Raw genomic sequence first — 111,254 nt, 5'->3', positions numbered from 1 at the left:
AGGAGATCGGCCGCCGGGTGGGCGGCCGGGGTTAGCCCCCGGCCCGCGCCGGCGGCTCGACCCGCAGCAGGACGAGGCTCCGCAGCCGCCCGTCCTGCGTCGGCCAGTCGATGGACCGGCCCTGCGCCACGCCGATCAGCCCGGCGCCGATCAGCGACAGGATGGAGATGCGGCCCGCATCGATGTCCGTCTCGTGCGGCAGCACCACCCGGACCTCCCGCGTCTCGCCCGAAGCGGTGTCGCGGAACTCCACGAGGGAGCCCACCTCAACGACGTCAGGCGGTACCTGCCCGGCCGGCACGACCTCGGCGCGGTCCGTCTCCTCGGTCAGCAACCGGGCGACGAGCGGGTTGCGGATCCGCATCACGGCGGCGAGCGCGACCAGCCTGTCATGATCCTCGGCCGACAGCAGAAGGGGCGGGCGCGTCTCCACGGCCTCGGCGCGTGCGGTTACGGATAGTCTCCTCATCGGACAGGGAACGGGGCGCGCGGCGGGGCGGACGGCCCCGGGCGCGGAAGCGGTGTGGATGGGCAAGGGCGGGCAGTGTTGGGCCGGGGCATCCCCGGACCCGCGCGGCGGAAACGCCTGCGCTCCGGCCCGGGGCTAGTGGCCCGCCAGGAGGGTGCCCGCATGGCGCGGGCGAGGTCGGCCTGTTCCGCGGCTTCGCATCACAACCCCAAGATGCCCCTGCCGGCGGCGGGTTGCAACGCCGGTCACGGCATCGTTCGATTCCCACCGGCGCCGTCGCGCCGTCAGGCCGCGACCTGCCCCGGCGCCGTCTCCCGCCCCGAGCCGGTCAGCGCCACGATCCGCCGCCCCATCCCATCCGTGCGACAGACGATCGCCCCCTGCTCCTCGAGCCAGGTGAGCAGCCGCCGCGCGCGGCCCGCGGATCGGCTGCCATAGGCGCGGGCCAGGTCGTCATCCGTCGGGCAGGGCTCCGCCCCCAGCGCGGCGCGGGCCAGCAGCAGGTAGACGCCCTGCGTGTCCTCCGGCAGGGCGGCGGCCTGCTCCGCCACCGCCGGCCATTCCGGGTCCTCCATCGCCGCTTCCTCCACCCCGGCGCGGGCCAGCGCCAGCATCCGGCGGAAGGCGGGCAGGTCCGGCGCGCGGGCGCCGAGCCGCGCGATGCGGCAGCGCACCAGGAAATCTCCGTAAAGCAGCGCGGGCTGGCGATAGGCGGCTTCCGGCTCCGCCATAACGTCGCGCAGCAGGGCCGCGAGCTTGCGCTCCAGCTCCGCGCGTTCCTCGACCGTCGCCGGTTCCTCGGCGGCGCGGTCATGCACCGGCGCAGGCCGGGCGGCGGCGAGCTGGGCCGCGATGTCCACCGGCGGTGCTGAGGGGCGGCGCGGCGGCGCCGGCCGCGGGTCCGGCGCGGAGGCGGCCTTCAGGATCGCCTCCCGCGCCTCCTCGGACGCGGTGGGCGGCGCCACCAGCTTCGGCCCCGCCCCGCGCGACCCGGTCTCCACCGCGCCGATCCGCACCGCCAGCGGCCGGCGCGTGATGGCGGGGCCGAGCGCCAGGAAATGCCCGCGGGCGAGGTCGCGGAACTGCTCCGCCTGCCGCCTCTCCATTCCCAGCAGGTCGGCGGCGCGGGCCATGTCGATGTCGAGGAAGGTGCGCCCCATCAGGAAGTTCGACGCCTCGGCCGCCACGTTCTTCGCGAGCTTGGCCAGCCGCTGCGTCGCCACCACCCCGGCGAGCCCCCGCTTGCGCCCGCGGCACATCAGGTCCGTCATGGCGGCCAGCGCGGTGCGCCGCGCATCGTCCGCCACGTCCCCGCCCATCGCGGGGGCGAAAAGCTGTGCCTCGTCCACCACTACCAGGATGGGCGACCACAGGTCGCGCTCCACGTTGAACAGCCCGTCGAGGAAGGCGGCCGCGTGGCGAAGCTGGCTGTCCACCTCCAGGTTCTCGAGGTTCAGCACGACCGAGACGCGGTGCTGCCGGATGCCTTCCGCCGCCCGCTTCAGCCCCGGCACGCCCGACGCCGCGGCATCGATGACGAGATGCCCGAAGCGGTCGCCGAGGGTGACGAAGTCCCCCTCCGGGTCGATCACCACCTGCTGCACCCAGGGGGCGGACTGTTCCAGCAGGCGGCGCAGCAGGTGCGACTTGCCCGACCCCGAATTGCCCTGGACGAGCAGGCGCGTGGCCAGCAGTTCCTCGAGGTCGAGCGTCGCCGCCTCGCCGGTCGCGGTGGCCCCGATCTCGATGCGAACCGTCATCCAACCTCCGTCCCGCGTGGGGCGGAGGCCTTAGCCGGGATGGGGGGACGGGGGAAGCGCGCGGCCGCGGCAGCCGGCATGTCCGCCCGCGGCCCCTACCCCAGCTCGAAGGTCGTGATCCCGAAGATCCGGTCGCGCGCCAGGGCCGGCGCCGGGCCGGTGTACATCCGCGCCGTCTCGAACCCCGGCGTCAGGCCGAGGCGCTCCGCCAGCGCCACCGCGGCGCGGTGCGGCTCCGGCACGTCGAGGAAGACGGGGCCGGGCGGCACGCGGGCCAGCAGGGCACCGACCAGCGCCTCGGCATCCCCGGCCCCGGCGGCCACCAGGGGCGCGATCTTGTGCCCCATGCGGCAGGGCCTGATCACGCCGAAGGCCGCGACCGCGCCGCCCCGCAGCAGCACCAGCGCGACATGGCCGGGTGCCGTCAGCCAGGCGCGGAGGAAGGCGGCGCGGGGCGCGGGGAAGACCTCCCGGTCCAGCGCCTCGATCGCGGGCAGATATGCGGGCGTGGCCGGCACGATGCCCGTGGCCGGCGCCCCGGGCGGCACCGGCACGCCGCCGAAGCGGATGTTGTTCCAGGCCAGGACGAAGCCGGATTTCCGGTAGTTAGCCTGCTGCGCCACCACGCCGTCCAGCCCGACCAGCCGCCCGTCCAGCCGCGCCATCGCCGCGCGCCAGACCGCGATCCCATGCCCCAGCCCGCGCGCCTCCGGCCGGGCGATGTAGAAGCCGACGAAGCCGAAGCCGTCCCCATAGCGGGTGGCCGAGATGACGGACAGCATCTCCCCGCCCGCGAAGGCACCGAGGAACAGGGCCGGATCCTGCGCCAGGAAGCAGTCCAGGTCCGCATGGCCGGGGTTCCAGCCCTCGGCCGCCGCCCAGTCCAGGGCGCCGCCTGCCTCGGCCTGCGTCAGGGGACGGACCGTGGCGGTCAATGCATCACGTCCCCGCCATTGGGCGAGATGGTCGCGCCGACGAAGAAATCCCCGCCCGGCGAGGATGCGAGCAGCAGCGCCGCCGCCGCGATCTCCTCCGGCTGGCCGACCCGTCCGAGCGGCAGGCCCGCGCCGGTGCGCTCCGCCCAGCCCTCGCCGAGTTGCGCGGTCAGGTCGCTCACCACCGGGCCCGGGGCGATGGCGTTGACCAGGATGCCGCGCGGCGCGCCTTCCCTCGCCAGGGCACGGACGAAGCCGACCAGCGCCGCCTTCGCGGTGCAGTAGGGCACGATGTTCACCCCGCCCTTGAAGGCAAGCTGGGACGCGGTGACGATGATGCGCCCCCGGCCCCGCGCCGCCATCCCCGGCCAGACCGCCTGCGCCGCCACCCAGGCGGCCTTCACATGCACCGCCATCACGCGGTCGAAGGCGTCGTCGCCCAGCGCCTCGAACGGGCCGCGGATGTTGATGCCGGCATTGCTGCACAGCACGTCGCAGGGGCCGAGCGCGGCTTCCGCCGCCGCGACGAAGCCGCGCAGCGCATCGGCATCGGCGACGTCGAGCGACCGGTGGAAGGCGCGGCGCCCCGTCGCCGCGATCGCGCGCGCCACATCCTCCGCGCCGTCCTCGTCCCCCAGGTGGCAGAAGGCGACATCCGCGCCTTCCCGCGCGTAGAGCAGCGCGATGGCGCGGCCGATGCCGCGGCTGCCGCCGGTGACGATGGCGACCCGGCCCTGCAACTGTCCGCTCACGCCAGCAGCCCCCTCATCGCGGTCCCGAACGCATCCCGGATGGCCATGGACCGCACATGCCGCCCGGCCTCCACCACCACGCGGCCGCCGCAGGCCACGGTCCGGACGGCGCTGCCCTGCCCGCCGAACACCCAGGCATCCAGCAGCGCATCGCCGCCGCGTCCGACGAGGTTGGGGTGGGTGTCGTCCAGCTCCACCAGGTCTGCCCGCATCCCCGGCGCGATGGCGCCGATCGGCCGGCCGCTGGCCTGTGCGCCGCCCGCCAGCGCGGCGTCCAGCAGCGTGCGGCCGGGATGCGGGTTCTGCTCGGCGGTGGCGACCGCACGCGCATGGTCGCGAAGTCGCTGGCTGGTCTCCAGCTGGCGCAGTTCCAGGTTCGGCGCGGTGCCGACATGGCTGTCCGTGCCGATACCGAAGCGCCCGCCCGCCGCCAGGTAGCCCGGCAGCGCGAAGGTGCCGTCGCCGAGCGAGGCCTCGGTGGAGGGACAGAGCCCCGCCACCGCGCCCGAGGCCGCGAGCGCCGCGACCTCGCCGGGCTGCATGTGCGTCGCGTGGATCAGCACCCAGCGCGCATCGACCTCCACATTGTCGAGCAGCCAGCGCACCGGCCGCGCGCCGGTGGCGGCGACGCATTCCTCCACCTCCCTCGGCTGTTCGGCGGCGTGGATGTGGATGGGTCCGTCGAAGGCGGAGAGCTTGCGGATCATCGCCGGCGTGCAGGCGCGCAGCGAATGGGGGGCAAGGCCGGTGGCGCATTGCGGATCGCCGTCGCACTCCTCCCGCACGCCCTCCACGATGCGCGCGAAGCGGTCGAGGTCGTTGAGGAAGCGCCGCTGCCCCTCATGCGGGGGCAGGCCGAAGATGCCGCCATGGCGGTAGAGCGTCGGCAGCATCGTCACCCCGATCCCCGCCCGCCGCGCGGCGGCGAGGTGCCGCCTCGCCATCTCCGCGACATCGGCATAGGGCGTGCCGTCGGGCTGGTGGTGCAGGTAGTGGAATTCCGCGACCGCGGTGAAGCCGTGCTCCAGCAGTTCCGCGTAGAGCTGCGCGGCCACCGCCTCCGCGTCCTCCGGCGTGAAGCGGGACACGAAGCGGTACATCGTCTCGCGCCAGGTCCAGAAGCTGTCGCGCCCGGCCGGGCTGCGGCGTTCGGCGCCGCCGGCCATGGCGCGCTGGAAGGCGTGGGAATGCAGGTTCGGCACGCCGGGGATCACATGGCCCGAAAGCCGGCGCGCCGTGCCCGCCGCCGCGCGGGTCCCGGGCGTGACGGCGGCGATGGTGCCCAGCGCGTCCACCTCGATCAGCACGTCGCCCGCCCAGCCCTGCGGCAGCAGCGCATGCGCGGCATGGAAGCTCGTCATCGGCCCGGTTCCCTCCTCCGCAGGCATGGCCGATCCGCGGGCGGGGCGCAACCGGGCTTGGCCGGACCCGGATGTTGCGCCACGCTTCGCCGCAGCACCGGAGCCCCGCCATGAACCCGATCCGCCGCGCCCTGCTCGCCACCCCGCTGCTGGCGGCGGCGCCCGCCCTTGCGCAGGGCTTCGCGCCGCAGCGGCCGGTGCGGATCGTGGTGCCCTTCGCGGCCGGCGCCTCGATGGATTCCATCGCCCGCCTGATGGCGCGCGGGCTGGAGCCGCGCTGGCACCAGCCGGTGGTGGTGGAGAACCGCACCGGCGCGGGCGGCAATGTCGGCGCGCAGGCGGTGGCGCAGGCGGCACCCGATGGCCACACGCTGCTGATCGCGGCGGCGGGGATGATGACGGTCAGCCCGCATCTCTACCGCGACCTGCCCTTCGACCTGGTGCGCGACCTGGCGCCGGTGGCCATGCTCGGCTCCATCCCCAACGTGATGGTGGTGCCGGCATCGTCGCCGGTGCGCGACGTGGCGGGCTTCCTCGCCGCCGCGCGCGCCGCGGCGCGGCCGTTCACCTACGGCTCGCCCGGCAGCGGCAGCTACATCCATGTCACCGGCGCGCTCTTCGCGCGGGAGACGGGGCTGCCGGCCGAGCACGTCGCATATCGCGGCAGCGCGCCCGCGCTGGTGGACCTCGTCGCCGGCCGCATCGACGTGATGTTCGAGAACCTGCCCGGCGCCCTGCCCTTCATCCGGGACGGGCGGCTGCGGGCGCTGGCCGTCACCTCCCCCGCGCGGTCGCCCTTCCTGCCGGAGGTGCCGTCCACGGCGGAAGCCGGCCTGCCCGGCGTGCAGGCGGTGGCCTGGTTCGCCGCCTATGCGCCCGGCCGCACCGACGCCGCGACCCGCGCCCGCATCGCGGAGGACCTTGCCGCGGTGCAGCGGGGCGAGGAGGCGGCGCGCGGCCTCGGCAATCTCGGCCTCACGGTGGAGGTGATGGGCCCCGGCGAGCTTGGCGCCATGGTGGACCGCGAACGCGCCCGCTTCGGCGAGATCGTGCGCGGCGCGAACATCACGCTGGACTAGGAACGCCCCCCGCCGAAGGGATAGCCTGCCGCCATGACCGACCGCTTCCGGAACGCCCCCGCCATCCGCAGCCCGCGCGGGCTCGACCTCAGCTGCCGGCAATGGACCACCGAGGCGGCGATGCGGATGCTGATGAACAACCTCGACGACGAGGTGGCGGAGCGGCCGGGCGAACTGGTGGTCTATGGCGGCATCGGCCGCGCGGCGCGCGACTGGCGCAGCTACGAGACGATCGTCTCCGTCCTGAAGCGCCTGGACGAGGAGCACACGCTGCTGGTGCAGTCCGGCAAGCCGGTGGGCGTGTTCCGCACCCATGCGGATGCGCCGCGCGTGCTGATCGCCAATTCCAACCTGGTGCCGCGCTGGGCGAGCTGGGAGCATTTCTCCGAGCTCGATCGCAAGGGGCTGATGATGTACGGCCAGATGACGGCCGGCAGCTGGATCTACATCGGCACGCAGGGCATCGTGCAGGGCACGTACGAGACCTTCGCCGAGGCCGGGCGCCAGCATTTCGGCGGCAGCCTCGCCGGGCGCTGGATCCTGACCGGCGGGCTCGGCGGCATGGGCGGCGCGCAGCCGCTGGCGGGCGTCTTCGCGGGGGCCTGCGTGCTCGCGGTGGAATGCCAACCGAGCCGGATCGAGAAACGGCTGGAGACGCGCTACCTCGACCACCGCGCGGATGATCTCGACACCGCGCTGGCGATGATCCGCACCGCCTGCGACGAGGGCCGCGCGATCAGCGTCGGCCTGCTCGGCAACGCGGCGGAGGTCTTCCCCGAGCTGGTCCGCCGCGGGGTGGTGCCGGACATCGTGACCGACCAGACCAGCGCGCATGACCCGGTGAACGGCTACCTGCCCGCCGGCTGGACGCTGGCGGAGTGGGAGGCGAAGCGGGAAGCCGACCCCGCCGCCGTCGCCGCCGCGGCGCGGCATTCCATGGTGGCGCATGTGCAGGCGATGCTGGACTTCCAGAAGATGGGCAGCGCCGTGCTGGACTACGGCAACAACATCCGGCAGATGGCGAAGGAGGAAGGGCTGCTGAACGCCTTCGACTTCCCGGGCTTCGTGCCGGCCTATATCCGCCCGCTGTTCTGCCGCGGCATCGGCCCCTTCCGCTGGGCCGCGCTGTCCGGCAACCCCGACGACATCCGCCGCACCGACGACAAGGTGCGCGAACTGATCCCGGACGACCCGCACCTGCACCGCTGGCTCGACATGGCGCGCGCGCGCATCGCCTTCCAGGGCCTGCCCGCGCGCATCTGCTGGGTCGGGCTCGGCCAGCGCCACCGCCTCGGCCTCGCCTTCAACGAGATGGTGGCGCGGGGGGAGATCGGGCCCGTCGTGATCGGCCGCGACCACCTCGATTCCGGCTCCGTGGCGTCCCCGAACCGGGAGACGGAGGCGATGCGCGACGGGTCGGACGCGGTGTCCGACTGGCCGCTGCTGAACGCGCTGCTGAACACCGCATCGGGCGCCACCTGGGTCAGCCTGCACCATGGCGGCGGCGTCGGCATGGGGTTCAGCCAGCATTCCGGCATGGTGATCGTCTGCGACGGGACGGAAGCGGCATCCCGCCGCCTGGCGCGGGTGCTGTGGAACGACCCCGCGACGGGCGTGATGCGCCACGCCGATGCCGGCTACGACATCGCGCTCGACTGCGCGCGGGAGCATGGGCTGGACCTGCCCATGATCGGCGCATGATCACGCCGGGGGCCGCGACGCTGGCGCAGCTGCGCGCCGTGATGGGCGGGGCGCCGCTGCCGCTCGACCCCGCCTGGCGCGCGGCCACGCAAGCTTCCGCCGATGCGCTGTCGGCGCGGCTGGCCACGGGCGCCGCGCTCTACGGCGTCAACACCGGCTTCGGCAAGCTCGCCAGCACGCGCATCGGCGCGGACCGGCTGGCGCAGCTCCAGCTGAACCTGCTGCGCAGCCACGCGGCCGGCACCGGCCCCTTCCTGCCCGCGCCGGTGGTGCGCCTGATCCTCGCGCTCAAGGCCATGTCGCTGGCGCGCGGCGCCTCCGGCGTGCGGCCGGCGGTGGTCGATGCGCTGCTGGCCCTGCTGGCGCATGACGTGCTGCCGGCGATCCCCGCCAAGGGCTCGGTCGGCGCCTCGGGCGACCTCGCGCCGCTCGCCCACATGTCGCTGGTGCTGATCGGGGAAGGCGAGGCGTTCCGCGGTGATGCCGTGCTGGACGGCACGCAGGCGCTGGTCGCGGCCGGCATCCCGCCGCTGACGCTCGGCCCGAAGGAAGGGCTGGCGCTGCTGAACGGCACGCAGGTCAGCACCGCGCTGGCGCTGGCCGGCCTGTTCGCGGCGCGGGACCTGCTGCGGACCGCGCTGGTGGCGGGCGCGATGAGCGTCGATGCCGCGCGCGGGTCCGACACGCCCTTCGACGCGCGCATCCACGCGCTGCGCGGCCAGCCGGGGCAGATCGCCTGCGCGGCGGCGCTGCGCGCGCTGCTGGCCGGCAGCGCCATCCGCGACAGCCACCGCGTGGACGACCCGCGCGTGCAGGACCCCTACTCGCTGCGCTGCCAGCCGCAGGTCGCGGGCGCCTGCCTCGACCTGCTGGACCATGCCGCGGCGGTGCTGCTGCGGGAAGCCAATGCCGTCACCGACAACCCGCTGGTGACGGAGGAGGGCGACGTCCTCTCGGGCGGCAACTTCCACGCCGAGCCGGTGGCCTTCGCCGCTGACGCCATCGCGCTGGCGTTGGCCGAACTCGGCGCCATCAGCGAAAGGCGGCTCGCGCTGCTGACCGACCCGGCGCTGAATTCCGGCCTGCCCGCCTTCCTCGTTGCCGACAGCGGGGTGAATTCCGGCTTCATGATCGCGCAGGTCACCGCCGCGGCGCTTGTGGCGGAGAACCGGGCGCTGGCGGTGCCGCGCAGCGTGGACAGCCTGCCCACCTCCGCCAACCAGGAGGACCATGTCAGCATGGCCACCGGCGCGGCGCTGCGGCTGGCCGCGATGGCGGAACACCTGGCCACCATCCTCGGCATCGAGTTGCTGGCGGCGGCGCAGGGCATCGACTTCCATCGCCCGCTCGCCTCCTCCCCGCCGCTGGAAGCCGCCCATGCGGCGCTGCGCGGGGTCGCGGCGCGCTGGGACGAGGATCGCGCGATGGCGCCCGACATCGAGGCCGCGAAGCGCCTGGTGGAACAGGGCCGCTTCGCCGCGCTGGTGGACCTGCCGTGACGATGTTCGACCGCGTCTGGACCGACGCGCATCTCTGCACCATGGTCCCGCGCGGGGACGACCCTCTCGGCGTGGTCGAGGATGGCGCGATCGCGGCGAAGGATGGGCGCATCGCCTGGGTCGGGCCGCGCGCCGACCTGCCGGGCGACGCCGCCGAGACCACGCGCTGCGACGGCGCCTGGATCACCCCCGGCCTCATCGACTGCCACACCCATCTGGTCTTCGCCGGCGACCGCGCCCGCGAATTCGAGCTTCGCCTGCAGGGCGCGAGCTACGAGGAGATCGCGCTGGCCGGCGGCGGCATCCTGTCCACCGTGCGCGCGACGCGCGCGGCGGGGGAGGATGCGCTGGTCGCCGCCGCGCTGCCGCGCCTCGACCTGCTGCTGGCCGAGGGCGTCACGACGGTCGAGGTGAAGTCGGGCTACGGGCTCGACCTCGCGACGGAGCCGCGGATGCTGCGCGCCGCCCGCCGCCTGCCCGCGCTGCGGCGGGTGGAGGTGGCGACCAGCCTTCTCGCGGCCCATGCGGTGCCGCCCGAATTCGCCGGCCGCCGCGCCGACTTCGCGCGGCTGGTGGCGGAGGAGATCGTGCCCGCCATCGCGGCGGATGGGCTGGCCGATGCGGTCGACGCCTTCACCGATGCCGCGATCGGCTTCACGCCCGAGGAGACGGCCCTGGTCTTCGACGCCGCGCATCGCGCCGGCCTGCCGGTGAAGCTGCATGCCGACCAGCTGCGCGACGATGGCGGCGCGGCGCTGGCGGCGCGCCACGGCGCGCTGTCCGCCGACCACATCGAATATGCGAATGCCGAAGGCATCGCGGCGATGGCGCGGGCCGGCACGGTGGGCGTGCTGCTGCCCGGCGCCTTCTACTTCATCCGGGAGACACGGCAGCCCGACATCGCCGCGATGCGCGCGGCGGGGCTGCGCATCGCGCTCGCCACCGACCTCAACCCCGGCTCCTGCCCCGCGCCGTCGCTGCTGCTGATGCTCAACATGGGCTGCACCCTGTTCCGCCTGACGGTGGCCGAGGCGCTGGCCGGCGTCACGCGCCACGCCGCCGCCGCGCTCGGCCTGCGGGACCGCGGCGCGCTCGCGCCCGGGCTGCGCTGCGACCTCGCGCTCCACGCCATCTCCCGCCCCGCGGAGCTCTGCTACTGGATCGGGCGGAACCCCTGCATCGGCCGGGTGGTCGCGGGCCGATGACGGTCGGGGAGATGCAGGAGCTGGTGCGCCAGGGCGTGCCGCTGGCCGGCGCCTGGGGGGTGGAGGTGCTGTCCTTCGCGGCCGGCGAGGCGGTGCTGCGCCTGCCGCACCGCGACGACCTGCTGCGCCCGGGCGGCACCGTCTCCGGCCCCGCGCTGATGGGGCTGGCCGATGTGGCGATGTGGGTCGCGCTGCTGTCGCTGACCGGCGGGGTGGATGAGAGCCTGACGGCCAACCTTTCCATCACCTTCCTCCGCCCCCCCGCCCCGCGCGCCGTGCTGGCGGAGGCGCGGGTCATCCGGAAGGGGCGCACCCTGTCCTATGGCGAGGTGCTGCTGCGGTCGGAGGGAGAGGAGGCGCCCTGCGCCCATGTGACGACGAGCTGGGCGGCGGCGCGCCGACGCCAGGGCTGAAGGGCGGCCTGTCGCATCTTCTTGCATCGCGGTCATGCAACATCCATCTTTCCGGCAAGCAAGATCGGAGGAAGGACATGCTCGCCCGCGACCTGATGACGACCACCCCCATCACCCTTCCGCCGGACCTGCCGCTCGCCGCCGTCGCGCGGATCTTCGCCGAGCGCGGCATCTCGGGCGCGCCGGTGGTGGATGCGGAGGGGCGGTTGCTCGGGATGGTGACGGAGGGGGACCTGGTCCACCGCCTGGCCGCGACGGAGCGGAAGAAGCCGGGCTGGCTGACCGGCCTCCTCGCCACCGCCGGGCAGCAGGCGGAACAGTATGCCCGCCTGCATGGCCGCACCGCGGCGGATGTGATGACCCGTCACCTGGTGACGGCGGAGGAGGACACGCCGGTCGAGAAGATCGCGAAGGCGCTGGAGGACCGGCACATCCGCCGCGTGCCGGTGCTGCGGGGCGAGGTGCTGGTGGGCGTCGTCTCCCGCGCCGACCTGATCCGCGCGGTCATGGCGCCGCCGGCCGAACCGGCGGGGGTGGCGGCCGACGACGAACGCATCCGCCGCGACCTGCGCCAGGCGATGCGCGGGCAGGCCTGGATCGACGCCTTCTACATCTTCCCCGACGTGCGCGACGGGGTGGTGATGTTCCATGGCTGGTGCCGGAACGAGGAGGTGAAGCGCGGCCTTCGCGTGCTGGCCGAAGGCATCCCCGGCGTGAAGGGCGTGCAGGTGATGGTGGAGAAGCCGCCCCTGCCCGTCCTGTCCCCGTGATCGCGGCCTTGCGCGCCGCCGCGGCCTTGAATCCGCCACGGGCGCGGTCCAGCATCCGGGGACGGGGCCCGGACCCCCTGCCGGGCCCCGTCCAGACACCGTTGCGCCCCCGCGCAGCGACGGCGAACGGAGGTTGAGGGCAGATGGACGGGAGCATCGCATCGGGCGGCACGCTGCTCGGGCGGTTGTCCGAACGGCATGCGGATCTCGAACGGCTGATCGCCACCGAGCGTGCCCGCGCCATCCCGGATGAGGGGCTGATCCGCCGCCTGAGCCGGGAGAAGCTGCTGGCGCGGGATCGCATGGCGGCCCTTTCGGGCTGCGGCATGCCGCGCTGGGCCCGCGGGGACGACCGCTCCGGGGAGTGAGGCACGACCGGCGGCACTGAAAGGGTGCCGCGGCCTGCTCAGCGCGCCGCGACGCGCCGCCCGGTGAACAGCACGGCCGCGAGCATCCCCGCAACCGCCAGTACCACGCCCGCCAGCTTCGCCTCGCCCAGCGCCTCCCCCAGCACGGCGACGGACAGGATCACGGCCATCACCGGCACCATGGTGGACAGGCAGGCCGCGCGCGTCGCCCCCATCAACTCCGCCGCGCGGGCGTAGAGCGTGGTCGCGAGCGCGGAGGCGAAGACGCCCTGCGCCACCGCCTGCAGCAGGCTCGATTGCCATGGCTGGCCCGGCACGCTGCCGAGGCCGAGCGCCAGCCACACCGGCAGCAGCGCCAGCGCGGACAGGCCGCACACCGCCGCGTTGCCCGCCAGCGCCGGCACCCGCCACCGGCGCAGCAGCCCCGTGAAGCAGCCCCAGGTGGTGCCGGCGCAGACCAGGATGATGTCGCCCCGCCAGGCGCCCGGGTGGCTGCCCGCGATGCCATCCCAGCCGATCAGCAGCACCCCGGCCACGATCACCGCCACCGCGGCAAGCCGTCCCCGTGTCGGCCATTCGCCCAGCAGCGGGATGGCGAGCAGAACGCCGGTGACCGCGGCGGTGATGGGGGCGACCGTCCCGCCATGGCTGGCCGGGGCGTAGGTCAGCCCCCAGCCGAACAGCAGCGCGTTCCCCGCCCCGCCCGTCGCCGCCAGCGCCAGCAGACGCGGCAGGCCGAGCCCGCGGAGTGCCGCGCGGGACCGCCAGGCGAAGGGCGCCAGCACCAGCCCTGCCGTGATGTAGCGCAGCGCCGCGAGGTCGAGCGGCGTGAACCCCGCGACCGTGCCGCTGCGCGCCACCACCGCATGGGCGCCCCATGTCAGCGCCGCGACGAGCCCAAGGGCCAGCCCGAGGAGGATGTTGCGGGCCGATCCGGTCACCGGGCGATGCTACAGGCACCGGGCGGCCACGCGAAGCGCCTGCGGCACGCCGCCCGCACCCTTGGCGCCCCGGCGCCTGGGCGCCGGCACGTCAGGCGGCGTGGATCTCGTTCACCTCCGACCCGAAGCGGTCGAAGGATACGCCGTAGCAGTGGATGGAGATGGCAGGGCGGCAGGACAGGTTGGCCAGCCGATGGATCAGCCGCGGATCGGCGGGGCCGTGCCCGCCGGCGCCCGGCGCCAGCAGGCGCGTCGTGGCCGGCACCGGCGGGTCGCCGGGCTCATAGCAGGTCTCGGTCAGCACGCCCTGGTGGACCGCGAAGGCGCACCAGGCCTTGTGGCCATGCACCGGGGACATCTGGCCGGGCTGCCAGACCAGGGCGACGACCGCATATCCCCCCGCCGGATCGGCATGCAGAAGGTGGCGGACATACCGCTCCGCACTGCCCGGCACCTCCCGTCCATCGAGCAGAAGCGGATCGGCGGCAAAGGCGGCGATGGCGTCCGCCACGGCCCGTGGTCGCGCGGCGGCATCGCCACGCGCAGCCGCCGCGACCGTGGCCAGCATGGTGTCGAGCGCGCTGCGGGGGCGGATGAAGGTCATGGAGATGCCACAGCTGATCCGGCCGCAGTATTCCGATGAACTTTCCAACATGCAAGCTGAAAGGAGGTGATCCATCCCCAATTTCCACACCACCTGCCAATTCTTCCCCCCTCGCGACCCCTGCTGGTTCCCGCGTGCCCGCCCCCTCCCGGCCGGGCTGCGGCTGTGGTCTGATCCGGCCCGCCACCGGGAAGGACACCACGCATGCGCCGCCGCCACCTCCTGCTCGCCGGCCTCGCCGCCGGTCCGGCCGTGCCCGCCCTGGCGCAGCCCGTGTCGGCGCGTCCGCTGCGGCTCGTCGTCCCCTTCCCCCCCGGTGGCACCGCCGACCTGCTCGGCCGCCTTGCCGCGCGGGAGATCGAGACCCGCCTCGGCCAGCCGGTGGTGGTGGAGAACCGGGCCGGCGCGGGCGGCGCCGTCGGGTCCGAAGCGGTCGCCCGCGGCCCGGCCGACGGCAGCACCCTGGTCCTGTCCAACATCGCGAGCCAGGCGATCGGCCCCGCGGTGAACCGCAACATCGCCTATGACAGCGTGCGTGACTTCACCCATGTCGGCCTGATCGCCGCGGTGCCGAGCGCGATCGCCGTCTCGGCCGCCGGCCCCTTCCGCACGCTGGCCGAGCTGGTCGCGCGCGCCCGCACCGCGCCCGGCGCCGTCCGCTTCGCCTCCAACGGTGTCGGCACGTCGAGCCATGTGAAGCTGGAACTGCTGAAGCGCGCGGCGGGCGTCGACATCACCCATGTTCCCTATCGCGGCAGCGCCCCGGCGGTGACCGACGTGATCGCCGGACAGGTGGAGGGGCTGATCGCCGCGGTGCCCGACATCGGCAACAACGACCGCCTGCGCCTGCTGGCCGTGACGGTGGCCGAACGCGCGAGCCGCTGGCCGGAGGTGCCGGGCGTCGCCGAACTCGGCTTCCCCACCCTGGTCGCGACCAACTGGTTCGGCCTGTCGGGCCCCGCCGGCTTCCCGCCCGAGGCGGCGCAGCGCATCAACGCCGCCCTCGTCGCCGGGCTCAACACGCCGGAACTCACGGAACGGCTGGCGGGTCTCGGCGCCGCGCCCAACCGGATGACGCCCGCGGAGTATTCGGCGATGGTCGCGGCCGAGGTGCCGCGCTGGGCGGAGATCGCCCGCAGCGCCGACATCCGCGCCGAATGAGCGCGGAGACGGCGGCGGAGCTGGAAGCCCGCCTGGCGGAGGTGCGCGCGAAGCGCGGCTACCTGCTGCCGCATCACGGGCTGATGGCGCTGGCCTTCCCGAAGCTGCTGGCCGGCTACGACGCCGCCTACACCGCCATGGCGCTCGACGACCGCGTGCTGTCGCACCATGACCGGGAATTCGTCTGGCTCGCCGTGCTGGCCGCGACGGACGAGGCGATGGCGACGCACCACATCGCGAAGTTCCGTGCGGCCGGCGGCACCGATGCCACGATCGGCGCGGCCTTCGCCGCCGCCGCGCTCGCCATCGGGGCGGAAGCCTTTGACTTCGCGGCCCGCGACTGGGCACGCCAGCTTGCGCCCTTCGACCCGCGGCGCGCCTATCTCGACGCCCTACGCCGCGTGGCGCCCGGCGCGCCGATGCGGCTGGTCCACCTGGCCGGGCTTGCGGTGCAGGTCTGCCGCGCCCGCTGGCGGCCCTTCGCCTGGCATCTCGGCGCCGCCTATGCCGATGCGGTGCCGGAGGAGGAGATGGCGGAGGCGATCAGCCTGGCGATGTTCCCCGGCAGCGTGCCCCACTTCGTCGAGGCCTGCGGGCATTGGCGGCGGCTGATCGCGGAAGGCGCGCTGCCGGCGAGCGACCGCTTCCGCGCCTGGGCCGCGCTGACCGGCCAGGGCGGGCATGACGAGGCGGCGGGGCTGCCGCCCGGCTGACCGCCCCCTTGCCCTAGCCCAGGCCCCGCAGCACCGCGTCGCCCATCGCCGCGGTGCCGACCACGGGCTGCCCCGGCAGGGCGATGTCGGCGGTGCGCGCGCCGCCCGCAAGTGCGGCGGCGACCGCCGCCTCCACCTCCGCCGCCGCGGCCTCGGCGCCGACGCTCCAGCGCAGCAGCAGCGCCGCCGACAGGATGGCGCCGATCGGGTTCGCGACCCCCTTCCCCGCGATGCCTGGCGCGGCCCCGTGAACGGGTTCGTACAGCGCCCGCCGCCGGCCATCCGGCAACGGGCGCGACAGCGAGAGGGAGGGCAGCATCCCCGGGCTGCCCGCCAGCGCCGCGGCGCCGGCCGAGAGCACGTCGCCGAACAGGCTGTCGGCCAGCACCACGTCGAAGCGCGCGGGGTCGCGCGCCAGCAGCGGCGCGCAGGCATCGGCCAGCATGTGCTCCAGCGCGACGTCGCGGAACTCGTCCTCGTGCAGCGCGGTCACCACCTGGCGCCAGAGCGCGCCCGATTCCATCAGGTTCGCCTTGTCCACGCTGGTCACCCGGCCGCGCCGGCCCCGCGCCAGGGCGAAGGCGAAGCGGGCGGTCCGCACCACCTGGTCCTCGGTGTAGCTGTGCGTGTCGACGCCCCGCCGCTGGCCATGGGCAAGGTGCTCGATCCCCCGCGGCTGGCCGAGATAGGCGCCGCCCGACAGGTCGCGCACGAAGACCAGATCCACCCCGTCCAGCACCCGCGCCTTGTGGGGCGTGACCTCCGCCAGCACCGGGTCGGTCCTGAGCGGCCGCAGGCTGACGAAAAGGCCGAGCCTGTCGCGCAGCGCGGCCATGCCCCCGGTCCGCCGCTCCTCCATCGGGATCGCGGTGTGGTCGAGGCTGTCGAGCGGGCCGGCCAACACCGCATCGGCCCGCGCCTCGGCGGCGCGGCTCGCGGCCGGCAGCAGCGCCCCATGCGCCTTCCAGGCGGCAAGGCCGAAGGCGCCTTCCTCGACCTCCACCGGCAGGGCGTGGCGGGCCACGGCGCGGCGCAGCACCCGCAAGGCCTCCGCCGTCACCTCCGGCCCGATGCCATCCCCGGCCAGCGCCAGCACGCGGGTCGGGCGCGGGCGGTCCGGCGGCAGCACGCGGCGGGCGATGGCGTCGGGCATGCGGATGGCCTCCGGGCGGGCCTCGTGCATCGCGGGCCCGGCGGCGCGCGTCAAGCGCGGAACGACTTGCGCGCGGGCGCACCCTGGCCGAAGAAGGCGGCGATGGCCCCGCAACGCACCGCGCTGATGATCCTCGGCATGCACCGCTCCGGCACCTCCGCGCTGGCCCGCGTGCTCGGGCTGCACGGACTGGCGCTGCCGCGCGACGCGATGGCGGGCAAGCCGGAGAACCCGCGCGGCTTCTGGGAACCGGCGCCCGCGCAGAAGCTGAACGACCGCATCCTCGCCGCGGTCGGCAGCGCCTGGGACGACCCGCGCCCGCTGCCGCGGCCTCTGGCGCCGCAGGACCGGCTGTCCGCCTGGCAGGCGGAGGCCGCGGCCGTACTGGCGGAGCAGTTCGCCGGCACCGCGCCGCTGGTGCTCAAGGACCCGCGCATCGCCCGGCTCGCGCGGCTGTGGCGCGGCGCGGTCGCGGCGCGCGGGATCGCGCCGAAGGCGGTGCTGGCCATCCGCAACCCGCTCGAGGTCGCGGCCTCGCTGGAGGCGCGGAACGGCATCGGGCTCGACCAGGCGATGCGGCTCTGGCTCGGCCATGTGCTGGAGGCGGAGCGCGGGTCGCGCGGGCTGCCGCGCGCCGTGGTGCATTACGACATGCTGCTGCGCGACTGGGCGGGGGCGGTGGCGCCGGCGCTGAGGCTGCTGCCGGACGGCGCGGCGCGGCCCGATGCGGCGGCCATCGCCGCCTTCCTCGGGCCGGAGCTTCGCCACCACGCCGTCGCCACGGACACGCTGCTGCGGCACCCGAAGGTGCCGGGCGCCGTGAAGCTCGCCTATGCCGAATTCCGCCGCCACCCCGGCGGCGGGGCGCTGGACGAGGAATTGCTGGACCTGCTGCACCGGCGCTTCGCGGAAGGGCTGGCCACGCCCTGACGGCCCGGCCCGGCCCGACGCCCCCTTGCGGAAGGCACGGCCGCGCCCGCATTCTCGCGCCCGCAACGGGCGGCCCGGAGAGGCCCGCCGACAGGGAGGGATGCCCCGATGACCCACGCCATCACCCGCCGCGCCGCGCTGCTGGCCGGCGCCGGCGCGCTGGCCGCCCCGCATGCCGGGCGCGCGCAGTCCTACAAGCAGGAATACAAGCTGTCGGTTGTCGGCAACAGGCCGATCCCGCTGTCCGAGGGCGCCTTCCAATGGGCCGACCTGGTGACGCAGCGGTCGAACGGCCGGATCAACGTGAAGGTCTATCCGGGCAGCCAGCTCGTCGGCGGCGACCAGACGCGCGAACTGGTGGCGATCCGCCAGGGCGTGATCGACATGGCGGTCTTCTCCACCATCAACATCTCGCCGCAGGTGCGGGAGATGAACCTGTTCTCCCTGCCCTTCCTCCTCGGCGACCACCGCGGCTTCGACGCCATCATCAACGGCCCGGTGGGGGAGGAGCTGTTCCGCGCCCTGTCCACCCGCGACGTCGTGCCCTGCGCCTGGGGCGAGAACGGCTTCCGCGAGATCTCGAACAGCCGCCGCGCCATCCGCGAACCGGGCGACCTTCGCGGCATGAAGATCCGCTTCGCCGCCGGCGCCATCTTCAGCGAGATCTTCACCGCGCTCGGCGCGAACCCGCTGCAGATGTCCTTCGCGGATCTCCAGCCCGCGCTGTCCACCGGCGCGGTGGACGGGCAGGAGAACCCGATCAACCTCTTCCTCGCCTTCCGCATGGACACGCTGGCGCAGCGCCACCTGACGATCTGGAACTACGTGGCCGATGCCGGGATCTTCGTGGTCGGCAAGGCGGTGATGGACAGCTTCGCGCCGGCCGACCGCACGCTGGTCATGGAATGCGCGCGCGATGCCGCGAAGGCGCAGATCGAGGCGAGCCGCAAGGGCATCGGCGTCGACGCCGACCGCTCCTCGATCGAGGAGATGCAGCGCCGCGGCGTGACGGTGACGACGCTGACGGACGCCGAGAAACAGGCCTTCGCCCGCGCCACCCGCCCGGTCTTCGACAAATGGGCGCAGACCGTCGGCGCCGACCTGGTCCGCCGCGCCGAGACCGCGATCCGCGGCGCGCGGGCCTGAGCGCAGGCGATGGCCGCCGAGCCCGACCCGACCGTGGGCCGCGACAACCCCGCGACCCGCATCCCGCTGAAGGTCGAGGAGGTGCTGGTGGCGGCCGCGATGGCGGCGATGGCGCTCATCACCGCCGCCAACGTCGTCACCCGCTACCTGACCGACATCAGCCTCGCCTTCACCGAGGAATACTCGGTGGTGCTGATGGTGCTGGTCGCGCTGCTCGGCACCGCGGTGGCCACCGCATCGGGGCGTCACATCCGCATCGCCTATTTCACCGACCTGCTGTCGCCCCGCGGCCGGCGCCTGGCGGAGATGGCGGCGATGGCGCTGACCGTGCTCTGCTTCGGCATCCTCGTCTGGTACGGCTGGCGGCTCGCCTATGACGAATACCGGTTCGAGGTGCTGTCGAACGGGCTCGGCCATCCGAACTGGTGGTACACGGGCTGGCTGCCGCTGCTGTCGGCGGTGGTGGTGGCGCGCGCGATCGGGCGCCTGATCCGGCTGGCGCGCGGCGGGGATGGCTGAGCCGCCATGGTAGGGTCCATCCTGTTCCTCACCTTCCTCGTGCTGCTGGCCGGCGGCGTGCCGATCGGCGTGGCGCTCGGCCTCGCGGGGGCGCTGGCGATCCTGCTGGCGGACCAGTCGATCCTCGCGATGCCGACCAACGTCTATGCCGGCATCGCCAAGTATCCGCTGATCGCCATCCCGATGTTCGTGCTGGTCGGCAGCGTCTTCGACCGCACCGGGGTCGCGCTGCGGCTGGTGCGCTTCGCCACCGCCATCGTCGGCGCGGGGCGCGGGGCGCTGGCCTCCGTCTCGGTCCTGGTGGCGATGGTGATCGGCGGCATCAGCGGATCGGGGCCGGCGACCTCGGCGGCGGTCGGGCAGGTGGTGACGCGGAGCATGGCGCGGGATGGCTATCCCCGCCCCTTCATCGCCAGCACCGTCGCCGCCGCGGCGGCGACCGACATCCTCATCCCGCCTTCGATCGCCTTCATCATCTATGCCGTGCTGGTGCCCGGCGTGTCGGTGCCCGCGATCTTCATGGCCGGGATGTTCCCCGGCATCCTCGCCGGCTTCGCCATCATCGGCGCGGTGCTGGCGCTGTCCTGGCTGAACGACTTCGGCGGCAAGTCCCGGCAGGAGGAGCGGCTGGAGGTCTGGCGCACCTTCCGCGAGGCCTTCTGGGGTCTGATGGCGCCGGTGGTGATCCTGGGCGGCATGCGGATCGGCGCCTTCACGCCCACGGAAGCCGCCGTGATGGCGGTGTTCTACGGCCTGTTCATCGGCTTCTTCATCTATCGCAGCCTGACGCTGCGCGACGTCTACGAGATGCTGGTGGAGGCGGGGGAGCTTTCGGCCGTCATCCTCATCGTCGTCGCGCTGGCATCGGTCTTCGCCTGGTCCACCTCCACGCTCGGCATCGTGCAGCCGGTGGCGGGCTGGATCGTGGGCCTCGGGCTCGGCGAATACGGCACCATCGCGCTGCTGATGGTGGTGCTGGTCTTCATCGGCATGTTCCTGGACGGCGTCTCCACCTTCCTGATCCTGCTGCCGGTGCTGATCCCCATCGCCAACGCCTTCCACTGGGACCTGACCTGGTTCGGCGTGATCCTGACGATGAAGATCGCGATCGGGCAGTTCACCCCGCCGATGGCCGTGAACCTCATGGTGTCATGCCGGATCGCCGGGGTCAGCATGGAGAGCACGATCCCCTGGGTGGTGTGGATGATCCTGGCGATGTTCGGCTCCCTCGCGCTCGTCGTCGCCTTCCCGGAGATCGCGCTGTGGCTGCCGCGGATGCTGGGCACCTTGTAGGGAGGATGCGGCGATGCCCGCCTATCTGGTCGCGAACATCCGCGTGAGGGACGCGGCGGGGTTCGAGGAGTACCGCGCGCGGGTGCCGGCGGTGATCGCCGCGCATGGCGGGCGCTACCTGGTGCGCGGTGGCGCGCTGGAGGTGGTGGAGGGCGCGCCGGCGCTGGCGCGGGTGGTGATCCTGGAATTCCCGGACATGGCCGCGCTGAAGGGCTTCTACGCCTCGCCCGAGTACGCGCCGCTGCTGCGGCTGCGGCTGGAGACGGCGGAGAGTGAGGTGGTGCTGGTGGAAGGCCACGCCCCGGGCTGACGGGTGGGGGCGACGGCCCCCGCCCCGCAGCGCGGGCGCGGCAGGACGCCGCGCGCTACCTGCTCATGTCCAGCGCCGGCTTCGCATCCGCCGGCAGCGGGCTCTGGTAGGGCCTGCCGCCGGTGCGGCCGCGGTGGTCCTCCTTCGCGGCGGCGATCAGCGCGGGGTCGCGCAGCGCATCCACCGCCGTGCCGGCCATGACCTTCGCGACATGCACCATGCCCTTGTGCGCCGCCGGCAGCTTGCCCTGCGCGGTCAGCTGCCAGGAATGGCCCGGCGTGCCGATGGCGTAGGTCGAGCCCCGCGCCTGCACGGTCGGCACCTTCCACGACACGTCGCCCACATCGGTGCTGCCGATCATCGGCGCGCCGTTGCGGTCGAGCGGCACCACGGTGTCGCAGAGCGACACGCCCGCACGCTGCTCCAGCCCGACCCGCCGCCAGGAGGAGGCGATGTCCTCCTCCGTCATCGTCGCCTGGAAGCCGGCCGCGATGCGGCGGTCCTCCTCGTCGAATTCGGGCGGGCCCAGGCGGTCCAGGTTCGCCTGCATCGCGCGTTCCAGCGGCGTGTTGCCCAGCAGGTTCGACACGGCGGAGACGACCTTCGTGGTCACGGCCGTCTCGGTCATCAGCGCCGCGCCGTCGGCGATCTTCCGCACCCGCGCGACCAGGCCGTTCAGCTCCTGCAGGTTCCGCGCGCGGATCAGGTAGCGGACCTTCGCCGTCGCCTGCACCACGTTCGGCGCGATGCCCCCGGCATCGAGATAGGCGTAGTGGACCCGCGCGTCGGAGGGCATGTGCTCGCGCATGTAGTTCACGCCGACATTCATCAGCTCCACCGCATCCAGCGCGGAACGGCCGAGATGCGGCGCGGCCGCGGCATGGCTCGCGCGCCCCGCGAAGCTGAAGTCGATGCGGGTGTTCGCCAGGCTCAGCGGCTCCATCACGCCGGCGAAGGCGGCCGGGTGCCAGGTGATGGCGATGTCCACGTCGTCGAAGGCGCCGTCGCGGCACATGAAGCCCTTGGCGGCCCCCCCCTCCTCGGCCGGGCAGCCGTAGTAGCGCACGCGGCCGGGCAGCCCGTTGGCCTTCAGCCAGTCCTTCACCGCCGCGGCCGCGAGGAGGCTGGCCGAGCCGAGCAGGTTGTGGCCGCAGCCATGGCCGCGCGTCTCGCCCGCCACCGGGCGCGGCTCCATCACGCCCGCTTCCTGGCTCAGCCCGGGAAGCGCGTCGTATTCGCCGAGGATGGCGATGACCGGCCCGCCCTCGCCGGCCTCGCCCATCACCGCGGTCGGGATGTCGGCCACGTTGCGCGTCACGCGGAAGCCCTCCGCCTCCAGCATGGCGGTGTGCTCGGCGCAGGACCGATGCTCGTCGTAGCAGAGCTCCGGCATGCCCCAGACGCGGTCCGAAAGCCCGATGTATTCCTGCTTCCGGCCCTCCACCAGGCGCCAGATCTCGTCCTCGTTCCGCATCGTGCCGCTCCGTCCGTGGAATGCCGCCATCCTATCGCGCGGATCGCGCGGGCGCTCAACCGGCGCCCCTCAACCAAAGGGCGGCCGCCGCGTTGCCGGGGGCTGTTGCAGGAGGGTCCGATGCGCATCCAGGTGAACACCCACGACACGGCCGGGGACGACGGCTACACCACCCGCGTGGAGGCGCAGGTCGCGGGGGAGCTCGACCGCTTCACCGAACACCTCACCCGGGTCGAGGTCCATCTCGCGGACGTGAACGGGGACAAGGGCGGCGCCGCGGACAAGCGCTGCATGATCGAGGCGCGCCCCACCCACCATAAGCCGATCGCCGTCACCCACCAGGCGCCGACGCTGCCCATGGCGATCGACGGCGCGCTCGACAAGATCAACCGCGCCCTCGACCGCGCCCTCGCGCCCCGGACGGACCACAAGGGCGCGGCCTCCATCCGCGACGCGGATCTGTAGTGCGCGCTACTTCACGATGGCGCCCGCGCTGCGCGGCGTCGTCGTGATCGTCACGTTGGTGTCGAAGCGGAAGCTGCCGCCCCAGCTGCCGTAGCTGCTGCTGGTGACGCCGTTGCGCGCGCTTCCCGGATAGGAGGCGCGCCCCGCTTCCCGCACCACGGTGACGCGCCCGCCGGCAGGGCCGACCGCGCCGGCATGCAGCGCCGCGCGGCAGACCCCGCTGTCATCGGTGTAGGTGCCGCTGCCCCACACGCTCGCCGGCCGTGCCACGGCTTCGGCCGGGCAGGCGCAGGCCAGGCGCTGGGGCGCCGCGCTGCCGAGGTCCCGCCACCGGTCCGGGCAGGCCGGCAGCGCCACCGCCGCCGGCGCGGCCGGCGCCGCGGCTGCCGCGCGGTCGGCGCGCGCGATCGCCGCCGCCAGGTCCTGCACGGCTTCCGTCAGCAATTCCCGCGCGCGGGTGCCGGTTTCGTCAGGTGCCTTCAGCGTGGCGCCGTTGTGCAGCCAGACCACGACCATTCCCCGTTCGGTCTGCGCGCCGTTCGCGCGCAGCCGCGTCGGCTCCGACGCGAGGGCCAGGATCAGCTGGAAGGCGAAGGTGCAGGATTCCCGCCCGTGCAGCAGGACGATGGCGGTGTTGAGTTCCGGCATGTCGGCCAGCTCGGCGGCGGAAAGGCCGGCCGGCGGCACCCGTCCCACGAAGCGGATGCCGGACCCGCGCAGCCCCGCCGCCACGGCCGCCTCCAGCCCATCCGCCGCGACGCCGCAGGCGGCCGGCGCATCCTCCGGCGCGGAAAGGAGGTCGAGTTCGAGCCGGAGCGTGCGGATCCCGGCGAGGAGCGGGTTCGGCGCCGGCTCACGGGCCTGCGCGGGCGCGGGCTGCGCCGGCGCGGCGGCCGGCGGCGCCGCAGGCACCGGCTGCTTCTGCGCCCATGCCGCGGGTGGGAGCAGCAGCGCAGCCCCGAGCGCGAGAAGCATCCCCATGCGCGGGGCAGGCTTGGCTTTGCCGTCCATTCCAGGATCCTTCCTTCCCAACCGCATCGTCGGCGCCGTCACGACCACGCCGCCTCCACCCCCGGCGGTGGCGAGAAGGGCAGGTCGCCGCGCGCCAGCACCGCCTCCCTCCCGCCATTCGCCGCCAGGATGGCAGCCTGCCGCGCCTTCACGCGGGCGTCGACCTCGGCGGGGTCGGTGCCGAGCCTCTCGCGCAGCAGCACCTCCATCCGCGCGATCAGCATCGCGCTCGACGGGTCCTTCGCCAGGTCCGTCAGCTCCTCCGGATCGGCGGCGAGGTCGAAGAGCTGCGGCGGGTAGGTCGCGTAGCGGATGTATTTGCACGCCCCCTCGCGCAGCATGAACGCCGCCTCGCGCGAGCCGCTGGCGTGGTACTCGCTGAGCACGAGGCGGTCCGGCGCCGCGCCGCGCGCGATGTCGAACAGCGAGGCCGAGCACGGCGGCGGCGCCTCCGCGCAGCCCACCGCGTCGACCACGGTGGCGAAGACGTCGGTCAGGCCCACCGGCGTGGCGCAGGTGGCGCCCGCGGCCACGCCCTCGCCGGCCAGGATCATCGGGATGCCGACGCTCTCCTCGTACATCACGGACTTCCCCCAGAGCCCGCGCGCGCCCACGCTGTCGCCGTGGTCCGACGCGTAGAGCACGCGCGTGCTCCCCCCCAGGCCGCATTCGTCGAGGCAGCCGAGGATCCTGCCCACCTGCTCGTCCATGAAGGACACCAGGCCGTAGTAGCCGGCCATCATGCGCTGCACATCCGCCTCGTCGCGGACATGGCTGTCATAGGGGATGGTCGCCGCGTAGTCGTCCGTGAAGGGGTGCCGCGGCCGCTGGTCCCTCGCATAGAGCTTCGGCATCCCCACCACCCCGGGCGGGTAGCGGCGGAAATGCTCGGGCGGCGCGGTCAGCGGGAAATGCGGCGTGACGAGCGAGACGAACAGGCACCAGGGCCTGTCCGGCGTCCGGCCCGCGCGCGCGCGCAGCCACTCCTCCGCCCGCGCGGCGATGTCGCGGTCATAGCGGGTGTAGTCGCTCTCCCCCGGGCCCGCGGCGGCGCGCATCTTCTGCGCGCCCTTCCGGGGCGGCGCCGTCTCGTCGCGGATGAGGGCGAGCAGGTCGCCCTTGCCGTCCACGACATGCATCGGGACGATCTCCTCGGTGAAGCCGTGGTCGTCGCCGGGCAGGCCGCGGAAATGCAGCTTGCCGATGGAGGTCACCTCGTGCCCCGCCTCGCGCAGGGCATGGTGCCAGGACCGCACCGCGCCGTCATAGGGATCGGCGTTGTCGTGGTAGCGGCCCATCGCATGCAGTTCGCGCCCCGTCGCCAGCGCGGCGCGGGCGGGGACGCAGATGGGCGACGGGGTGGAGGCCGCGGTGAAGCGCGTGCCGCGCGCCGCCAGCGCATCGAGGTTCGGCGTGTGGACGAAGGGGTGCCCCGCGCAGCCCAGCGCCTTCGGGCTGTGCTCGTCGGACAGGATCACCACCAGGTTCCGCTTCGGCTCGACCGCCACGCCCCGCCCCCTCCCGCGCCTGCCACGATGCTGGCCCCGATCGGGCGCGCGGGAAAGGGGGTGGGCGCCGCGGCGGGCCCGCGCGCCGGACGCCACCGTGCCGATCGTGAGGCCGCTCGGCGCTTGATGCCGGCGCGCAACCCCGCCTAGCCTGTCCGCAAGCGCGCCGCCGCCGGGCGGACGCGCAACGGAGGAGAGACGCCATGGTCCGCCTGACCCGCCGCACCCTGCTTGCCGCCAGCGGCGCGGCGCTCGCCGCCCCTGCCCTCGCCCAGCCGCGCTGGCCGGCCCGGCCGATCCAGATGATCGTTCCCTGGGGGGCGGGCGGCGGCACGGATGCGACCGCGCGCATCGTGGGGTCGCTGCTGGAGCGCGACCTCGGCCAGCCGGTCAACGTGGTGAACCGCACCGGCGGGTCCGGCGTGGTCGGCCATTCCGCCATCGCGACCGCGGCACCCGACGGCTACACGATCGGGATGATCACGGTCGAGATCGCGATGATGCACTGGCAGGGGCTGACGGAGCTGAAGCCCACCAGCTACACCCCGCTTGCGCTGATGAACGAGGATCCGCCCGGCGTCACCGTCAACCAGTCCGCGCCCTGGGCGGACATCAAGGCGCTGGCGGATGCGATCAAGGCGAGCCGGCCCGGCCAGTTCAAGGCGTCCGGCACGGGCCAGGGCGGCATCTGGCACCTGGCGCTGGTCGGCTGGCTGCAGGCGATGGGCCTGCGCGGCGACCATGTGCGCTGGGTGCCGTCCAACGGCGCGGCGCCGGCCATGCAGGACCTGGCGGCGGGCGGCATCGAGCTCGTCACCTGCTCGATCCCCGAGGCGCGGGCGATGATCGACGCGAACCGCGCGCGGCCGCTCGCCATCATGGCGGCGCAGCGCAACCCGGTCTTCGGCAGCGTGCCGACGCTGAACGAGACGCTCGGCATCAACTACACCTCCGGCGCCTGGCGCGGCATCGCGGGGCCGCCGAACCTGCCGGCGGGCGTGCGGGACACGCTCGTCGCCGCGCTCGACAAGGCATACAAGTCGGCCGAATTCCAGGACTTCATGCGCGCCCGCGGCTTCGGCACGGTCTGGGGCGGGCCGCAGGACTTCGCGGCATTCATGGACCGGGCCAACACCGGCATGGGCGAGGCGATGCGCGCCGCGGGCCTTGCCCGCGGCTGAGGCCGGGCGCCGGCGCGGCAGGGGGCCCGCGCCCCCGGGCGCCCGCCGCTACAGGGTGGCGGCGCCCGCCCCCGGCTCATCCGCCGGCATCGGGTCCGCGGGCAGCGGGTCCGCGGCGTCGGCGCGCCAGCCCTTCCGCTCCTCGTAGAGCCGCTTCGCCAGCAGCGCGCCGCCGACCGCGGTGGCGCCGATGGCCAGCGTGGCGACGGCGCCGGCCGCCAGCGCCATCCCCGCCATCATCATGGGCGGGGCCATCATCGTACGGGCGGCGCAGCGCATCAGCATGGCGGGGTCCTCGTGGCTGGGGCGCCTCACTTGGGGCGCGGCGGCGGCGGCGCAAGCCGCGGCCCGGGGGGCGGCAGGACTCGTTCCGCCGCGCAGGAACAGACGCGGCTGCCGTCGGGCAGGGGGTTCGGCATCGTCACCTCCCCGCAATGCGGGCATTCGACCGGCTCCTCCCGCAGCGCGCCTACCATGGCGGGTCGAGCGCGAGCAGCGAGGCGAGCGCCCGCACCTCCCGCAGGTCGCCGGCCTCGGCCGCCGCTTCGATCGCGCCGAGGGTGGCGGCGGCACCCGGCCAGCCGGCATTCGCGGCGATGCCGCGCAGCGCATGGGCGGCGGCGCGGGCCGACGGCGCGTCGCCATCCGCCGCCGCGGCGGTCAGGCGCGGGATGCGGGCGGACCATTCGGCGCGGAACTGCTCGCCGAGCTCCTTGTCCGGGGGCGCGGCCCTGTCCAGCACCGGCGTGTAGAGCGTGACGAAGCCGCCCCCCGGCAGCGGCGCGCGGCGCAGCTCGATGCGGGACCCGTCGGGCCGCTCGCGCTCGATGCGCTGCAGGACGGCGCCCTTCCGCAGCGCGTCGAGCCGGCGCGCGACCTCGGCCTCCGGGTCCACCAGGCCGAACTCCCCGGCTTCCGCCTGCAAGCGCAGCAACTCGGCCATCGGCATCCCGATGCGCAGAAGCTGGCGGGGCACGCCGGCGAAGTCGGGAAAGCGCGGATTCCAGCCCACCAGCCGCAGGTCGCCGTCCATCACCATCACGCCGTCCGCCATCGCGGCCAGCACGCCGTCCAGCAGGCGGGCCTTCGCCTCCGCCCGCTCCGCCACCCCCTTCAGCTCGGCCTGCGCGGCAAGCAGGCGGGCCTGGCGCGCGGCATGGTCCGGCCAGGCGCGGCCGAGCCTCCAGCCCCGCCACGCCATCGGCGCGAGCGCGGCGGCAAGCGCCGCGGCGGGCAGCGCGGCCCACCATCCGGCCGCCCCGGCATCGGCCGGGACGCAGGCGGCCAGCGCCGGGGTCAGCAGCAGGGCGGGCAGGCCGTTGGGGACGCGCATCGGCTCCGGGGAAACGACAGTCACGGCGGGGTTGCATCTACCCATGCGGGTACGGCCACCGCAAGGCGGCGGGCGAGGGCCGGGCGCGGGGTGGGGTGGACGCGGCGGGACGCCATTGGCATGTTCCGCCACCCGCCAGGGCCGGCCCCTTCCGTGCCGTCCGGCGGACGGCAAGGGGATCGGCTATGGCCAAGATCAAGGTGAAGACACCCGTCGTCGAGATGGACGGGGACGAGATGACGCGCATCATCTGGGGGTTCATCAAGGACCGGCTGATCCTGCCGTATCTCGACATCGACCTGAAATACTATGACCTCGGCATCGAGTACCGCGACCAGACTGACGACCAGGTGACGGTGGACGCCGCGAACGCCACCAAGCAGTACGGCGTCGGCGTGAAGTGCGCGACCATCACCCCGGACGAGGCGCGGGTGAAGGAATTCGGCCTGAAGAAGATGTGGCGGTCGCCGAACGGCACCATCCGCAACATCCTCGACGGCACGATCTTCCGCGAGCCGATCATCATGCGGAACGTGCCCCGCCTGGTGCCGCACTGGACCAAGCCGATCGTCGTCGGCCGCCACGCCTATGGCGACATCTACCGCGCGGTCGAGATGAAGGTGCCCGGCGCCGGCAAGGTGACGATGACCTTCACGCCGGAAGGCGGCCAGCCGCAGGAGATCGGCGACTTCGCCTTCAAGGCCGGCGGCGTCGCGATGATGATGCACAACCTCAACAGCTCGATCGAGGGCTTCGCGCGCGCCAGCTTCAACTATGGCCTGCAGCGCAACTACTCGGTCTACTTCAGCCACAAGAACACCATCCTCAAGGCCTATGACGGCAACTTCAAGGACATCTTCCGCGCCATCTACGACGCCGAGTTCAAGGCGGAATACGAGAAGCGCGGCCTGACCTACGAGGACCGCCTGATCGACGACATGGTGGCCTCCGCGCTGAAGTGGGAAGGCGGCTATATCTGGGCCTGCAAGAACTACGACGGCGACGTGCAGTCCGACATCGTGGCGCAGGGCTTCGGCTCGCTCGGCCTGATGACCTCGGTCCTGCTCTCCCCCGACGGCAGCACGGTCGAGTCCGAGGCGGCGCACGGCACCGTCACGCGCCACTACCGCGAGCACCAGAAGGGGCGCGAGACCAGCACGAACCCGATCGCCTCGATCTTCGCCTGGACGCGCGGCCTCGCCTATCGCGGCCGCTTCGACGGCACGCAGGACGTGGTGGACTTCGCCAACGCGCTCGAGCAGGTCTGCATCGAGACGGTGGAGGCTGGCGACATGACGAAGGACCTTGCCATCCTCATCAGCAAGGACCAGCCCTGGCTGAACACGCAGGCCTTCCTCGCGAAGCTCGACGAGAACCTGAAGAAGAAGATGGCCTGACGCGGCCGCCTTCACCGCTTCGCCTGACCGCGGCGGCCGGGGCGACCCGGCCGCCGCTTTCGCTTGCGCCACCGGCGGGGGGTTCCGGCCGATGCCATCGTTCAACCTTGCCGACTGGCTGGCGCTCGCTGTCTTCGCGGCCTGCTGGCTCGGCTACGCGACGCTGGTGGACCGTGTGCCAGCCATCCGCGACCGCAGCGTCATCGCGGCGATGGACGCGCACCGGCGGCGATGGATGCTGGCGACGCTGGGACGGGACAACCGCATCGCCGACATGGCGGCGATCGGCAACCTGATGAACTCGACCAGCTTCCTCGCGACCACCAGCATCTTCATCCTGGGCGGCCTGGTGGCGATGATGGGCTCGCCCGAGCTCGGCCGCCGCGTCGTCTCCTCCCTCCCCTATGCCGAGGTGCCGGACGATGCGGCGTGGGAGACGAAGATCGCGCTGCTGCTGGTGATCTTCGTGAATGCCTTCTTCGAGCTGACCTGGGCGCTGCGCCAGTTCAACTACGGCTCCATCCTGGTGGGCGGCATGGCACCCCCCGGCAGCGGCCCGGTGGGAGAGGCGCAGGCAGGCGCCGCGGCGCGCGTGCTGAACCGCGCCGCGCGGCACTTCAACACGGGGCTGAGGAGCTACTATTTCGGCCTGGCGGCGCTGGCCTGGACGGTCCACCCGCTCGGCCTCGTCGCGGCGAGCCTGCTTGTGCTGCGGGAATTGCACAGGCGCGAATTCCGCAGCGAGGTGCGCGACGCCGTCGGGGGCTGACGGCCCTTTCCCGCATGCGGGAAAGGGCCCGCGGCGTCCTACCGCCGCACCGCCATGCGCCCGCCATAGCGCGCGGCGCTGCCGAGTTCCTGCTCGATGCGGATCAGCTGGTTGTACTTCGCCGTCCGGTCGGAACGCGACAGCGAGCCGGTCTTGATCTGCCCGCAGTTGGTGGCCACCGCGAGGTCGGCGATGGTCGCGTCCTCGGTCTCGCCGCTGCGGTGGCTCATCACCGCGCGGTAGCCGGCGCGGTGCGCCGTCTCCACCGCCTCCAGCGTCTCCGTCAGGCTGCCGATCTGGTTCACCTTCACCAGGATGGCGTTGCCCGTGCCGGTCTCGATCCCCCGCCGCAGGCGTTCGGTGTTGGTCACGAACAGGTCGTCGCCCACCAGGTTCACCCGCGCGCCGAGCCGCTCCGTCAGCAGCTTCCACCCCTCCCAGTCATCCTCGGACATGCCGTCCTCGATGGAGACGATCGGGAAGCGGTCGCAGAGCGCGGCGAGGTAGTCGGCCATCCCCGCCGAATCGACCGTCTTGCCCTCGCCCTCCATGACGTAGCGGCCGTCCTTGAAGAACTCAGTCGCGGCGCAGTCGAGGGCGAAGACGATGTCCTCCCCCACGCGGTGCCCCGCCGCCTCGCAGGCCTTCGTGATGAAGCCCAGCGCCTCCTCCGCGCTGCCGATATTGGGGGCGAAGCCGCCCTCGTCGCCGACATTGGTGTTGTGGCCCGCGTCGTGCAGGGCGCGCTTCAGCTGCGCGAAGACCTCGGACCCGATGCGGACCGCATCCGCCACCGTGCCAGCGGCGACCGGCATGATCATGAATTCCTGGATGTCGATCGGGTTGTCGGCGTGCTTGCCGCCGTTGATGATGTTCATCATCGGCACCGGCAGGGTGCGCGCGAAGACGCCGCCGACATAGCGATAGAGCGGCATCCCCAGATCCGCCGCCGCCGCCTTGGCGGTCGCGAGCGAGACGGCGAGGATGGCGTTGGCGCCGAGGCGCGACTTGTTCGGCGTGCCGTCCAGCTCGATCATCGTCTCGTCGATGCGGACCTGCTCGGTCGCCTCCATGCCGCCGAGGGCGTCGAAGATCTCGCCTTCCACGTTGGCGCAGGCCTTCCGCACGCCCTTGCCGCCGTAGCGGGCCTTGTCGCCGTCCCGCAGCTCCACCGCCTCATGCGCGCCGGTCGATGCGCCGGAGGGGACGATGGCGCGGCCGATGGCGCCGGAATCCAGCACCACCTCCGCCTCCACCGTCGGGTTGCCGCGCGAATCGAGGACCTCGCGGGCGATGATGTCGGCGATGGCGGCCATGCGTCTCTCCGGGGCGAAGGGGGTCGCGCCGCGATTAACCTTGCGGGGCCGGGCCGGCAAGGGTGGGGCGGGTCACGGCTGCGCCGCGGGCGCGGTGGCTAGTCGCCGTCGCCACCGCCGTCGCCGCCACCACCGTCACCGCCGCCATCACCGCCGCCATCCCCGCCGCCATCACCTTCGCCGTCTCCGTCATCCTCGTCCTGCGGCGCAGGGTCGCCGCCGCCCTGCCGGCCAGCGTTGTCGCCCGGCGGCGGCTTGCGCCAGGGGCGCAGCCGGTCAAGCCAGCCCGGCCCCGGCGCGCCTGCGCCACCATCATGTCCCGCCACCGCATCCTCCATCGCCGCCCTTGCCCGGGCGTAACGCGGGGCGGTGGCGCCGGTCGCGCGGTCAGTTCCGCCCGTTGCGGTCCAGCCCCGCCCAGTGGCGCGTGGTGGGCAGCGGCTTGGCCAGGCCGCGGCGGTCGCAGGGCTCGGTCAGGCGCACCGGCAGGCCGAGGACTCGCGGCGCGGGATGGCCGCGCGGCCGCGAGAAGCCGGCAAGCTGGAGGTCGAGCGTGCCGTTCGCATGGATGCGCGTCACCTCGCCCCATTCGCCGGCGACGGCGGTGCAGACCGGCCCCGGTTCGTCGCGGGTCAGGCGGACCAGGTCGCCTGGCATCAGCTTGCGGGTCGGGGGGGCGAAGGCGTCGGGGTTCCGCATGGCGTCCATCAGATCGCGGCGGCTGTTGCGCCGATGTTGCCGGGCCGCGGCATCAGCGCGGGCGCCCGCCCTGGGCCGCCCAGTGCCGCCCGCCGGCGCCAAGGCTGCGGCCGAAGCTGTCGCAGGGTTCGAGGCAGGCACGCGGCACCGACAGGGCGCGGTCCGTGGGATCGGTGCGGGGCCGGCAGTATCCGGCAAGCAGGAGGTCGAGCGTGCCGTCCCAGTTCACCTGCAGCACCTTCCCCCAGTCGCCCGCGAAGGCGGTCACCAGCGGCCCCGGTTCGTCGCGGCGGAGGCGGACTAGGTCACCCGGGGCAAGGCCGCGGGCGGCGGAGACGCCGGGATCGGAAGGGCTGCGCATTCCGGCAGTTCATGCCGGAACCGTTGTCGGCATGTTGCCGGACCGTGCCGCGGCTGCACGTCGATGCCCGCTCAGCGTGGGCGGCGGGTGTCCCACACCGCGGCGAAGCCCCGGCGGAGCGGCATGCCCTGGTGGTCGCAGGGCTCCACCCGGCCGCGCGGCACCGCGACCGCGCGCGTCATCGTCGCGTCCCGCGCCCGGCCGTAGCCGGCAAGCTTGATGTCGACGGCGCCGCAGGGATGCACCCGCGTCACCCGCCCCCAGTCGCCCGCGAAGGCGGTCACGATCGGGCCGTCCTCGTTGCGGGTCAGCCGCACGAGGTCGCCGGTCTCATAGGCGTAGGTCTCGAGCCCGCCGGCCCCGACGAGGATCCGCATGGCCCACCCTGCCATGCCCGGGGTTGGCAAAGGGTGAAGGTCAGCCCTTGCGGCCGAGCCCGCCACCCGCCAGCAGCGTCGCCCCGAGCCCCACCGCCAGCACCAGCGGCACGGCGAGCGAGCCGAACAGCACGGCCGCAAGCAGGGTGGCGGCCAGTGTCGCCGCCATCCCGATGCCCAGCCGGACGAGCCGCGCCTTCTGGTCCATCGCGCCGCCTAGACCAGCCGCGCCTGGCGCACCGCCGCGCCGATGAAGCCGCGGAACAGCGGATGCGGCTCGAACGGCTTAGACTTCAGCTCGGGGTGGAACTGCACGCCGATGAACCAGGGATGCTCCGGCCGCTCCACGATCTCGGGCAGGGTGCCGTCGGGCGACATGCCGGCGAAGCGGAGCCCCGCGGCTTCGAGCTTGTCGCGGTAGCCGACATTCACCTCGTAGCGGTGGCGGTGGCGTTCCTTGATCTCGGCCGCGCCCTCGTACACGTCCCGCACCAGCGATCCCTCGGTGAGTTTCGCCGGATAGGCGCCGAGCCGCATGGTACCGCCGAGGTCGCCGCCCGCGGCGCGCTTCTCCATCTCGTTGCCGCGCTGCCATTCGGTCAGCAGCCCCACCACCGGCTCCGCGCAGGGGCCGAATTCGGTGGAGGACGCGCCCTTGAGCCCCGCCTGGTTCCGCGCCGCCTCGATCACTGCCATCTGCATGCCGAAGCAGATGCCGAAGAAGGGCACCTTGCGTTCGCGCGCGAAGCGCACGGCCTCGATCTTGCCCTCGGTGCCGCGTTCGCCGAAGCCGCCGGGAACGAGGATGCCGTGGACGCCTTCGAGGCGCTTCACCGCCTCCTCGTCGCCCGCCTCGAAGATCTGGCTGTCCACCCAGTCCAGCCGGACCTTCACGTTGTGCGCGATGCCGCCATGGGTCAGAGCCTCGGCCAGCGACTTGTAGCTGTCGAGGAGGTTCGTGTATTTGCCCACCACCGCGATGGTGACCTCGCCTTCCGGCGCGCGGACGGACTGCACGATCCGCTCCCAGCGGCGCATCTCCGGCTCGCCGTAGAAGGACAGGTTGAAGTGCCGCAGCACTTCCCGGTCCAGCCCTTCCTGGTGGTAGCTGATCGGCACGGCGTAGATGCTGTCGGCGTCATAGGCCGGGATGACGCTTTCGGGCCGCACGTTGCAGAACAGCGCGATCTTGCGGCGCTCGTTCTCCGGGATCGGGCGGTCGCAGCGGCACAGCAGGATCTGCGGCTGGATGCCCTGGCCGAGCAGTTCCTTCACCGAATGCTGAGTCGGCTTCGTCTTCAGCTCCCCGGCGGAGGGGATGTAGGGCACCAGGGTCAGGTGGATGAACAGGCTGCGCGTCGGGCCAAGCTCGTTCGCCAGCTGGCGGATGGCTTCCAGGAAGGGCAGCGACTCGATGTCGCCCACCGTGCCGCCCACCTCGACGAGGACGAAGTCGTAGCCCTCGGTCTCGGCCTGGACGACTTCCTTGATCTTGTCGGTGATGTGCGGAATGACCTGCACGGTCCCGCCGAGGTAGTCGCCGCGCCGTTCGGCGGCGATCACGTCGGAATAGATCCGCCCCGTCGTCCAGTTGTCCGCCTTCGAGGCGTGGACGCCCGTGAAGCGTTCGTAGTGGCCGAGGTCGAGGTCGGTTTCCGCCCCGTCATCGGTCACGAAGACCTCGCCGTGCTGATACGGGGACATCGTGCCCGGATCGACGTTGAGATAGGGGTCGAGCTTGCGGAGGCGGACCTTGTAGCCGCGCGCCTGCAGCAGCGCCCCGAGGGAGGCGGCGGCGATACCCTTGCCGAGCGAGGAGACCACGCCGCCGGTGATGAAGACGAACCGCGTCATGGGCGCCCCTCATAGACCGGGCGCGCGCAGGCGCAAACCCGTAACAGCTCTTGCCGGGATGGAAACTGCCATGCGGCCCGCGCGGTGCGCGCGGGCTTGAAGATCAGTTGGTGGGCACCGCGGGCGCCGCCGGCAGGGCGGGCAGCGCGGGCGCCGGCGCCGCGGCGCCGGGCGCGCCGGCCGGCGTGTCCAGCAGCGACCCGCGCGGCGCCTGGCCCTTGCCGAGCATCGCCAGCACCAGCGCCAGCACCATGAAGGCGGTGCCGAGGATGGCGGTGGTCCGGGTCAGCAGGTTCGCCGTCCCCCGCCCGGACATGAAGGACCCCATCCCCTGCGAGGAGCCGATGCCGAGCCCGCCCCCCTCGCTGCGCTGGACGAGGATGACCCCGATCATCGCGAGGGTGACGAAAAGGAACAGGACGAGGAGGACGGTGGTCATGGGGGCGGGTAGATAGCGGGTCCGGCGCCGGATGGCCAGCGGCCAGCGTCGGGGAACGCGCACCCCCTGGGGAACGCCGCCCGCACGGAAGAAGGCCCCTACCCCGCCGCCCGCGCGATCGCCAGGAAATCCGCCGCGACCAGGCTCGCCCCGCCGACCAGCCCTCCATCCACGTCCGGCAGCGCCAGGATGGCCGCGGCATTGCCCGGCTTCATCGACCCGCCATAGAGGATCCGCGTCGTCCCGCCCGCCGCGCCGAACCGGGCGGCCAGCGCCGCGCGGATGGTGCCGTGGATGGCGGCGATGTCCGCCTCGGTCGGGGTGCGGCCGGTGCCGATCGCCCAGACGGGCTCATAGGCCACCACCCCCGCGAAGCCGTCGGGCAGCGACTCCGCAAGCTGGCGGGACACCACCGCCTCCGCCTGCCCGCCCAGGCGCTCGGCCTCCGTCTCGCCGACGCAGACCACGGGCACCAGCCCCGCCCCGGCGGCCGCCGCGGCCTTGGCACGCACAGCAGCATCGGTCTCCCCGTGGTCGGTCCGGCGCTCGGAATGGCCGAGGATGACATGCGTCGCCCCGGCGTCGCGCAGCATGGCGGCGGAGACGTCGCCGGTATGCGCGCCCTTCGCCGCGGCGTGGCAATCCTGCGCGCCGACCGCGACGGCCGATCCGCGCAGCGCCGCCGCCACCGCCGCCACATGCAGGAAGGGCGGGCAGACCAGCAGGTCCGCCGGCAGCCCCCCGGCGCCGTCCCGCACCGCACCGGCCAGCGCCGCGGCTTCGGCCAGCGTGCCGTGCATCTTCCAGTTTCCGGCGATCAGCGGGCGCACCCCGGGCGTCATCTCGGTCTTCTCCCTGAACCTGTGCCCCGGGCTACCAATGCCGGCCCGGGCTGGCAACGGGCCGCGTTCTCCGCTACGCCGCGGGCCATGATCACCTGGTTCCGCAGGCTGGCCCAGACCTGGGTCGCCAAGGCCCTCTTCGTCCTCCTGATCCTCTCCTTCGGGATCTGGGGGATCGAGGATGTCGTCCGCAACATATGGCGGGAAACCGCGGTCGTGCGGATGGAAGGCGGCAATATCGAGCTGCCCGAGGCGCAGGTCGCCGCGAGGCGTGAGCTGCAGCGCCTCCAGCGCCAGCTCGGCCCCGCCTTCGAACCGGACGAGGCGATCCGCAACGCCATCGCCCGCCAGGCGGTCGAAGGCCTCATCGGCGAACGCGCGCAGCGGCACGAGGCGCAGCGGATGGGGGTGGCGACGCCGGACAGCGCGGTGCGCGACTACGTGCTGGCCATCCCCTCCTTCCAGCTCGGCGGGCAGTTCAGCCGCGCCATCCTGGACACATTCCTCCGCCAGAACGACATGACGGAGGCGCAGTTCCTCCAGATCGTGCGCGACGACCTGGAACGCATCCAGCTCGTCGGCGCCGTGCGCGCCGGCGCGCCCTCCCCCGCCAGCCTCGCCAACGCGATCTTCCGCTTCGAGCGCGAGCGGCGCGTGGCCCGCCTGGTCGAGCTGCCGCTGCTGGAAGCGCCCGAGCCCGATCCCCCGTCCGACGCCGTCCTCGCCCGCTTCCACGCCAACAACCCCGAACGCTTCTCCACCCCCGAGCTGCGCGAGGCGGTGGTCGCCATCCTCTCGGCCGAGACGCTGGCCGACCAGGTGGAGGTGGAGGAGGCGGAACTGCGCGCCGCCTTCGAATCCCGCCGCGCCAGCTTCGAGACGCCGGAGCGCCGCGACCTCCAGCAGGCCCTGCTGCCGACCGAGGAGGCCGCCCGCAGCCTTGCCGCCGCCTGGCGCGGCAACGCGGATTTCGCCGCCCTCCAGGGCGCCGCGACGGCAGCGGGCGGCGCCGCGCTCGCGCTCGGCAACCTCACCCGCGCCGACCTGCCGATCGAGCCGCTGGCCGGGGCCGCCTTCGCCCTGCCGGTCGGCGGCGTGACGGACCCCGTGCAGTCCCCCTTCGGCTGGCATGTCGTCCGCGTCGCCGCCATCACCGCCGGCACCCAGGCCCGGCTCGAGGACGTGGCCGACCGGCTGCGCCAGGACCTCGCGCTCGAGAAGGCGGCCGACCTCGCCTTCGAACGCGCGAACCGGGTCGAGGACGCGATCGCCGGCGGCGCCGACCTTGCCGAGGCCGCGCGGCGCTACGGCATGGCGGTCGGGACCGTGAAGCTCGACGCGCAGGGCAATGACGAGACGGGCGCGCCGGTGCCCTTCCCGGTCGCGCAGGCGGCGCGGCCGGAATTGCTGCGCGCCATCTTCGCCGCCGAGCCCGGCCGCGCCCCCCGCCTGCAGGAACTGCGCCAGGCGGATGCCTTCGTCGCGGTGGACCTGCGCGCCGTGGTCCCGCCCGCGCTGAAGCCCTTCGAGAGCGTGGAGGCGGATGTGCGGCTCGCCTACGCCACCGATGCGCGCCGCCGCTTCCAGGAGGAACGCGCCGCCGCCCTGCTTGCCGCCGTGCGCGGCGGGCAGACGCTGGAAGCGGCCGCCGCGGCCGCCGGCCTTCCCTCCGACCGCGTCGGGCCCTTCGGCCGCCAGCCGGAGGCCGAGGCGGCGCCGGGCCCCGCCCTTCCGCGGGAACTGCTGCCCGTGGTGTTCGGGCTGCGCGTGAACGAGCCGACGATGGTGCCGACCGCGCGCGGCTTCGCGGTGGCGCAGCTGCTCGAGATCGTTGCGGCCGACCCGGCGGCGGATGCGGCGGCGGTGGAGAATGCCCGCCGGTCGGTCCAGGCGCAGGCCGCCGACGACATCGAGGCGCAGTTCCTCGCCGCACTCCGTCGCCGGGCGGAGCCGCGGATCAGCCCGGCGATGATGCAGCAGGTCGCGCCGTGAGCCCGGGCTTCGCCGCCTTCCGCGAAGCCCTGCTCGCCGGCCGCGGGCAGGTGCTGTTCCGCGAGAGGGTCGCCGATCTCGACACCCCGGTCGGCGCCTTCCTTCGGCTGGTGCAGGGCCGCCCCAACGCCTTCCTGCTGGAATCGGTCGAAGGCGGCGCGGCGCGCGGCCGCTTCAGCGCCATCGGGATGGAGCCGGACCTGGTCTGGCGCTGCCGGGCGGGGGCGGCGGAGCTGAACCGCCACGCGCTGTCCGCCCCCCACGCCTTCGAGCCCGATCCCCGCCCGCCCATGGAGAGCCTGCGCGCCCTGGTGCAGGCCTGCCGCATGCCGATGCCGCCCGGCCTGCCTTCCATCGCAGCGGGGCTGTTCGGCTTCCTCGGTTACGACACCGTCCGCCAGATGGAACGCCTGCCGGAGAAGAACCCGGAGGTCCTCGGCATCCCCGAGGCGGTGATGATCCGCCCGACGCTGGTGGCCGTCTTCGACCATGTGCGCGACACGCTGACGCTGGTGACGGCGGTCTGGCCGGAAGCGGGCCTCGACCCCCAGGCGGCGTGGGACCTAGCGCAGGCGCGGCTCGACGAGGCGGAGGCGGCGCTCGACCGCCCGCTGCCGCGCCCGGCGCCGCCCGCCGCGCTGCCGGCGCCGCCCGCCCCCGCCTCCAACTTCACGCGGGACGCCTTCGTGGCGGCGGTGCTCCGCGCGAAGGAGTACATCGCGGCCGGCGACGTGTTCCAGGTGGTGCCGTCGCAGCGCTTCTCGGTGCCCTTCGGCCTGCCGCCCTTCGCGCTGTACCGCGCGCTGCGGCGCCTCAACCCCGCGCCCTACCTGTTCTTCTGCGACTTCGGCGGCTTCGCGCTGGTCGGCGCCTCGCCCGAGATCCTGGTCAGCGTGAAGCATGGCGAGGTGAAGCTGCGCCCCCTCGCCGGCACGCGCCCGCGCGGCGCGACGCCGGAGGAGGATGCGCGGCTGGAACGCGAATTGCTGGCCGACCCGAAGGAACTGGCCGAGCACCTGATGCTCATCGACCTCGGCCGCAACGACGTGGGGCGGGTGGCGGAGATCGGGTCGGTCCGCGTCACCCAGAAGTTCCAGGTCGAACGCTACAGCCAGGTGATGCACATCATGTCCGAGGTGGTGGGGCGCCTGCGGCCGGGGCTCGATGCGCTGGACGCGCTGATGGCGGGCTTCCCGGCCGGCACGCTGTCCGGCGCGCCGAAGGTGCGGGCGATGCAGATCATCGAGGAGCTGGAGCCCTCGCGCCGCGGCGCCTATGCGGGGGGCGTCGGCTATTTCGGCGCGGATGGCGACATGGACATCTGCATCGCGCTGCGCACCGCGCTGGTGAAGGACGGCACCATGCATGTGCAGGCCGGCGCCGGCGTGGTGGCCGACAGCGACCCGGATGCGGAATACGCCGAGACGCAGCAGAAGGCCCGCGCCCTGTTCCGCGCGGCCGAGGAAGCGGTGCGCTTCGCGGCACAGCGGCGATAGCGCTCAGCTGACTCCGATGTAGAAGATCGCGCCGGTGAAGGCGAAGGCGCCGGCGCCGAGCCCGCCCTGCATCTGCGGCGTGTCGAGCAGCGCACGCCCCACCGCCGGCAGGTTGGACGGGATCGAAAGCCGGGTGCGGCACAGCGTCCGCACCCCGCTGAATCCGATGTCGTTGATCTCCAGCACCGCCACCTGCGCCCCCACCACCACCGCCGAGGCCCCGGCCGAGATGATGGAGAAGGAGCTGCGCTGGATGTCCTGCGGCGAGAAGCCGCCATCGAGGTTCGACCAGCCATAGGTATCGGTCGGCGGGCGGAACTGCGGGTTGATGAGTTGCCGCACCACGTCGGACCAGGGGATGCTGACCGCGCTGCCGATGCTGCCGCCGATCCCGGCGCCCCCGGCCAGGGCCAGGAACACCGGCTTCGTCGTCAGCTGCGGGCGGCGGAACTGCAGGAAGAACACGCCCCCGCCCAGCACCGCCGCCGCGCCGACCTGCGCGACCACGCAGCATTCCCACTGGTTCGACCGCGTCTCCCACCAGCCCATGGCGTTGCTCCGTCCGTGCCGCGACGGAAGCCTAACGCAAGGCGGGGCCGGAATTGTATCGCGGTGTTGTGCGCCAGCGGCACCCTCGTCGGGCGGCCCTACGGCGCCGCGCCTCTCTCCGGCGCCTCCTCGGCAGGATCGGGCCAGCAGCGCGCGACGCTCGCGGGGTCCACCGCCCTCTCCTCGGGCTCGGCGAGCAGGGCGCGCAGTCGGGCATCGGGCCAGGGCACGACGTAGTGCGACCAGTCCGTGTCGGTGAAGACCGACTGCACGGCGGCCTCCGGCAGGGTGCAGTCGCGGCTCGCCGGCCAGGGGGGATGGATGAGGATAGAGGCCTCCATACCCTGCCCCAGCGCGCCCACTGCCAGTGCCGCCACCAGCACCCGCCGCAGGCCGCCCGGCGGCGCCCGCAGCAGCGCCGCGCCCGCCGCCACGGCCAGCACGGCGAAGGCGGCGATCCCGCCGCGCATCGTCATCTCGTTGCCCGGGCCGAAGATGTAGAGCGGCAGCAGGCAGAGCAGCAGGACCGAGGCCGCGACCAGCCGCGACCGGAGCAGCCAGAGCACCGGCAGCGCGACCGCCAGCACCTCGACCGCCAGGAACAGCAGCGTCACCGGCGCCGCCCCCCAGCCATGGACGGCCACCAGCGTGCCATGCGGGATGGCCGACGACCCGGCCGTGAGGAACAGCGCCGCCGGCGCGGCAAGGCCGAGCGCGAGCCAGTTCGCCGGCCCGCGCAGCGCCGCCCACAGCCCGGCCCGCCCCGCCGCCAGCACCGCGACCCCGACCAGGGCCGCCGCCCCGATCGCGGAGAGCGGCCCCCAGCCCGCCGCCGTCGCCAGCGGCAGCGCCGCCGCGCCCGCGAAGGCCGGCTGCCGTGCATGGCGCAGCAGCAGCAGCGCCGGGATCCATGCCGGCAGCGCATGGTTCGGCGCCCAGAGCAGCAGCGTGACATGGCCGGAATACTGGAAGTGCCGCGCCCACCACTCCCCGCCCCGCCCCCAATAGGTCAGCAGGCCGCCGCCCTGCGTGGTGTCGAGCCAGATGTTCGGCAGCAGGTCCATCCCGCCGAAGGCGGCGAAGACCAGCACCACTACGGCCACCGCGTGCCGCCGCCCCGGCGCGATGTCGCGCGCGAGCGCCGCCAGCAGCAGCAGGACCACCGCCAGCCCTGCCGCCGTCCAGGCGAACAGCCCCGCCTCGGCCAGCGCGGGCCCGAGCATCGCGGCGGGCAGGTAGTAGCCGAGCGGCGCGCGCAGCAGCCAGGTGAGGTCGCCGATCGAATAGGCCACCGGCCAGCCGCCCCGCGCCAGGTCGAACAGCACGACGTCGCGGATCTGCCAGTCCACCGCCGCATGCAGCAGGTGGTGCGTGCCCGTGGCCCCGAAGGCCCAGGCCACCCCCCCGGCGAGGCAGGCCAGCGTGGTGCGCCGCGGCAGCCCCCATCCCCCCCGCCATCCGGGCGAGAGCAGGAAGGCCAGCAGGCCGGCCGCCGTGGCGCCGATGGCGAAGGCGGGCGCAAGGAACCCGCCGTTGAACAGCAGCGCCGGCAGCAGCAGATAGGCCACCGCGGCCAGGGTCAGCCGGTCCGGCGCCGTCCCGCCCAGCAGCCGGTCCAGGTCGATCCGCTGCGACGCCGCGGCGGAACGGGGCGCCTCTAGGCCCGGCTCTCCCGCACCGCCGCGCGCTGGCGCATCCCCGCCGACAGCGCCGTCCCCAGGCCCGGGCCTGACATCGGCAGGCAGTAGCCGCGCTCCACCACCGGCAGCGCCGTCACCAGGTCCCGGTACCAGGTCGCCAGCGTCGCCCGCACCACCTCCTGGAAGATCGCCGTCGCCGCGTGCAGCGCGAAATGCAGGCTCGCCACCAGGGTCACCGGGCCCGTGCAGTCGTGCGGCGCGACCGGGCGCGCCCAGGCTTCCGCCAGCGCCGCGATCTTCCGCGCCTCGGTCAGTCCACCGCACCAGGTCAGGTCCACCATGACGACATCGGTGGCGCCCGCCACCAGGAGGTCCCGGAACGCCACCTTGCCGCCCAAGGTTTCGCTTGCGCAGAGAGGCACGCCGGGCGCGAGGCGGCGCAGCTCAGCCAGGCTCGCCGCGTCGTCCATCTTGCCGATCGGGTCCTCCACCCAGAAGGGGCGGATATCGGCCAGCGCCCGGCAGATGCGCACGGCGGCGGGCAGCGACCACAGCGAATGCAGCTCCGCCATCACCTCCATCCGGTCGCCGACCGCGGCGCGGATGCGCTCGAACGGCTCCATCCCCCGCTTCAGGTCATCGAGGTTGATGACCTGCCCGCCGGAGGCCGGCGCATGCACGTCGAAGGGCCAGATCTTCATGGCGGTGAACCCTTCCTCGAGCAGCGAATGCGCCAACTCGTCCGGGCGCTGCATGAAGGCCACCTGGTCGTCGTATGGCCCTGCGGCGGCTTCCCCCGCCCGCACGTCGCGCCTGTCCCGCGCGCTGTTGTAGTCGTAGCCCGCGCAGGTGTTGTAGGCGCGGATGCGATCGCGGGAGAGCCCGCCGAGCGCCTCATGCACCGGCACGCCCAGCCGCTGGCCCATCAGGTCCCACAGCGCGATGTCGACCGCGGAGGCCGCCCGCATCTCCGCCCCCGACGACCCGAAGCCGACATAGGGGGTGGTCAGGAAGCGGTGGTGCCTCTCGATCTCCCGCGCGTCCTTCCCCAGCAGGTAGGGCGCGATGAGCTCATGGACCTGCCCCTCCACCGCCGCCGCGCCGCGGAAGCTCTCCCCGAGGCCGGTCAGCCCCTCCGCCGTCTCGATCTCCACCCACAGCAGGTTGCCCCGCTCCGGCACGCGCAGCGTGCGGATGCAGGTGATGCGCGATTCCCTCATTCGGCCCTGATCCCCTGGCGGCGGACCACATCGGCCCAGCGCGCGACCTCGGCGCGGACATGCGCCCCCATCTCCTCCGGCGTCCCGCCGAGCGGCGCGACCGCCAGCTCCGCCAGCCGCGCCCGCACCGCGGGTTCGGCCAGCGCGCGGGCGAAGGCGGCGTTCAGTGCGGCGATGGCAGGCTGCGGCGTGCGCGCCGGCGCGAGGAAGCCGAACCAGCTGTCGATGGCCATGCCCTGCACGCCCTGCTCGGCGAAGGTCGCCACATCGGGCAGTTCCGGCAGGCGCGCGGCGCTGACCGCCGCCAGCGCCCGCACCGACCCCGCGCGCAGATGCGGCAGGATGGAGGGCAGGTTGTCGAAGAACACGTCGATCCGCCCCGCGATCAGGTCCGTGATCGCGGGGCCCGAGCCCCGATAGGGCACATGCGTCATCTCGATTCCCGTCACCGCCCGCAGCAGTTCCGGGCCGAGATGGTTGGACGCGCCGACGCCCGACGACCCGAAGGTGACGCTGCCCGGCCGCGCGCGGGCCAGGGCGACGAACTCCTCGACCGTCCGCGCCGGCAGGTCGCGCCGCACCGCCATGACGTTGCGCACCGCCCCGGTCAGGATCACCGGCGCGAAGTCGCGCAGCAGGTCGTAGCCGGGGCTGGCATAGAGCGCGGGGTTGGCGCCGCAGGGACCGAAGGCGCATTGCAGCAGCGTCGTCCCGTCCGCCGCCGCGCGCGCCACCTCCGCCGCGCCGATGTTCCCGCCCGCGCCGCTGCGGTTCTCCACGACCGCGCCCCGCGGCAGGTGCGGCGAGGCCGCTTCCGCCAGCACCCGCGCCACGATGTCGCTGGTGCCGCCCGGCACGAAGGGAACGATGATCCGCACCGGCCGGTCCGGCAGGTCCGCGGCCACCGCGGCCGGCACGGCCAGGGCCAGCGCGGCCAGGGCGAGGAACAGGCGTCGCATGGGCTCTCCTCCCGATCGCTTTGCGCCCAGGCTAGGCGCCGGCCCGCAGCCGCGGAACCCCGACCGGCACCGGCGGGGTCCCGCCCGGCTTGATTCCGGCGCGTTCCGGGGGGAGAGTCCCGCCGCATGATCCTGCTGATCGACAACTACGACAGCTTCACCTGGAATCTCTATCACTTCCTGGGCGACCTTGGAGCAGTGATGGAGGTTCGCCGGAATGACAGCCTGTCGGTGGAGGACGCCCTGGCCCTGCAGCCGGAAGCGATCGTCCTCTCCCCCGGTCCCTGCACGCCGAACGAGGCCGGGATCTGCCTGCCGCTGATCGGCGCGGCCGCCGCGCGGCGCATCCCGCTGCTCGGCGTCTGCCTCGGCCACCAGGCGATCGGCCAGGCCTTCGGCGCGAAGGTGGTCCGCGCGCCGGACCCGGTGCATGGCAAGGTGTGGGAGATCAGCCACGGCGGCACCGATGTCTTTGCCGGCCTGCCCAACCCCTTCCGCGCAACGCGCTACCATTCCCTGGTGGTGGAGGGGCTGCCCGACAGCCTCGTGCCCACCGCCCGCACCGGCGATGGCCTGGTGATGGGCCTCGCGCATCGCGACCTGCCGGTCTGGGGTGTGCAGTTCCACCCGGAAAGCATCGCCTCCGAGCACGGGCACGACCTGCTGCGCAACTTCCTGGCCCTGGCCGGGGTGACGCCGGGGCGCAACCTCGACCCCGCGCGTGCGCAGCAGCGGGGCGTCGCGGCCTGACATGAAGTCCATCCTTGCGCGCCTCGCCGCCGGCGAGCGCCTGGCCGAGAGCGAGGCGGAGACCGCCTTCGGGATGATCATGGCCGGCGAGGCGACGCCCGCCCAGATCGCCGGGCTGCTGATGGCCATGCGCGTGCGCGGCGAGACGGTGGCGGAGATGACCGGCGCCGTCCGCGCCATGCGCGCGCGCATGGTCGCGGTGGAGGCGCCGCCCGACGCCATCGACATCGTCGGCACCGGCGGCGACGCGGCGGGCACGCTCAACATCTCGACCGCGACCGCCTTCGTCGTGGCGGGCTGCGGGGTGAAGGTGGCGAAGCACGGCAACCGCGCGCTCTCCTCCCGCTCCGGCGCGGCGGATGCGCTCTCCGCGCTCGGCATCCCGGTGATGGACACGCCGATCGAAGCGCTGCCGCGGGTGCTGGCGGAGGCGGGGATGTGCTTCCTGATGGCGCCCCGCCACCACGCCGCGCTGCGCCACGCGGCCGGCCCGCGGATGGAGCTCGGCACCCGCACCATCTTCAACCTGCTCGGCCCGCTGGCGAACCCCGCCCGGGTCCGGCGCCAGATGACCGGCGCCTTCGCCCCCGAATGGCTGCGCCCGATGGCCGAGACGCTAGGGCGGCTCGGCACCGAACGCGCCTGGCTGGTGCATGGCATGGGCCTAGACGAGTTCACCCTTGCCGGCCCGACCCGCGTGGTGGAGCTGAAGGACGGTGCGCTGCGGGACTTCGAGGTGGTGCCCGAGGATGCCGGCCTGCCCCGCGCGCCGGCCGAGGCGCTGAAGGGCGGCGACCCTGCCGAGAATGCCGCCGCCCTGCTGGCCCTGCTGGAGGGAACCCGCGGCGCCTACCGCGATTGCGTCCTGCTGAACGCCGCCGCCGCCCTTGTGGTGGCGGGCCGGACCGACGACATGCGCGCGGGCGCCGCCATGGCCGCCCGCGCCATCGACGACGGCGCGGCCCTTCGCGTGCTGGACCGCCTGCGTGCCACCGCCTCGCCTCCCCAAGCTGAACCGCCTTCCCCCGAGCGCCCCGCATGAACGCCCCCGCCACCGTCACCCCCGACACGCTCGCCCGCATCCTCGCCGATAAATACGAGGAAGTGCGGGAGCGCAGCGCGACCGCCACCATCGGCGAGATGGAGCGCCGCGCGCGCGACGCCTCGCCCCCGCGGGACTTCACCGGCGCGCTCTGCGATGCCGTCGCGGAAGGCCGCGTCGGGCTGATCGCGGAGATCAAGCGCGCCTCCCCCTCCGGCGGGCTGATCCGCGACCCCTTCGACCCCGCGGCGCTGGCCCGCGCCTACCAAGCGGGCGGGGCGGCCTGTCTATCGGTGCTGACCGACGGGCCCTATTTCCAGGGCTCGGCGGAGGACCTGATCCTGGCGCGTACCGCCTGCGACCTGCCGGTGCTGCGGAAGGACTTCATGGTCCATCCGTGGCAGGTCTTCGAAGCCCGGGCGATGGGCGCCGACTGCATCCTGCTGATCCTGGCCGCCCTGTCCGACGACCAGGCGCAGGAGCTGGAGGACATCGCCCGCTCGCTCGACATGTCGGTGCTGGCGGAGGTGCATGACCGCCGCGAGCTGGATCGCGCGCTGGGGTTGGAGACGCGGCTGATCGGCGTGAACAACCGCAACCTCAAGACCTTGCACACCGATCTTGCGACGTCGGAGGAATTGGTTCCGCTGATCCCGGCCGACCGCATCCCGGTGGGGGAAAGCGGCATCCGGACGCCGGACGACGTGCGGCGCATGTGCCGCGCCGGCACGCGCTGCCTGCTGGTGGGCGAAAGCCTGCTGCGCCAGCCCGACGTCGCCACCGCCGCGGCCGAGCTGATCCGCGCGATCCCCGACTGACCGCGCGCGCCCCGCGCCGGCCGGGGGCGGCCCACCCTCTCCCCCCGGCGCCAGGGCGGGCTAGGATGCCGCCATGACCTCGCCCCTCACCCATTTCGACGAGCATGGCCGCGCCGCCATGGTCGATGTCTCCGGCAAGGCCGGGACCTCCCGCATCGCCGTCGCGCGCGGCCGCATCGTCATGGCGCCGGAGACGCTGCGGCTGATCCAGGCCGGCGCGGTCGGCAAGGGCGACGTGCTCGGCATCGCGCGGGTGGCCGGCATCATGGCGGCGAAGCGCACCTCCGACCTCATCCCGCTCTGCCACCCGCTGCTGATCAGCAAGGTGACGGTGGACCTCACCCCCGCGCCGCCCGACGCGGTGGAGATCGAGGCGACGGTGAAGCTCACCGGCCAGACCGGGGTGGAGATGGAGGCGTTGACCGCCGTGACCGTCGCCGCCTTGACCATCTACGACATGTGCAAGGCCGCCGATCGCGGCATGCGGATCGAGGCGGTGCGGCTCGCGCATAAATCCGGTGGGAAATCCGGCATCTACGAGGCCGAGTGATGCTGTCGCTGGAGGAAGCCCGCGGCCGCATCCTCGCCGCCCTCTCGCCCACCGCGGCCGAGACGGTGTCCCTGGCCGAGGGGTGGAACCGCGTCCTCGCCCACCCCGTCGCGGCGCGGCTGACGCAGCCGCCGGCCGATGTCTCGGCCATGGATGGCTATGCGGTCCGCGCGGCAGACGGGGCGGCCGGCGCCACCCTCGCGGTGATCGGCACGGCGCCGGCGGGGCATCCCTTCGCGGGCGCGGTCGGGCCGGGCGAGGCGGTGCGGATCTTCACGGGCGGCTTCGTCCCACCCGGCGCCGACGCCATCCTTCTGCAGGAGGATGCCGAGGAGGCCGGTGGCCGCGTGACGGTGCGGGAGACCGTCGCCGCCGGGCGCTGGATCCGCCGCCGCGGCCTCGACTTCGCCGAGGGCGAGACGCTGCTGCCCGCCGGCCGGCGCCTGACGGCGCGTGACATCGGCCTTGCCGCGGCGGCGAACCACCCCTGGCTTGCGGTGCGCCGCCGGCCGCGAATCGGCCTTCTCGCCACCGGCGACGAGATCGCCCTGCCCGGCGACGCGATCCCGCCGGGCGGCATCGTCAGTTCCAACGCGCACGCCCTCGCGGCGCTGGTCCGCTCGGCCGGCGCAGAGCCCCTGGTGCTGCCGATCGCGCCCGATGACCGCGACGCCATCGCCGCCGCCGCGGCCGCGGCACAGGGCTGCGACATGCTGGTCACCACCGGGGGGGCGAGCGTCGGCGAGCACGACCTGGTCCAGAAGGCGCTGGGGCCGGAGGGCTTCGCGCTCGACTTCTGGAAGATCGCGATGCGGCCGGGCAAGCCGCTGATCTGGGGGCGGCTGGGCCGGACGCCGGTGCTGGGCCTGCCGGGCAACCCCGTCTCGGCGCTGGTCTGCGCGGTGCAGTTCCTGCTGCCGGCCATCGCCGTGCTGTCGGGCCTTCCCGCCGCGCCGCCGGAGACGGTGCTGGTCCGGGCCGGCGCGCCCCTGCCGGCCAATGACGGCCGATTCGACCATCTCCGCAGCAGCCTCGGCACGGACCGCGACGGCCGTGCGGTGGCGACCCCCTTCCCCCTGCAGGACAGCTCCATGCTGAAGACGCTGGCCCGCGCCGATGCCCTGGTGCTTCGCCCGCCGCACGCGCCGCCCCTGCCGGAAGGGGCGGAGGTGGAGGCGATTCCGCTCGGGCGGCTCGGCATCTGACGCGCGGGGAGGATGGGCGTCCCATCAGGGCGGCCGGCGCCTCCCCGGCCACCATGATCGGCGCACAACCGGCAGGGGACTGGAAACGTTGCGCTTTTCGGCCGGAACCCGCTGGCCGGAGCCCCTTGCGGCGCCGTCCCGTGGCGCGCATCGCCGCCGCCAGCGCCCGGCCGTTGTGGAAAAGATTTGACGCGACGCGGAGAACCTACCTAGAACATCCCGACCGGTTGCCCGTTTGTTCGCCGCCCGCCATGCGGCGCCCGCGCAAGCCGGGGAGGAGAGGCCATGCTGACCCGCAAGCAGCACGAGTTGCTGATGTTCATCGACCGGCACCTGCGGGCGACCGGCTTCTCCCCCTCCTTCGAGGAGATGAAGGAGGCGCTGAACCTGAAGTCCAAGTCGGGCATCCATCGCCTGATCACCGCGCTCGAGGAACGCGGCTTCCTGAAGCGCCGCGCCCACCGCGCCCGCGCCCTGGAAGTGCTGCGCCTGCCGGAGAACGTCGCCCCCCGCGCTGCGGCGAACGCGCCCATCCCCGCGATGGCCGCGGCCTCGCAGGCTGTCGCGCCCCCCGCCTTCTCGCCGAATGTCATCCGCGGCAATTTCGCGCCCAACCTGTCCGGCGTGCCCAAGCCCGCCAATGAGGCGGCGGCGGTCCACCTTCCGCTCTATGGCCGCATCGCTGCGGGCCTGCCGATCGAGGCGCTGCGCGATTCCGGCAGCAGCGTGGAGGTGCCGGCCGCGCTGCTCGGCGGTGGGGAGCACTACGCCCTCGAGGTCGCGGGCGATTCGATGATGGAGGCCGGCATCCTCGATGGCGACACGGTCATCATCCGGCGCGGCGACACGGCGGAGAACGGCGCCATCGTGGTGGCGCTGGTGGACGACCAGGAGGTGACCCTCAAGCGCCTGCGGCGCCGCGGCAATTCCGTCGCGCTCGAACCCGCCAACCGGACCTATGAAACCCGGATCTTCGGCCCTGACCGCGTGCGGGTGCAGGGCCGCCTCATCGGCCTGCTCAGGAAATACTGACGCGAGGGGACGCGACCGCCCCCGTCTTCGCGGAGGGGGGCGGGTACCCCGCTCAGTACGGGTCCCACTCGTATTGCCGCGCCTCGCGCCAGGCCAGCACACGCTGGCGCAGCACCATCCCGCCGACACCGAGCGCCAGGCCCGTGCCAAGCCAGGCCAGGTGCAGCACGGGGTCGAGAAGGGCGAAGCTCATCGGGGTTCTCCGCAGCATGTGTCCGCCCACAGCAGACGACATGAACGGATAAGGAAGGGTTACCGACCTCGTTCCGTTATCCCGGGCTATTGATCTGGCGCTTCACCGTCCCGCGGGGCGAGGGGCAGCGGCTCCGCCCGGCCGGGCAGCGGCGGCGCCGGCACCCAGGGCCGGTCCCCGCGCATCGCCCGTCCCGCGACCAGCACGGCCCCTGCGGGCCCGAGCCAGGCTGCCTGGGGCCCATCCCGCCAAGTGGTGAAGCGGTCGATGGCGGCGCTGGCAGCGCAGCGTGGACGGATGGGCTCGGTCGCCACGATCAGCGCCGCGCGGCCGCAGGCCTCGGCCAGCGCCGCGGCGTCAGGGCCGGGGCCACGTCGGGCGCCACGGGGCGGGGGCGGCGTGCGCAGCAGCACCGCTTCCGCCGCGCCCGGACGCGGGCGGAACCGGCAGGCGGCGGCCGAACAGGCAATGGCGCCGCCCGCGACCTCGCCCTCCTCCGGCAGCGGCTGCGCGGCGGCCACGCCCATCCGGCGCAGCAGCGCATCCCGCGTGAAGGCGGTAGCGCCGGGCAGGCGATGGAGGAAGACGCCCTCTGGCGTGCGCAGCGCCACCAGGCGCGAGTCCGGCGAGACCAGCAGGTCCGGCGGCGGCGAGGCGAGCCCCGCGGCCAGCCCCGCCACGACCATGGGCACACCCGGCCAGCGCAGGGTCCCCTGCCACAGGCACAGCCAGCAGAACCCGAAGGCGGCCAGCGCCAGGCTCCATCCCGGCAGCGGCGCCAGCGCCGGCGCGGCGCCCGGCCAAGCCGCGACCAGGCGCGCCACCCACAGGATGCCCTCCACCCCCTGTCCCATCAGCCAGAGCGGCCAGGCCTCCAGCCCCACGGGCATGGCCACCAGCGCGACCATCCCGGCCGGCATCACCCAGAGCGAGGTCAGCGGCACCGCCACCGCATTGGCCGCGATCCCGTAGAGCTGCAACCGGCCGAAATGGTGCAGCCCGAAAGGCGCCGTCGCCGCTCCCGCCAGCGCCGAGGTCACGACCAGCCCAGCCACCAGCAGCGCCGGCCGGCGCCACGGCCCGGGTAGGGTGCGGAGCCGCGCCAGCGCCGGTGCCAGCGCCTCATGCCCCGCGACCAGCGCCAGCACCGCGGCGAAGGACATCTGGAAGGACGGCCCGAGCAGCTCGGCCGGTGCCGCCAGCATCACCGCGGCGGCGGCGAGCGCGAGCGCGCGCAGCGACAGCGGCCGGCGCCCGGAAAGGATCGCCAGGGTCACCAGCACCGCCATGCCGAAGCAGCGCTGCATCGGCACCTGCGACCCGGTCAGCAGCATGTAGAACCCGCCCGCCGCCAGCCCGCCGATCGCCGCCACCGCCTTCCCCGGTACCCGCAGCGCAACCCATGGCACCGCCGCCAGCGCAAGGCGCAGCACCGCGAAGACCGCGCCCATGACGATCGCCATGTGCAGTCCCGACACGGACAGCAGGTGGGCCAGCCCCGAATCCCGCATCGCCGCCAGTTCCGCCGCCGGGATCGCACCCTGCGACCCGGTGACGAGTGCGGCGGCGATGGCGCCCGGCGCTCCGGGGATGCCGGCACGGATGCGCTGTTCCAGCCGCGCCCGCAGCGCGGCCAGTGCCGGCGGCGCGCCTTCCCCCGGCAGCACGCGCGCAGGGCCCAGCGCGAAGCCGGACCCTCCGAGGCCGGAGAAATAGGCGGCGCGCTGGAAGTCCCACCCCCCGGGCGCCGCCGGCGCGCCCGGCTCCCGCAGCAGGGCGCGCAGCGCCACGGCCTGCCCAGGCTCCGGCCGGGCCGGGTCGTCGGCGCGCAGCCGCACGCGCAGGCGGCGCGGCAAGGCCTCCCCCCCACCCAGCCGCGGCGCGTCGAGGGTGAGGCGCAGCCCCTCCGGCAGCGCCTCCACCTCCGCCACCGTGCCGGTCAGCGAGACGGCGCCGAAGGGCAGCACCAGCGGCGGCGGCATTCGCGCCGCGTGCCAGGCGGCGGCGCCGAAGCCCAGCGCGGCGGCCGCCGCCAGGCCGCACAGCCAAGCCGCAAGCACCGATCGCCGCGCCAGCAGCAGCGCCGCCAGCCCGAGGGCCGGCACCGCCCAGAGCACGCCCGGTCCCGGCTCCGTCGCACGTTCGAAATAGGCGACGATCCCGGCGCCGAGCGCCACCGCCATCCACGGCGCGAAGCGGCCATGCTGGTGCGCCAGCAGCCCCGCCGCCCCCGCGCCCGCGCGCACCAGGAGACCGGGCCGACCGGCAGGATGGAGGACGAGGCTCATGCAAACCGAGAGTGGAACCGGACAGGCCGGAACACAACCAGATCGGTCGCGGCGCGGCGCGCGGTTCCGGCGCGGCGCGATCCGCGATAGGGAAGTCCCCCCATCTCCCCGGGACATCCCATGTCGGTCCGCACGCGCTTCGCCCCCTCCCCCACCGGCTACCTCCACATCGGTGGCGCCCGCACGGCGCTGCTGAACTACCTGTTCGCCCGCCGCCATGGCGGGCAGTACCTGCTGCGCATCGAGGACACCGACCGGCAGCGGTCCACGCCGGAGGCGGTGCGCCAGATCATCGAGAGCCTGGAATGGCTCGGCCTTTCCCCCGACGAGACGCCGGTCTTCCAGTCCGCGCGGGAAGCGCGCCACGCCGAGGTCGCGCGCGAGCTGCTGGCGAAGGGCAAGGCCTATCTCGCCTACGACACGCCGGAGGAGCTGGCGGCACAGCGCGCGGCTGCGGAAGCCGAGAAGCGGCCCTTCAAATACGATGGCAGCCGCTGGATCGGGCTCGACGCGAAGGACGCGCCCTCGGTCGCGCCGGCGATCCGCATCATCGCCCCGCGCGGGGGCGAGACGGTGGTGAAGGACCTGGTGCAGGGCGAGGTGCGCGTCGCGGCGAGCGAGCTCGACGACATGATCATCCTGCGCTCGGACGGCACGCCCACCTACCTGCACGCGGTGGTGGTGGACGACCACGACATGCAGATCACCCATGTGATCCGCGGCGACGACCACCTGACCAACACCTTCCGCCAGTGCATGGTCTATGACGCGATGGGCTGGCGGCGGCCGCATTTCGCCCATGTGCCGCTGATCCACGGGCAGGACGGGGCGAAGCTGTCGAAGCGGCACGGCGCGGTCGGCGCGCTGGAATTCCGCGAGCAGGGCTTCCTGCCGGAAGCCGTCTGCAACTACCTCCTGCGGCTCGGCTGGGGCCACGGCGACACCGAGGTGATCCCGCGCGAGGAGGTGGTGAGGATCTTCGACATCGCCGATGTCGGGCGCGCCGCCGCGCGAATGGACTACGCCAAGCTCACCCATTTCAACGGTGTCTACCTCCGCGCCGCCGATGACGAACGCCTGACGCGGGAGGTCCTGACCCGCTATGCGAAGCGCGGGATCGCCTTCGGCACCGAAGGCGCGGCGCGGGTGCGGATGCTGATGCCGGACCTGAAGGAGCGCGCGAAGACGCTCGAGGAACTGGCGGGAGCGGCGCTGTTCGCGGTGGCGGACGGCGCGCCGGCGCCGGATGCGAAGGCGGCGGCGCTGCTGACGGCAGAGGCGAAGGCACGGCTGGCCGACCTCGCGGAATTCCTCGGCGCCGCGCCCTGGGAACGCCGGGACCTGGAGCAGTGGCTTCGCGACTATGCCGAGGTGAAGGGCGTCAAGCTCGGCACCGTCGCACAACCCCTGCGGGTGTCGCTGACAGGCAGCACGCAGAGCCCGCCGATCGACGCGGTCTTGGCCGCGCTGGGCCGGGCGGAGGCGCTGTCGCGCATCCTCGCCGCGGCGGCGTAGCACCGCCGGGCGTATCAACCGCAAGGCAAGGGCGGGCCTGGGCCGTGCGGGATGCCGCGCGGCCCAAAGGGCTGGTCATGCGTTAACAAACACCCTACAACTCAACCGGAGCGAGTATTTCGGAACCTTGTTCGGCCGCTTGGCGGGGCCGGGTTCGGGTGGTCATCGGAATCCAGCTTGCCCCGAAAACGGGCAATGCCGAATAAACTTGACAGCATCCGGCTCATTCTCAAAAATCGCTCCAGATACGATTTAGTCGTCAAGGTTGGGAGTTCACCATGCGCGGGATGCCCAAGCTGCTCTACTGGGTCAGCGGGCTGGTCGGGGTGGGGGCCTGGTCGAGCCTCATCATCGCCATCGCCCACCTGCCGCTTCCGGTGGAACTCGCCCTCGGCGGCATGGGCTTCGTCGTCCTCGTCTGGGGACATGCCGTGCTGTTCCCCACCCCGCGCGCCGTCGCCCCGCCCGCCGCCCCCGGGCGCCATTCGCGGGAAGCCGCGCTGGACGCGACCAGCCGCATGCCGGTCGGCGGCCCGCGCCAGGTCGTGTCCCGCCCGCCGCGCAACCCGGGCGGGCAGCCCATTCCCGCGGGGCCCCTGCCCGCCCTGCTCCGCACTCCGCTCGAGGAGGCCGCCCGCATGGAGGCGCGGCGCCTGGGCGAGGCGCTGACCGCCGCCGGCCTGTTCGGCCCCGTCTCCGTCCGCATCGAGGAGGACGGCACCGCCTTCGTGGCCCCGGTGCGCGAGACCGAGGGCGTGCGCCTGCCCGCCACCACCGTGGTGCGCTTCGCCGCCTATGTCACCCAGCCGAGCGGCCTGGCCGAGGATGGCAGGGCCGGTGCCGGTGCCTGGCCGGGGCGCGACCTCGCCGCCGCGATCGAGGCGCATCTGAACGCGAACCTGCCCGCCGGGCGCCCCGCCGGCGCGCCGCGCCCGGCGCCCCGCGCCGCGATGCCGAATGCCGGCTGGACCGCGCTTCCGGTCGGCGCCCGTCCACACGGCGCCTGACGCCGCCGCACCGCTGCCTGCCGGCCGGGGGCGGCATGCAGCCCCGCCACTTCGCCCGTCGGTTGGTTGTGCGAACCGACCTGTTCAGCAACAAGTAACGAATTCAGCGGGTACATCGGGGGCGGGCGCGGATGGCGGAGATCGTCGGAACGGGGAACGGCGACGTCGTCGGCCCCTTCTTCGTCTCGGCCGGGGTCAGCGGCGGCACCCCGACCGGCGGCGCGGACAGCATCTACGGCCTGCTCGGCCCCGACACGCTCGACGGCTCCGGCGGCAACGACCAAGTCAATGGCGACGAGGGCGCGGACCTGCTGCTCGGCGGCGAAGGGGCCGACACGCTGTTCGGCCTCGATGACGGCGACACGCTGGTCGGCGGGTCCGGCACGGACAGCCTGTTCGGCGGCCCCGGCTCCGACAGCATCGCCGGCAACGGCGAGGGCGACACCGTCTTCGGCGGCGGCAGCGAGGACACCGTCTCGGGCGATGCCGGCAACGACCGGCTGGATGGCGAGGGCGAGGCGGATTCGATCCTCGGCGGGGACGGGCAGGACACGCTGCTCGGCGGCGCCGCGGCCGACACGATGGACGGCGGTGCGGGCGAGGACGAGGTCTATGGCCAGGCCGGGACCGACAGCCTCCAGGGCGGCGCCGGCAACGACACCGCCTCGGGCGGCGACGACGCCGACCTGATCGACGGCTCCCTCGGCAACGACCAGCTGAACGGCGAACAGGGCACCGACCTGGTGATCGGCGGCGCCGGCGCGGACAGCATCTCGGGCGGGCTCGACAACGACACGCTGCAGGGCGGCGACGGCGACGACCAGGTCTCGGGCGATGGCGGCCAGGACGTCATCCGCGGCGAGGGCGGCAACGACATCATCTATGGCGGCGCCGACGGCGACACCGTCAATGGCGGGTCGGGCAACGACCTGATCAACGGGGATGGCAGCGCGGACGCGCTGTTCGGCACCGATGGCAATGACAGCCTGTTCGGCGGCGCCGATGTCGACACGCTCGACGGCGGAACCGGCAACGACCTGCTCGACGGCGGCGACAGCGCCGACATCCTGTCGGGCGGCGCGGGGCAGGACACGCTGCAGGGCGGCGTGGACGCCGACACGCTGGCGGGCGGCGCGGATGACGACACGCTGGCCGGCGGCGCGGGCGGCGAATTGCTGGATGGCGGCACCGGCGACGACTACATCCGCGCCGGCGCCGGCGCCGACACCATCCTCGGCGGCGACGGGACCGACCGCGCCGACTGGTCGGACCGCCCGGCCGGGCTCGTCATCGACCTGCTCGGCGGCGCCGTCACCGGCGACCTCACCGGCAGCGACAGCGTCGCGGGGGTCGAGAACGTCACCGCCACCGCGCAGGCGGACAGCATCCGCGGCACCGCGGCCGCGAACCAGGTGCAGGCGGGCGCCGGCGCCGACACGGTGCTGGGCGGCGGCGGGGACGACAGCCTCTTCGCCCAGGGCGGCGCCGACTGGCTGCTGGGCGAGGACGGCAACGACTACCTCCAGGGCGATGCCGGCGCGGCCACGCTCGACGGCGGCGCGGGGTCCGACGCGCTGCGGGGCGGCGACGGCGCGGAGAGCATCGCCGGCGGCGCCGGCGCGGACCAGGTGGCGGGCGGCGGCGGGGCCGACAGCCTCGATGGCGGCGAGGGCTTCGACACGCTGAACTACCGCGCAGCCCCCGCCGGCGTGACGGTGGACCTCGGCGCCGGCACCGCGGCCGACGGCACCGGCGCGACCGACCGCCTGGCGGGGTTCGAGGCGGTGCTGGGCAGCGACGGCGCCGATTCCATCGCCGGCGACGCCGCCGCCAACAACCTCTCCGGCCATCTCGGCGCCGACACGCTGGCCGGCGGCGCGGGCGCCGATACGCTGGTGGGCGATGCCGGGGACGACCTGCTCTCGGGCGGCGACGATGCCGACCTCCTCGACGGCGGCGCGGGCGCCGACACGCTGCGCGGCGAGGGCGGCAACGACACGGTCAGCGGCGCCTTCGGCGACCGCGTCGAGGGCGGCAGCGGCGACGACGTGCTGAGCAACCCGTCCGGCGGCGCGACGCTGATCGGCGGCACCGGCAACGACACCCTCCAGGGCGGCCCCGGCGGCCGGCTGGAAGGCGGCGACGGCAACGACGTGCTGCAGGCCGGCGCCACGCTGATCGGCGGGGCTGGCGACGACACGCTCGGCGGCTCCACCGGCAGCCGGGTCGAGGGCGGGGACGGCAACGACCAGATCTCGGGCGGCTCCACCCTGCTCGGCGGCCTCGGCGACGACAACATCACGGGCACGCTCGGCACCGCCCGGGTCGAGGGCGGCGACGGGCGCGACACCGTCACCGGCGCCGCCACCGCCACCATCGCGGGCGAAGGCGGGGATGACGTGCTGAACGGTGGCGCCAGCCTCTCCGGCGGCGCCGGCAATGACAGCCTGGCGGGCGCGGCCAACAGCTTCGCCCTCGATGGCGGCGACGGCGACGACGTGCTGACCGGCGGCAGCGGCGGCGGCAGCCTCGCGGGGGGCGAGGGCGACGACACCCTCCTCGCCAACGGCGCGCAGGTCGCCTCGGGCGATGCCGGGGACGACTTCCTGCGTGGCGACGGCAGCCTGCCGGTCACGCTGCTCGGCGGCGACGGCAATGACCGGCTGGAGGCCGGGACGAGCGGCATCGACAGCCTCTCGGGCGGCGCGGGGGACGACACGCTGGTCGCCACCGCCGGCTCCTCCCGCCTCGATGGCGGGACGGGCGCGGACAGCCTGCTCGGCGGCGCGCTGGGCGACATGCTGCTGAGCGGCGCGGGCGCGGACACCATGGCCGGCGGCCTCGGCAACGACACCTACTGGATCGACGATCCGGGCGACCTCGTCCTCGATGCCGGCGGCACGGACATGGTGGTGGTCGCCGGGCAGGTCACGCTGGCCGCGGGGATCGAGGAGGCGGCGGTCCTGCGCGGCAGCGGCGCGGGGGCGCTGACCGGCGGCGCGGCGGGCAACATGCTGTGGGGCGGCGAGGCGGGGGACACGCTGCTCGGCCTCGGCGGCGGCGACACGCTGGTGGGCGACGGCGGCGGCGACCTGGTCCTCGGCGGCGAGGGCGCGGACCTGCTGGCGGGCCATGCCGGCAACGACACCCTCTCGGGCGAGGCCGGGGCCGACACGCTGTGGGGCGACGACGGCGCGGATGTCCTGGCGGGCGGCGCGGATGGCGACGTGCTGGTCGGGATGGATGGCGGCGACACGCTGCGCGGCGAGGCGGGCAACGACGTGCTGGCCGGCGTCGCGGGAGAGGACGACCTGGCCGGCGGCGCGGGGGCGGACACGCTCTGGGGCGATGCCGGGCGCGACACGCTGGAAGGCGGGGACGGCGACGACCTGCTGCTCGGCGGCGGGGATGGCGCGCAGGACCTGATGGGGGGCGGCGCGGGGGCCGACACGCTCTGGGGCGGCGACGGGGCGGACACGGCCGAGGGCGGCGACGGCAACGACCTGGTGCGGGGCGGCGCGGATGGCGCGCAGGACCTGCTGTTCGGCGGCGCCGGCGCCGACACGCTGGATGGCGGCGCGGGCTGGGACAGCATGCATGGCGGCACCGGCGACGACCTGTTCCTGGCCAGCCAGCAGGTGGACTGGGTGTTCGAGAATCCCGGCGAGGGCGCCGACACCGTCATCGCCGACAGCGGCGACGGCTACTACCTGTATGACAACGTCGAGGTGCTGGTGCTGGCCGGCGGCACGCCCTTCGGCGTCGGCAACGCCTCGGCCAACCTCCTGGTCGGCACGGGCGGCGTGAACACGCTGCTGGGCGGCGCGGGGGATGACACGCTGGCGGGCGGCGGCGGCAACGACGTGCTTTGGGGCGAGGCGGGGGCGGACCGCTTCGTGGTGGGCCGCGGCCAGGGCCTCGACACGCTCGGCGACTTCGACGTGCGGCAGGACGTGCTGTTCGTGCAGGGCACCGGCATCGGCAGCGCCGCGGCGGCGAAGGCGCGGATGGTGCAGTACGGCCCCGACATCGCCTTCGACATGGGCGGCGGCGACGTGGTGCACATCCGCGGCGTCCGCATCGCCGACCTGAACGACGCCAACATGCAGTTCGGGTAGCGCGTGATCGCCGCAGGCTGGAACGGCCGGAGGCGTGAATCACGCGACAAGACGGAAGCCCAGATCATGATCCGCGCTTCAACCAGCGCGGATCATGATCTGGCGCGCTACCCCGGCACGATCCGGCAGGCCCGCGCCGCGGCGCGGGCCAGCACCAGCATCCGCCGCGCCACCACCGCCCCCTTCGCCGCATCCCCCGCCACGCGCTCCAGCAGCGGGTTGGTGACGATGGCGCGCGTCGCGGTGTCGATCGCGACATCGGCGGCGGCCACCGCCCCGGCCTCGAACACCGTCCGGCGCAGCAGCGCGAGCGTGCCGGCGACGCCGGGGCGCAGCCCGTGGATCACCGCCACCTCCCGCACCAAGCGCAGCCCGCGCCAGCCGAAGAACAGCGCATCCAGCGCCGGCGAGGGAATCAGCGCGGTCGCGCCAAAGGCCTGCGCCGCCGCCCGCCGCCCCGCCGAGGTCGCGTCCCGGTCGAGCGCGGCGAGCGGCCCGGCTTCGAGCAGCGCGGTGAGGGAGGCGAGGTCCGGCGCGGCGCGCAGCGCGGGCAGCGTGCCGGCCGCCGCGGGCACCCGCCCGGCCCAGGACAGGGCGGCGGCGCGGGCGCCGGGAAGGTCCCCGGCCGCGAAGGCCCGGCGCGCATGGTCCACCGCCGACAGCGCGATCAGCCCCCGCAATTCGCGGATGATCGCCCAGGCGATGAGGCCATAGCCCGCCACCGCGACGCCGAGCGTCAGCCAGCCCAGCGCGGCGCCACGGGCGAACTGGTCGGCGATGAAGTTCAGGACCTCCAGCGCCGAAAGCCCGAGCAGCAGCACCGCGACACCGAGCGCGGCGAGCGCAGGGGCGGACCAGCGCCGCCGCTCCCGCGGGGCATCGGGCTTCGCCACCGCCTGGTCCCAGCCGAAGTCGAGCCGGGCGGCCGCCGCCGCTTCCTCCGGCAGGATGCGCGGGCCGCGCGGGGGCGGGTCCGCCAGGGTGGGGCGGGCGCCGCCTTCCTCCACCCGCGGGGCGGCGGGCGCGGCCTCCTCGGGCAGGATGCGGGGGCCGCGGGGGTGTGGGTCGCTCATGGGCAGGCATCGCTCCCGCAGGGGGCCCGCGCCGCCCCCGGCCGGCGGAGGGTCAGAGCAGGTCCCCGATCAGCGCCGTCAGCAGCGCGTCGAGGCCGAGATGGGGTACGCCGGACCGCCCGTCACCGGCCAGGCGGGGTGGCTGGAAGACCGGCATCTCGAAAAAGGCGTGATCCCAGAAATCCGGCGCCGGGCGGCGCAGCGGCACCTCGCCCGGATAGACCTTGGCGGCCTTGCCGCCTTCCAGCAGCAGGCCGCGCACCGCCGCGACCGGGCGGCCGTCCAGCACCGCCACGTCATCCTCGGTGCAGCGGATGGCCGCGACGGCATGGACCGAGGTGGCGGCGCCGAGCGGCCCTGCCGGATCGCGCCCCACCAGGTCGCCCAGCAGGCCGACCAGCGCATCCCGCGCGCGGCCCGGGACGTGGTCGGCCTTGGTGGCCGCGAAGGCCACGCGCTTCACCCCCTGGCCGGTCAGCATGTCGAACAGGCCGCCGCCGTCGCGCAGGGCGGCCGCGATGGCGGCCAGGGCCTCGGCCGTGTCGTCGAAGGCCTCCTCGCCGGCATGGAGCGCGCCGAGCGCATCCACCAGCACCGCCTGGCGATGGAAGCGGCGGAAGAAGGGGTCGAAGAAGGCGGCGCGCTGGTCCGCCAGGTAGGCCGCGTGCCGGCGCGCCAGCAGGGCGGCAAGGCCGCCTTCCTCCGGCTTCGGCAGGGGGAAGAACCAGAGGATCGGCGCCTCCCCCTTCGGCCCGGGGTTCAGCGCCCGGCCGGGCTGGAGGAAGCGGAAGCCGAGTTCGTCCCGGCAGGTCCGCAGCGCGTCGCGGTACAGCATGTAGCCGTGCCGCGCGATCGCGTCCTCGTCCGGCACGCGGTCGGGCAGGGCATCGACGAAGTCGAGGAAGGCCGCCGCGGCCGCGGCCCGCCGCCCGCGCCGCAGCCGGGCCAGCGTCCCGCGCGACCAGTCGGCATAGGACTGCGCCAGCATCGGCAGGTCGAGCAGCCATTCGCCGGGATAGTCCAGCAGTTCCAGCGTGACGCGCCGCCCGCCCGCCACCATCTCCCGCGCCTGGCCGAGCAGCGAGGCGGGGGCGAGGTCGAGCGTGATCTCGAGTGTCGATAGATCCTCGGTCCGCTCCGGCCAGCGCGGCGGATCGGCCGCGAGGGCCGCGACATGGCCGGCCGCGTCGAAGCGGGGGGTCGATTCGGTCCCGGCCGGCACCAGCCGCGCCCCGCGCAGCCGCCCGCCGGACGCCGCTTCCAGCGCCGGCAGGGTCCGCGCGCCCTGCCCCGCCGCCAGCAGGTTGGCGACGAGGGAGGTGAGGAACACCGTCTTGCCCGCGCGCGACAGGCCGGTGACCGCGAGCCGGATGCGCTCCCGCCCTGCCAGCGCGCGGGCGAGGTCGCCGAAGCTGGCCGCGGCGTCCTCGATCGGGGTCAGGAGGGAGGGAAGCAGGGCGGGCGCCTTCGTCGGTTGCGCGGGAGCCCGCCCGGCCCCGTGCGGAAGGGGACCGGGCCGGGCCGGGCCTGGGGGTAAGCGCCCCGTCAGCTCATGCGTTCGATCAGCTCGATCTTGTAGCCGTCCGGATCCTCGACGAAGGCGATGACGGTGGTGCCGAACTTCACCGGCCCGGCTTCCCGCGTCACGCGGCCGCCGCCGGCGCGCACCGCCTCGCAGGCGGCCTTCACGTCGGGCACGCCGACCGCGAGGTGGCCGAAGGCGTTGCCCTGTTCGTATTTCTCCACGCCGTAGTTGTAGGTCAGCTCGATCTCGCCCTGGCCTTCGGCATTGCCCTGGCCGTAGCCGAGGAAGACGAGGGTGTATTTCCCGTCCGGCACGTCGCGCCGGCGCAGTTCCTTCATGCCGAGCAGCTTCGTGTAGAAGTCGACGCTGCGCTGCAGGTCGCCGACGCGGATCATGGTGTGCAGGAAGCGGCCCTGGCTCATCCCTGGTCTCCTCTCGTTTGCAGAAATTCCGACGGGCGGAGCGCCAGCAGGAACAGCCCCGCCGCCTCCGCCGCCGCGACGGTCGCGGTGCGGTCCACCACCAGCGTCCCGGCATGGGCGGCCCGCGCCTCGATGGCGATGCCGGCCAGCCCGGCGGCGGCGGCGGCCTCCACCGTGGCGGGGCCGATCGCCGGCAGGTCCACCAGCACATCCTGGCGCGGCTTGACCAGCTTCACCAGCACGCCGCCCGGCCCCGGGCGCCGCAGCGGCCCGCAGCGCGCCAGCATCGCGTCGGTTCCCTCGATCGCCTCCACCGCCAGCACCAGCCCCTGCTGCACGACGCAGCCCTGGCCGACATCGGCGGTGCCGAGCGCCTGGGTCACGCGGATGCCGCGGGCGATGTCGGCCAGCGCCGGCTCGTCCGGGGCATGGCGGGTGAGCGGGCCGGCTTCCACCAGCAGGTCGCCCAGCACCTCCTGCGCGCCGAGAGGCCGGAACCCCTCCCCCCGCAGCACCTGCAGCACGGCCGAGAGCAGGCCGTCATCGCCGCCGAAGACGGCGCGGTGGCCGAGCCTGGCGACCAGCCGCATCCCCTCCGCGTCGAAGCGGAAGGACAGCAGCGACGGGCGCGTGACGCGCCCGGCCAACACCAGGTCGGCGGCGCCATGGGCGCGGAGGAAGGCGAGCATCCGGCCGACGCGGCCGAGCGGGATCACCTCATGCGGGAAGCGGGCATAGTCGGCCGGGCGGGCGAAGCCCTCGATCAGCACGCAGACCACGGGGCGGCCGGCCTTGGCCGCGGCATCGGCGACGCGCACCGGCATGATGCCGGCGCCGCAGACCAGGCCGAGCGGCGCGGTCACGCCCCTTCCCCGTTCTCCTCCTCCTCCGGCCCGCGCCGGTAGGGGCAGAGCAGGTTGCGCCCGCGCGGGCGGGCGAAGACCCCGCGCGCGAAGTCCAGGATCTCATGCACCGCGGGGTCGCCGTCATGCGCGGCGGCCACGGCCTCCAGCTGCTCGCGCGGGCGGCCGGTGCGGTAGAGGTCGTGGACCGCGCGTTCCACCGCCGCGACCTGCGCCTTCGTCATGTTCAGCCGCCGCAGCATGCCGAGCGCGTTGAGCCCGTAGAGCGAGGCGCGGTGGCCCTTCACCCGGCCGAAGGGCAGCACGCTGCGCTCCACCCCCGCCATGCCGGCCACCAGCGCCATGCGGCCGATGCGGACGAACTGCTGCACCGCGGCGCCGCCCTGGATCATCGCGCCGTCGCCGATCTCGACATGGCCGGCGAGCATGACGTTGTTCACCAGGATCACGCCGTCGCCCAGCCGGCAGTCATGCGCGACATGGGCAACGCACATGATGAGGCAGTTGGCGCCGATCCGGGTCCAGCCGTCGCCGCCGGTCGAGCCGCGGTGGATGGTGGCGTGTTCGCGCACCTGCGTGCCGGGCCCGATCGACACGCCTGTCGGCTCGCCCCGGTATTTCAGGTCCTGCGGCGGCAGGCCGATGGTGGCGAAGGGCGAGACCTTGACCCCGGCGCCGAGCCGGACGGCGCCGTCCAGCACGACATGGGCGGTAAGCTCCACCCGTTCCTCCAGCACCGCGCCGGCGCCGACGACGCAGCCCGGGCCGATGAGGCAGCCGGCCGCGATGCGGGCGCCCGGCGCCACGAAGGCGGCGGGGTGGATCTGGGCGCCGGGGTCGATCCCGGCGCGCGCGACGGTCATGTCCACCGGGCCTTACTTGTCCAGGATCATCGCGGCGTAGGTCGCCTCGGCCACCACCTTGCCGTCCACCTTCGCCTCGGCGGTGAAGCGCCAGATGTTGCCGCGCTGCTTTTCCTTGGTGACGTGGACGCGCATCTGGTCGCCGGGCACGACGGGCTTGCGGAACTTCGCGCTGTCCACGGTCATGAAATAGACCAGCTTGCCCTGGGCGGAGGGGCCGAGCGTCTCCACCACCAGCACGGCGGCCGTCTGGGCCATGCTCTCGATGATGAGCACGCCGGGGAAGACGGGGTGCTGCGGGAAATGGCCCTGGAAGAAATTCTCGTTGATCGAGACGTTCTTGATGCCGACGGCGGAGACGTTGGGCACGATCTCCACCACCCGGTCGACCAGCAGGAAGGGGAAGCGGTGCGGGATCGCCTGCATGATGCGGGCGATGTCGTAGGTCCCCACCGTCGCGGCGGCGGCTTCGGTCGTGCTCCCAGCGGTCGCGTCCATGGTCCTCCCTTCCGAACCTGTCTCAGGCGCCCTTGCCCGGCTTCGCCACAAGGCGGCGCAGCGCGGCCATGGCGCGCAGCGTCTCCCGCGCCGGCCAGGCCGGGCTGCCCACCACGTCGCTGCCGGCTGGCACGTCGTTCATCACGCCGGACTGGGCGCCCACGCGCGCACGGTCGCCCAGATGCAGGTGCCCGGCGATCCCGGACTGTCCCGCCAGCTGCACCCCGTTGCCCAGCGTGACGGAGCCCGCGATGCCGACCTGGGCGACGATGACGCAGGCCTGCCCGGTGCGGACGTTGTGGCCGATCTGCACCAGGTTGTCGAGGCGCGAGCCCGGCCCGATCACCGTGTCGCCCTGGCTGCCGCGGTCGATGCAGCTGTTCGCGCCCACCTCCACGAAGTCGCCGAGGATGACGCGGCCGAGCTGGGGCACCGTCTCGAACCGGCCTTCCGGCGTGACGGCGAAGCCGAACCCCTCCTGCCCGATGCGCACGCCGGGCGCGAGCGTGACGCGCCGCCCGGCGATGCAGTGGCTCAGCGTGCAATGCGCGCCGATGCGGCAGCCCTCGCCCAGCTGCACGCCGGCGCCGATCACGGCATGCGCGCCGACGACGCAGCCCGCGCCGAGGCCCGCGCCGGCCTCGACCACCGCGAAGGGCCCGATCTCGCAGCCCTCGCCCAGCTTGGCGCCGGGATCGACCAGCGCGGTCGGGTGGATGCCGGGCCGCGGCGGGGGTGCCGGATGCAACCGGGCGGCGATGCGCGCGAAGCCGAGATAGGCGTTCGGCGTGACGATGGCGGCGGTGCCGTCCGGCACGCGCGGCGCCAGGTCCGGCGCCAGCACCACCGCCCCCGCGCGCGTGGTCGCAAGCTGCGCGGCATAGCGCCGGTTCTCGAGGAAGGTGACCTCCTCCGGCCCCGCGCCGTCGAGCGGCCCGACGCCGGAGAAGCGCCGCGCGGGATCGCCCCCGCGCAGTTCGCCCCCCGCCGCCTCCGCCAGTTCGGCCAGGGTCAGCGGCGGGCCCGCGGGGTGGAAGCGGGGATCCGCCGCCATGCCGGTGCGTCCGCGCCGGTCAGCGGCGCGGGGGCTGGGCCGGCGCCGCCGCGGCGGGCTGGGCCGGGGCGGGCGCGGCGGCAGCGGCCGGGGCCTCGGCGCCCTCGGGCGGGATGGTGACGCTGCGCAGCACGCGGTTCATCTGCGCCGAAACCTCGTCCGTCAGGTCGAAGGCGGGCTCGTTGAAGATGACGAGCGCGCGCGGCAGCACCAGGTTGACGCCGCGGCTGGAGGAGACCTGGCGGATCACCGCCGCCAGCGCCTGCTCGATCTGCTGGAGGCCCTGCTGCGCCGCCGCGTCGATCCCGCGGGACCGGTCGCGGAAGATGCGTTGCGCGTCGGTGATGCGGTCCTGCAGCTCCCTCTCGCGCGTGCGGAGCTGTTCGGGGTTCAGCGTGGCGCGGGCGGCGGCGAGCGCCTGCTGCTCCTCGCGCCAGCGGGCCTGTTCGCGCTGCAGGTCCTCGTTCAGGCGGCCGCGCCGCCGCTCGATCTCCTCGCGCACCTGGTTGAAGGCGGCGGAGAGGCGCTGCACCTCCGGGATGTCGACGATGGCGACCACCGGCGCGGGCGTGCGCTGGCCGGCCTGCGGGGGGCGCTGCTGCGCCTGTCCCTGCGGCGGGCGCTGGCCCTGGGCCGGCTGCTGCTGGCCCTGCGGGCGCTGCTGGCCGGGGACGAACCAGTCCTGGTTCTGCTGCGCCAGCGCGGCCGGGCCGGCGGCGGCGCCGGCCAGCAGGAGGGCGGGCAGGAGGTGGCGGAGACGCATCGTGCTGGAATCCCGGATTTCGCTCAGAACCGCGTGCCGAAGCCGAAGCGGATCAGCTGGGTGCGGTCGTAGTCCTGCTTCACAACGGCCTGGGCGATGTCGATGTTGATGAGGCCGACCGGCGTCCGCCAGGAGACGCCGACCCCCGCGCCGACGCGCGGCTTGCTGTCGTCCCGCACGCCGGGGCCCTGGACGGGCGTGTCGTAGAGCGAGCCGACATCGACGAAGGCGCGGCCGAGCAGGCCGAGCTCGCTCGGCACCGGGAGCGGGAAGCGCAGCTCCGTCGTCTGCGTCCAGATGATCCGGCCGCCGAGCGGGTCCTGCGTCGAGCTCGACGTGTCGCGCGGGCCAGCGCCCGCCAGCGCGAAGCCGCGCAGGTTGTCGCCGCCGAGGAAGAAGCGGTCGATGATGCGCTCCGGCCGGTCGCCCCAGGGGGTCAGGTAGCCGCCGCCCACCTGCAGCGCGAGGACGTATTCCTGCGCGCCGAAGAAGCGTTCGAGCGGGAAGTAGATGGCGCTGTCGCCGCGCAGCCGCACGTAGTTCACGTCGCCGCCGAGGCCCGCGACATCGGTGCCGAGGCGGATGATGTAGCCGCTCCGCGGCTCGATCCGGCTGTCGCGCGTGTCGTAGGCGAGCGTGGTGCCGAGCTGGGAGAGCAGCGTCTGGCCGGTCTGTTCCTGGATGAAGCGGGAGGCGTTCGACTGCACGTCGAACACGTTCCGGTCCACCAGGGTGTAGGCCCAGGACTGGCGCAGCCTCTCGTTGAACTCGTAGCCCGCCCGCAGCGCCGCGCCGACCCGCTTCTCGGAGTAGGAGGCGATCTCCTGGAGGTTGCGCTGGATGTAGAAGACGTCGAGCCCGGCCGACAGGTTGCGGTCGAGGAAGGCCGGATCGGTGACGGAGAAGTCGAGCTGGCTGCGCCGCTGCGCGAGCATCGCCTGCAGCCGCGCATCGATGCCGGTGCCGAGGAAGTTGCGTTCCCGGATGCCGAAATCGGTCAGGAAGCCCGCATCGGTCGAGAAGCCGCCGCCGAGCGACACTTCCCCGGTCGGGCGTTCGGTCACCTGGGTGTTCAGCGCCACGCGGTCCGGGCGGGAGCCGGGCTGCGGCGTGATCTCCACATTGCCGAAATAGCCGAGGTCGCGGATGCGCTGGCGGGAGCGGCGGACCTGCGCGGCGTTGAAGGGGTCCCCCTCCGCGAGGCGGAACTCGCGGCGGATCACGCGGTCGGCGGTGCGGGAATTGCCGGTGATGTCGATGCGCTCGACGAAGGCGCGCGTGCCCTCGGCCACCTCGAAGGTGATGTCGACCGTCTGCGCGTCGCGGTTGCGCACCACGCGGGGGCGGACCTCGACGAAGGGCACGCCCTGGAGGCCGACCGCGTCGGACAGCGACTCGACCGCGCGCTCCACCGCGTCGCCGTCGTACCAGTCGCCTTCCGAGAAGGGCAGTTCGCGGCGCAGGCGGGCGGCGTCCACGCCGCGCAGCGTCGAGGTGATCTCGGCGCGGCCGACGCGGTACCGCACGCCCTCGTCGATCGTGTAGGTGACGAAGAAGCCGCCGCGGTCGGGCGAGAGCTCCGCCGTCGCGGCGGTGACCTGCACGTCGGCGTAGCCGCTGCGGAGGTAGTAGCGGCGCAGCAGTTCCCGGTCGAAGTTCAGCCGCTCCGGATCGTAGATGTCGGAGGTGGAGAGCAGGCGGTACCAGGCCTGTTCCCGCGTCGCGACCACGTCGCGCAGCCGCGAATCGGAGAAGGCGGTGTTGCCCACGAAGTTGACGCGGCTGACCAGCGCGGCGTCGCCTTCCGTGATCTCGAACACCAGGTCGACGCGGTTCTGGTCGAGCTGGATGACCTTCGGCTCGACTCGCGCGGCGAATCGGCCGCGGCGCGCATAGACGTCGAGGATGCGCTGGCGGTCGGCCTGCGCCGCCTGGGGCGTGAAGACGGCGCGCGGGCGCAGCAGGATCTCGGGGCGCAGCGTGTCGTCGTTGACCTTGCTGTTCCCCTCGAAGGCGACGCGGTTGATGATCGGGTTCTCGTCCACCACCACGCGGATGCGGTCGCCGTTGCGCGCCACCGTCACGTCCCGGAACAGGCCGGTCGAGAACAGCGTGCGAAGGCTGCGGTCGAGCCGGTCCGCATCGAAGGGATCGCCGGCCTGGAGCAGCATGTAGGAGCGGATCGTGTCCGCCTCGATTCGCTGGTTGCCCTGGACATCGACGGCGCGGACGATGCCGCCCTGCGCGGCCGGAACGGCCGCGGGGCGGGTCTGCGCGCCGCGGGGCGCGCGCTGCTGCTGCGCATCCGCCGGGAAGGCGAGGGCGACGGGAACGAGGCAGCTTGCAGCGAGGAGAAGGAGCCGATTGGCGACCAAGGCGGGCATCCCTGGGGGGTGAGGAGGCCGGGACACTAACCGAGAGCCCCCGGACCCGCCACCCCCGCACGCACGCGCCCGCGAGGATGCGGCGCGCGGCGCCCCCCTGCCCGGCCCGCGCGGCCGCGGGTCAGCCCAGCAGCCCCGCCGCCCAGCGCACCACGCCGAGATTGGCGAGGTCGTTCCAGGTAGCGAAGACGAACAGCGTGATCAGCAGCGCGAATCCGGCGCGGAAGCCGTATTCCTGCGCCTTCGCCGGCAGCGGCCGGCCGCGGATGGCCTCCGCCGCGTAGAACATCAGGTGCCCGCCATCCAGCACGGGAATCGGGAACAGGTTGATCAGCGCGAGGTTGACCGAGAGGATCGCCATGAAGCTGACGAGGCTCGCGAGGCCGAGGCGCGCCGCCTCCCCCGCGATACGCCCGATGCCGAGCGGCCCGCCCAGATCCTCGGTCCCGCGCGCGCCGGTGATCATCTGCCCGACCGCGCCGAGCGTCTGCCAGGTGACGTCCACGGTGTGCACCGTGCCCGCCCAGAGCGCGCTGAAGGGGTCGAGCCGCTCGAACTGCGCGGCGCCCGCGCCGATGCCGAGCACGCCGACCGTCCGCTCCCCGCTGGTGCGGGCCTCCGGCGTGACGCTGAGCGTGGATTGCCGCCCCTCGCGCTCGATCGTCACCTGCACCGGCTGGCCGGCGCGGGGCTGGACGTGGCGCTGCACCTGGTCGAAGCGGGTCACCGCCTGGCCGTCGAGCGCGACGATGCGGTCGCCCGGCAGCACGCCCGCGCGGGCGGCGGCCGATCCCTCGGCCACCACGCCGACAGCGGTGGTGGTCTGCGGCTGGCCGACGGTGGCGTAGAGCAGGCCGAACAGCAGGATGGCGAGCAGGAAGTTGGCCGCCGGGCCGGCCGCCACCACGATGGCGCGGTCCTTCACGGGCTTGTCGTGGAAGGTCTCGCCCGGACGCCAGCCGGCCTGCACCTCGGGCGGGGCGTCGGCCGGCGTCTCCTGCCCGTGCAGCTTCACGTAGCCGCCGAGCGGGATCCAGCCGATGCGCCATTCGGTGCCGCGCCGGTCGCTCCAGGAGGCGATCGGGCGGCCGAAGCCCACCGCGAAACGCTCCACATGGATGCCCCGCCACCGGGCGGCGAGGTAGTGGCCGAGTTCATGGATGAAGACCAGCACGCCGAGGACCACCACGAAGGCCAGGATGGTGCGGAAGGTGTCGGGCAGCAGGTCCACGTCAGTCTCCGATCGGGTGCTCAGCCGGGCGGGGCGCGGCCCGCGGCGTGCCGCAGGGCCTCCGCCCGCGCCGCCGCGTCCAGCGCCACGATCGCCTCCAGCCCCTGCGGGGCGCAGGGCGGCATGGCGGCGAGGGTGTCCTCCACCACCGCGGCGATGTCGAGGAAGCCGATCCGCCGGTCGAGGAAGAGCCCGACCGCCGTCTCGTTCGCGGCATTCAGTATAGTCGGGGCGCCCCCCCCGGCCTGCAAGGCCTCCCGCGCGAGGCGGAGCGCGGGGAAGCGCGCCGGGTCGGGGGCGAAGAAGTCGAGCCGGGCGAGCTGCGCGAGGTCGAGGCGCGGGATTTCCGCCGCCATCCGCTGCGGCCAGGCGAGAGCGTGGGCGATCGGGGTCCGCATGTCCGGACTGCCGAGCTGGGCGAGGATGGAGCCGTCCGCATACTGCACCATGCCGTGCACGGCCGATTGCGGGTGGACCAGCACCTCGATCCGCTCGGGCGGCAGCGCGAACAGATGCGCGGCCTCGATCACCTCCAGGCCCTTGTTCATCATGGTGGCGGAATCGATCGAGATCTTGGCGCCCATCGACCAGACCGGATGCTTCAGCGCCTGGTCGGGCGTGACCGCCGCCATCCGCTCGACCGGCCAGTCCCGGAAGGGGCCGCCCGAGGCGGTGAGCACGATCTTCTCGATCCCGCGCGGATCGCCGCCCTGGAGGCACTGGAAGACCGCGTTGTGCTCGGAATCGACGGGCAGCAGCGTCGCCCCCCCGTCCCGCGCCGCGGCCAGCACCAGGTCGGCCGCGCAGACCAGGCTTTCCTTGTTCGCGATGGCCAGCGTGCCGCCGCGGGCGAGCGCGACGAGGGTGGAGCGCAGCCCGGCCGCGCCGACGATGGCGGCCATCGTCCATTCCGCCGGGCGGGCGGCGGCTTCCTCCACCGCCTCGGCGCCGGCGCCGATGCGGATGCCGCTGCCGCCCAGCGCCGCCTTCAGCGCGGGCCAGGCGGCGGGATCGGCCACCGCGGCGAAGCGGGCGCCATGGCGGCGGGCCTGGGCGGCCAGCGTCGCCACGTCCCGGTTCGCGACCAGCGCCTCCACCGCGAAGGCGCCGGGCTCCGCCGCCTCCAGCAGCGCCACCGTGGACCGCCCGACCGAGCCGGTGCTGCCGAGGATCGAGACGCTGCGTGCCAAGCCGGTCAGCCCCAGCCCCACAGGGTGCGCCCGTAGCCGAGCGCGAAGGACAGCAGGGAAGCCACCGGCGCCGCCGCCAGCACGCCGTCCAGCCGGTCCAGCAGCCCGCCATGGCCTGGGATGAGGGAGGAGGTGTCCTTCACCCGGAAGTGCCGCTTGATCGCGCTCTCAAGCAGGTCGCCCGCCTGGGACGCGATGCCGAGCAGGACCGCCACCGCCACCACCGCACCGGCCGCCGCCCCGGGCTGGAAGGCCAGCGCGCAGGCAAGCCCGACCGCGACCGCCGCCAGCAGCCCGCCGCCTGCGCCCGACCACGTCTTGTTCGGCGACACGGCGGGCCAGAGCTTCGGACCGCCGAGCGCGCGCCCGGCCATGTAGGCGCCGATGTCGGATGCCCAGACCACGAGGAACAGGAACAGCACGTTGGCGCGGCCGGCATCCGTGTCGTGCCGCAGCTCGATCAGCGCGATGCCGGCCAGGCCGATGTAGAGCACCCCGGCCGCAAGCCGCCCCGCCGGCTGGTCCACCGTGTGCGGCAGGGCGCGCGCGCCCGCCCAGGTGGCCAGGAAGCCGGCGACGAGCAACGCCAGCGCCCAGCGCGGGTGGTCGTCCACCGCCAGCGCGCAGGCTGCCATCACCACCAGCGGCACCGCCAGCCCCGGGAAGACCCGCGTGCGCCGGCCACAGAGATGCACCCATTCCCAGGCGAGGATCGCGACCGCAAGCGCCACCATGGCCGTGAAGGCCTCGGCGCCCAGCCAGATGCAGGCCACCGCGGACGGCCCGAGCACCAGCGCCGACAGCGCGCGCTTGCGGAGGTCCTTCCAGCGCTTCGCCTCCGCGGGCGAGGGCGCGGCCGTGCTGTCGGTCACGTCACGCGACGCGCTGGCCGTAGCGCCGTTCGCGGCGGGCGAATTCGGCGATGGCGGCGGCGAGGTGCGGGGCGCCGTAGTCGGGCCACAGCGTGTCCTGGAACACGAACTCGGCATAGGCCGCCTGCCAGAGCAGGAAGTTTGAGATCCGCTGCTCGCCGCTGGTGCGGATGATGAGGTCCGGGTCCGGCATTCCCGCCGTGCCCAGGAAACGGCCGAAGCTGCGTTCGTCGAGCGTCGCGGGGTCGAGTTCCCCGGTCGCGGCGCGGCGCGCGATCTCCCGCGCGGCGGAGACGATCTCCGCCCGCCCGCCATAGGACAGCGCGACGTTGAGGTTGAGCCGCGTGCCCTGCGCGGTGGCGGCCTCGGCGCTGGCGATGGCGCGCACCGTGTCCTCGCCGAAGCGTTCACGTTCCCCGATGATGCGCAGGCGCACGCCCTCCCGGCTCAGGCGGGAGACCTCGGTGGCGAGGTAGTGGCGCATCAGCATCGTCAGGTCGCGCACCTCGTCGGCCGGGCGCTGCCAGTTCTCGGAGGAGAAGGCGAAGAGCGTCAGCCAGGAGATGCCGGCCTCGGCCGCGGCCTCGATGGTGCGTCGCGCGGCCTCGGCCCCGGCCTTGTGGCCGAGCGCACGCGGCAGGCCGCGGGCCGCGGCCCAGCGGCCGTTGCCGTCCATGATGATGCCGACATGCAGCGGCACCGGCGGTGAACCGGTTTCCGGCATCGGCCTGGCCGCTGCGCTCATCTCCGCGGGGTTCCCCTTCTCCGGCCGCTCAGCTGGTCCGGATGTCCTTCTCCTTCTCGGCCAGCGCGGCGTCGATCGCCTTGATGTGCTGGTCGGTCATCTTCTGCACCTCCTCGGTCCAGCGCTTCACGTCGTCCTGGCTGGCCTCGGCCTTCTTGTCCTTCTCCCAGCCCTTGACCTGCTCCATCCCGTCGCGGCGCACGCCGCGGACGGCAACGCGCGACGCCTCGGCGTATTTCGCCGCGGTCTTCACGAGGTCGTTCCGCCGCTCCTGCGTCAGCGGCGGCAGGGGGACGCGGATGGTCTGGCCTTCGGTCATCGGGTTGAGGCCGAGGCCCGAGTCGCGGATCGCGACCTCCACCTGCTTGGTGATGGACCGGTCGAAGACCTGCACCGAAAGGAGGCCCGGCCCGGCGACCGAGATGTTCGCCACCTGGTTCAGCGGCTGGTTGGTGCCGTAGGCCTCGACCCGGATGGGCTCGAGCAGGGCGGGGCTGGCGCGGCCGGTGCGGAGCCCCGCGAATTCCTTCTTCAGCGTCTCCATCGCCGCATCCATGCGGCGCTGCAGGTCGCGCTTCAGCGCGGCGAAATCGGCGGGCATCGCGCTCTCTCCCCCTTACAGGTCGACGACGGTGGTGAACTTCCCCTCGCCCTTCATGACGGCGGTGAAGGCACCCGGTTCGTGGATGTTGAAGACGACGATCGGCAGCTTGTTCTCCCGCGCGAGGCTGATGGCGGCGGCGTCCATCACGGCCAGGTCGCGGGCGAGCATGTCGAGATAGGTCAGCGTCTCGTAGCGTTCGGCGTTCGGGTTCTTGCGCGGGTCGGCGGAATAGACGCCGTCCACCTGCGTGCCCTTCAGCAGCGCCTCGCACCCCATCTCGGCCGCGCGGAGCGCCGCGGCGGTGTCGGTGGTGAAGAAGGGGTTGCCCGTGCCGGCGGCGAAGATCACCACCCGGTTCTTCTCCATGTGGCGGATCGCGCGGCGGCGGATGAAGGGCTCGCACAGGCTCGCCATCGTCACCGCGCTCTGCACGCGGGTGTGGACGCCGAGCTTCTCCAGCACGTTCTGCATCGCCAGCGCGTTCATCACGGTGGCCAGCATGCCCATGCCGTCCGCCTGCGCCCGGTCCATGCCGGAGGAGGCGCCGGCGACGCCGCGGAAGATGTTGCCGCCGCCGATCACCAGGCAGACCTGCACGCCCAGCCGCACCACGTCGCGCACATCCTCCGCGATCGCGCGCAGGGTGCCGATGTCGAGCCCGTAATCGCGGTTGCCCATCAGGGCCTCGCCCGACACCTTGAGGAGTACGCGCTTGTAGCGGGGGGCGTCGGACATGATGCTCCAGGAAGGTCGCCAGGGAGAGGGAGGAAGGGCGCCGGAACATAGGCGCCCGGTTGTGGCGCCGGCAAGGCAGGGTCGCGGGCGGGGCCGCCGCGGCGGGCCCCGCCAACGCCCGGCAGGCGTCACGTCGCCGCGAAGCGCCGCCCGGGGGGCGGCCGCGGAGGGTGCCGCGGCCGCCCTGCGGTTCAGCCCTTGGCCGCGGCCGCGACCTCGGCCGCGAAGTCGCTCGCGCCCTTCTCGATCCCTTCGCCGAGCTGGAAGCGCGCGAAGCCGGTCAGCTTGCCGCCGGCCTTCTGCACGACCTGCTTCACCCGGCTCTCGCCGTCATGCACCCAGACCTGCTCCAGCAGCACCACTTCCTCATAGTATTTCCGGATGCGGCCCTCGATCATCTTCTCGATGATCTCCGGCTTCTTGCCCGAGGTCGCGGCCTGCTCGCGCAGCACCGCCTTCTCGCGCTCCAGCGCGGAGGGGTCGACGGCGTCCACTTCCAGCGCCTCCGGCCGGGCGGCGGCGACATGCATGCCGATCTGGCGGCCGAGCGTCTCGAGCGCCTCGATCTCGTTGGCGGCTTCCAGCGCGACCAGCACGCCGATCTTGCCGAGGCCCGGCTTCACGGCATTGTGCATGTAGGTCGCCACCACGCCGGACGGCACGGTCAGCACCCTGGCGCGGCGGATCGTCATGTTCTCGCCGACGGTGGCGATCAGGCGGGTCAGCTCCTCCTGCGTGGAGTGCGTCTTCCCGGGATAGGTCGCGGCCTTCAGCTTCTCCACGTCGTCGCCGACCGAGAGGGCGAGGCCCGCCACCTCGGCCACGAAGGCCTGGAAGGTCTCGTTGCGGGCGACGAAGTCGGTCTCGGCGTTCACCTCGACCATGGCGGCGACGTTGGGGCCGGAGGCGACGCCCACCAGGCCCTCGGCGGCGACGCGGCCGGACTTCTTGGCGGCGGCGGAAAGGCCCTTCTTGCGCAGCCAGTCGATCGCGGCCTCCATGTCGCCGCCCGACTCCACCAGCGCCTTCTTGCAGTCCATCATGCCGGCGCCGGTCTTCTCGCGCAGGTCGCGCACCAGGGCGGCGGTGATCTCGGCCATCGAATCAGCTCCCGAAGATAGGGTCACATGCGCGGCCGCGGCGCGTCGGGCCATCCGACGCGCCGCGACATCAGGTTGGGGACGCCCCGCGGAAGCGGGGCGCGGCACTCATTCGGCGGCCGGCTGTTCCGGTGCGATCTCGGGCGCCATGTCGGGCAGCGCCTCGACCGGCAGGTCTTCCTGCGCGCCCAGGTCGGCGCCGGAATTGCCGAGCTCGGCCGAGATGCCGTCCAGCACCGCCGCCGCGACCATGTCGCAGTAGAGGTGGATGGCGCGGATCGCGTCGTCGTTGCCCGGGATCGGGAAGGCGATGCCGGAGGGGTCGGCGTTGGAATCGACCACGGCCACGACGGGGATGCCGAGCTTGTTGGCCTCCTCGATCGCCAGCTTCTCCTTCACCGTGTCGATGACGAAGATGATGTCCGGCAGGCCGCCCATGTCCTTGATGCCGCCCAGCGCGCGGTCGAGCTTCTCGCGCTCGCGCGTCAGCATCAGGACCTCCTTCTTGGTCAGGCCCTGCACGTCGCCGCCGAGCCGCTCCTCCATCTGCTTCAGGCGCTTGATGCTGCCCTGGATGGTCTTCCAGTTGGTCAGCATGCCGCCGAGCCAGCGGTGGTTGACGTAGTACTGGCCGCAGCGCGCGGCGCTTTCGGCCACGTATTCGGCCGCCGCCTTCTTCGTGCCGACCAGCAGCACGCGGCCGCCGCCGGCCACCACGTCGCGGATGGCGCGCAGCGCGCGGTCCATCATGGGCACGGACTGCTGCAGGTCCAGGATGTGGACCTGGTTGCGGACGCCGAAGATGTACGGCGCCATCTTCGGGTTCCAGCGGCGCGTGTGGTGGCCGAAATGCACGCCGGCCTCGAGCAGGCCGCGCAGGGTGACGTCGGGCATCGCCATCGGGCGAGATCCTTCCTAGCTTCCAGTGGTCCGGTTCTGCCTCCGCGGCGCCGCCCCCGTGGGTGACGGGGACCGGACCCTTGTCGGCCCCGGAGGACTGGAAGGGTGCACCGCGTGCGGATTTGCCGCCCCGGAGGGGTCCCCGGGCCGGCGCGGCGTCTATGCCCCAACCGGCCCCTTTCGGCAAGCCGAAGGACGTCTATCCTTCCCGGCCGATGCGCATCCTCGTCGTCTCGCCCACCCCCAGCCACCCGCAGGATGCCGGCAACCGGGCCCGCATCCATGCCCTGCTGGCCGGGCTGAAGGCCGCGGGCCATGCCGTGCATCTGTGCCTGCTGACGCGCGAGGCCCCCTCCCTCGCCGCCCTCGGCGCGATGCGGGCGGCCTGGGACGAGGTGGTGGAGGTGCCGCATGACCGGGCGCGGGAACGCCGCAGCCTCGGCGCGCTGAACGCGATCGACGACTGGATCATGCCGGAGGCCGAGGCCGCCTTCGCCGCGCTGGCCGCGCGCGATCCGGGCTTCGACCTCGTGCTGGTGGAATACGTCTTCCTCTCCCGCGCGCTGGAGTTCTTCCACGATGGCGTGGCGAAGGTGATCGACACGCATGACGTCTTCGCCGGCCGGGCCGAGGCGCTGGAGGCGCTCGGGCTGGAGAACCGCTTCTTCGCCACCACCGCGGCGGAGGAGGCGCGCGGCCTGGACCGTGCCGGCCTGGTGCTGGCGATCCAGGCGGAGGAGGCGGCGACCCTGCGCGGGCGCACCCGCGCGCCGGTGCTCACCCTTGGCCACCTGCCGGCCGACCCGCGCCCGCCGCTGCCGCCGCGCGCGCCGGATGGCTGGGTGGCGATCGGCTATCTCGGCAGCGCCAACCCGCTGAACACCCGCGCGCTCGGCCGTTTCCTCGCGGCGCTGGACCCGGCGGGGCTGGCGGCGATGGGGGGGGAGGTGGTGGTGGCCGGCGCCGCGGGGCGGGACCTGCGCCCCGGCGCGGGGCTGCGCCTGCTCGGCCCGGTGGAGGATGCGGATGCGCTGCTTGCCGCGGTGGACCTGGTGGTGAACCCGCATGAGGGCGGCACCGGGCTGAAGATCAAGACGGTGGAGGCGCTGGCCCGCGGCCGCCCGGTGATCGGCACCGTGGAGGCCTTCGCCGGCCTGCCGGCCGAGGCCGCCTTCCATGCCGCGCGCGACGCGGCGGAGGTGGCGGCCCTCACCCGCCGCTTCGTCGCGGACGCCGCCTTCCGTGCCGAGGTCGCCGCCGCCTCCGCGGCGCTCCACCGGCGCTATGCGGCGGAAGTGGCGGGCGCGCGCGCGGTGCTCGCCAGCCCGAAGGCGCTGGCCCTGGCAGGGGACCGGCCGCGGATGCTGCTGGTCACCGACATTCCCTTCTGGCGCACCAGCCTCGGCAACCAGGCGCGCATCGCGGCGCTGGCGCGGGCGGCGGCGGGGCCGATGGACGTGGACCTGTTCTTCTGCGGCCCGATCGACGCGGCGGGGCGGGAGGCGGCGGGCCGCCATCTCGGCCGGCGCGGCCGCGTCTTCGTGCCGGAGGCGCTGCCGCCGGCCGAACGCCCCTGGGGCCTGACGCCGTTCGAACGCGCGCGCTTCGACGGCGGCCTCCTCGCCGCGCTCGGGGCGCATCTGCTGGAACATCCGCCGCAGGCGGTGGTGATCGAATACCTGCGCCTGTCCTGGCTGCGCCTCGCCCCGGCCATGCCGGCGCTGACGGTGCTCGACACGCATGACGTGATGTCGCTGCGGGCGCGGAACTTCCGCCGCTTCGGGCAGGAGCACTTCCTGCAGGTCTCCACCTCGGAGGAGCTGCGCATCCTCTCCTCCTTCGCGCTGGTGCTGGCGATCCAGCCGGAGGAGGCGCGCTGGCTGGAGGCGCTGCTGCCCGGGCGGGTGCTGACCGCGCCGCACGCCCTGCCCGCCCTGCCCCGCGCCGCCGGGTCGCCGCCGGGGTCGGCGGTCCGCGTCGGCTTCCTCGGCGGCGACAGCCCGATGAACCGCGACGGGCTGCGCTGGCTGCTGGACCAGGTCTGGCCGGCGATCGAGGGGCTGGGGGCGGAGCTGCATGTCGCGGGCGGGGTCTGCGCGGAGATGCCGGCGCGCCCCGGCGTGGTCCTGCATGGGGAGGTGGCGGACCAGCACGCCTTCCTCGATGCGCTCGACGTCGCGGTGAACCCGGTGGCCTATGGCGGGGGGCTGAAGATCAAGACGGTGGAATACCTGTGCCGCGGCCTGCCGAGCGTGCTGACGGCCGAGGCGCTGACCGGCATCGCCGGCGGCGCGGGGGTCGCCTATGCGCTGGCGGCCGATCGCGCGGAGTTCACCGCGGCGCTCGCCGCGCTGGTGCGCGATGCCGGGCTTCGCCGCGCCATGGGGGAAGCGGCGCTGGCCTTCGGGCGGCGGCGCTTCGGGCCGGGCGCGCTTGACCCCGCGATGCGCGCCATCGCGGAGCTGGCGCGCGGCGTGCCCCCGCCCTGGCAGCTGGCCGCGCCGGTTGGCGCTCCGCGCGCCTTGGGCTAACACGCCCGGCAGCGAAGCGGACCGGAGAGAGAATGCGAATCCTGATGGTCGGCACCGGCTATGTCGGGCTCGTCTCCGGTGCCTGCTTCTCCGACTTCGGACATGAGGTCGTCTGCCTCGACCGCGATGCGGCGAAGATCGAGGCGTTGCAGCGCGGCGAGATCCCGATCTGGGAACCGGGGCTGGATGCGCTGGTCGATGCCAACGTCAAGGCCGGGCGCCTGTCCTTCACCACGGACCTGCGCGAGGGCGCGAGGGATGCGGAGGTGATCTTCATCGCGGTCGGCACGCCGTCGCGCCGCGGCGACGGCTTCGCCGACCTGTCCTACGTGTTCGGCGCGGCGCGCGAGATCGCGGCCGTGCTTGACGGCTTCGCGGTGGTGGTGACCAAGTCCACCGTCCCCGTCGGCACCGGCGACGAGGTGGAGCGCACCATCCGCGACCTGCGCCCCGACGCGGAATTCGCCGTCGTCTCAAACCCCGAATTCCTGCGCGAGGGCGCGGCGATCGAGGATTTCAAGCGCCCCGACCGCGTGGTGGTCGGCACCGACGACCCGCGCGCGCGGGAGGTGATGGAGCGCGTCTACCGCCCGCTGAACCTGAACCGCGCGCCGGTGATGTTCACGTCGCGCCGGACCTCCGAGCTGATCAAGTATGCGGCGAACGCCTTCCTCGCCACCAAGATCACCTTCATCAACGAGATCGCCGATCTCTGCGACCGGGTCGGCGCCGACGTGCAGGAGGTCGCGCGCGGGATCGGGCTCGACAACCGCATCGGGTCGAAATTCCTCCATGCCGGGCCCGGCTTCGGCGGCAGTTGCTTCCCGAAAGACACGCTGGCGCTGATGCAGACCGGGCAGCAGGCCGGCGCGCCGCTGCGGCTGGTGGAGACGACGGTCGCGGTGAACGAGGCGCGGAAGGCCGGCCTGGCCGGGCGGGTGGCGCAGGCGCTCGGCGGCAGCGCGGCGGGGCGGCGCGTGGCGGTGCTCGGGCTCGCCTTCAAGCCGAACACCGACGACATGCGCGACGCGCCGGCGCTGGCGCTGCTGCCGGCGCTGCGGGAGATGGGCGCCGAGATCGTGGCGCATGACCCGGTGGCGGGGCCGAACGCGCAGGCGCTGATGCCCTGGCTGCAACTGGCGGACGGACCCTATGCCGCGGCGCATGGCGCGGACGCGCTGGTGATCGTCACCGAATGGGACGCCTATCGCGCGCTCGACCTCAAGCGTTTGCTGCAAGCGATGCGCGGGCGGGTGGTGGTGGATCTCCGCAACATCTACCGGCCGGAGGAGATCGCGCGGCTCGGCTTCGACTACACCAGCATCGGCCGGCCGCACCGGCATGGCTGAGCCGGCGGTGCGGCGCCTCTCCCGCCTGCTGGTCGCGCTGCCCTCCACCCGCATGGGCGGGACGGAACGCCACACGGCGGCGCTCTGCACGCACCTCGCCGGCCGCGGCCTGGCGGTGACGCTGGCGGCCGAGCCCGCGCTGCACGATGCGCTGCGGCCGCATCTCGGCCCCGGGGTCGCGCTGGAGGCCGCGGCGATCGGCCCGGAGGCGGCGGGCGCCGATGCGAACGAGGCGCGGCAGGCGGCGGAAGGCGCGCGGCTGATCGCCGGACACGCGCCCGACATGGCCCTGCTGCCGCTGCCCTGGCCGGATGCCGGGCTCGGCCTGATGCGCGCGCTCGCCGCGGCGGGGCTGCCGCGGGTGGTGCTGGCGCATCTGGCGGATGACGGCCCGGTGCCGGCCGCGGTCGCCGCGGCGCGCGGCGCGATCGGGGCGTCGGGCTGCGCCCTGGCCGCCGTCTCGGCCCCTACCGCCTTCCGCATCGCGCGCGCCTTCGGCGTGCCGGCCGCGCGGGTGGCCGTGCTGCCCAACCCGGCCCCGGCGCCGGCGGCGCTGGACCGCGCCATGGTGCGCGCCACCATGCGCTCCTCCTTCGGGCTCGCGCCCGAGGCGGGGCTCGTGCTGTTCGTCGGACGGCTGGAGGAGGCGAAGGGCGCGGACCTGCTGCCCGCGGTGTCGGGGCGGCTCGGCGCCGTCCTGGCCTGCCTGGGGGACGGGCCGCTGCGCGGCCTGCTCGAAGCGCGGGCCGCGGACGACCCGCGCGGCCTGCTGCGGGTGATCGGCCCCGTCGCCGATGCGGGCACCTGGTACCTGGCCGCCGATGCGCTGCTGCTGCCGTCCCGGCGGGAAGGCGCGCCGCTGGTCTTCCTGGAAGCCGCCGCCCATCGCTGCCCGGTGGTCGCGACCGAGGCCGCGCTGGAGGCGCTGGACGACCGGATGTTCGACCTGGCGCGCATCGCCGAGGCCGAACCCGGCGCCCTGGCCGCGGCGCTGGAGGGGGTGCTGGCCGATCCCGCCGGCACGGCGGGCATGGTGGAGGCCGCGGCGGCCCATGCCGCGCGGCAGGACTGGGACCTGGCGGTGGAACGCATGCTCGGCCTGCTGCGGGCGGCCTGCATGGCGGTGGGGGATCGGGCGGCATGATCGGGCTGCGGGTGGAGGCGGCGGCGGCGGCGCTGCTGGAGGAAGGGGCCTTCGCCGTCGTGCTGGCACCCGGCGCGGCGCCGGCGCTGCCGCCGGCGTTGCTGGCGCTGGAATGGCGCGACGGCGCGCTGCTGCGCCCGGGGGCCGCGCCGGCCGGCCTGGTCGCGCTGCCGCCAGGCGCGCGGCTGCTGGCGCTGGTCGCGGCGGAGGAGGACGGCGCCGCGCGGATCGCGCCGCTGCTGCCGCCGGGCCTGCCCGCGCTGCACGGGCCGGACCCGCTGCCGGCGCTGCTCGGGCTGCTGGCGGAGGAGGCGCGGCGCGCGCGGGACGCGGCGGAGGCGGCGGAGACCGCGCGGGATGCCGCGCAGCGCCTGCTGGGCCACCGCACACCGCCGCTGCCGGCGCCGCTGCTGGAGGTGCCGCCCCTTCCCGGCGCGCCGCCCGCGCCGCCGCGCATCGTCCAGCCGCTGGGCCGCCCGGCCGAGGGACTCTGCGCGGTCGCGCTGCACCTGGCGGAAGCGCAGGCGGGCGACGCTTCGCTGCTGCGGGTCCGGCTGGTGGCGGAAGGGCGCATCCACGGCGCCTGGGTGGTGCCGGGCGCGGCGCTGGCGCCGGGCTGGATCACCTTCGACCTGCCCGAACCGCTGCGGATCGGCGCGGCCGAGGCCACCCTGGAAGTCGCAGCGGAGGTCGCGCCGGGCGACCGCCTGGCGCTGTCGGCGGGCAGCCCGCTGGAGGATGCGGCGGTGGCGCTGCGCGCCTGGACCAGCGCGCCCGGCCGACACGTCATGCCGCGCCACTGCGACTGGGCCGCGCTGGATGCCGCGCCTTCCGCCGGCCTGCCCATGGCGTTGCCGGGCCTGGAGGAAGCGGCGGTCGAGGGCGCCAAGGCGGAACGCATCGCGGTGGGGGAGGAGCCGGGGCGGCTGCTGCTGGAGATCGCGGCGGGCGCCGAGGCGGGGGTGGCCCTGCCCGCCATCCCCGCCGGCCCGGCGGAATTGCTGCGCCTGGCCCTGGCCTGCCGCACCGGGCGCGCGGCGCGGGTGCAGGCGGCGCTGCGCCTGGACGGCAGGGCGGCCGCGGTCGATTCCGGCTGGCGGCCGATGGCGGAGGACGGCACGCTCGGCATCTCCCTGCCGCTGCCGGCGACGCCCACCGCAGCCGCGCTGTCCATCCGCAATGGCGGTGACCTGCCGGCGGTGGTGGAACTGTCCCGCGTCATGCTGCTCGCCGGCCTCGCGGGGGAACGCCGGCGCGTGCCGCCGGCCGAGGCGGGGCGGCTGTCCGCGCCGGCTTCCGCCGCATCCCCGGCGTCCCCGGTGCAGGCCTTCAGCGTCGCCATGCCGGGCACGGGCTTCCGCGTCGCGCCGCCGCATCCGAAGCTTGCCGCCGCCTCGCCGGGCGCGGAGCCGCAGGAGGCCGCGCCCGCACCGATGGCGGAGCCCGCGCCCGCCGCCGCGACCGCGTTCCAGGACCTGAAGCTGCAGCAGCACCTGGTGAATGCCGATGGCACCTACCGGCATTTCGACGTGCTGCTGATGGGGCTGGTCGCGCCCGCCGGGCTGTGGCGGCAGGTGCGGACGAAGCTGTTCGACCGCCGGGGGACCATCGGCCTCGAATTCCGCGAGGCGCGGGGCTGGCCGCAGATGTTCGATGCCTGGCCGGGCACGGGGATGGACCAGTTCGGGCCGTTCTGGCGGCTGGAATCGGACGGCACGGCCGGCCAGCTCGGCCTGCTCGCCACCTCGCATGACCGGGCGCTGGTCGCGGCGCTGATGGAGGTGCTGCCGGTGCTGGCCGGCCGCGCCGCCGCCGCGGCCGGGCTGGAGCAGGGCGAGGCCGCGGCCTGGGCGGACCGGGCGCGGAAGCTCGAGGCCGCGGTGGCGGCGGCGCGCGGCGCGGGCGCCTGATACGGCCGGTCATCTTCGATGACCGGCCTATGCCTTTTCGCGCCCTCAGACTTGGCTCATGAAGTGCTGACGCACTTCATGCTTCAGACGCCAGCGCGCCTCCGGCGCTCGGCTTCGCCGCACCTGCGGCGGCGCCCATTCGGGCGCTCGGCCGGCTGCACCGGCCGCATGGATCGGCCATTGCCGCCGGCCGGCATGATCCGTGGCACCGCGGTCACCCTCCCCGCCTCGCCCTTCCCGCCGCGCCGGGCTATCCACCCGCGGCACGAGAGACCGCCAGCGGAGTCCCGCCATGCCCGACCTGCCCGCCTGCCCCGCCCACCCGGGCGACGCACCATGACCGGGTTGCTCGAAGGGCTCCGCGTGGTCGAGGTGTCGGCCTTCGTCGCCGCGCCGATCGGGGGGATGACGCTCGCGCAGCTCGGCGCGGAGGTGGTGCGGATCGACCCGATCGGCGGCAACATCGACATCGGCCGCTGGCCGCTCGCGCCGTCCGGAACCAGCCTCTACTGGGCGGGGCTGAACAAGGGGAAGCGCAGCGTCTCCCTCGCGCTCGACAAGCCGGAGGGGCGGGAGATCGCGGCGCGCCTGATCGCCGAGGCCGGCGTGCTGCTGACCAACCTGCCGGCGGCGGAGGGCTGGATGTCCTACGCCACGCTGCGCCAGCGCCGGCGCGACCTCATCATGCTGCGGCTGACCGGGACGCATGATGGCGGCAACGCCATCGACTACACGGTGAACGCCGCGGTGGGCTTCCCGGTCGCGACGGGGGCCGATGCGGCGCCGGTGAACCATGTGCTGCCGGCCTGGGACGTGGCGGCGGGGCTCTATCTCTGCACCGGGCTGCTCGGCGCGGAGAGGCGCCGCACGCGGACAGGTGAAGGGGGGGAGGTGACGCTGGCGCTGTCCGACGTGGCCTATGCCACCGCCGCCAATCTCGGCTACCTCGCGGATGTGCAGGTGAACGGGCATGTGCGCCCGCCCCTCGGCAACTGGCTCTACGGCGCCTTCGGGCGCGACTTCGCGACCCGCGACGGGCGCCATGTCATGCTCGCCGCCATCTCCAACCGGCAATGGCGCGCCATCGGCATGGCGACGGGCCTGGCGGAGAGGCTCGCCATGGTCGGCCCGCTGATGGGCGTGGACCTGGATGACGAGGGCGGGCGGTACGAGGCGCGGGAGGCGATCGCCGCCGTGCTCGCCCCCTGGTTCGCCGCCCGCACGCTGGAGGAGGTGCGCGCCGCGCTGGACGGCAGCGGCGTGCTGTGGGGGCCGTACCAGGATTTCGGCCAGATGGCGCGGGAGGATCCGCGCTGTTCCGCCGCCAACCCGCTCTTCGCCGAGATCGAGCAGCCGGGCGTCGGGCGGCTGCTGGCGCCGCGCGCGCCGCTGATGCCGTCCCCCCCGCCGCGGCCGGCCCCGGTGCTGGGCGCGGACACGGATGCGGTGCTGGGCGGCTGGCTCGGCATGGGGGCGGACGAGATCGCGGCGCAGCGCGCCGCCGGCATTCTTCCGAAGGACCGGGAATGAGCACGCTGATCGAGGAATGCCGCGCCGTGCTGGGCGCGGCCGAGGCCCTGGTGGAGCAGGGCCGCGCCGCCGTCGCCGCGCGCGTCGCGCCGGGCGGCCGGCTGGACGGGGCGGCGCTGGAGGCTGAGCAGCTTGCCGCCCACGGCCTCGCCTGGCAGGCCACCTATGCCGCGGCCCTGCGCGAGACGCTGCGCTGGGCCGAACGACTGGAGGCGGGCGGCGCCTTCCGCGCCACCGAACAGGCCCTGCTGGCGCTGGGCTTCGCCGAATACGGCGCGCAGATCGCCGGCGGCATCCCGATGAGCCAGGTGGAGGCCGCGCGCCCCGCCGATCTCGGCATCGCGCCGGAACGGGTGGCGCCGCTCTCGGCCGCCGTCGCGACGCTCGCCGCCCGCCTGCCCGGCGCGCGCGCCGCGCTGTCGGCGGCGCTGGCGGCCGGCGACTTCGGAGATGTCGCGGTCGAGGACGAGGCGATGGCGGCGCTGCGCGAGCAGTTCGCCCGCTTCACCGCAGCCGAGGTCGCGCCCCATGCGCAGGACTGGCACAAGCAGAACGCGCTGATCCCGCTGCCGCTGATCCGAAGGCTCGGCGATCTCGGCGTCTTCGGCGTGACGATCGCGGAGGAACATGGCGGGCTCGGGCTCGGCAAGGTCGCGATGTGCCTGGTGAGCGAGATGCTGAGTGAGGGCTATGTCGGCGTCGGCTCTCTCGGCACCCGCAGCGAGATCGCGGGGGAGCTGATCGGGCTGAATGGCACGCCGGCGCAGAAGGCGCGCTGGCTGCCCGGCATCGCTGCGGGCGAGATCCTGCCGACGGCGGTGTTCACCGAGCCGAACACGGGCAGCGACCTGGCCAACCTGCGCACCCGCGCGGTGCGGGACGGCGATGTCTACCGCGTGCACGGCGCCAAGACCTGGATCACCCATGGCAGCCGCAGCGACGTGATGACGCTGCTGGTACGCACCAACCCGGACGCGCCGGGCCACCGCGGGCTGTCCATGCTGATCGCGCCGAAGCCCCGCGGCACCGAGGACGACCCCTTCCCCGCCCCCGGCATGTCGGGCACCGAGATCCATGTGCTGGGCTATCGCGGCATGCGCGAATACGAGATCGCCTTCGAGGGGTTCGAGGTGCCGGCGGAGAACCTGCTGGGCGGCGTCGAGGGCCAGGGCTTCCGCCAGCTGATGGAGACCTTCGAGAGCGCGCGCATCCAGACCGCCGCCCGCGCGCTCGGCGTCGCGCAGAACGCGCTGGCGCTCGGGCTAGGCTATGCGAAGGACCGCGTGCAGTTCGGCAAGGCGATCCTGCACTTCCCACGCGTGCAGGCGAAGCTGGCGATGATGGCGGCGGAGACGATGATGGCCCGCCAGCTCACCTACTTCGCGGCGAAGGAGAAGGATGCGGGCCGCCGCTGCGACGTGGAGGCGGGGATGGCGAAGCTGCTTGCCGCGCGCGTCGCCTTCGCCAATGCGGATGCCGCGCTGCAGATCCATGGCGGCAACGGCTATGCGGTGGAATACCCGATCAGCCGCGTCTTCTGCGACGCGCGGGTGCTGTCCATCTTCGAGGGCGCGGCGGAGATCCAGGCCCACATCATCGCGCGCGGGATGCTGGGGCGGGTGAACTGACCGCCCCGCCCCGATCGGCGCCGCGCATTCCCTACCGGAAGGGCGGCGACCACATCAGCCCGCCGTCGCGCGCCAGCCGGTTGGCGCCGCGGTCGAGCCCGATCGGCTGCATGTTGCGCTGCCAGATCTCGCCGTAGTTGCCGACGGCGCGGATCGCGTTCAGCGCCCATGCATTGTCGAGGCCCATCGCCGCCCCGAATTCGCCGGTGCGGCCCAGCAGGCGCTGCACCTCGGGGTTCTGGTCCTCCCGCGCGCGGGCTTCGGCATTGGCCTGCGTCACGCCATGCTCCTCGGCCGCGATCAGCGCGTTGAGCGTCCAGCGGGCGATGTCGAACCAGCGCGGATCGCCCTTGCGCACCAGCGGGCCGAGCGGCTCCGCGCCCACCGTCTCGGGCAGGATCACGTAGTCCTGCGCGCGCGGTCCCTGCCCGACCCGGATGGACGCCAGGCCGGAGCGGTCGGTGGTGTAGGCGTCGCAGCGGCCGGAGAAGAAGGCGCGCGTCACCTCCTGGAAGCTCTCGATCACCACGGGCGTGAAGGTGATGCGGTTGCTGCGGGCCCAGTCCGCCAGGTTCAGCTCCGTCGTCGTGCCGGGCTGGAGGCAGATGGTGGCGCCGTCCAGTTCCCTCGCGCTGGCCAGGTTCGCCTCGCGCCGGACGATGAAGCCCTGTCCGTCATGCATCGCGACCCCGACGAAGCTGAGCCCGATCGGCACGTCGCGCGCGAAGGACCAGGTGGTGTTGCGGGACAGGATGTCGACCTCGCCCGATTGCAGCGCGGTGAAGCGGGTCTGCGGCGTGGTCGGCACGAAGCGCACGCGGCCACCATCGCCGAGGACGGCTGCGGCGACCGCGCGGCAGATATCGGCGTCGAGCCCGCGCCACTCGCCCCGCGCATCCGCCTGCGACAGCCCGACGACGCCGGTCGAGACGCCGCAGGCGAGCTGGCCGCGGCCGCGCACCGCGGCCAGCGTGTCGGCCCCGCCCGGCGGCGGCGCGGGCTGCTGGGCGAAGGCGGGCGCGGCGCAGAGCGCCAGCGACAGCGTCAGGACATGGCGGATCATGCGCGGGCTCCTCGGGATGTGCAGCCGGGCGAACCCGCCGGAAGGCGGCGGGTTTCGTCAGCCGCCCAAGTGCGCCGCCAACCGCTCGAGGCTTTCCGTCCAGCCGCGGACATGCCGCGTCGCGGTGTCGGCATCGGCGAAGCGGTCATGGGTGACGGTCACCTCGGTCCCCTCCGCCACGTCCCGGAACGCGACGGTGACGCGGGACACGCGTTCGGGCGCCACGCTCCAGGCCCAGTCGAAGACCAGCCGTGCCCCCGGCTCCACCGCGAGGTAGCGGCCCGAGACCTCGTGCCGCGCCCCGCCATCCTCCCGCAGGACCACGCGGAAGCGGCCGCCAGGGCGGGGGTCCGCCTCCGCCGCCTCGGCGCGCGTGTGGTGCGGACCGAACCACACCATCATCGCCTCGGCACGGGTGAAGGCGTCCCAGACCCGCGCGGGCGCGGCGCGGATGCGCTTCACCAGCGTGATCGCGGGCTCCACCGCCGCGCTCATCCCTCGCGCTCCAGCGTCGCGGCCAGGCGGTCGAGGCTCTCGGTCCAGAATCGCTGGTGGCGGGCGAGCCAGGCCATCGCATCCTCCATCGGCGCCGGCGTCAGCCGGCAGGTCACCACGCGGCCCTGCTTGCGCCGCGCGACCAGGCCCGCGCCTTCCAGCACGTCGAGGTGCTTCATCACGGCAGGCAGCGAGATCGGCAGCGGCCGGGCAAGCTCGCTGACCGACAGCGCCTCCTCCGCGTCCAGGCGCTCCACGATGGCGCGGCGGGTGGGGTCGGCGAGGGCGGCGAAGACGCGGTCCAGGCCGGGGGCCGCCGCCGCGTGATCCTTCATCATGCGGTTAAGTATAACTGCGCGGCGTGCCGGGCTTCAAGGCGTGGCGCAGGCCGCGCTGGCCCGCGGTAGCGAAGACTGGTATTGGGTTGAAATTCATACCGCCCGGGACGAGGGTGAACGCGCCTCCCATGACGACCCCGACCTCCGCCCCCGCCATGGGCATCCGCGACGAAGTGGCGACCCTGAAGCGCGAGCGCACCATCACCGCCGCGGTCGAGCTGTTCTACGAACGCGGCTACGAGAACACCACGCTCGATTCGGTGGCCGAGCGCCTGGGCGTCACCAAGCCCTTCATCTACGCCCATTTCAGCTCGAAAAGCGAATTGCTGGCGGAGATCTGCTCCCGCGGGATCGCCTCGGCGATGCGGGCGATGGACGGCGTCCTCGCCCTCGACCTCCCGCCGGGCGGCAAGCTCGCGGAGCTTGGCCGGCGCTTCGTCACGGCGGTGCTGGAGAGCCAGAAGCACATCGCGATCTTCGCGCGCGAGGAGAAGAACCTGCTGCCGCAGGACTTCGAGCGCATCAGCGGGATGCGGCGCGACTTCGACCGCAAGCTCGGTGCCCTGCTGGCCGAAGGGGTGGAAAGCGGCGAGTTCCAGGTCGCCGACCCGGCGCTGGCGGCGCTGGCGATCGGCGGCATGGTGAGCTGGGCCTATGTCTGGTACCGGCCGAACGGACGCCTGGGGCTGCCGGACCTGGCCGAGGAAATGTCCCGCCTGGTGCTGGCGATGGTGCAGGCCCGCCCGGCGGCCAAGGCGCCGCCCCGCCCCGCCCCGGCCCGCAACCGCGCCGCCGCCGTCCAGCGCCCCGGCCGCCGGCGGTAGCACCCGGCCCACCCGCGGGCCGGCCAGGGCCGGGCCGCGCGCCTTCCTGCCCACCCCTCATGCCCGCATCTGCCCCCTTGCGTGCCGGCCGTTCCGCGAACATACTTGCCGGTAGGTTCAACGACGCATGAGGCTGCCGCCCGGCCGGCGGCATGGGGAAGGAACGATGCCAGCGATGCCGCCCGCCGCGCCTCCGGGATGCTGACCGGACGATGACGCCCCCCCTCGCCCGCACCCTGCACGACATGCTGGAGGAGCAGGCCGCGCTCCGCCCCGCCGCGCCCGCGGTGATCTGCGCGGGGCGGGTGCTGAGCTTCGCCGCGCTTGCCGCCCGCGTCCGCGCCGTCGCCTCCGCGCTGCGTGCCCGCGGGCTGCGCCATGGCGAGCGTGTCGGCATCCTGATGAACAACCGCGCGGAGTTCCTCGAGGCCGCCCTCGGCGCCTCCGCCGCCGGCGCGGTGGTGGTGCCGTTCAGCACCTGGTCGACCCGGCAGGAACTGGACTTCCTGCTGGCCGATTCCGGCGTGCGGACCCTGTTCGCGCTGCCCGGCTTCGGGCGGGAGGACTTCGTGGCGAGCCTCGGCGCGCTGGTCCCGGAAGCGGCGGCGGGCGGCGCGTGGCGCTCCGCCCGCTTCCCCGCGCTGCGCGACCTGGTGCTGGTCGGCGCGCCGCCCCCGCCCGGCTGGCTGCGGCACGAGGCGCTTATCGACGGCGCGGCGCCGCTGCCGCCGTTGCCGCCCGGGGAAGCCGCCGGCGCGGGGGATGACGGCATCATCCTCTACACCTCGGGCTCCACCAGCCGCCCGAAGGCGGTGCGGCTGGTCCAGCACGGCATCGTGGAGAACGGCTTCAACATCGGCGAACGCCAGGGCCTCGGGCCGGGCGACCGGGTGCTGGTCGCGGTGCCGCTGTTCTGGGCCTATGGCGCGGTCAACGCCATGCCGGCCACGCTGACGCATGGCGCCACGCTGGTGCTGCAGTCCCGCTTCGAGCCGGGCGAGGCGCTCGACCTCATCGAGCGGCACCGCTGCACCTCGATCTACACCCTGCCCGCGATGACGGCGGCGCTGATCCGCCATCCGGAATTCCGCCCCGCGCGCACCGCCAGCCTGCGGAAGGGCCTGACCATCGGCGCGCCGCAGGACCTGCACCAGGCCGCAACCGTGCTGGGCGCCGCGCACATCGCCAACATCTACGGGTCGAGCGAATGCTACGGCAATTGCTGCGTCACCCCGCATGACTGGCCGCTCGACCTGCGCAGCACCTGCCAGGGCCCACCCCTTCCGGGTGTCCGGCTCCGCATCCGCGACCAGAAGGACGGCCGGCTGCTCGGCCCCGGCCGCGCCGGCCTGATCGAGGTGTCGGGCTACCTGACGCGCGGCTACGGCGGCGCGAGCGCGGGGCACAACGCGGCCGCCTTCACCGAGGATGGCTGGTTCCGCACCGGCGACATCGGCGAGATCGACGGCGAGGGCCGGCTCCGCTTCCTCGGCCGCAGCGGGGAGATGATCAAGCGGTCCGGCATCAACATCTCCCCGGCCGAGGTCGAGGACGTGCTGATGCAGCATCCCGGCGTCTCGCAGGCCGCCGTGGTCGGCGTGCCGGATGCCGAGAAGGGCGAGCTGATCGTGGCCTTCATCGTGCCCAGGCCCGATGCGCATCCCGGCGCGGAGGAACTGGCGGCGCATTGCCGCAGCCTCGCCTCGGCCTACAAGGTGCCGGACCGCATCGAGATCCGCCCCGCGCTGCCCACCACGGTGACCGGCAAGCTGCTGCGGCGCGAACTGAAGGACGAGGCGGCCGCCCTTCCCGGCGACAGGGGCTGAGCCGATGGCGCGCGAGGCCTGGGGGCGCTGGGGGGCGGAGGACGAGGCCGGCGCGCCGAACCTGGCCGGCCCGGCCGAGGTGCTGCGCGCCGCGTCGCTGGTGCGGACGGGGCGCGTGGTGCCGCTGGCACAGACGCTGCACGCCGCCATGCCGGTGCCCGGCCATCGCGCGGGGATGTCGCATTTCATGGGGCGCGACGGCGGGGACTACGCGGCCGGCGCGAAGCGCCCCGGCGGCTTCCAGTTCGCCGAGGACACGGTGGTGCTGCCGCTGCACAGCGGCACGCATGTCGATGCGCTGTGCCACGCCTGGTGCGACGACCTGATGTACAACGGCTTCCCCGGCAGCGCCGTGCGCAGCACGACGGGCGCGCAGCGGCTGGGCGTGGAGAAGCTGCCGCCGCTGGTGACGCGCGGCATCCTGCTCGACCTCGCGCAGGACGGGCCGCTGGCGGATGGCACGCCGGTGGGCCGCGCCATGCTGGAAGCCGCGGCCGCCCGCGCGGGCGTGGTGCCGGAGCCGGGCGACGCGGTGCTGCTGCGCACCGGATGGCTGGAGGCGCAGGAGGGCCGGCCGCGGCGGCTGATCTCCTTCGACGCCGAACCCGGCCTCGACGAGGAAGGCGCGGTCTGGCTGGCCGGCGCGGGGGTGGCGCTGGTGGGCGCCGACAACTACGCGATCGAGGTGCTGCCCTTCCCGCCCGGACAGGTCTTCCCGGTGCACCAGCGCCTGCTGCGCGACCACGGCATCCCGCTGCTGGAGGGGATGCAGTTGAAGCCGCTGGCGGAAGCCGGCGCGACCGCCTTCCTGTTCGTGGCGGCAGCCCTGCCCATCAAGGGCGCCACCGGCAGCCCGCTGACGCCGGTGGCCGTGCTGTGAGGGCGATGGTCGTCCGCACCCCCGGCCCCGCCGCCGCCGCGCTGCGGCCGGAGACGCTGCCGGACCCGACGCCCGGCCCCGGCCAGGTGGTCCTGCGGGTCGAGGCCTGCGGCGTCTGCTTCCACGACGTCGTCACCCGCAACGGAACGCTGAAGGCGGGAATCGAGCCTCCCTTCATCCCCGGCCACGAGATCTGCGGCGAGGTCGTGGCGCTCGGCCGCGGCGTGCGCGGCCTCGCCGCCGGGCAGCGCGTGGCCACCAGCCAGCGCGCCCATGTCTGCGGCGCCTGCCGCCACTGCACGGGCGGGCGGGAGCCGCTCTGCGCCGAGGCGGTCTTCCTCGGCGATGCCGGGCTGAACGGCGGCTATGCGGAATTCGTCGCACTCGACGCCGGGATGGTCGTGCCCGTGCCGGACGGCGTGGCGCCCGAGGCCGCGGCGGTCGCCGCCTGCGCGATCGGCACGATGTTCCATGCGGTGGCGGAGATCGGCCGCGTGCGGCCCGGCGAGACGGTGCTGGTCACCGGTGCGGGCGGCGGGCTCGGCCTGCACGGCGTGCAGCTTGCGCGGCTGGCCGGCGCGCGGGTGCTGGCGCAGACCACCTCGCCCGCCAAGGTCGCGGCGCTGCGCGAGGCGGGCGCGGACGAGGTGGTGCTGCATCCGCGGGGCGAGGACTTCTCCGCCGCGGTGCGGGAGATGACGGCGGGGGAAGGCGCGGATGTCGTGATCGACAATGTGGGCACGCCCCTGTTCCAGCCGACGCGGCGCAGCGTGGCCAAGGCTGGGCGGTGGGTGCTGGTCGGGCAGCTGACCGGCGACTTCGTCCCTTTCAACCCGGCGCAGCTCTTCCTCCGCGGCATCTCGCTGCTGAGCGCGACGAGCACGACCCGCGCGGAACTGCGGACGGTGCTGGCGCTGCTGGCGCGCGGCGCGGTGCGCGCGGCGCTGGACCGCACCCTGCCGCTGGAACGCGCGGCCGAGGCGCATGACGCGGTGGAGGCCGGCCGCGCCGCAGGCCGCATCGTGCTGAGGCCCGCCGCATGAACGCCGCCGTCCTCGTCGAACAGGCCTTGCAGGCGCTGGCCGCGGGCCTGCTGGTGGGCTGCGTCTACGGGCTGCTCTGCGTCGGGCTCGCCTTCATCTTCGGCATCATGCGCGTCATCAACTTCGCGCAGGGTGACTTCATGATGGTGGGGATGTACCTCGCCTTCTGGCTGGCCACGCATGTCCTGGGCAACGGGATGTTCGGCGCGGCGACCCCCTTCGTCGCGGCGGCGCTGACCGTGCCGGTGCTGTTCGCGGCCGGCGCGGCGCTGCACCGGCTGCTGATCGCGCGCACCACCGGGCTGCGCGCGGCGGGGCTCTCGGCCGAGGGGCACCAGGCGCAGCTCATCCTCACGCTCGGCATGGCGCTGGTGCTGCAGAATGGCGGGCTGCTGCTGCTCGGCTCCTCGCCCTACTCGATCGTCACGCCGCTCTCCTCCTCGGCGTGGGAACTGCCGCTGCTCTACGACGACTTCAGCGCGGTCTTCGTCAACCACGCGCGCGCCATCGCGGCCGTGCTGTCGCTGGCGGTCGCCTTCGGCCTGTTCCGGCTGGTGGGGTCCACCCGGCTCGGGAAGTCCCTGCGCGCGGCGGCGGACAACCCGGAAGCCGCGACCTACATGGGCATCGACGTGGACCGTGCGCACCGCATCGCCTTCGCGATCGGCACGGCGGTGGCGGGGCTCGCGGGGGGGTTCATCGTCACCTACTACCCGGTGCAGCCCTTCGTCGGCGTCGACTTCATCATCATCATGTATGCCGGCGTGGTGCTGGGGGGCATGGGCAGCATCACCGGCGCCTTCTGGGGCGGCATGGTGATCGGCCTGGTGCAGCAGCTTTCCACCCTCGTGCTGCCCTTGCAGCTGCAGAACGCCGCGATCTTCGCCGCCTTCGTGCTGATCCTGCTGTTCCGCCCGCAGGGGCTGTTCGGCCGCAACGTGGAGCGCGCCTGAGATGGCGCGCCTGCTGCCCCCGCGCACCCTGGCGCTGATCCTGGCCGTCTGCGCGGCGTGGTTCGCGCTCGGCTTCGTCGTGCCCAACCGCTACTACCAGCTGCTGCTGGTGCTGGTGCCGATCTGGGCGGCCTTCGGCGTGTCCTGGAACCTGTTCAGCGGCTACAGCGGCCTCGTCTCCTTCGGGCATGCCGCCTTCTTCGGGCTCGGCGCCTACACGGTCACGCTGCTGCTGGTGCGCTTCGACCTGACGCCCTGGATCGGCATCCCGGTCGCGGCACTGCTCGGCGCGCTCGCGGGGGTCGCGATCGGGCTGCCGACCTTCCGGCTGCGCGGCATCTACTTCGCCCTTGCGATGCTCGCCTATCCGCTGGTGCTGACCTACCTGTTCGACTGGATGGGCCTGCAGGAGGTGTCGATCCCGCTGAAGCGCGAGGATGCGGCCTGGTTCATGCAGTTCCAGGACCCGCGCGCCTACCTCGCCATCGCACTCGGCCTGCTCGCCGTCTCGCTCGCGGTCTGCTCGGCGGTGGAACGCTCGCGCTTCGGGCTCTCGCTGCTGGCGATCAAGCAGAACGAGCTGGCAGCGGAAGCGGCGGGGGTCGACACGCGCGCCTGGAAGCTGCGCGCCATCGCGCTCAGCGGCGCCATCGCGGGCGCGGCGGGCGGGCTCTACGCGATGGTGCTGCTGGTGGTCACGCCGGCCTCCGTCTTCGGCATGGTCGTCTCGGCCGAGGCGGTGATCGTCGCGATGTTCGGCGGCGCGGGCGTGCTCTGGGGGCCGGTGATCGGCGCCGCCATCCTCGTGCCGCTGGCCGAGACGCTGCGCGCCGAGTTCGGGCAGTTCCTGCCGGGCATCCACGGCGTGCTCTACGGCGTCGCGATCATGGTGGTGATCCTGACCGCGCCCGAGGGGCTGTACTGGAAGCTGCGGGACCTGCGCGCGGCGCGCGGCCGCGGGGCGGCCGCCCCGGCCGCGGCGCCGGCCCCCGCCGCGCCGGCGCCCGCCCCGGCGGCGCGCGCCATCGGCGGGACGCTGCTGGAGGTCACCGGTCTTTCGAAGAACTTCGGCGGCGTGGCGGCGGTGCAGGACGTGTCCTTCGCCGTCGCGGAGGGCGAGATCCTCGGCATCATCGGCCCGAACGGCGCGGGCAAGACCACGCTGTTCAACATGCTGAACGGCATCGTGCCGCCGAGCGCGGGGGAACTGCTCTTCGCCGGCCGCAGCCTGGCCGGCCTCCGCCCGAACCAGGTCTGCCGGCTCGGCATCGGCCGCACCTTCCAGGTCGCCCGCGCCTTCGCCCGCATGACCATCCTGGAGAACGTGCTGGTCGGCGCCTTCGTCGCCCATGCGGACCACGCCGCGGCACGCGCGGCGGCGCTGCGGGCGCTGGCCCTGGCCGGACTGTCCGGCAAGGCGGACGCCGTCGCCGGCGACCTGACCACCCGCGACCTGCGGCTGATGGAGCTTGCCCGCGCGCTGGCCGGCGGCCCGCGGCTCGTGCTGCTGGACGAGCCGCTGGCCGGCCTCGGCGCCGCGGAGACGGAGGAGCTGATCGCGGTGGTGCGCCGCCTGCCCGCGGCCGGCGTCACGGTGGTGATCATCGAGCACACGATGCAGGCGATGGTCGGCCTGGTGGACCGCTTCGTCGTGCTCGACCAGGGCCGCAAGCTGGCGGAGGGCGCGCCGGGCGAGGTGACGCGCCGGCGCGACGTGATCGAGGCCTATCTCGGCCGCAAATGGGCGGATGCGCATGCTGTCGGTTGAGGGCCTCTCCGTCGCCTATGGCGGCCTCGCGGCGCTGCGCGAGGTCACGCTCCGCGTGGGACAGGGCGAGTTCATCGCCGTGGTCGGGCCGAACGGCGCGGGCAAGACGACGCTGTTCAAGGCCATCTCCGGCACCGTTCCCGCGCGTGCGGGCCGGGTGGAGTTCGAGGGGCAGGACCTGCTCGGCCTGCCCGCGGCGCGGCGCGCCCATCTCGGCATCGCGCATGTGCCGGAGGGGCGGCGCGTCTTCGCCTCCCTCACCGTGCTCGAGAACCTCGAGATGGGGGCCTGGCCCGAGGCCGGGCGGCGCGTCCTCGCGCAGTCGCTCGAGCGGATCTACGCGCTGTTCCCGATCCTGGCGGAGCGCCGCGGGCAGCATGCCGGCACGCTGTCCGGCGGGCAGCAGCAGATGCTGGCGATCGGCCGCGCGCTGGCCTCCCGCCCGCGGCTGCTGATGCTGGACGAGCCGTCGATGGGCCTCTCGCCCGTCATGGCGGACGCCATCTTCGACGCGGTGCGGGAACTGCACCGCACCGACGGCATGACCATCCTTCTCGTCGAGCAGCGGGTCGCGGAGGCGCTCGACGCCTGCGACCGCGGCTACGTGCTGGAGACCGGGCGCATCGTGCTCGACGGCCCGGTGAGCGAACTGTCCGCGGAACGCCTGCGGCAAGCCTATCTCGGCATGTGAACCGGAACAGGAGGAACCCAAGGATGACGATCTCCCGCCGCCAACTCGGCCTGCTCGGCGCCGCCGGCGCCACGCTCGCCGCCCCCGCGCTGCGCGCGCAGCCGCGCGAGGTGGTCTTCGCCATGGCCTCGCCGCTCAGCGGCCCCTGGGCGCGGCTCGGCGAATTGTCCGTGCTCGGCGCCCGCTTCGCGGTGGAGGAGATCAACGCCGCGGGCGGCATCCGCGCGCTGGGCGGCGCGCAGGTGCGGCTCGCCACGGTGGATGTCGGCGACAGCCCGGAGAAGGCGAAGACCGCGGCCGAGCGCCTGCTGGCGCAGGAGCCGCAGCTGGTGGGCGGCGCGGGCGCCTATGTCTCCTCCTTCACCCTGGCGGTGACCGAGGTGACGGAGCGCGCGGGCGTGCCCTGGCTGACGCTCTCCTACTCCGACGCGATCACCAACCGCGGCTTCCGCCACGTCTACCAGACCTCTCCCACCGCGGACGACCAGGCGGCGAATGCGCTGCCGACGATCATGGAGCTCGCGCGCACGGCCACCGGCCGCGCGCCGCAGACCATGGGCATCGTGATGGACAACACCGCTTCCCCCGTCTCCTTCACGCGCGGGCTGCGCGCGGGGGGCGCGGAGCGGCTCGGCGTGCGGATCGTGGTGGACGAGACCTTCACGCCGCCGCTGTCTGATGCCGGCCCGGTGATGCAGCGCGTGCGCGCGGCGCGGCCGGACGTGCTGCTGCTGCTGCCCACCGCCATCCCCGACATCAAGCTGACGCTCGAGAAGCTGAACGAGATCGGGCTCGGCCGCGGGCGGCTGCCGATCATCAACAACGGCGGCCCGATGGGCTCGCCCGACCTGCTGCGCCTGCTCGGCAAGGACCTGCTGGAGGGCGCGATGTTCATCACCGCCACCTGGGGCCTGAAGGGGCAGGAGGCGATGATCGCCCGCTTCCGCGAAAGGACCGGCGAGCCCTGGATCACCCAGGACAGCCTGTCGAACTACGGCCACATGATGATCCTGCGCGAGGCGGTGGAGCGTGCCGGCACGACGGACCGCGCGCGGGTGAACGAGGCGATCAAGGCGCTCGACCTCACCAGCGGGCCGGCGGCGGCCGCCTATCCCGGCCAGCGGGTGCGCTTCGACGAACGCGGGCGGCGGATCGGCGCGCCGCTGGTCATCGCGCAGTGGCAGAACGGCGTCCCCGTCTCGATCTTCCCGCGCGAGACGGCGCTGGCCGAGCCCATCTGGCCGCGGCGCTGAGCCTGCCCATGCCGGACAGCGGGCATCCCGTGTCGCGCCTCGGCCGCTTCGCGCGCGGCGTGCGGGTGCTCGATCTGTCCTGGTTCCTGCCGGGCCCGCTGGCCAGCCTGCTGCTGGCCGACATGGGGGCGGAGGTCATCAAGATCGAGCCGCCCGGCGGCGACCCCATGCGCGGTCTCGGCCCGCGCGACGCCGCCGGCGGGGGTGCCTTCCATGCGGCCGTCAATGCGGGAAAGGGCGTGCTGCGGATGGACCTGAAGCGGGCGGAGGACCATGCGGCCTTCCTCTCGCTCGTGGCGGGCGCGGATGTGCTGATCGAGGGCTTCCGCCCCGGCGTGATGGCGCGGCTGGGCGCGGACTGGCCCGCGCTGCGCGGGGTGAACCCGCGGCTGGTCTACTGCTCCATCAACGGCTACGGCGCGGCCGGGCCGCTGGCGCAGGCGGCGGGGCACGACAACAACTACCTCGCGAATGCCGGCGTGATGCACCGCAACGGGGCGGAGGCGCCGGTCTTCCTCGACCCCCCCGTCGCGGACGGCACCGGCGCGCTCTTCGCCGCGCTCGCCATCCTCGGCGCGCTGCTCGGCCGGCATTCGGATGGACAGGGCTGCCACATCGACCTGGCGCTGGCGGATGCGGCGATGCCGCTGCAGCTTTTCGCCATCGCCGGGCACGGCGCGACGGGCGAGGTGCCGGTGCGCGGCGGGACCTACCTGAACGGCGGCGCCGCCTACTACAACACCTATCGCTGCGCCGATGGCCGCCACGTCACCCTCGGCGCCATCGAGCCGAAGTTCTGGCGCGCCTTCTGCCACGCCGCCGGCCGCCCCGACTGGGCGACGCGGCAGGAGGAGGCGCTGCCCCAGGCGGCGCTGATCGCCGATGTGCAGGCGCTGATCGGCACGATGACGCGCGACGAGGCGGTGGCCCGCTTCGGGCCGGCGGATTGCTGCCTCAGCCCCGTGCTCGACCTCGGCGAGGCGGTCGCCTCGCCGCACCACCAGGCCAGGCGGCTGGTGCGGCGCGCCGCGGATGGCGCGCTGCAGGCGCTGTTCCCGGCCTGGATCGACGGCGTGCCCCCGCCCACCCGCCCGCCTTTGCGGGACGCGGCGGCGGAGGCCACGGCGCCGCCGCTCGGCGCCACGGAATGACAGGACACGAGGATCAGATGGCAGCAGGACCAAGGGTCGGTGTCGTGGGGGTGGCCATCCGGCCGCGCCTGCCCGACGATGCGCGGCATTCGCTGGAGGAACACCTGCACGCCGCCATGCAGGCGGCGCTGGCGGATGCGGGGCTTTCGACCCGCGACCTCGAAGGCATCGTGGTCGGCGCGAACGACCAGTACGACGGGCGCGCGATCTCGGTGATGATGGCGTCCGCCCCGCTCGGCGGCGTGGATCGCGACATCCTCTCGACCCCCTCCTCGGGCGAGCATGCCTTCGTGCTCGGCGCGCTGCGCATCGCGTCGGGCCAGTTCCGCACGCAGCTCGTGGCCGCCTGGAGCCCGACGGAGGCGTCCTCGATCCCCGAGGCGCAGCGGCTGGCGAACGACCCGCTGTTCCACCGCCGCCTGCCCCTCGACGAGCTGGCGGCGGCGGCGCTGCAGGCGAATGCGCTGGAACACGCGGCGCCCGGCACCGCCGCGCTGGCCGAGCGGCTGGCGCGGACCTGGCGCGCCAACGGCGCCCGCGCCTTCCCCGGCGCGGTGGAGGCCGACCTGCCGGCGGGCCGCGTCACCCGCTGGCCGCTGCGCACGGACATGGTGCGCGCGCCGGATGCCGGGCTGGTGGTGCTGATGCTGGCGTCGGAGGAGTTCATCCGCGAACGCGGTCTCGGCCCCGTCGCCTGGATCTCCGGCATGGGCTGGGCGACGGAGCCCGCCTTCCTCGGCGACCGGGACCTGGCGAAAGCGCCGGCGCTGGAAGCGGCGGCACGGCAGGCCTATGGCGAGGCCGGGATCGCGGCGGCCACGGACGCCTTCGACCTGGCGGAGGTGACGGACGCGACCCCCTACCAGGCGTTGCTGGCGATGGAGGCGCTCGGCCTCGCACCACGGCGGGACTGGCAGGGCGGGCTTGCGGCCTTCGGGCCGGACGGGCGGCTGCCGGTGAACCTCTCGGGCGGCGTCGCCTCGATGAACCCGGTCTTCTGCACCGGGCTGATCCGCATCGCGGAAGTGGCGAACCAGCTGCGCGGCCGGGCGGGCGCGCACCAGAAGCAGGGCGCGCGGCGCGGCCTGGCGCACGCCGCCAGTGGCCCGGCCATGCAGTACCAGACGGTCATCGTGCTCGAGGCCGGGGAAGGGAGGACCGCGGCATGAGCGCGCGCGTCGGAATCATCGGGATCGGCCAGTCGGACTTCCAGCCGCGCCGCAACGACGCGAGCTACCCGGACCTGGTGCGGGAAGCCGTGGTCATCGCCATGCAGGACGCCGGCCTCGGCTTCGACGACATCGAGGCGGTGGTCTATTCGCTGTCGCCCGATGCCATGGTGGGCATCGGCAATGCGGAACGGCTCGGCGTGGATGCCGTGGGGGGGCGCAACAAGCGCTTCCTGCGGATCAACACCGGCGGCGCCACCGGCATCTCCTCCGTCGCGACGGCCTGGACGCATGTGGCGTCCGGGGCCTGCGACGTCGTGCTGACGGCGGGCGCCGACAAGGTCGGCGAATGCGGCGACAGCCAGACGGTGCTCAACAAGATCTGGGACCCGATCTACGAACGCAGCCTGCCGCTCGGCACCATCAACATGCTGGCCATGTCGGCGGTCCGCTACATGCACAAATACGGCATGACGGAGGAGGACATGGCGCGCGTGGTGGTGAAGAACCGCCGCCATGCCGCGCGGAACCGCCACGCGCATCTCCGCAAGGAGACGACGATGGAGGAGGTCATGGCGTCGCGCATGATCTCCTGGCCGGTGAAGCTGTTCGACTGCTGCCCGCAATCCTCGGGCGGCTGCGCGATGGTGCTGGCCTCGGAACGCTACATCAAGGACCGCGGGCTGGATGCGGTGTGGATCACCGGCCTCGCCCACTCGTCCGAGACCTACTACCTCGGCGACCGGATGGGGCGCGGCTACACCGCCGACCACGCGGATGCGCATGCGCTGGGCGCGAGCTTCCGCAAGTCCTATGCGATGGCCGGCATCAAGGACCCGCGCAGGGACGTGCATGTGGCGGAGCTCTACGCGCCCTTCAGCAACACCGAGTTCCACTCGATCGAGGCGGCGCAGCTTGCCGGACTCGGCGAATCCCCGGCGATGCTGCGGGACGGCGCCTTCGCGCTCGGCGCCTCGTCCGGGCCGGTGGTGAATCCGTCGGGCGGGGTGCTCTGCACCAATGCCATCGCGGTCACCGCCATGGTGCGCGTGGCGGAGGCGGCGCTGCAGGTCTGGGGCCGCGCGGGCGACCGCCAGGTGAAGGGCGCGCGCATCGGCATCGCCAGCGGCAATGGCGGCGACCACCAGTTCTTCGGGACCATGGTGGTGGAAGCCTGACGGCGCGCCCCATGCGGCGGACGAATTCCAACGAGACGACAGGATGACGAAGATGGAACTGCTGAAGCGCCAGGAAGACTGGAAGATCACCTACACCCACGCGCTGGGCGAGACGGCGAGCTGGTTCTACGTGCAGATCCGCGACCACGCGAAGATCTACGGCAAGCGCGACGCCGGGTCGGGCCGCGTGCTCTGCCCGCCGCGCGCCTTCTCCGACCAGACGCTGGAGCCGACGACGGACTGGGTGGAGGTCGGCCCCGGCGGCGTGATCGAGGCCTTCACCATCGTCTACGACAAGTTCAACAACCTGCCCGACCCGCCCTATGCCTTCGGCTACGTCATGCTCGACGGCGCGGACACCGCGATCGGCGGCTTCTTCAAGGGCGTCGACCTGACCAGCGGCGCCGAGGCCGCGAAGCGGCTGGCCATCGGCACCCGCGTCACCACCCGCTTCGCCGAGAAGCGGATCGGCGACGTGATGGATTTCTGGTTCGAGCCGGCGGCCGGCTGAACCGGGCGGCGGGCGCGATGCGGACGGAAACCGGGCTCGACGGGCTGGCCTTCGCCGGCCATGACCTGCACCGCCCGGAATGCGTGCTGGCGACGCGGCGCGGGGACCTCTACGTCTCCGACCGGCGCGGCGGCGTCACCCACATCGCGCCCGACGGGTCGCAGCGGCTGATCGGCGGCGGCACCCTGATTCCGAACGGCATCGCGTTGCTGCGCGACGGCAGCTTCGCCATCGCCAACCTGTCCGACGAGGGCGGCGTCTGGCGGCTGCGGCCCGACGGCACGCTGTCGCGGGAGGTGACGGAGATCGCGGGCCGCAGGCTCGGCAGCGTGAACTTCGTGCGCACCGACAGCCGCGGCCGGCTGTGGATCTGCGTCAGCACCGGGGCACCGGGCGACAGCTACACCACGCATGTGGAGGACGGCTTCGTCGCGCTGCGCGACGAGCGCGGCATCCGCGTGCTGGCGACCGGCCTCGGCTGGACCAACGAATGCTGGCCGGACGAGGCGCGCGGCCATCTCTACGTCAACGAGACCTTCGGCCGGCGCCTGACGCGCTTCGACATGACGCCCGACGGCACGCTGTCGAACCGCGTCACGCTGTCGCAATTCGGCGCCGGGGACTTCCCCGACGGCCTGGCGCTGGACGAGGCGGGCGGCGTCTGGGTGGTGAGCGTGGCGAGCAACCGCGTCTGGCGGGTGGCGCCCGACGGCACGCGGGCGCTGGTGGTGGAGGACAGCGCGCCGGAACGCCTGGACCTGCTGGAGGAGGCGCTCTCCGCCCGCAGGCTCAGCCGCGACATGATGCACGGCACGCGCGGGCGGGTGCTGCGCAACGCCAGCAGCATCGCCTTCGGCGGGGCGGACCGCCGGACGGCGCATCTCGGCAGCCTCGGCGGCACGCGGCTCGCGACCTTCCGGGCCCCGGTGGCCGGCGTGGCGCCGGTGCATTGGGACTGGTAGCCTGGACCGAACGGGAGGAATGATCATGCACACCACGCGGCGGGCCGCGCTTGCCCTGCCCTTCCTTGCACTCGGCGGAACCGCCCTGGCGCAGGACGCCTTCCCCACGCGGTCCATCCGCCTCGTCGTGTCCTTCGCGCCGGGCGGGGCTGCCGATGTGGTGGCGCGGCTGCTGGCGCCGCGGCTCGGCGAAAGGCTCGGCCAGAACGTCGTGGTGGAGAACCGCGCGGGCGGCAGCGGCACGCTGGCCGGCGCGGCGGTGGCGCAGGCCGCGCCGGATGGCCACACGCTGCTGTGGGACGGGTTCAGCCATGTCGTGAACCCGCTGCTGCTGCGCGGGCTCGCCTTCGACTACGCCACGGCCTTCGCGCCGGTCACGCTCGTCGCGCAGTTCCCGCAGAGCCTCGCGGTCAAGGCCGGCAGCCCGTACCAGGACATCCGCGGCTTCATCGCCGCCGCCCGCGCCAATCCAGGCGGCATCAGCGTCGGCTTCTCCGGCAACGGCACGGCCAGCCACATGCTGGTGGAACGCTTCCGCCACGCGACCGGCGCGCCGCTGAACGCGGTGCCCTATCGCGGCGCTGGCGACACGCTGCGAGACATCAGCGCGGGCACGCTGGATGCCGCGGTGCTGGCCATCTCCACCTCCACGCAGCTGGAAGGCGCGGGGCGGGCGAAGGTGCTCGGCGTCGCGACGGCGGAACGCATCCCGGCGCGCCCGGGCGTGCCGACGCTGATCGAATCCGGCCTGCCCGGTTTCGTGCTGTCCGACATGGCCGCCGTCTTCGCCCCCGCCGGCACGCCCGATGCGGTGCGGGAGAGGCTGCACGGCGCGATCGCCGCGACCCTGGCCGAGCCAGAGGTGAAGGCCCGCTTCGACCAGCTGGTGATCCTGCCCGGCGGCGCGCCGCCCGCGGAATTCGCCGCCTGGATCGAGCGCAGCCGCGCGGAGATGGCGGCGCTGGTGCGCGAAGCGAATATCCGCGTCGAGTGAGCGGCGCATGACCCACACCGCCGCCCTCGCCCGCTACGCCGCCGGGCTGCGCTGGCACGACCAGCCGGCGTCCGTCCAGGCGGAGGCGCAGCGGGCGCTGCTGAACTGGTTCGGCGTCGCGCTCGGCGGCTCCACCGCGCCGGAACACGCCCGCATCCTCGCAACGCTCGGCCAGCCGGGCGGGGCCTGGATGGCCGGGCATGCGCGGCGGCTGGAACGCGGCGCCGCGGCGGTGATGAACGGGCTTGCCGCCTCGCAGGACTGCTTCGACGACACCCACCTGGCGACCGTCATCCACCCCACCGCGCCGGTCGCCGCCGCCGCGCTCGCGGCCGCGGCGGGCCGCGCCGTCGGCGGGGCGGAGCTGCTGGCGGCGGTGATCGCGGGGGACGAGATCGCCTGCCGCCTGGGCCTGGCGCTGATGGGCGGGCCGCACCCGGCCTCCCTCGGCTGGTACATGACGGGGGTGGTCGGCACCATCGGCGCCGCCGCGGCGGCGGGGCGGGTGCTGGGGCTGACGGCGGCGGCGATGACCTCCGCGCTCGGCTTCGCGGTGGCGCAGGCGGCGGGGCTGCGTTCGGCCCATGCCAGCGTGATGAGCCCGCTCGTGCCGGGCCTCGCCGCCCGCAACGGGCTGGCGGCGGCGCTGCTGGCGGAAGCGGGGCTCACCTGCCATGACGGCGCGCTGGAGGGGCCGAACGGGCTGCTGCCGACCATGGCGCCCGGCAACCCGGCGGCTCCGCTGACCGAAGGACTCGGCGCCCGCCACGCGATGCTGGACCTCGCCTACAAGCCCTATCCCTGCGGCGTCGCCGTGCATCCCGCGATCGATGGCTGCCTTGCCATCCTGGCCCGCGCGCGCCCCGCACCGGAGGAGATCGCGCGCATCGAGGTGACGGTGGATCCGCTGGCCGAACGGCTCTGCCTGCGCGAGGAGGTCGCCAGCCCCTTCGACGCGCAGGTCAGCATCGCCCATTGGTGCGCCGCGACGCTGGTCGCCGGGCGGGCCGGGGTGGAGCAGGCGCGGCATGTGCACGACCCCGCCGTGGTCGCGCTGCGGCGGCGCGTGGTCGCGATCCCCGACGCGACCCTGGCGCGGGACCAGGCGCGCGTCGCGCTGGTGCTGCGCGGCGGGACGCGGCTGGAAGCGGCGGTGGAGCACGCGACGGGCAGCGTGGCGAACCCGATGGACGCGGCCGCGCTGCGGCGGAAGGCGCTGGACCAGGCGGTGCCGGTGCTGGGCGTGGCCGCGGCGGCGCGGCTGCTGGACCGGCTCGACGCCCTGCCGGACCTGCCCGACATCGCCGCCCTGCTGGAAGCCGCGACGCCGGGCGCCTGACCGCAGCCCCGGCCTATTCCACCCGCACGCCGGCGGCGCGCACCACCTCGCCCCAGCGGATGCGTTCGGCGGCCACGAAGCGCGCCGTCTCCTCCGGCGTCGTGGCCAGCGTGCGGCCGCCGGCGGCGAGGAAGCGGCGCTGCACGGCCGGGTCGGCCGCAATTTCCCGCACCTCCGCCGCCAGGCGTGCCACGATGGCGTCCGGCGTGCCGGCCGGGAAGGCGAAGGCGCCCCAGCTCGGCACCGCGAAGCCGGGCAGCCCGGCCTCCGCCATGGTCGGCACCTCCGGCACGGTCGGCCAGCGTTCGGCGGCGGCGACCGCGATGGCACGCAGCCTCCCCTCACGCAGCAGCGCCGTGTAGGTGGCGATGTTGTCCACCGAGAAGTCGAGCGCGCCGCTCACCAGGTCCAGCACGCGCTGCGACCCTTCGCGATAGGGGACGTGCTGCGCGGGGATGCCGATGCGGGCCTTGAACATCTCGCCCGCCAGGTGGGGCGTGGTGCCGGCGCCGGCGGAGCTGAAGGTCAGCTCCCGCCCCTGTGCGCGCGCCCAGGCGATGAATTCGGGCAGGGTGCGCGCCGGGTTGCGCTCGGCCGAGACGAACAGGCAGTTGGCGCTTTCCCAGATCAGCGTCGCCGGCACGAAGTCCCGCGCGGGGTCGTAGGGCAGGCGGGCATAGAGATGTTCGTTGATGGTCAGCGTGCCGATCGTGGCGGCGTAGAGGTGGTGGCCGTCATTCGGCGCGCGGGCCGCGACCTCGGACCCGATGCTGCCGCCCGCGCCGGTCCGGTTCTCCGACACGAAGGGCTGGCCGAGGCGCTGGGCGAGGCCCTCGGCGACGATGCGCACCAGCACGTCATGCGCGGCGCCGGGCGCGAAGGGGTTGATGATCCGCACCTGCCGCGCGGGCCAGGCGGTGCCCTGGGCGGGGGCGCCGCGCGGCAGCAGGCCGGCTGCGAGCCCCGCGCCGAGCAGCGTGCGTCGTTCCATCATGGCGTCGTCCCTTCCCTTGCGCGGCACGTCGCTTGCGCACCGTCGCGGACTTCAGCATACCTTCCGGTATCGAATACGGCGAGCCGGAATATCGCCGGGAAGAGGGGGAGACGCATGGCCTACACCGTCGGCGACCTGGTGGCGGAATTCCTGGCGGCCGCGGGCGTCACCACCGCCTTCGGCATCGTCTCCATCCACAACATCCCGGTGCTGGACGCCATCGGCCGGCGCAACGCCATCCGCTTCGTCCCGGCGCGGGGCGAGATGGGCGGCGGCCACATGGCGGATGCCCATGCGCGCGCGACCGGCGGGCTCGGCGTGCTCGTCACCAGCACGGGGCCCGGCGCCGCCAACGCCGTGCCGGCGCTGGTCGAGGCGCGTTTCGCCGGCAGCCCGCTGCTGCACGTCACCGGCCAGACCGCGACACGCTTGCTCGGTCGCGATACCGGCGCGGTGCATGACGTGCCGGGCCAGGGGGAGATGCTCGCCGCCGTCTGCAAGTCCGTCCATCGCGTGCGGGTCGCGGAGGAAGCCTTCGGCGTGCTGCTCGCCGCCGCGGCGGATGCGCTGTCCGCGCCGATGGGCCCGGTGACGATCGAGATCCCGACCGACCTGCAGCGCGCCGCCGTCGCGCGCCCCGCCGCGCTGGACCGCCTGGTCCTGCCGGTCCGCCCCGCGCCGCTGCCGGCGGCGGCGGAGCTGGACGCGCTGGCGGAGATGCTGGCGGCTGCCCGGCGGCCGATGCTCTGGCTCGGCAACGGCGCCAAAGGCGCGGCGGCGGAGGCGCGGGCGCTGGCCGATCTCGGCTTCGGCATCGTCACCTCCTGGAACGGCCGCGGCACCGTGCCGGACGACCACCCGATGAGCTTCGGCGCGCTGCACGGCAACGACGCGCCGCTGGTCGAACGCTTCTACGAGGGCGTGGACGCGATGGTCGTCGTCGGGTCCCGCCTGCGCGGGCACGAGACGCTGGACGGCGCGCTGAAGCTGCCGCGGAACCTGGTGCAGGTGGATGTGGACCCGCGCGCGGCGGGCCGCACCTATCCCTCGGCGCAGTTCGTGGCGGGGGACGCGGCGGCGGTGCTGGGCGGGCTGGCGCGGCGCCTCGGCGGGCGGCTCGGTATCGAGCCCGGCTTCGCCGCGGAGCTCGCCCGCACGCGGGACGCGGCGCGCGCGGCCTATCGCGACACGCTCGGCCCCTATGCCGATTTCCCGGCGCAGCTGCGCGCGGCCATGCCGCGCGACGCGCTCTGGGTGCGGGATGCGACGGTGGCAGGGGCGACCTGGGCGCACCGGCTGGTGCCGGTCCATGGCCCGCGCGATTCCATCCACCCGGTCGGCGCCGCCATCGGCCCGGGCCTGCCCTTCGGCATCGGCGCCGCGCTGGCGGCGGGCCCGGCGGGGCGGAAGACGGTGATGATGGCCGGCGACGGCGGCTTCGCGATGAACATGAGCGAGCTGTTCACCGCCACGCAGGAACGGGCCGAGCTGTGCTGCATCGTGATGAATGACGGCATCTATGCCGCCATCGGCCACATCCAGGACGCCTTCCAGGACGGCCGCCGCTTCTTCGGGGAGCTGCGCCACCCGGACCTGCAGGCGCTGGCCGCGCTGGCCGGCATCCCGGCCTGGCGGGTGGACCGGGCGGACGCTTTCGGCGAAACCGTCGCACGCGCGCTGGCCACCCCCGGCCCGACGCTGGTGGAGGTGGACATGCGCGCGATCGGCCCCGTGCCGTCCTATGGCCCTTATGCGAAGAGGCGCAGCGCATGAGTTTCGACCCCGCCGCGCAGGGCTGGCGCCGCTATGAGGACAAGGCCCTGCCCCAGGTCACGCCGGGCCAGTGGATCAGGGAGGAAGGCGAGGGTTTCGCCTTCGGCTTCGAGACCGGCAGCGCGCAGGAGAATGGCCGCGGCGTGATCCATGGCGGCATCCTCGCCACCTATATCGACCACACGATCGGCCGCACCGCTTATCGCGCGGCCAAGGCCGCGGCGGTGGCGACCATCCAGCTCGACCTCCACTACCTCGCCGCCGTGCGGGCCGGGGACTTCGTGGAGGCGCGGGCCGAGGTCACGCGGCTGACGCGCGCCGTCATCTTCCTGCGCGGCACGCTGGCCGTCGGGGACCGCGCCGTGCTGGCCGCAAGCGGGATCTGGAAGATCCTCGGGCGGTAGCGCGCCGGCGGTTCCGCCTCCGCGGATCGGGCGCTACAGGCCCAGCGCGTGTTCCCGCGCCGGGCGCAGCTCGCCCCGCTCGATCCGGCGCATCAGCGCATCCACCCGCCCGTGCAGCGCGGCGTCCACGCCGACCTCCGCGCCACGCCGCGCGACCAGGCCGTTGATCGCCCCGGTCTCCGTCCGGCGCCCCTTGCGGATGTCCTGGCCCATGGAAGGGCGGGAGGCGTCGTTGCGCGTGGCGTTCACGGCCGCGATCTGCGCCTCCACCGCCGCCATCGCCGCCGCGTCGTGTTCGGCCCGCGCCAGGAGGTCGAGGTCGAGCCCGCTCATCGGTTCCAGCGCGAGGCCCATGGCGCGGCCGACCCGCACCGCCTGGCTGCCGAGCCGGATGGACAGGCGGCGCACCGGCTCGTCCAGGTCGCGCTCCTTGCTCGACAGGCCGGTCATCGCGCAGGTGGCGTTGCGCATGGCGTTGATGACGAGCTTCGACCACCGGTCTCCCCAGAGATTCGTCGTGACCTTCGCGCTGTCGCCGAGGCCGACCATCTCCGCCACCATCTCCGCCCGCGGCGTCACGCGGCCATGCGGCTCACCCACCTTCATGCCGATGCGGGCGGCATCGCCGCGCAGCGAGTTGCGCTGGACATGGCCGGGCGCGACGAGTTCCGCCGAATGCAGCCCGACCGAGCAGCCGAGCACGCGCGACCAGCCGGCAAGGCCCGCGATCGTGTCCTCGTTGATGCTGTTCTGGGCCGAGACGAGCACGCCCTGCGGCGCGAGGAAGGGCAGCACCAGCGCGGTGGCCCAGGCGGTGTCGTAGGACTTCACCGCGATGAAGGCGACGTCGAAGGGCGCCTCGAAGGCCAGTTGCGGCACGTCGGCGACGTGCAGGGCGCGGACCGGCACGGCGAAGCAGCCGTCCGGCTCCATCGCGGCGATGCGCAGCCCCCCTTCCCGCATCGCCTCCACATGGGCGGGCCAGCCATCGATGAAGGTCGCGTCCCGCCCGGCGCGGACGAGATGAGCGCCAATGTACCCGCCGACCGCGCCGGCGCCGACGACCGCGATCCTCATGTGAGGTCCACCTGCAGCCCCTCGCGCCGGATCACCTCGGCCCATTTCGCGGTCTCGGCGCGCAGGAAGGCACCGAATTCCTCCGGCGCGCCATAGGCGGGCGTGCCGCCGAGGGCGAGGAAGCGCTGCGCCGTCTCGGGGGAGGTCAGCAGGTCCCGCATCTCCGCGTTGAGCGTGCGGATCGCGGCCTCCGGCGTGCCCTTCGCGGCCAGCAGGCCGATCCAGCTGCCGGTGGAGAAGGTCGCGAATTCGGCCATCGCCTCGCGCATCGTGGGCAGCTCGGGCATCAGGGGGCTGCGCTCCGGCCCGGTGACGGCGATGGCGCGCACCCGGCCGGCGCGTATGGATTCGACGTGGTTCGCGATCAGGTCGAAGACGAAGTGGATGTTGCCCGCGATCAGGTCCGTGTTCGCCGGCGCCGTGCCCCGGTAATGCACCGGGACGCTTCGCGTCTGGGCGACCTGGTTGAACCAGACCGCGGCCAGGTGGGGCGACTGGCCGATGCCGGGCGTGCCGTAGCTGTACTTGTCCGGTGAGTCCCGCAGCAGCGCCACGAAGTCCCGCAGGGTCGTCGCGGGCACGGTGGGATGCACCACCAGCACATGCGGCGTGGTGAACATGTTGGAGATCGGCACCAGGTCATCGGGACCGTAAGGCATGTTGCGCGCCAGCGAATAGGCGATGGACTGCGCGCCGATATTCCCCATCAGCAGCGTGTGCCCATCGGGCGGGGAGCGCAGCACGTCCATCGTGCCGATGGTGCCGCCGGCGCCCGCCCGGTTGTCCACCACCACGGGCTGGCCAAGGCGGGGTGCGAGGAACTGCGCGGCGATGCGGGCCATCACGTCATTCGCGCCGGCGGCGGCGGTGGGCACCACCATGCGGATCGGGCGGTTCGGCCGCCAGGGCGCGGGCGCCTGGGCCGCCCCCGTCCGTGCCAGGGCGGGCGTCAGGGCCAGGCCGAGCGCGGCGCGCCGGGTCAGCGGGACGGTCATGGCGGTCCTCCAGCGGCCGGGAGGCCTTCCCGCGCCTTACTGACCAGTATTCCGAAGGACCCGTAGGGACGCAAGTGGCCCCTCCCCTCCCGCGTCGCCGCGCGGCGCCGCATCATGGCGCCGGCGGGCGATGCGCCCGCGGATCGAGGAGGAAGCACGATGCCCACCGTCACCGTCCAGTGGTTCACCGGCCGCGACGCCGCGAAGAAGCGCCGCGTCGCGCAGGGGATCATGGCCGCGCTCCAGGCGGAGGGCGTCGATCCCGCGGCCACCTCCATCATCTTCCAGGATGTGGAGCGGGAGGACTGGCTGTCCGGCACGGCGCTGGCCGAGACGCCGCCGGTCCGGCAGGGCGGCGGCTGAAGGCAGGGCTACGCCGCCTCCGAGGCCGCATCGCGGCCGCGGATGAAGTCCGCGGCCCGCTCGGCGATCATCAGCGTGGTGGCGTAGGTGTTGGCCGAGGGCATGCTCGGCATGACCGACGCGTCGACGACGCGCAGCGCCTGCAGGCCGTGCACCCGCAGCCTGTCGTCGACGACGGCGGTCGGGTCGGTCTCCGGCCCCATCCGTGCGGTGCCGATGAGGTGGTAGGTGGTGCTGCCGTTCCGCTTTGCGAAATCCAGCAACTCGTCATCCGTCTGCGCCTGCGGGCCGGGCAGCGTCTCGCGTTCGAGATAGGGCGCGAGTTCGGGCGTGGCGAGCATGCGGCGGATCAGCCGCATGCCGCCGAGATGCACGCGGATGTCCATGGGGTCCGACAGGTAGTTCGGGTTGATCTCCGGATCCTCGAACACGTCGGTGCTGCGCGCGCGCACCCATCCCGTGCTTTCCGGCCGGTGCTGCCAGGCGCCGGCGGTGACGCCCGGGTAGTCGTCCAGGATGTAGACCTTGCCCTCGGCATAGGAGCCGGGGGTGAAGACGCATTGCAAGTCCGGCTGGTCCAGGCCCTCGAAGCTTTTCCAGAAGACATGGACATGGCTGGGCGTGGTGGCCAGCATGCTCGGGCGACGCAACGCCCAGCGTGCGATCTGCGCGCCGAGCCTGATGCCGCGGGACAGCTCGTTCAGCGTCTCCACCCCCGGCTTCGCGCGCATGACGAAGCGGGAGGCGTAGTGGTCCCGGAAGTTGGAGCCGACTCCGCGCAGCTCGTGCACCACCTCGACCCCGAGCCGCCCGAGCAGGTCCGCCGGCCCGACGCCCGAGACCTGCAGCAGCCGCGCCGTGTTGACCGTGCCGGCCGAGACGATCACCTCGCGCCGCGCGCGCACCTCCCTTGCCGGTGCGCCGGGCGCCGCGACATAGCGGACGCCCACGGCGCGCGTGCCCTCGAAGATGATCCGGCTGGCGCGGGCATGGGTCCGCACCTCGAGGTTCTTCCGCGTCATCGCCGGGTGGAGGAAGGCCCGCGCCGCGGAGACCCGGCGGCCGTTGCGGATGGTGCGCTGGTAATAGCCGACGCCGGCCTGGTCGCCGCTGTTGTAGTCCAGGGCACGCGGAATCCCGAGGCCGAGGCACCCCTGAATGAAGGCTTCCGAGACGGGGTTGATCCAGTCCATGTCGGTGACCGGGATCGCGCCCTCATTCGTGCCCCGACTGTGACCGGCGACGCCGATGCGGTTCTCGCTGCGCCGGTAGTAGGGGAGGCAATCCGCATAGCCCCAGCCGCGGTTGCCTCGCTGCGCCCAGCTGTCGAGGTCGTTCGGTTGCCCCCGGTTGTAGATCATGCCGTTGACCGAGGAGGAACCGCCGAGCGTGCGCCCCTGCGTCGTGCTGATCCGGCGCCCGCCGGTCATCGGGATCGCCTCGGTCTTGAACTGCCAGGTGACGCCGGGATCGGCGAGCGTCTTCACGAAGCCGGCGGGGATGTGGATGAAGGGATTGCGATCCGGCGGCCCGGCTTCGAGCACGCAGACCGTCACGCCGGGATCTTCGGTGAGCCGGTTCGCAAGCACGGACCCGGCCGCGCCCGAGCCGACAATGACGTAATCGAAGCTGTCCGGGGCCGCGCTGGTCATGTCCGTGTTCCTGGGCTAGGCCGGCAGGATACGAAGCGGATGGGACCGGGGGCTAGGGGGGTGGCGCAGCTTCGCGGACCTGGATTGCAGGCCGAATCTTCCCGCACCAACGCAAAACGCCCCTGGTCCTGTGGGGACCAGAGGCGTTCTCGCCGAACTTAT

General features: G+C 73.9%; 106 protein-coding genes (1 of these 106 running past the window's edge). 54 read left to right on the top strand and 52 right to left on the bottom strand.

Features of this window, described 5'->3' with window-relative positions; genetic code table 11:
• Positions 1–35, top strand: partial view of a tripartite tricarboxylate transporter substrate-binding protein gene (locus ACK8OX_RS09880; protein WP_430663860.1) — the 3' portion only. The gene continues 949 nt to the left of window position 1, outside the view; 35 of the gene's 984 nt are visible here — the last part of the coding sequence; its start codon lies beyond the left edge, outside the window; it ends in the stop codon at positions 33–35.
• Here ACK8OX_RS09880 and rnk read toward each other — a convergent pair.
• The 5 genes from rnk to ACK8OX_RS09855 form a co-directional block, all read right to left on the bottom strand.
• Positions 32–469, bottom strand: coding sequence for a nucleoside diphosphate kinase regulator (gene rnk / locus ACK8OX_RS09875; protein WP_430663859.1), 438 nt, complete (start codon positions 467–469; stop codon positions 32–34). The two genes, ACK8OX_RS09880 and rnk, sit on opposite strands and share 4 nt — an antisense overlap.
• 284 nt (positions 470–753) lie before the next feature.
• A complete protein-coding gene (locus ACK8OX_RS09870; protein ID WP_430663858.1) occupies positions 754–2,229 on the bottom strand; it encodes a helicase HerA domain-containing protein in 1,476 nt (491 codons plus the stop codon).
• 95 nt (positions 2,230–2,324) lie between these two features.
• The gene (locus ACK8OX_RS09865; protein WP_430663857.1) at positions 2,325–3,164 is read right to left on the bottom strand and encodes a GNAT family N-acetyltransferase; all 840 of its coding nucleotides are present in this window, start codon (positions 3,162–3,164) and stop codon (positions 2,325–2,327) included.
• Positions 3,161–3,916, bottom strand: a complete 756-nt coding sequence (locus ACK8OX_RS09860) for an SDR family NAD(P)-dependent oxidoreductase (protein WP_430663856.1) — start codon at positions 3,914–3,916, stop codon at positions 3,161–3,163. Before ACK8OX_RS09860 ends, ACK8OX_RS09865 begins: the two co-directional genes overlap by 4 nt.
• Positions 3,913–5,277, bottom strand: a complete 1,365-nt coding sequence (locus ACK8OX_RS09855) for a formimidoylglutamate deiminase (RefSeq protein WP_430663854.1) — start codon at positions 5,275–5,277, stop codon at positions 3,913–3,915. The genes ACK8OX_RS09860 and ACK8OX_RS09855 overlap by 4 nt, the downstream gene beginning before the upstream one ends.
• A gap of 110 nt (positions 5,278–5,387) precedes the next feature.
• On the opposite strand from ACK8OX_RS09855, the gene ACK8OX_RS09850 reads away from it, so the two are divergent.
• The 7 genes from ACK8OX_RS09850 to ACK8OX_RS09820 all read left to right on the top strand — a co-directional run bounded on the left by ACK8OX_RS09850 (position 5,388) and on the right by ACK8OX_RS09820 (position 12,312).
• On the top strand, positions 5,388–6,356 hold the full coding sequence (locus ACK8OX_RS09850) for a Bug family tripartite tricarboxylate transporter substrate binding protein (protein WP_430663853.1): 969 nt from the start codon (positions 5,388–5,390) through the stop codon (positions 6,354–6,356).
• 33 nt (positions 6,357–6,389) lie between these two features.
• Positions 6,390–8,057, top strand: a complete 1,668-nt coding sequence (hutU, locus tag ACK8OX_RS09845; RefSeq protein WP_430663852.1) for a urocanate hydratase — start codon at positions 6,390–6,392, stop codon at positions 8,055–8,057.
• Positions 8,054–9,556, top strand: a complete 1,503-nt coding sequence (gene hutH, locus ACK8OX_RS09840; protein ID WP_430663851.1) for a histidine ammonia-lyase — start codon at positions 8,054–8,056, stop codon at positions 9,554–9,556. The genes hutU and hutH overlap by 4 nt, the downstream gene beginning before the upstream one ends.
• Positions 9,557–9,558: 2 nt before the next feature.
• Positions 9,559–10,761, top strand: a complete 1,203-nt coding sequence (gene hutI, locus ACK8OX_RS09835; protein WP_430663915.1) for an imidazolonepropionase — start codon at positions 9,559–9,561, stop codon at positions 10,759–10,761.
• Positions 10,758–11,174, top strand: a complete 417-nt coding sequence (locus ACK8OX_RS09830; RefSeq protein WP_430663850.1) for a PaaI family thioesterase — start codon at positions 10,758–10,760, stop codon at positions 11,172–11,174. Before hutI ends, ACK8OX_RS09830 begins: the two co-directional genes overlap by 4 nt.
• 77 nt (positions 11,175–11,251) lie before the next feature.
• On the top strand, positions 11,252–11,944 hold the full coding sequence (locus tag ACK8OX_RS09825) for a CBS domain-containing protein (protein WP_430663849.1): 693 nt from the start codon (positions 11,252–11,254) through the stop codon (positions 11,942–11,944).
• A gap of 143 nt (positions 11,945–12,087) precedes the next feature.
• On the top strand, positions 12,088–12,312 hold the full coding sequence (locus ACK8OX_RS09820; RefSeq protein ID WP_430663848.1) for a DUF465 domain-containing protein: 225 nt from the start codon (positions 12,088–12,090) through the stop codon (positions 12,310–12,312).
• 38 nt (positions 12,313–12,350) lie between these two features.
• Here ACK8OX_RS09820 and ACK8OX_RS09815 read toward each other — a convergent pair whose 3' ends face one another.
• Positions 12,351–13,253 (bottom strand): DMT family transporter, encoded by a 903-nt coding sequence (locus tag ACK8OX_RS09815; protein ID WP_430663847.1) that lies wholly within the window; start codon positions 13,251–13,253, stop codon positions 12,351–12,353.
• A gap of 91 nt (positions 13,254–13,344) precedes the next feature.
• A complete protein-coding gene (locus ACK8OX_RS09810; protein WP_430663845.1) occupies positions 13,345–13,857 on the bottom strand; it encodes a cysteine dioxygenase in 513 nt (170 codons plus the stop codon).
• 204 nt (positions 13,858–14,061) lie between these two features.
• Here ACK8OX_RS09810 and ACK8OX_RS09805 point away from each other — a divergent pair, with 204 nt between their 5' ends.
• Together ACK8OX_RS09805 and ACK8OX_RS09800 are read left to right on the top strand one after the other, a co-directional pair.
• Positions 14,062–15,018: a Bug family tripartite tricarboxylate transporter substrate binding protein gene (locus tag ACK8OX_RS09805; RefSeq protein WP_430663844.1), complete on the top strand. Its 957-nt coding sequence runs from the start codon at positions 14,062–14,064 to the stop codon at positions 15,016–15,018.
• Complete coding sequence (locus ACK8OX_RS09800) at positions 15,015–15,731, top strand: carboxymuconolactone decarboxylase family protein (protein WP_430663843.1); 717 nt, start codon at positions 15,015–15,017, stop codon at positions 15,729–15,731. The genes ACK8OX_RS09805 and ACK8OX_RS09800 overlap by 4 nt, the downstream gene beginning before the upstream one ends.
• A 13-nt stretch (positions 15,732–15,744) precedes the next feature.
• Here ACK8OX_RS09800 and ACK8OX_RS09795 read toward each other — a convergent pair whose 3' ends face one another.
• On the bottom strand, positions 15,745–16,884 hold the full coding sequence (locus ACK8OX_RS09795) for an isocitrate/isopropylmalate family dehydrogenase (protein ID WP_430663842.1): 1,140 nt from the start codon (positions 16,882–16,884) through the stop codon (positions 15,745–15,747).
• A 102-nt stretch (positions 16,885–16,986) separates the two neighbouring features.
• Between ACK8OX_RS09795 and ACK8OX_RS09790 the strand changes: the two genes are divergently transcribed.
• From ACK8OX_RS09790 to ACK8OX_RS09770, 5 genes are all read left to right on the top strand, one after another.
• Entirely contained in the window at positions 16,987–17,814 is an 828-nt protein-coding gene (locus ACK8OX_RS09790; RefSeq protein ID WP_430663841.1) for a sulfotransferase family protein, read from the top strand.
• Positions 17,815–17,922: 108 nt separating this feature from the next.
• Positions 17,923–18,960 (top strand): TRAP transporter substrate-binding protein DctP, encoded by a 1,038-nt coding sequence (gene dctP / locus ACK8OX_RS09785; RefSeq protein ID WP_430663840.1) that lies wholly within the window; start codon positions 17,923–17,925, stop codon positions 18,958–18,960.
• A 9-nt stretch (positions 18,961–18,969) separates the two neighbouring features.
• Positions 18,970–19,479 carry a TRAP transporter small permease gene (locus ACK8OX_RS09780; protein ID WP_430663838.1) on the top strand — a complete coding sequence of 170 codons (510 nt, stop codon included), beginning with the start codon at positions 18,970–18,972 and terminating at the stop codon, positions 19,477–19,479.
• A 6-nt stretch (positions 19,480–19,485) separates the two neighbouring features.
• Positions 19,486–20,772, top strand: a complete 1,287-nt coding sequence (locus ACK8OX_RS09775; RefSeq protein ID WP_430663836.1) for a TRAP transporter large permease — start codon at positions 19,486–19,488, stop codon at positions 20,770–20,772.
• A 13-nt stretch (positions 20,773–20,785) separates the two neighbouring features.
• A complete protein-coding gene (locus tag ACK8OX_RS09770) occupies positions 20,786–21,082 on the top strand; it encodes a DUF1330 domain-containing protein (RefSeq protein WP_430663835.1) in 297 nt (98 codons plus the stop codon).
• A 55-nt stretch (positions 21,083–21,137) separates the two neighbouring features.
• Here ACK8OX_RS09770 and ACK8OX_RS09765 read toward each other — a convergent pair whose 3' ends face one another.
• Entirely contained in the window at positions 21,138–22,556 is a 1,419-nt protein-coding gene (locus tag ACK8OX_RS09765) for a M20 family metallopeptidase (protein WP_430663834.1), read from the bottom strand.
• 120 nt (positions 22,557–22,676) lie between these two features.
• Between ACK8OX_RS09765 and ACK8OX_RS09760 the strand changes: the two genes are divergently transcribed.
• Positions 22,677–23,021 (top strand): HPF/RaiA family ribosome-associated protein, encoded by a 345-nt coding sequence (locus ACK8OX_RS09760; RefSeq protein WP_430663833.1) that lies wholly within the window; start codon positions 22,677–22,679, stop codon positions 23,019–23,021.
• A gap of 6 nt (positions 23,022–23,027) precedes the next feature.
• Here ACK8OX_RS09760 and ACK8OX_RS09755 read toward each other — a convergent pair whose 3' ends face one another.
• Together ACK8OX_RS09755 and ACK8OX_RS09750 are read right to left on the bottom strand one after the other, a co-directional pair.
• Positions 23,028–24,032 (bottom strand): LCCL domain-containing protein, encoded by a 1,005-nt coding sequence (locus ACK8OX_RS09755; RefSeq protein ID WP_430663832.1) that lies wholly within the window; start codon positions 24,030–24,032, stop codon positions 23,028–23,030.
• A 38-nt stretch (positions 24,033–24,070) separates the two neighbouring features.
• On the bottom strand, positions 24,071–25,540 hold the full coding sequence (locus ACK8OX_RS09750) for a sulfatase-like hydrolase/transferase (protein ID WP_430663831.1): 1,470 nt from the start codon (positions 25,538–25,540) through the stop codon (positions 24,071–24,073).
• A gap of 203 nt (positions 25,541–25,743) precedes the next feature.
• Here ACK8OX_RS09750 and ACK8OX_RS09745 point away from each other — a divergent pair, with 203 nt between their 5' ends.
• On the top strand, positions 25,744–26,721 hold the full coding sequence (locus ACK8OX_RS09745) for a tripartite tricarboxylate transporter substrate binding protein (protein ID WP_430663830.1): 978 nt from the start codon (positions 25,744–25,746) through the stop codon (positions 26,719–26,721).
• 48 nt (positions 26,722–26,769) lie between these two features.
• Here the strand turns inward: ACK8OX_RS09745 and ACK8OX_RS09740 are convergent, their stop codons facing one another.
• Both ACK8OX_RS09740 and ACK8OX_RS09735 read right to left on the bottom strand, forming a co-directional pair.
• Positions 26,770–27,006: a hypothetical protein gene (locus ACK8OX_RS09740; protein ID WP_430663829.1), complete on the bottom strand. Its 237-nt coding sequence runs from the start codon at positions 27,004–27,006 to the stop codon at positions 26,770–26,772.
• Between the two features lie 184 nt (positions 27,007–27,190).
• Positions 27,191–28,078 carry a PAS domain-containing protein gene (locus ACK8OX_RS09735; RefSeq protein WP_430663828.1) on the bottom strand — a complete coding sequence of 296 codons (888 nt, stop codon included), beginning with the start codon at positions 28,076–28,078 and terminating at the stop codon, positions 27,191–27,193.
• Between the two features lie 161 nt (positions 28,079–28,239).
• On the opposite strand from ACK8OX_RS09735, the gene ACK8OX_RS09730 reads away from it, so the two are divergent.
• A complete protein-coding gene (locus ACK8OX_RS09730) occupies positions 28,240–29,451 on the top strand; it encodes an NADP-dependent isocitrate dehydrogenase (RefSeq protein ID WP_430663827.1) in 1,212 nt (403 codons plus the stop codon).
• A gap of 91 nt (positions 29,452–29,542) precedes the next feature.
• A complete protein-coding gene (locus ACK8OX_RS09725) occupies positions 29,543–30,220 on the top strand; it encodes a DUF599 domain-containing protein (RefSeq protein ID WP_430663826.1) in 678 nt (225 codons plus the stop codon).
• 38 nt (positions 30,221–30,258) lie between these two features.
• Here ACK8OX_RS09725 and eno read toward each other — a convergent pair whose 3' ends face one another.
• From eno to tpiA, 9 genes are all read right to left on the bottom strand, one after another.
• Positions 30,259–31,536 carry a phosphopyruvate hydratase gene (gene eno, locus ACK8OX_RS09720; RefSeq protein WP_430663825.1) on the bottom strand — a complete coding sequence of 426 codons (1,278 nt, stop codon included), beginning with the start codon at positions 31,534–31,536 and terminating at the stop codon, positions 30,259–30,261.
• 34 nt (positions 31,537–31,570) lie between these two features.
• A complete protein-coding gene (locus ACK8OX_RS09715; protein WP_430663824.1) occupies positions 31,571–31,729 on the bottom strand; it encodes a hypothetical protein in 159 nt (52 codons plus the stop codon).
• A gap of 194 nt (positions 31,730–31,923) precedes the next feature.
• Positions 31,924–32,235, bottom strand: coding sequence for a hypothetical protein (locus tag ACK8OX_RS09710; RefSeq protein WP_430663823.1), 312 nt, complete (start codon positions 32,233–32,235; stop codon positions 31,924–31,926).
• A 52-nt stretch (positions 32,236–32,287) separates the two neighbouring features.
• Positions 32,288–32,596 carry a hypothetical protein gene (locus ACK8OX_RS09705; protein ID WP_430663822.1) on the bottom strand — a complete coding sequence of 103 codons (309 nt, stop codon included), beginning with the start codon at positions 32,594–32,596 and terminating at the stop codon, positions 32,288–32,290.
• 71 nt (positions 32,597–32,667) lie between these two features.
• Positions 32,668–32,973: a hypothetical protein gene (locus ACK8OX_RS09700; RefSeq protein WP_430663821.1), complete on the bottom strand. Its 306-nt coding sequence runs from the start codon at positions 32,971–32,973 to the stop codon at positions 32,668–32,670.
• Positions 32,974–33,013: 40 nt separating this feature from the next.
• Positions 33,014–33,181: a hypothetical protein gene (locus ACK8OX_RS09695; RefSeq protein ID WP_430663819.1), complete on the bottom strand. Its 168-nt coding sequence runs from the start codon at positions 33,179–33,181 to the stop codon at positions 33,014–33,016.
• Between the two features lie 8 nt (positions 33,182–33,189).
• Positions 33,190–34,827, bottom strand: a complete 1,638-nt coding sequence (locus tag ACK8OX_RS09690; protein ID WP_430663818.1) for a CTP synthase — start codon at positions 34,825–34,827, stop codon at positions 33,190–33,192.
• A gap of 103 nt (positions 34,828–34,930) precedes the next feature.
• A complete protein-coding gene (gene secG, locus ACK8OX_RS09685) occupies positions 34,931–35,266 on the bottom strand; it encodes a preprotein translocase subunit SecG (RefSeq protein WP_430663817.1) in 336 nt (111 codons plus the stop codon).
• Between the two features lie 98 nt (positions 35,267–35,364).
• Positions 35,365–36,096: a triose-phosphate isomerase gene (tpiA, locus tag ACK8OX_RS09680; protein WP_430663914.1), complete on the bottom strand. Its 732-nt coding sequence runs from the start codon at positions 36,094–36,096 to the stop codon at positions 35,365–35,367.
• A 99-nt stretch (positions 36,097–36,195) separates the two neighbouring features.
• Here tpiA and ACK8OX_RS09675 point away from each other — a divergent pair, with 99 nt between their 5' ends.
• Positions 36,196–38,100 carry a SurA N-terminal domain-containing protein gene (locus ACK8OX_RS09675; protein WP_430663816.1) on the top strand — a complete coding sequence of 635 codons (1,905 nt, stop codon included), beginning with the start codon at positions 36,196–36,198 and terminating at the stop codon, positions 38,098–38,100.
• The gene (gene trpE, locus ACK8OX_RS09670) at positions 38,097–39,596 is read left to right on the top strand and encodes an anthranilate synthase component I (RefSeq protein ID WP_430663814.1); all 1,500 of its coding nucleotides are present in this window, start codon (positions 38,097–38,099) and stop codon (positions 39,594–39,596) included. The genes ACK8OX_RS09675 and trpE overlap by 4 nt, the downstream gene beginning before the upstream one ends.
• 3 nt (positions 39,597–39,599) lie before the next feature.
• Here trpE and ACK8OX_RS09665 read toward each other — a convergent pair whose 3' ends face one another.
• The 4 genes from ACK8OX_RS09665 to ACK8OX_RS09650 form a co-directional block, all read right to left on the bottom strand.
• Positions 39,600–40,145 carry a hypothetical protein gene (locus ACK8OX_RS09665; RefSeq protein WP_430663813.1) on the bottom strand — a complete coding sequence of 182 codons (546 nt, stop codon included), beginning with the start codon at positions 40,143–40,145 and terminating at the stop codon, positions 39,600–39,602.
• 98 nt (positions 40,146–40,243) lie between these two features.
• Positions 40,244–41,713: a hypothetical protein gene (locus ACK8OX_RS09660; protein WP_430663812.1), complete on the bottom strand. Its 1,470-nt coding sequence runs from the start codon at positions 41,711–41,713 to the stop codon at positions 40,244–40,246.
• A gap of 89 nt (positions 41,714–41,802) precedes the next feature.
• The gene (locus ACK8OX_RS09655; RefSeq protein WP_430663811.1) at positions 41,803–43,005 is read right to left on the bottom strand and encodes a mandelate racemase/muconate lactonizing enzyme family protein; all 1,203 of its coding nucleotides are present in this window, start codon (positions 43,003–43,005) and stop codon (positions 41,803–41,805) included.
• Positions 43,002–43,964: a Bug family tripartite tricarboxylate transporter substrate binding protein gene (locus tag ACK8OX_RS09650; RefSeq protein ID WP_430663810.1), complete on the bottom strand. Its 963-nt coding sequence runs from the start codon at positions 43,962–43,964 to the stop codon at positions 43,002–43,004. Before ACK8OX_RS09650 ends, ACK8OX_RS09655 begins: the two co-directional genes overlap by 4 nt.
• 126 nt (positions 43,965–44,090) lie before the next feature.
• Between ACK8OX_RS09650 and ACK8OX_RS09645 the strand changes: the two genes are divergently transcribed.
• The 6 genes from ACK8OX_RS09645 (at position 44,091) to lexA (ending at position 49,361) form a co-directional block, all read left to right on the top strand.
• Positions 44,091–44,714: an anthranilate synthase component II gene (locus ACK8OX_RS09645; RefSeq protein WP_430663809.1), complete on the top strand. Its 624-nt coding sequence runs from the start codon at positions 44,091–44,093 to the stop codon at positions 44,712–44,714.
• 1 nt (position 44,715) lies between these two features.
• Positions 44,716–45,756 carry an anthranilate phosphoribosyltransferase gene (gene trpD / locus ACK8OX_RS09640; protein WP_430663808.1) on the top strand — a complete coding sequence of 347 codons (1,041 nt, stop codon included), beginning with the start codon at positions 44,716–44,718 and terminating at the stop codon, positions 45,754–45,756.
• On the top strand, positions 45,753–46,574 hold the full coding sequence (trpC, locus tag ACK8OX_RS09635) for an indole-3-glycerol phosphate synthase TrpC (protein ID WP_430663807.1): 822 nt from the start codon (positions 45,753–45,755) through the stop codon (positions 46,572–46,574). The genes trpD and trpC overlap by 4 nt, the downstream gene beginning before the upstream one ends.
• 73 nt (positions 46,575–46,647) lie before the next feature.
• Positions 46,648–47,124, top strand: coding sequence for a cyclic pyranopterin monophosphate synthase MoaC (moaC, locus tag ACK8OX_RS09630; protein WP_430663806.1), 477 nt, complete (start codon positions 46,648–46,650; stop codon positions 47,122–47,124).
• A complete protein-coding gene (locus ACK8OX_RS09625; RefSeq protein ID WP_430663805.1) occupies positions 47,124–48,329 on the top strand; it encodes a molybdopterin molybdotransferase MoeA in 1,206 nt (401 codons plus the stop codon). The genes moaC and ACK8OX_RS09625 overlap by 1 nt, the downstream gene beginning before the upstream one ends.
• A 285-nt stretch (positions 48,330–48,614) precedes the next feature.
• Positions 48,615–49,361 (top strand): transcriptional repressor LexA, encoded by a 747-nt coding sequence (lexA, locus tag ACK8OX_RS09620; protein ID WP_430663804.1) that lies wholly within the window; start codon positions 48,615–48,617, stop codon positions 49,359–49,361.
• 52 nt (positions 49,362–49,413) lie between these two features.
• Here lexA and ACK8OX_RS09615 read toward each other — a convergent pair whose 3' ends face one another.
• Both ACK8OX_RS09615 and ACK8OX_RS09610 read right to left on the bottom strand, forming a co-directional pair.
• Positions 49,414–49,554: a hypothetical protein gene (locus tag ACK8OX_RS09615; protein ID WP_430663803.1), complete on the bottom strand. Its 141-nt coding sequence runs from the start codon at positions 49,552–49,554 to the stop codon at positions 49,414–49,416.
• An 86-nt stretch (positions 49,555–49,640) separates the two neighbouring features.
• Positions 49,641–51,842, bottom strand: coding sequence for a ComEC/Rec2 family competence protein (locus ACK8OX_RS09610; protein ID WP_430663801.1), 2,202 nt, complete (start codon positions 51,840–51,842; stop codon positions 49,641–49,643).
• A 120-nt stretch (positions 51,843–51,962) separates the two neighbouring features.
• Between ACK8OX_RS09610 and gltX the strand changes: the two genes are divergently transcribed.
• The 3 genes from gltX (at position 51,963) to ACK8OX_RS09595 (ending at position 58,482) form a co-directional block, all read left to right on the top strand.
• Positions 51,963–53,357, top strand: a complete 1,395-nt coding sequence (gene gltX / locus ACK8OX_RS09605; protein WP_430663800.1) for a glutamate--tRNA ligase — start codon at positions 51,963–51,965, stop codon at positions 53,355–53,357.
• Between the two features lie 278 nt (positions 53,358–53,635).
• Positions 53,636–54,364: a hypothetical protein gene (locus tag ACK8OX_RS09600; protein ID WP_430663799.1), complete on the top strand. Its 729-nt coding sequence runs from the start codon at positions 53,636–53,638 to the stop codon at positions 54,362–54,364.
• Positions 54,365–54,495: 131 nt separating this feature from the next.
• Positions 54,496–58,482: a beta strand repeat-containing protein gene (locus ACK8OX_RS09595; RefSeq protein ID WP_430663798.1), complete on the top strand. Its 3,987-nt coding sequence runs from the start codon at positions 54,496–54,498 to the stop codon at positions 58,480–58,482.
• Between the two features lie 107 nt (positions 58,483–58,589).
• Here the strand turns inward: ACK8OX_RS09595 and ACK8OX_RS09590 are convergent, their stop codons facing one another.
• From ACK8OX_RS09590 to rpsB, 17 genes are all read right to left on the bottom strand, one after another.
• Entirely contained in the window at positions 58,590–59,555 is a 966-nt protein-coding gene (locus tag ACK8OX_RS09590) for a DUF697 domain-containing protein (protein ID WP_430663797.1), read from the bottom strand.
• A 52-nt stretch (positions 59,556–59,607) separates the two neighbouring features.
• Positions 59,608–60,927: a YcjX family protein gene (locus tag ACK8OX_RS09585; RefSeq protein ID WP_430663913.1), complete on the bottom strand. Its 1,320-nt coding sequence runs from the start codon at positions 60,925–60,927 to the stop codon at positions 59,608–59,610.
• 173 nt (positions 60,928–61,100) lie between these two features.
• Entirely contained in the window at positions 61,101–61,502 is a 402-nt protein-coding gene (gloA, locus tag ACK8OX_RS09580; RefSeq protein WP_430663796.1) for a lactoylglutathione lyase, read from the bottom strand.
• Positions 61,499–62,365, bottom strand: a complete 867-nt coding sequence (locus tag ACK8OX_RS09575; RefSeq protein WP_430663795.1) for an LpxI family protein — start codon at positions 62,363–62,365, stop codon at positions 61,499–61,501. Before ACK8OX_RS09575 ends, gloA begins: the two co-directional genes overlap by 4 nt.
• Positions 62,362–63,228: an acyl-ACP--UDP-N-acetylglucosamine O-acyltransferase gene (lpxA, locus tag ACK8OX_RS09570; protein WP_430663794.1), complete on the bottom strand. Its 867-nt coding sequence runs from the start codon at positions 63,226–63,228 to the stop codon at positions 62,362–62,364. The genes ACK8OX_RS09575 and lpxA overlap by 4 nt, the downstream gene beginning before the upstream one ends.
• Positions 63,229–63,240: 12 nt before the next feature.
• Positions 63,241–63,726 (bottom strand): 3-hydroxyacyl-ACP dehydratase FabZ, encoded by a 486-nt coding sequence (fabZ, locus tag ACK8OX_RS09565; protein WP_430663793.1) that lies wholly within the window; start codon positions 63,724–63,726, stop codon positions 63,241–63,243.
• A 22-nt stretch (positions 63,727–63,748) separates the two neighbouring features.
• On the bottom strand, positions 63,749–64,780 hold the full coding sequence (gene lpxD / locus ACK8OX_RS09560; protein ID WP_430663792.1) for a UDP-3-O-(3-hydroxymyristoyl)glucosamine N-acyltransferase: 1,032 nt from the start codon (positions 64,778–64,780) through the stop codon (positions 63,749–63,751).
• 19 nt (positions 64,781–64,799) lie between these two features.
• Positions 64,800–65,543 (bottom strand): OmpH family outer membrane protein, encoded by a 744-nt coding sequence (locus ACK8OX_RS09555; RefSeq protein WP_430663791.1) that lies wholly within the window; start codon positions 65,541–65,543, stop codon positions 64,800–64,802.
• Positions 65,544–65,566: 23 nt separating this feature from the next.
• On the bottom strand, positions 65,567–67,927 hold the full coding sequence (gene bamA / locus ACK8OX_RS09550; protein WP_430663790.1) for an outer membrane protein assembly factor BamA: 2,361 nt from the start codon (positions 67,925–67,927) through the stop codon (positions 65,567–65,569).
• Between the two features lie 121 nt (positions 67,928–68,048).
• The gene (gene rseP, locus ACK8OX_RS09545; protein ID WP_430663911.1) at positions 68,049–69,149 is read right to left on the bottom strand and encodes an RIP metalloprotease RseP; all 1,101 of its coding nucleotides are present in this window, start codon (positions 69,147–69,149) and stop codon (positions 68,049–68,051) included.
• A gap of 29 nt (positions 69,150–69,178) precedes the next feature.
• Positions 69,179–70,348: a 1-deoxy-D-xylulose-5-phosphate reductoisomerase gene (gene dxr, locus ACK8OX_RS09540; protein WP_430663789.1), complete on the bottom strand. Its 1,170-nt coding sequence runs from the start codon at positions 70,346–70,348 to the stop codon at positions 69,179–69,181.
• A 5-nt stretch (positions 70,349–70,353) separates the two neighbouring features.
• Complete coding sequence (locus tag ACK8OX_RS09535; RefSeq protein WP_430663788.1) at positions 70,354–71,220, bottom strand: phosphatidate cytidylyltransferase; 867 nt, start codon at positions 71,218–71,220, stop codon at positions 70,354–70,356.
• A 1-nt stretch (position 71,221) separates the two neighbouring features.
• On the bottom strand, positions 71,222–71,965 hold the full coding sequence (uppS, locus tag ACK8OX_RS09530; protein WP_430663787.1) for a polyprenyl diphosphate synthase: 744 nt from the start codon (positions 71,963–71,965) through the stop codon (positions 71,222–71,224).
• Positions 71,966–71,993: 28 nt separating this feature from the next.
• Positions 71,994–72,566, bottom strand: a complete 573-nt coding sequence (gene frr, locus ACK8OX_RS09525; RefSeq protein WP_430663786.1) for a ribosome recycling factor — start codon at positions 72,564–72,566, stop codon at positions 71,994–71,996.
• Between the two features lie 15 nt (positions 72,567–72,581).
• The gene (gene pyrH, locus ACK8OX_RS09520) at positions 72,582–73,304 is read right to left on the bottom strand and encodes a UMP kinase (protein ID WP_430663785.1); all 723 of its coding nucleotides are present in this window, start codon (positions 73,302–73,304) and stop codon (positions 72,582–72,584) included.
• A 191-nt stretch (positions 73,305–73,495) separates the two neighbouring features.
• Entirely contained in the window at positions 73,496–74,404 is a 909-nt protein-coding gene (gene tsf, locus ACK8OX_RS09515; protein WP_430663784.1) for a translation elongation factor Ts, read from the bottom strand.
• A 108-nt stretch (positions 74,405–74,512) separates the two neighbouring features.
• Entirely contained in the window at positions 74,513–75,304 is a 792-nt protein-coding gene (gene rpsB / locus ACK8OX_RS09510; RefSeq protein ID WP_430663783.1) for a 30S ribosomal protein S2, read from the bottom strand.
• 215 nt (positions 75,305–75,519) lie between these two features.
• Between rpsB and ACK8OX_RS09505 the strand changes: the two genes are divergently transcribed.
• The 6 genes from ACK8OX_RS09505 (at position 75,520) to ACK8OX_RS09480 (ending at position 85,396) form a co-directional block, all read left to right on the top strand.
• Positions 75,520–77,835 carry a glycosyltransferase gene (locus tag ACK8OX_RS09505; RefSeq protein ID WP_430663782.1) on the top strand — a complete coding sequence of 772 codons (2,316 nt, stop codon included), beginning with the start codon at positions 75,520–75,522 and terminating at the stop codon, positions 77,833–77,835.
• 32 nt (positions 77,836–77,867) lie between these two features.
• A complete protein-coding gene (locus tag ACK8OX_RS09500) occupies positions 77,868–79,184 on the top strand; it encodes a UDP-glucose dehydrogenase family protein (RefSeq protein WP_430663781.1) in 1,317 nt (438 codons plus the stop codon).
• Positions 79,177–80,328 (top strand): glycosyltransferase family 4 protein, encoded by a 1,152-nt coding sequence (locus tag ACK8OX_RS09495; RefSeq protein ID WP_430663780.1) that lies wholly within the window; start codon positions 79,177–79,179, stop codon positions 80,326–80,328. The genes ACK8OX_RS09500 and ACK8OX_RS09495 overlap by 8 nt, the downstream gene beginning before the upstream one ends.
• The gene (locus ACK8OX_RS09490) at positions 80,325–82,238 is read left to right on the top strand and encodes a DUF6212 domain-containing protein (protein ID WP_430663779.1); all 1,914 of its coding nucleotides are present in this window, start codon (positions 80,325–80,327) and stop codon (positions 82,236–82,238) included. Before ACK8OX_RS09495 ends, ACK8OX_RS09490 begins: the two co-directional genes overlap by 4 nt.
• Positions 82,239–82,574: 336 nt before the next feature.
• Entirely contained in the window at positions 82,575–83,768 is a 1,194-nt protein-coding gene (locus ACK8OX_RS09485) for a CoA transferase (protein ID WP_430663778.1), read from the top strand.
• On the top strand, positions 83,765–85,396 hold the full coding sequence (locus tag ACK8OX_RS09480; protein ID WP_430663777.1) for an acyl-CoA dehydrogenase family protein: 1,632 nt from the start codon (positions 83,765–83,767) through the stop codon (positions 85,394–85,396). The genes ACK8OX_RS09485 and ACK8OX_RS09480 overlap by 4 nt, the downstream gene beginning before the upstream one ends.
• A gap of 31 nt (positions 85,397–85,427) precedes the next feature.
• On the opposite strand, the gene ACK8OX_RS09475 is transcribed toward ACK8OX_RS09480, so the two are convergent.
• The 3 genes from ACK8OX_RS09475 to ACK8OX_RS09465 are packed head-to-tail and all read right to left on the bottom strand — an operon-like array spanning position 85,428 to position 87,292.
• A complete protein-coding gene (locus ACK8OX_RS09475; RefSeq protein WP_430663776.1) occupies positions 85,428–86,459 on the bottom strand; it encodes an amino acid ABC transporter substrate-binding protein in 1,032 nt (343 codons plus the stop codon).
• A 57-nt stretch (positions 86,460–86,516) separates the two neighbouring features.
• On the bottom strand, positions 86,517–86,954 hold the full coding sequence (locus tag ACK8OX_RS09470) for an SRPBCC family protein (protein ID WP_430663775.1): 438 nt from the start codon (positions 86,952–86,954) through the stop codon (positions 86,517–86,519).
• Positions 86,951–87,292: an ArsR/SmtB family transcription factor gene (locus ACK8OX_RS09465; protein ID WP_430663774.1), complete on the bottom strand. Its 342-nt coding sequence runs from the start codon at positions 87,290–87,292 to the stop codon at positions 86,951–86,953. The genes ACK8OX_RS09470 and ACK8OX_RS09465 overlap by 4 nt, the downstream gene beginning before the upstream one ends.
• Positions 87,293–87,420: 128 nt before the next feature.
• On the opposite strand from ACK8OX_RS09465, the gene ACK8OX_RS09460 reads away from it, so the two are divergent.
• The 15 genes from ACK8OX_RS09460 to ACK8OX_RS09390 all read left to right on the top strand — a co-directional run bounded on the left by ACK8OX_RS09460 (position 87,421) and on the right by ACK8OX_RS09390 (position 103,834).
• Positions 87,421–88,116: a TetR/AcrR family transcriptional regulator gene (locus ACK8OX_RS09460; RefSeq protein ID WP_430663773.1), complete on the top strand. Its 696-nt coding sequence runs from the start codon at positions 87,421–87,423 to the stop codon at positions 88,114–88,116.
• Positions 88,117–88,328: 212 nt separating this feature from the next.
• Positions 88,329–89,942 (top strand): class I adenylate-forming enzyme family protein, encoded by a 1,614-nt coding sequence (locus ACK8OX_RS09455; RefSeq protein WP_430663772.1) that lies wholly within the window; start codon positions 88,329–88,331, stop codon positions 89,940–89,942.
• Positions 89,943–89,946: 4 nt separating this feature from the next.
• A complete protein-coding gene (locus ACK8OX_RS09450; RefSeq protein WP_430663771.1) occupies positions 89,947–90,822 on the top strand; it encodes a cyclase family protein in 876 nt (291 codons plus the stop codon).
• Positions 90,823–90,827: 5 nt separating this feature from the next.
• The gene (locus ACK8OX_RS09445; protein ID WP_430663769.1) at positions 90,828–91,865 is read left to right on the top strand and encodes an alcohol dehydrogenase catalytic domain-containing protein; all 1,038 of its coding nucleotides are present in this window, start codon (positions 90,828–90,830) and stop codon (positions 91,863–91,865) included.
• Positions 91,862–92,818, top strand: a complete 957-nt coding sequence (locus ACK8OX_RS09440) for a branched-chain amino acid ABC transporter permease (RefSeq protein WP_430663768.1) — start codon at positions 91,862–91,864, stop codon at positions 92,816–92,818. The genes ACK8OX_RS09445 and ACK8OX_RS09440 overlap by 4 nt, the downstream gene beginning before the upstream one ends.
• A 1-nt stretch (position 92,819) precedes the next feature.
• A complete protein-coding gene (locus tag ACK8OX_RS09435; protein WP_430663767.1) occupies positions 92,820–94,586 on the top strand; it encodes an ABC transporter permease subunit in 1,767 nt (588 codons plus the stop codon).
• A complete protein-coding gene (locus tag ACK8OX_RS09430; protein ID WP_430663766.1) occupies positions 94,573–95,277 on the top strand; it encodes an ABC transporter ATP-binding protein in 705 nt (234 codons plus the stop codon). The genes ACK8OX_RS09435 and ACK8OX_RS09430 overlap by 14 nt, the downstream gene beginning before the upstream one ends.
• A 23-nt stretch (positions 95,278–95,300) precedes the next feature.
• Positions 95,301–96,530, top strand: a complete 1,230-nt coding sequence (locus tag ACK8OX_RS09425; protein ID WP_430663765.1) for an ABC transporter substrate-binding protein — start codon at positions 95,301–95,303, stop codon at positions 96,528–96,530.
• A gap of 8 nt (positions 96,531–96,538) precedes the next feature.
• The gene (locus ACK8OX_RS09420) at positions 96,539–97,681 is read left to right on the top strand and encodes a CaiB/BaiF CoA transferase family protein (RefSeq protein ID WP_430663764.1); all 1,143 of its coding nucleotides are present in this window, start codon (positions 96,539–96,541) and stop codon (positions 97,679–97,681) included.
• Positions 97,682–97,698: 17 nt separating this feature from the next.
• Positions 97,699–98,850 (top strand): thiolase C-terminal domain-containing protein, encoded by a 1,152-nt coding sequence (locus ACK8OX_RS09415; RefSeq protein WP_430663763.1) that lies wholly within the window; start codon positions 97,699–97,701, stop codon positions 98,848–98,850.
• Entirely contained in the window at positions 98,847–100,028 is a 1,182-nt protein-coding gene (locus ACK8OX_RS09410) for a thiolase family protein (protein WP_430663762.1), read from the top strand. The genes ACK8OX_RS09415 and ACK8OX_RS09410 overlap by 4 nt, the downstream gene beginning before the upstream one ends.
• 43 nt (positions 100,029–100,071) lie before the next feature.
• Positions 100,072–100,539 carry a Zn-ribbon domain-containing OB-fold protein gene (locus tag ACK8OX_RS09405; protein ID WP_430663761.1) on the top strand — a complete coding sequence of 156 codons (468 nt, stop codon included), beginning with the start codon at positions 100,072–100,074 and terminating at the stop codon, positions 100,537–100,539.
• A 17-nt stretch (positions 100,540–100,556) separates the two neighbouring features.
• The gene (locus tag ACK8OX_RS09400; protein ID WP_430663760.1) at positions 100,557–101,501 is read left to right on the top strand and encodes an SMP-30/gluconolactonase/LRE family protein; all 945 of its coding nucleotides are present in this window, start codon (positions 100,557–100,559) and stop codon (positions 101,499–101,501) included.
• Between the two features lie 25 nt (positions 101,502–101,526).
• Positions 101,527–102,495 (top strand): Bug family tripartite tricarboxylate transporter substrate binding protein, encoded by a 969-nt coding sequence (locus ACK8OX_RS09395; RefSeq protein WP_430663758.1) that lies wholly within the window; start codon positions 101,527–101,529, stop codon positions 102,493–102,495.
• 7 nt (positions 102,496–102,502) lie between these two features.
• Positions 102,503–103,834: an MmgE/PrpD family protein gene (locus ACK8OX_RS09390; RefSeq protein ID WP_430663757.1), complete on the top strand. Its 1,332-nt coding sequence runs from the start codon at positions 102,503–102,505 to the stop codon at positions 103,832–103,834.
• A 13-nt stretch (positions 103,835–103,847) separates the two neighbouring features.
• Here ACK8OX_RS09390 and ACK8OX_RS09385 read toward each other — a convergent pair whose 3' ends face one another.
• Positions 103,848–104,828 (bottom strand): Bug family tripartite tricarboxylate transporter substrate binding protein, encoded by a 981-nt coding sequence (locus ACK8OX_RS09385; RefSeq protein WP_430663756.1) that lies wholly within the window; start codon positions 104,826–104,828, stop codon positions 103,848–103,850.
• Positions 104,829–104,942: 114 nt separating this feature from the next.
• Here ACK8OX_RS09385 and ACK8OX_RS09380 point away from each other — a divergent pair, with 114 nt between their 5' ends.
• Positions 104,943–106,601, top strand: coding sequence for a thiamine pyrophosphate-binding protein (locus ACK8OX_RS09380; RefSeq protein ID WP_430663755.1), 1,659 nt, complete (start codon positions 104,943–104,945; stop codon positions 106,599–106,601).
• Entirely contained in the window at positions 106,598–107,005 is a 408-nt protein-coding gene (locus ACK8OX_RS09375) for a PaaI family thioesterase (RefSeq protein ID WP_430663754.1), read from the top strand. Before ACK8OX_RS09380 ends, ACK8OX_RS09375 begins: the two co-directional genes overlap by 4 nt.
• A gap of 33 nt (positions 107,006–107,038) precedes the next feature.
• Here the strand turns inward: ACK8OX_RS09375 and ACK8OX_RS09370 are convergent, their stop codons facing one another.
• Together ACK8OX_RS09370 and ACK8OX_RS09365 are read right to left on the bottom strand one after the other, a co-directional pair.
• Positions 107,039–108,082 (bottom strand): ketopantoate reductase family protein, encoded by a 1,044-nt coding sequence (locus tag ACK8OX_RS09370; protein ID WP_430663753.1) that lies wholly within the window; start codon positions 108,080–108,082, stop codon positions 107,039–107,041.
• Positions 108,079–109,077 carry a Bug family tripartite tricarboxylate transporter substrate binding protein gene (locus tag ACK8OX_RS09365; protein ID WP_430663752.1) on the bottom strand — a complete coding sequence of 333 codons (999 nt, stop codon included), beginning with the start codon at positions 109,075–109,077 and terminating at the stop codon, positions 108,079–108,081. Before ACK8OX_RS09365 ends, ACK8OX_RS09370 begins: the two co-directional genes overlap by 4 nt.
• A gap of 159 nt (positions 109,078–109,236) precedes the next feature.
• Here ACK8OX_RS09365 and ACK8OX_RS09360 point away from each other — a divergent pair, with 159 nt between their 5' ends.
• Complete coding sequence (locus tag ACK8OX_RS09360) at positions 109,237–109,440, top strand: tautomerase family protein (protein ID WP_430663751.1); 204 nt, start codon at positions 109,237–109,239, stop codon at positions 109,438–109,440.
• A gap of 8 nt (positions 109,441–109,448) precedes the next feature.
• Here ACK8OX_RS09360 and ACK8OX_RS09355 read toward each other — a convergent pair whose 3' ends face one another.
• Positions 109,449–111,092, bottom strand: a complete 1,644-nt coding sequence (locus ACK8OX_RS09355; RefSeq protein ID WP_430663750.1) for a GMC family oxidoreductase — start codon at positions 111,090–111,092, stop codon at positions 109,449–109,451.
• Positions 111,093–111,254: the final 162 nt, after the last annotated feature.

Source organism: Falsiroseomonas sp. CW058, assembly GCF_050563535.1.
Lineage (GTDB): Bacteria > Pseudomonadota > Alphaproteobacteria > Acetobacterales > Acetobacteraceae > Falsiroseomonas.
This window is presented reverse-complemented; position numbering and strand designations above follow the sequence as displayed.

Coding starts and splice junctions, on each gene's coding strand:
- rnk (WP_430663859.1), bottom strand. CDS start 469: ATGAGGAGACTATCCGTAACCGCACGCGCCGAGGCCGTGGAGACGCGC.
- ACK8OX_RS09870 (WP_430663858.1), bottom strand. CDS start 2,229: ATGACGGTTCGCATCGAGATCGGGGCCACCGCGACCGGCGAGGCGGCG.
- ACK8OX_RS09855 (WP_430663854.1), bottom strand. CDS start 5,277: ATGACGAGCTTCCATGCCGCGCATGCGCTGCTGCCGCAGGGCTGGGCG.
- ACK8OX_RS09850 (WP_430663853.1), top strand. CDS start 5,388: ATGAACCCGATCCGCCGCGCCCTGCTCGCCACCCCGCTGCTGGCGGCG.
- hutU (WP_430663852.1), top strand. CDS start 6,390: ATGACCGACCGCTTCCGGAACGCCCCCGCCATCCGCAGCCCGCGCGGG.
- hutH (WP_430663851.1), top strand. CDS start 8,054: ATGATCACGCCGGGGGCCGCGACGCTGGCGCAGCTGCGCGCCGTGATG.
- hutI (WP_430663915.1), top strand. CDS start 9,559: ATGTTCGACCGCGTCTGGACCGACGCGCATCTCTGCACCATGGTCCCG.
- ACK8OX_RS09830 (WP_430663850.1), top strand. CDS start 10,758: ATGACGGTCGGGGAGATGCAGGAGCTGGTGCGCCAGGGCGTGCCGCTG.
- ACK8OX_RS09825 (WP_430663849.1), top strand. CDS start 11,252: ATGCTCGCCCGCGACCTGATGACGACCACCCCCATCACCCTTCCGCCG.
- ACK8OX_RS09820 (WP_430663848.1), top strand. CDS start 12,088: ATGGACGGGAGCATCGCATCGGGCGGCACGCTGCTCGGGCGGTTGTCC.
- ACK8OX_RS09810 (WP_430663845.1), bottom strand. CDS start 13,857: ATGACCTTCATCCGCCCCCGCAGCGCGCTCGACACCATGCTGGCCACG.
- ACK8OX_RS09805 (WP_430663844.1), top strand. CDS start 14,062: ATGCGCCGCCGCCACCTCCTGCTCGCCGGCCTCGCCGCCGGTCCGGCC.
- ACK8OX_RS09800 (WP_430663843.1), top strand. CDS start 15,015: ATGAGCGCGGAGACGGCGGCGGAGCTGGAAGCCCGCCTGGCGGAGGTG.
- ACK8OX_RS09795 (WP_430663842.1), bottom strand. CDS start 16,884: ATGCCCGACGCCATCGCCCGCCGCGTGCTGCCGCCGGACCGCCCGCGC.
- ACK8OX_RS09790 (WP_430663841.1), top strand. CDS start 16,987: ATGGCCCCGCAACGCACCGCGCTGATGATCCTCGGCATGCACCGCTCC.
- dctP (WP_430663840.1), top strand. CDS start 17,923: ATGACCCACGCCATCACCCGCCGCGCCGCGCTGCTGGCCGGCGCCGGC.
- ACK8OX_RS09780 (WP_430663838.1), top strand. CDS start 18,970: ATGGCCGCCGAGCCCGACCCGACCGTGGGCCGCGACAACCCCGCGACC.
- ACK8OX_RS09775 (WP_430663836.1), top strand. CDS start 19,486: ATGGTAGGGTCCATCCTGTTCCTCACCTTCCTCGTGCTGCTGGCCGGC.
- ACK8OX_RS09770 (WP_430663835.1), top strand. CDS start 20,786: ATGCCCGCCTATCTGGTCGCGAACATCCGCGTGAGGGACGCGGCGGGG.
- ACK8OX_RS09765 (WP_430663834.1), bottom strand. CDS start 22,556: ATGCGGAACGAGGACGAGATCTGGCGCCTGGTGGAGGGCCGGAAGCAG.
- ACK8OX_RS09760 (WP_430663833.1), top strand. CDS start 22,677: ATGCGCATCCAGGTGAACACCCACGACACGGCCGGGGACGACGGCTAC.
- ACK8OX_RS09755 (WP_430663832.1), bottom strand. CDS start 24,032: ATGGACGGCAAAGCCAAGCCTGCCCCGCGCATGGGGATGCTTCTCGCG.
- ACK8OX_RS09745 (WP_430663830.1), top strand. CDS start 25,744: ATGGTCCGCCTGACCCGCCGCACCCTGCTTGCCGCCAGCGGCGCGGCG.
- ACK8OX_RS09740 (WP_430663829.1), bottom strand. CDS start 27,006: ATGCTGATGCGCTGCGCCGCCCGTACGATGATGGCCCCGCCCATGATG.
- ACK8OX_RS09730 (WP_430663827.1), top strand. CDS start 28,240: ATGGCCAAGATCAAGGTGAAGACACCCGTCGTCGAGATGGACGGGGAC.
- ACK8OX_RS09725 (WP_430663826.1), top strand. CDS start 29,543: ATGCCATCGTTCAACCTTGCCGACTGGCTGGCGCTCGCTGTCTTCGCG.
- eno (WP_430663825.1), bottom strand. CDS start 31,536: ATGGCCGCCATCGCCGACATCATCGCCCGCGAGGTCCTCGATTCGCGC.
- ACK8OX_RS09715 (WP_430663824.1), bottom strand. CDS start 31,729: ATGACGGAGACGGCGAAGGTGATGGCGGCGGGGATGGCGGCGGTGATG.
- ACK8OX_RS09710 (WP_430663823.1), bottom strand. CDS start 32,235: ATGCGGAACCCCGACGCCTTCGCCCCCCCGACCCGCAAGCTGATGCCA.
- ACK8OX_RS09705 (WP_430663822.1), bottom strand. CDS start 32,596: ATGCGCAGCCCTTCCGATCCCGGCGTCTCCGCCGCCCGCGGCCTTGCC.
- ACK8OX_RS09700 (WP_430663821.1), bottom strand. CDS start 32,973: ATGCGGATCCTCGTCGGGGCCGGCGGGCTCGAGACCTACGCCTATGAG.
- ACK8OX_RS09695 (WP_430663819.1), bottom strand. CDS start 33,181: ATGGACCAGAAGGCGCGGCTCGTCCGGCTGGGCATCGGGATGGCGGCG.
- ACK8OX_RS09690 (WP_430663818.1), bottom strand. CDS start 34,827: ATGACGCGGTTCGTCTTCATCACCGGCGGCGTGGTCTCCTCGCTCGGC.
- secG (WP_430663817.1), bottom strand. CDS start 35,266: ATGACCACCGTCCTCCTCGTCCTGTTCCTTTTCGTCACCCTCGCGATG.
- ACK8OX_RS09675 (WP_430663816.1), top strand. CDS start 36,196: ATGATCACCTGGTTCCGCAGGCTGGCCCAGACCTGGGTCGCCAAGGCC.
- ACK8OX_RS09665 (WP_430663813.1), bottom strand. CDS start 40,145: ATGGGCTGGTGGGAGACGCGGTCGAACCAGTGGGAATGCTGCGTGGTC.
- ACK8OX_RS09655 (WP_430663811.1), bottom strand. CDS start 43,005: ATGAGGGAATCGCGCATCACCTGCATCCGCACGCTGCGCGTGCCGGAG.
- ACK8OX_RS09650 (WP_430663810.1), bottom strand. CDS start 43,964: ATGCGACGCCTGTTCCTCGCCCTGGCCGCGCTGGCCCTGGCCGTGCCG.
- ACK8OX_RS09645 (WP_430663809.1), top strand. CDS start 44,091: ATGATCCTGCTGATCGACAACTACGACAGCTTCACCTGGAATCTCTAT.
- trpD (WP_430663808.1), top strand. CDS start 44,716: ATGAAGTCCATCCTTGCGCGCCTCGCCGCCGGCGAGCGCCTGGCCGAG.
- trpC (WP_430663807.1), top strand. CDS start 45,753: ATGAACGCCCCCGCCACCGTCACCCCCGACACGCTCGCCCGCATCCTC.
- moaC (WP_430663806.1), top strand. CDS start 46,648: ATGACCTCGCCCCTCACCCATTTCGACGAGCATGGCCGCGCCGCCATG.
- ACK8OX_RS09625 (WP_430663805.1), top strand. CDS start 47,124: ATGCTGTCGCTGGAGGAAGCCCGCGGCCGCATCCTCGCCGCCCTCTCG.
- lexA (WP_430663804.1), top strand. CDS start 48,615: ATGCTGACCCGCAAGCAGCACGAGTTGCTGATGTTCATCGACCGGCAC.
- ACK8OX_RS09615 (WP_430663803.1), bottom strand. CDS start 49,554: ATGAGCTTCGCCCTTCTCGACCCCGTGCTGCACCTGGCCTGGCTTGGC.
- ACK8OX_RS09610 (WP_430663801.1), bottom strand. CDS start 51,842: ATGAGCCTCGTCCTCCATCCTGCCGGTCGGCCCGGTCTCCTGGTGCGC.
- gltX (WP_430663800.1), top strand. CDS start 51,963: ATGTCGGTCCGCACGCGCTTCGCCCCCTCCCCCACCGGCTACCTCCAC.
- ACK8OX_RS09600 (WP_430663799.1), top strand. CDS start 53,636: ATGCGCGGGATGCCCAAGCTGCTCTACTGGGTCAGCGGGCTGGTCGGG.
- ACK8OX_RS09595 (WP_430663798.1), top strand. CDS start 54,496: ATGGCGGAGATCGTCGGAACGGGGAACGGCGACGTCGTCGGCCCCTTC.
- ACK8OX_RS09590 (WP_430663797.1), bottom strand. CDS start 59,555: ATGAGCGACCCACACCCCCGCGGCCCCCGCATCCTGCCCGAGGAGGCC.
- gloA (WP_430663796.1), bottom strand. CDS start 61,502: ATGAGCCAGGGCCGCTTCCTGCACACCATGATCCGCGTCGGCGACCTG.
- lpxA (WP_430663794.1), bottom strand. CDS start 63,228: ATGACCGTCGCGCGCGCCGGGATCGACCCCGGCGCCCAGATCCACCCC.
- fabZ (WP_430663793.1), bottom strand. CDS start 63,726: ATGGACGCGACCGCTGGGAGCACGACCGAAGCCGCCGCCGCGACGGTG.
- lpxD (WP_430663792.1), bottom strand. CDS start 64,780: ATGGCGGCGGATCCCCGCTTCCACCCCGCGGGCCCGCCGCTGACCCTG.
- ACK8OX_RS09555 (WP_430663791.1), bottom strand. CDS start 65,543: ATGCGTCTCCGCCACCTCCTGCCCGCCCTCCTGCTGGCCGGCGCCGCC.
- bamA (WP_430663790.1), bottom strand. CDS start 67,927: ATGCCCGCCTTGGTCGCCAATCGGCTCCTTCTCCTCGCTGCAAGCTGC.
- uppS (WP_430663787.1), bottom strand. CDS start 71,965: ATGAGCGCAGCGGCCAGGCCGATGCCGGAAACCGGTTCACCGCCGGTG.
- frr (WP_430663786.1), bottom strand. CDS start 72,566: ATGCCCGCCGATTTCGCCGCGCTGAAGCGCGACCTGCAGCGCCGCATG.
- pyrH (WP_430663785.1), bottom strand. CDS start 73,304: ATGTCCGACGCCCCCCGCTACAAGCGCGTACTCCTCAAGGTGTCGGGC.
- tsf (WP_430663784.1), bottom strand. CDS start 74,404: ATGGCCGAGATCACCGCCGCCCTGGTGCGCGACCTGCGCGAGAAGACC.
- rpsB (WP_430663783.1), bottom strand. CDS start 75,304: ATGGCGATGCCCGACGTCACCCTGCGCGGCCTGCTCGAGGCCGGCGTG.
- ACK8OX_RS09505 (WP_430663782.1), top strand. CDS start 75,520: ATGCGCATCCTCGTCGTCTCGCCCACCCCCAGCCACCCGCAGGATGCC.
- ACK8OX_RS09500 (WP_430663781.1), top strand. CDS start 77,868: ATGCGAATCCTGATGGTCGGCACCGGCTATGTCGGGCTCGTCTCCGGT.
- ACK8OX_RS09495 (WP_430663780.1), top strand. CDS start 79,177: ATGGCTGAGCCGGCGGTGCGGCGCCTCTCCCGCCTGCTGGTCGCGCTG.
- ACK8OX_RS09490 (WP_430663779.1), top strand. CDS start 80,325: ATGATCGGGCTGCGGGTGGAGGCGGCGGCGGCGGCGCTGCTGGAGGAA.
- ACK8OX_RS09485 (WP_430663778.1), top strand. CDS start 82,575: ATGACCGGGTTGCTCGAAGGGCTCCGCGTGGTCGAGGTGTCGGCCTTC.
- ACK8OX_RS09480 (WP_430663777.1), top strand. CDS start 83,765: ATGAGCACGCTGATCGAGGAATGCCGCGCCGTGCTGGGCGCGGCCGAG.
- ACK8OX_RS09475 (WP_430663776.1), bottom strand. CDS start 86,459: ATGATCCGCCATGTCCTGACGCTGTCGCTGGCGCTCTGCGCCGCGCCC.
- ACK8OX_RS09470 (WP_430663775.1), bottom strand. CDS start 86,954: ATGAGCGCGGCGGTGGAGCCCGCGATCACGCTGGTGAAGCGCATCCGC.
- ACK8OX_RS09465 (WP_430663774.1), bottom strand. CDS start 87,292: ATGATGAAGGATCACGCGGCGGCGGCCCCCGGCCTGGACCGCGTCTTC.
- ACK8OX_RS09460 (WP_430663773.1), top strand. CDS start 87,421: ATGACGACCCCGACCTCCGCCCCCGCCATGGGCATCCGCGACGAAGTG.
- ACK8OX_RS09455 (WP_430663772.1), top strand. CDS start 88,329: ATGACGCCCCCCCTCGCCCGCACCCTGCACGACATGCTGGAGGAGCAG.
- ACK8OX_RS09450 (WP_430663771.1), top strand. CDS start 89,947: ATGGCGCGCGAGGCCTGGGGGCGCTGGGGGGCGGAGGACGAGGCCGGC.
- ACK8OX_RS09445 (WP_430663769.1), top strand. CDS start 90,828: ATGGTCGTCCGCACCCCCGGCCCCGCCGCCGCCGCGCTGCGGCCGGAG.
- ACK8OX_RS09440 (WP_430663768.1), top strand. CDS start 91,862: ATGAACGCCGCCGTCCTCGTCGAACAGGCCTTGCAGGCGCTGGCCGCG.
- ACK8OX_RS09435 (WP_430663767.1), top strand. CDS start 92,820: ATGGCGCGCCTGCTGCCCCCGCGCACCCTGGCGCTGATCCTGGCCGTC.
- ACK8OX_RS09430 (WP_430663766.1), top strand. CDS start 94,573: ATGCTGTCGGTTGAGGGCCTCTCCGTCGCCTATGGCGGCCTCGCGGCG.
- ACK8OX_RS09425 (WP_430663765.1), top strand. CDS start 95,301: ATGACGATCTCCCGCCGCCAACTCGGCCTGCTCGGCGCCGCCGGCGCC.
- ACK8OX_RS09420 (WP_430663764.1), top strand. CDS start 96,539: ATGCCGGACAGCGGGCATCCCGTGTCGCGCCTCGGCCGCTTCGCGCGC.
- ACK8OX_RS09415 (WP_430663763.1), top strand. CDS start 97,699: ATGGCAGCAGGACCAAGGGTCGGTGTCGTGGGGGTGGCCATCCGGCCG.
- ACK8OX_RS09410 (WP_430663762.1), top strand. CDS start 98,847: ATGAGCGCGCGCGTCGGAATCATCGGGATCGGCCAGTCGGACTTCCAG.
- ACK8OX_RS09405 (WP_430663761.1), top strand. CDS start 100,072: ATGACGAAGATGGAACTGCTGAAGCGCCAGGAAGACTGGAAGATCACC.
- ACK8OX_RS09400 (WP_430663760.1), top strand. CDS start 100,557: ATGCGGACGGAAACCGGGCTCGACGGGCTGGCCTTCGCCGGCCATGAC.
- ACK8OX_RS09395 (WP_430663758.1), top strand. CDS start 101,527: ATGCACACCACGCGGCGGGCCGCGCTTGCCCTGCCCTTCCTTGCACTC.
- ACK8OX_RS09390 (WP_430663757.1), top strand. CDS start 102,503: ATGACCCACACCGCCGCCCTCGCCCGCTACGCCGCCGGGCTGCGCTGG.
- ACK8OX_RS09385 (WP_430663756.1), bottom strand. CDS start 104,828: ATGATGGAACGACGCACGCTGCTCGGCGCGGGGCTCGCAGCCGGCCTG.
- ACK8OX_RS09380 (WP_430663755.1), top strand. CDS start 104,943: ATGGCCTACACCGTCGGCGACCTGGTGGCGGAATTCCTGGCGGCCGCG.
- ACK8OX_RS09375 (WP_430663754.1), top strand. CDS start 106,598: ATGAGTTTCGACCCCGCCGCGCAGGGCTGGCGCCGCTATGAGGACAAG.
- ACK8OX_RS09370 (WP_430663753.1), bottom strand. CDS start 108,082: ATGAGGATCGCGGTCGTCGGCGCCGGCGCGGTCGGCGGGTACATTGGC.
- ACK8OX_RS09365 (WP_430663752.1), bottom strand. CDS start 109,077: ATGACCGTCCCGCTGACCCGGCGCGCCGCGCTCGGCCTGGCCCTGACG.
- ACK8OX_RS09360 (WP_430663751.1), top strand. CDS start 109,237: ATGCCCACCGTCACCGTCCAGTGGTTCACCGGCCGCGACGCCGCGAAG.
- ACK8OX_RS09355 (WP_430663750.1), bottom strand. CDS start 111,092: ATGACCAGCGCGGCCCCGGACAGCTTCGATTACGTCATTGTCGGCTCG.